Source organism: Streptomyces sp. NPDC006691 (assembly GCF_042869955.1).
Taxonomy (GTDB): Bacteria; Actinomycetota; Actinomycetes; order Streptomycetales; family Streptomycetaceae; genus Streptomyces.
On the sequence record NZ_JBIAGW010000004.1, the window covers coordinates 57,109 to 170,622 of the forward strand.

A 113,514-nucleotide genomic window follows, 5' to 3' on the forward strand; every position below is an offset into this window, starting at 1 on the left:
CTATCACCCCGAGCGTGGAGACGAGCACGAGCAGCGCGGGGAACAGGGACAGGACCCCGTAGTAGGTGAGGGCGGCCGCCTTGTCGGGCAGGTCGTCGTCCAGGAACTCCCGGCCGGTACGGCGCAGGACGGCGAGCCAGGAGCGGGCCGGGAGGTCCGTGGGATCACTGGGTTCGTGGTCCGGTCGGGCGTCGTCCGGCGCGGCCGTGGTCGCGGCGGTGCCGCCCGGTTCCTCCTCCGGCGCCGCGTCCACCGTATGCCGCGCCGAAGGGCCGGCCGGCCGGCCGCGGAACCGGCTCCAGTACGAACTCGGGGTGTGTGAGGCCTCTGTCATGTCTGTCGAGTCCCCGCGAAGACGCTGCTCACGCGTCCGCGACGGTGCGGACTGTTCGTGGTGACTCCCGGTCAGGGGGCGCCACACCCGCGGGGCGCGGCCCGGCAGGGGCGTCACACCCGCGGGGGCGCGTGCTCCCGGTCCGCGTGCTCCCGGTCCGTGGGCGCCCGAACCCGCCTCGACCCGAGCGGTCCGGCTCCACGACGGGCTCCACGGCAGGCTCAGTGACGAACTCGCGGCACATGCGTACGCCTGGTGCGCTCGATGGTGTGACTCCCGGCAGGGGCCGCCGACTCCCCCTGGGGTGGTCCGGTGCGGAACGGCGCACGCCGCCTGCGCTCGTGGGCCACACTGTGCGCCATGGCGGGCATGATTCCTGACGAGACGAGCAGCTTCGTGGGACGGCTGGAGGAACTGCGGCGCGTTGAGCAGGCCCTCTCCGTGCACCGACTGGTGACATTGACCGGAACCGGCGGGGTCGGCAAGACCCGGATCGCGCTACGGGCCGCCGCACGCGGGGCGCCCGGTCATCGCGACGGTGTCATCTGGGCCGAACTGTGGCCGCTCATGGGCAGCGACCTGCTGATCGCCACCGTCGCCGACGCGGCCGGCCTCGCGGACCACACGCCACGGCTGGCCGCCGACGCGCTGTGCTCGTGGCTGGCCGAGCGTGAGGCGCTGCTGGTCCTCGACTCGTGCGAGCACCTCGCGGCCGACTGCCGTCAGCTGCTCGGTGAACTCCTGCGCGCCGCACCGGGTTTGACGGTCCTGGCCACCAGCAGACAGCCCCTGGAGGTCGACGGGGAACATGTGCTGGCCATCGGTCCGCTGCCGGTCGACGGCACGAGCGGGACACACGCGCCCAGCGACGCGGTACGGCTGCTGCTCTCCAGGGCCGCGGAAGCCGCACCCGATGTGGACGTGGACTCCCCGGTCGAGCGGGCGGCCGCCGATGCGATCTGCCGCCGCCTGGAAGGCATTCCACTCGCCCTGGAGCTGGCGAGCGGTCAGCTGCGGCAGCGCCGTCTGACGGATCTGGCCGGGGCGCTCGGTTCTCCGCTCACGGTGCTGAGTGGCGAGCAGAGCGCCCGCCCGCCCCGGCACGCGAGCCTGCGCACCACCATCGGCTGGAGCCATGAGCTGTGCACCCCGGCCGAACGGCTGCTGTGGGCGCGGCTCTCCGTGCTGCGCGGCCCCTTCGATGTGCGAACGGCTCAACTCATGTGCTCCGGAGGCCCATTGAGTCACACAGGCGTCGCTGACGCACTGTCAGGGCTGGTCGTCAAGTGTGTCGTCCAGCGCGACGGCGAGCGCCATCGGATGCTCGACTCCCTCAAGGAGTACGGAGGCATGTGGCTGGCGGAGCTCGGGGAGCGGGAACAGCTGGAGGACCAGCACGCCGCGTACTTCCACGAGGTCGTCCGGCAGGCCGACGAGCGCTGGCTGGGCCCGGAACAGGCCCGTGAGTACCAGCGGATCGCGCAGGCACACCCCGATCTGTGCGCGGCGCTCGACCACCTGCTGACCGAATCCGACAGCGCGGCGGTCGACCTGGCGGGCCGCGTCGCCTTCTTCTGGAGCTGCTGCGGCCATCTGCACGAGGCACGCCACTACCTGGAGCGCGCCCTCGTCGAGAAGCGGGAGCCGGGGCCGGTGCTGACCCGGGCGCTGTGGGCGCTGGGTGTCGTACGGCTGCTCCAGGGGGAACCGGATCCGGCCGCACAGCTGGCCGCCCACTGCGCCAGGGCCGCGGAGGAGGACGAGGACCCCGAGGGGACCCTGGGCGCCGCCTATCTGCTGAGCCTCACCTATCTGATGACCGGCCGGCCCCTGGTCGCCCAGAACCTGGCCGAAAGCGCCCTCGCCGTCGCCCCCGAGGACGACTTCGCCTCCCCCTCGCGCCTGCGGTGCCGTCTGATCACGGTGTTCACGCGGACCGCGCTGGGGGTCTACGACGAGGCGGAGGGGCTCGCCCGGCAGCTGCTCGCCGCCTGCGAGCGGCGTGACGAGGTCTGGACGCGCTCCTATGTCGAGTATCAGCTGTCCTTGATCGCCCTGTTCCAGGACCGGCCCGCGGAGGCCGCGGAGCACGCACGGGCGATGCTGCGGGGGAAGCGCCGCCTCGGCGACCGGTTCGGTATCGCTCTGGGTGTCGATCTGCTCGCGGCGGCCGCCGCCGAGCAGGGCGAGGGCGAGCAGGCCGCCCGGCTCTCGGGCACCGGGCAGACGTACTGGCGCAGCGTCGGGCATCCGCAGCGCGGCACTCCGGAACTGGCCGCGGTACGCGAGCGCACCGATCTGCGGGCCCGCACCGCGATCGGTGACCACGCCTACCGGGTGGCACGCCAGCGCGGTGCCTCCGACACCCGCACCACCCTCGCCCTGGCCCTCGGCCCCGTGGATCCGCCCGCCCCGCCCGACTGAGCCGTCCTCGGCGGGCCCGGTCGACCACGTACGGGGTCCGACGAGGAATTCCCTGCCGGGCGGAGCAAACCTTGGGCGCACCGGCTCCGAATGACTCCTGTAGCGACCTATGTCCAGGAGGATCACCGCGTGAAAGAAGTGGTGCACATCAGCGGAGCCCGCTCCGCCGGGCCCGACCTGCCCGAGCTGCTCGATCGCGTGGCCCGGGGTGATCAGGACGCGTTCAGTTCGCTGTACGACGCGGTGGGCGGTCCCGTCCTCGGACTCGTCCGCACGGTGGTGCGCGACCCCGCCCAGTCGGAGGAGGTCGCCCAGGAGGTCCTCGTCGACGTGTGGCGTACGGCCGCGCGCTACCGGCGGGACCGGGGCAGCGTCATGAACTGGGTGCTGACGCTCGCCCACCGCAGGGCGGTGGACCGGGTGCGCTCGGCGCAGGCGGCCACCGAGCGCGAGCACAGGGCCGCGCTCCTTGAACAGACGCCGGCCTTCGACGACGTGACCGAGCAGGTGGAGAGCCGCCTGGAACGCGAACAGGTGCGTCGCTGTCTGCGCACGCTCACCGAGCTCCAGCGGCAATCCGTGACGCTCGCCTACTACCGCGGCATGACCTACCGAGAGGTGGCCGAGCTGCTCGCCGTCCCGCTGGGCACGGTGAAGACCCGACTGCGCGACGGACTGATCCGGCTGCGCGACTGCCTGGGGGTGGCCGGATGAGCATCGCCGATCTGCACACACTGACCGGCGCGTACGCGCTGCACGCACTGTCGGGGGAGGAGCGGGCCGAGTTCGAACGGCACCTCGCCGAGTGCGAGCCCTGCACCCAGGAGGTGCGCGAGCTCACCGCCACCGCGAGCCGTCTCGGGCTCGCCGTCTCGGTCACTCCGCCCGTCGAGCTCAAGGCCGCGGTGCTGCGACGGATCGCCGTGGTCCGCCAGGACTCCCCGCACCCACCGGCACCGCCCGGCTCCACCAGCAGCCGGCTGCGCCGGGCGCGCTGGTCGCACTTCGCGCTGGCCGCCTGCCTCGCGGCCGCCGCCGGACTCGGCGGCGTCGCGGTCTGGCAGCACCAGCGGGCCGACAACGCGCAGCAGCGGGCGGACGCGGCCCAGCAGCAGTCCCAGCAGCTCGCCGAAGTTCTCGCCGCGCCCGACGCGAAGGCCGCCACCGGCACCCTGAAGGGCGGCGCGACCGGGACGCTCGTGGTGTCCCACAGCAAGAACCAGGCCGTCTTCGTGGCCTCCGGACTGCCGCGCCCGCCGACCGGCAAGGTCTACCAGCTCTGGTTCGACGACGCGGGCACCATGCGTCCGGCGGGCCTGATGAATCCGGCCCGCGGCACCGAGGCGGTCCTGCTGTCCGGTCCGGTCGGCCAGGCCTCGGGCATGGGCATCACCGTCGAACCCGCCGGCGGCTCACCCGCCCCGACATCGGCGCCGCTGGCCGTGATGAGCTTCGCCACGGCTTGAGGAGGTTCTCGACCGGCCGTGCGCGCGGCCGGTCGACCGGCGCCGGGGCTGTCATCGCCCGCCCTCCCGGTTGTGCCGGACCAGCGAGCTGCCGACGGAAGTGGGCGAGCGCCTCGCACAACGGCAGATGGTGGATCGTGGCGACGCAGGTGACGGCGTCGTACGAGCCCGGCCGCGCCTCGGTCAGCGCGTCAGCGACGGCGAAGGTCATGGGGGAGCCGGGCGGGCTGCGTTCCCTCGCGCGAGCGACGATCCCGGGGTCCGCGTCGAGAGCGGGTACCGAGTCGGCGCGCGCGGCGTGGAACCGGTCGAGCGCCGGGAACAAGCGCGGGGTCAGGGTGGTCCTGCCGCGAGTGCGCCTTCCGTGAGGCGTGGAGCGGCGGAGACGGGCCAAGGGGCGCTGGTGCCCGCCCCGCTGACGGCCCGACGAAGAGTCATGCGCACAGCGGAGAGCGGCAGGCCACCCCGGCCCGGGCGGCCCCGCACGCGCTGGTGGCCCGGGACCCGCCGGTGGTCGGGGTGTCCGCGAGCCCGGGGCGACACGCCGCGTCGGCGCTTGCGGTGCGCGCAGCGCGCCAGCAGTGGAGAGTTGAGGTACGTATGCCGCGTACCGGACATCGAGGCCGGTGCTCGGCGGCGCGCCCACCCCGCTCGACAGCCGGTCCACGACCCCACGACCGCAGATCCACCGCCACAACCACCGACACGACGCACAGGTGCCCATGAAATCAAGCAGGCCGGGGCCCACACCCCCGGGTCATCGAGGTCGCGGGTTCGGCTCGGGGAGCCCGCAGACCGAGCGCATGGTGCGGACGCTGCTGCGCCGTCGCAAGAAGAGCCTGAGTGCGGACGACGTCAAGGTGGCCGACAAGCCCGCCGTGCGCCGGGCCGTGTCGGCGGCCGCGCTCGGCAACACGATGGAGTGGTTCGACTTCGGTGTCTACGCCTATGTCGCCGCCACCCTCGGCAAGGTCTTCTTCCCGTCGAGCTCGCCGGGTGCCCAGGTCATCTCGACGTTCGCCACCTTCGCCGCCGCCTTCGTCGTCCGGCCGATCGGCGGGCTCGTGTTCGGGCCCCTCGGCGACCGTGTGGGACGCCAGAAAGTGCTCGCCGTCACCATGATCATGATGGCGATCAGCACCTTCGCGGTGGGATTCCTGCCGGGATACAAGTCGATCGGGCTCGCCGCCCCCATCCTGCTGCTCGTCTGCCGGCTCGTGCAGGGCTTCTCCACCGGCGGCGAGTACGCCGGGGCCACCACCTACATCGCCGAGTACTCACCCGACCGGATGCGGGGCTTCCTCGGCAGCTGGCTCGACTTCGGCACGTTCGTCGGGTACTCGCTCGGCTCCGGCCTGGTCACCGTCCTGACCGGGGTCCTGTCGGAGGACCAGATGCTCGACTGGGGCTGGCGGATCCCGTTCTACATCGCCGGCCCCCTCGGCCTCATCGGCCTCTACATGCGGCTCAAGCTGGACGAGACGCCCGCGTTCCAGGAGGCCGAGGAACGCGGCCGGCAGGCGGCGGCCCGCGGCGGCGCCACGCCCGAGGAGGAAGAGCGTCTTGAGCAGGCGCGGATGTCGGGACGCGGCCGTCTCAAGGAGGTCTTCACCCACCACTGGCAGGCCATGCTCGTGTGCATCGGGCTCGTCCTGCTCTACAACGTCACCAACTACATGGTGACGTCGTACTTGCCGACCTACATGAGCACCACCCTCGGCCAGTCCGAGCTCACCGCGCAGCTCCTGGTGCTCGGCACGATGGTGCTCGTCGTCCTCACCATCACGGCCGTGGGCCGTTCCTCGGACCGCTACGGACGACGGCCGCTGTTCCTGTGGGGCGGCATCGCCATGGTCGTCCTCGCGCTGCCCGTCTTCCAGTTGATCCGACAGGGCGGCATCGTCCTGCCCGCCATCGGCTGCGTCGTGCTCGGGCTGCTCCTGGTGTGCTTCGCCGGGACGAGTGCCGCCACACTGCCCGCGCTCTTCCCGACCCATCTGCGCTACGGCGGCCTGTCCCTCGCGTTCAACCTCTCCGTGTCGCTGTTCGGCGGTACGACTCCGCTGGTGGCCTCGGCGCTGGTCAACGCGACGGGCAATGAGCTCGTGCCGGCCTACTACCTGATGGTGGCCGGCGTGATCGGGGTGATCTCGGCGCTGTTCCTGCGGGAGACCGCGGGCAAGCCGCTGCGCGGGTCCTCGGCCATGGTCGAGTCCGAGGAGGAGGCCCGCGAACTGGTGGCGCAGAGCCGCACCCACGCGGGCCGTCGGGCCCGTGACGTCTGGTTGCAGCTGCGCCAGGGCCATCTGCCCCATCTGCCGCACCGCTCCGAGGGGAAGGGGAAGAAGGACGACCGGAAGGACCGGTCCGGCTGACAGGGACCCCGGGGGGAGTTGCCCTGCGCTCTCAACTCCCCCTTCTGTCAAGGTGGTTGCTGGTGCAACGTCCGTCCGGAACGGGGCGCGGAGTCACGTCGCATCCCCCTGCTTCGTCCGGGACCGCCGCGCCCATGCCTCCGCGAACATCTCGTGCAGCGGCGCCGTGGGCAGGATCCGGAGGTACGGGGCGAGGATCTCGTCGCGCCGGAGCGGGCGCACCGCGTGGGCCGCCAGCTTCACGGTCTCCAAGGGGAGATGGGGGGCCTTGAGGTCGGTCCAATCGCCGGGCAGGAACAGCGTCCGGCCCGCCCGCGCCCGCTTCGCCTCGACCACCGCACCCGTGCCGAGCAGCTCCGTACGGACCTCGGCGTGCCGCGCGGCCGACCATCCGTTCCACCGCCGCACGTTGCGGTCGGTGGGCGCGGCCAGGGTCGCGAGCTGGAGGTGGAGCGCCGCCGCGTCCACGCCGACCGCCAGCTCCCGAGCCACCCGCGCGACGAGCTCGGGGCAGGACTGGCGAGGATCGGCCTCGTACGACCCGGGCGGCACCGCTCCGGACAGGGACCGGCGCATCATGCGCTCCAGGCCGCCGCCGACGAGGAGCGGGGCCACCCGGTCGAGCTCTCCCGACAAGTCGGTGACCTCCCTGACCCGGTACCACGCCTCGGGGCCGGCGACCGCCGCCGGACGCAGGAAGCTCTCGCCGCCCGGAGCGCACACCACCAGCGGGCCCGAGTCGTACGCGGTCGACGGCACGGGGCCCAGGGCCTTGCGGGCGTTCCCGGCCACCGGAAGCCGTCCGGGCCCGAACCGGCCCGCGATCCCTTCCGGGCTGTCCTCGACCCGGCCGTGCGCCAGCGCCATCAGCAGCTCCGGGCGATCCAGTTCGGCCCGCAGCCGCTCGTACAGGGCCACCGCCCCCGCCACCGCGGGGTCGCCCACGGGCCGGTCCGTCCATGCCCATGCCAGCGCGGCCGCCATCACCTGGTACGCCAGACCCACCTGGGTGCCGTACGGCGGCCGGGGCCCGGCCGGTGGCACCGCCCGGACGTCGACGCCCGTGCCGTACGCGCTCGCCGCCAGCTCCCAGCCCGCCGCCTCCACGGTGGCGTCGGCGGCGGCCTCGTATCCGCCCGCCAGCCGCCGGGCCCACACCTCGGGCAGGCCGAGGGCGGACTCCAGGGCGTCGGCCACGTCGTCGTGCACCGCGGGCAGCGCGCCGAGCCGCTCGCACCACACCCCGGCCATCCGTGCCGCAGCCTCTTCCACCCCGCCCGGCCGCCACAGCTCCGCCGGGTCCTGCGGGAGGGCGGCGGCCAGGACCGCCCGTTGCCCGTCCGGACCGAGCTTCGCGCGGAGCCGGTCGTAGGACTCGGCCACCATCGGGGGCGTCCGGTAGGGCGCCCCGCGCACCAGGCCACGGTCCTCCTCGCGGTCGGGCCGGCCGACGAGCCCCGCGACCACGAGCCGCGCCACGGGCCTTCGTACGCCGGTGAGTTCGGCGAAGCGCGCGACCGCCGCATCCGGCAGGGGGAGCGGGCCGTGCGTGCCGACCGCCGTCAGCAGGGCCCTCAGGCGGGCCGCGTCGTCCCGCTCGACCGTGACGAGCCGTGCCGTCACCGCCGCCGGAACGGGATCGCCCTCCGGATCCTCCGCCGCCGGCGCCACGAACCAGCGGCGCTTGCCTCCGGCCCGTACCGCCGCGCAGGCCACGGCGGTCCCGGCCGCCCGCAACCCGTCCAGGCCGGCCGCGTCGGAGGTGCGGCCCACCCACCACCGACTGCCCGCACGGGCGAAGGGCTGCTCGGCCCAGGTCTCCAGGAGCGCGAACAGCGCGGCGCGTTCGGTGTCCGGCGTCGGTGCCACCGCCGCTCGCCAGGCGGCGGCGTCGATCGCGCCGAGCAACTGCGACCAGTCGCACGGCGGCGCGGGCGGTGAGAGCCGGCGCACCTCCTCGGTGACCGTCCCGGCCAGGCAGGCACCGTCGGCGGCGAGGGCGCCGAGCGTCGCGGGCTGGGCGGCGTCCGGCGCCCGTCGCCAGGGATCGCGCTCTCCGTCGTGGACGAGCCCGAACAGGGCGGGCATCAGCTCGGTGTCCGGTGCTGAGCCGCGTGGCAGGACGGGTGGGGCCTCGGCAAGGATGGTGACGCGCCGGTGCAGGGCCCGTCGCCGCCGCTCCACCCGCGCCGCCCGCTCGGCCACCGCGGCCACGGCCTCGGCGAGCGCCGGATCGGTGATGCCCGGCACCTGCCTGGCCACGGCCGCCCGCAGTGCCTCCGGGCCGTCCAGCGCGGCCGTGAGCAGAGCATCCGCCGTGCGCTGCTCCAGCGTCCGCAGCACGCGCGAACCGGCCCGGTCCCGGGTCCGCAGCAGGTACCAGAACGCCGGGGGCAGGGCCACGCCCGTCGACACGGTGATCCTGCGCACCGGCTGCGTCCGTGGGCGGCGAGGGGTGTCGTGGCCGTCCAGCTCCCACAGCAGCGAACCGTCGGCGGCGTAGGCGCGCACGCCGGTCAGCGTCTCCGCTCCGGCCAGCACCACGTCCTCCAGTGCCCCCTCCGGCGCCGCCCACAGCGCCCAGGGCTCCTGGCCGGGCCGGTCGATGTCGAAGCGCGCCGCGCGGCCGTCGATGCTCCGCACCAGGAAGTGGTCGGGGGCGTGGTCGCGGTGCCGGGTGCGGAACAGCACCTGGGTCCCCACCAGGCCGTCCCGGGAACCCAGCGGTGAATCACTCAACTCGGCCGGTAGCGGTGCCAGTTGGAGGATTTGTGGCGCAAGCGCCATGCCTTCCACGGACGGCTCGGACAGCTCGGACAGCTCGGACGGCTCGGACGTGGAGTCGGTGCTGGCCGGGCGTGCGGGGAACTCGGGTAGCGGTACCGGTCCGTGCGGCTCGCCGGTGACCGGGTCGACCGCCTCCCAGTCGCGCGTCCCGTACACCCCCCTGGTCCAGATCCGGGAGCCGTCCCGAAGTTGTAGCTCGTCCCCGTCGATGCCCTCGGTGCCGCCCGGGCGCAGCGCCCGCAGACCGCCGTGCCGGCCGCCGCCGTCCGCGGTCTCGAACTGGAAGCCGTACGCACCGTCCAAGGTGCCGCCGAACGGCACCAGACCCCTGGCCTGGTCCGGGATGAACGGCTCTTCGGGGCGGTCGGACCAGACGGCGGTGTCGCAGTGGAAGGGGCTCGGCTTGAGTGTCCAGCTCACCAGGAACGAGCCGCCCACGTAGTGGACGGCGAACATCGTCGCATCCGCCGGGACCGTGAAGTCGCAGGAGGCGCGCACTCCGTCGGGGCCGACGGCCACCGCCCGGTCCCGTCCGAAAACCGTGAGCACCGGCCAGGTGGCCGTCACTCCGGCCACGCCCGGCGCGGGGCTGCCTGCCTCCTGCGGACCGGCCTCCTCGGCGAATCGCGCGTACTCCTTCTCCAGCGCGGGCCAGGACAGTTCCTCCGGAAGGCCGGCGGTAAGGGAGCGGCGCAGCGCGCCCGCCACCGCCGCGTCCGCGAGGGCGTCGGTGATCCCGCCGAGTGCCGTCACCGTCGGCCGGTCGAGCAGGATCCCCAGCTCGGCCACCGCCTCCTCGGCCCCGGCCATGCCACCGCCCGCGAGGGTGTCGACGAGCTTGCCCACGCGCCCGGCGACCCCTTGGGCGATGCCGTCGTTGCCCGGAAGCAGCGTCACCGCCGACCCGGGACGCCGGTGTGCCGTCGACCAGTTGGGAAGCAGGTCCGCGTGCACGGTCCCCTCCAGGCGGGGGCCGAACACGGGGTCGGCGGCCAGCGCGACGAGATCGCGCCGGGACGACTCGCCCCAGAACCGCAGGCGGGTCTCGGGGCCCGGATCGACGACTGCGACCTCCGCCGCGAGCAGGGCGTCCAGAACGTCCGCGTCCAGGGCGGTGTAATGGTGCCGGGTGGTGTGCACCGTCACCGGTGTGCCCGCCGCCCGCAGCCGGGGCCCCAACCGGCCCACCAGATCGAGGAATTCCGCCGGCAGCTGCTGCTGCCCGACTCCGCCGCCGCGCTGGGCGGCGTACTGGTACATGCGGGTGTAGTTGCCGACCCACTGGTGCAGGCCGCCCTCCGGGACCAGCCTGCCGTCCGCCATGGCCTGCGCGGCGCCGCTGCCGATGAGCACCCGAAGCCACGCGCCGCCGTCGACCGGCCCGGTGGGGAAGACCTCCAGGAGCCCGGCCGCGACCGACGGCCCAGGCTGATGAGCCGTCAGAACCGGCTCGGCGGCTGCCAGAAGCGCGTCCGGGACCGACTTGGCCCGCGTGACCGACAGGATCGCGCCGAGTATCCGAGCGACCTCCTCGTCGCCGTGTCCGGCCGCCTTCGCGGAGGCCCGGGTCCGGCGCACCAGATCCGCCGGAAGGTCCGCGGCCGAACCCGCCCACGCGGTCAGGAACTCGCCCAGCGCCGTGTGGGCCGCCGCCGGGTCGAGCGTTTCGGCGAGGAAGCGCTGATGTGCCCCGAACTCCTTGGCCGGAATGGCCCCGCCCGCCGCGAACAGCAGCGCGTTGGCCCTGCGGTAGCCCGGATCCACCGGCAGTCCGTGCTCGGCCTCGGCCGCCCGCGCCGCCGCATAGGCCCGGCCGCCGGGCTTGCTCCCGTGGCCGAGCAGCCGATGCCCCACCGTGTCCCAGAACCACGGCAGATGCTCCGGTGGCAGCCGCCGCGACCGGGCCGCCATCGCCTCGACGAACCGGCCGGGCCTGGTCCAGGACCGGCCGAGCTCGCCGTGCATCTCCTCCACCAGGGCGCGCGCGGCCTCGGCGGCACCCGGGTCGTGGGCGGTGACCCAGTCGGCGTACGTGGTCGAGAGGTGCGTACCGGCGCCGGGCAACAGGGAATCGGGCGAGACGATCATGCTGTGGATGGTCGCACGCCCCACTGACATCGCCGCCGGCGAGCGGGGAGTACGGCGGCGCGCCCGGCACCGCGGGCCGGGGCGGAGCGGCTCGCGGCGTTACCGTCGGTGCCATGGACGGTGATCTTCGAGGATGGCGTCAATGTCTGCTCAGTGGGGCGGTGTTCGCCGTGTGCATGGCGGGCACCACGCTCCCGACCCCCCTCTACGGCCTCTATCAGGACAAGTTCGGCTTCTCCGAGCTGACGGTCACGATCGTCTACGCCGTCTACGCCTTCGGGGTCATCGGCGTGCTCCTGCTCGCGGGCAACGTGTCGGACACCGTGGGCCGACGGCCGGTGCTGCTCTGCGGCCTGGGCTTCGCCGCCGTGAGCGCGGCGTGCTTCCTGTGGGCCGACGCCCTCGGCTGGCTGTACGTGGGCCGGCTGTTCTCGGGTCTGTCGGCGGGACTGTTCACCGGGGCCGCCACCGCCTATGTGATGGACCTGGCGCCGCGTGACGGCGCCGCACGGGCCACGTTCGTGGCGACGGCCGCGAACATGGGCGGGCTCGGCTGCGGACCCCTGCTCGCCGGACTGCTCGCGCAGTACGCGGGCCACCCGCTGTCCCTGCCGTTCGTCGTGCACCTGGCCCTGGTGGCCGCCTCGGTCGCGGTGGTGCTGTGGCTTCCCGAGACCGTACGGGAGCGACAGCCGCTCAGCAGTGCGCGGCCGCAGCGGCCGGGGCTGCCGGCCCGGGTACGGCCGGTGTTCGTGCCCGCGGCCATCGCGTCGTTCGTGGGGTTCGCGCTGTTCGGGGTGTTCACGTCGATCAGCCCCGCCTTCCTCGCGCAGTCCCTGAACGTCGAGAACCACGCCGCGAGCGGTCTGGTCGTGGCGCTCGCCTTCTTCGCCTCGACCGGCGGTCAGTTGGCCGTTGGCCGGGTGGGCCTGCGGCGTTCGCTGCCCGCGGGCTGCGCCGCCCTCCTGGTGGGGCTCGCCCTTCTCGCGGGGGCGCTCCGCTGGGACCTGCTGCCGCTGATCGTGCTGAGCGCGCTGGTCGGCGGCTTCGGGCAGGGGCTGACCTTCCGTGCGGCGCTGTCCGCGGTGGCCCAGGCATCCCCCGAGAACCATCGAGCGGCGGTGATCTCCACCCTGTTCGTGGTCGCCTACACGGGCATCTCGGTACCGGTGATCGGGGTGGGCGTCCTGGTGGGGCCGCTCGGCCTGGAGGGCGCGGGCCTGGTGTTCATCGGCTGCATGGCGGTGCTGGCCTGCTTCGCGGCCGCCTACCTGCTGAGGCGGCCCGTGTCGGACAAGGACTGAGCCTCGGGCACCGCCGCCGGAAGGTGTGCGGCCCTGGGACAGGCGGACCGTACGGGAAGAGGCGTGAGGCTTCCGGGCAGGCGGACCGAACCGGGACAGGCGGACCGTACCGGAACAGGCGTGAGGCCCCCGGACCGGCGGGATGTTCCCGCCCGGCCGAGGGCCTCACGCCTGTTGGGCAGCGCCCGCGGACCGGAGTCGCCGACCGATCCGCCGTGCGATCCCGGCCCCGGGACTACAGAGCGGGCACCGGCAGCGCAAGGTCCACCGTCACCGGGCCCTCGCCCCCGTGGTGGGTGGCCGAGGACGCCAGCGGCGCGTGGCCCGCGGCCGTCGCGGCCAGCACGTAGGCGCCGCCCCGCGGTACCGGCACCGCGTACCGGCCGGTCTCGTCGGTGTGCGCGGAGCCGGCCTGGCGGCCGTGGTGGTCGATCAGCGTGACCTTGGCGTGGGCGACGGGCGAGCCGGAGGCGCCGATGACCTGGCCGTGGAAAGCGGCCAGGGCCTCGGTGGCCCGCTCCAGGACCGCGTCCTCCTCGCTGCTGGCGCGCAGCTGCGGCTTGGCCGCGGGGCGGCCCTTGGGCAGGAAGACGGCGAGCGCGAGGCCACCCGCCACCGCGGCCGTGGCGATGAGGAACGAGACGCGGAAGCCGTGCATGGTCGGCAGCGTGACCGAGCCGAAGTTCTGCGAGGTGTTGGCGAGCACCATGCCGATGACGGCGCTCGACACCGACGTACCGATCGACCGCATCAGCGTGTTGAGGCCGTTGGCCGCGCCCGTCTCGGACGGGTCGACCGCACCGATGATCAGCGCCGGCAGCGAGGAGTAGGCCAGTCCGATGCCCGCACCGACGACGACCGAGATGATGATGGTCTGCCAGGCCGCGCTCATCAGGCCGAGACCCGCTCCGTAGCCGATCGCGATGATCAGCATGCCGAGGATGAGGGTGGTCTTCGGGCCGTACTTGGCCGAGAGACGGGCGTAGACCGGGGCCGTCAGCATCATCGTCAGGCCGAGCGGTGCCACGCACAGACCGGCTACGACCATCGACTGACCGAGGCCGTATCCGGTGGCGGAGGGCAGCTGGAGCAGCTGGGGGAGTACGAGGGAGATGGCGTAGAAGGCGACGCCGACCATCGTGGAGGCGAGGTTGGTGAGCAGCACCTCACGCCGGGCCGTGGTGCGCAGGTTCACCAGCGGTGCCTTGACGCGCAGCTCCATCACGCCCCACAGGACGAGGACCAGGACCGCAGCGCCGAGCAGGCCGAGGGTGGTGGTCGAACCCCAGCCCCAGTCGCTGCCCTTGGTGATCGGAAGCAGCAGCAGGACCAGGCCCGCGGAGAGGCCGAGCGCCCCGAACACGTCGAACGTGCCCTCCGCCTTGACCCGGCTCTCCGGTACGAAGACGAGGGTCAGCACGATGGCCACCACACCCAGGCCCGCCGAGCTGAAGAACAGCGCGTGCCAGTCGGCGTGCTGGGCGATCAGGGCGGCGGCCGGCAGTGCGAGTCCGCCGCCGACGCCTATGGAGGAGCTCATCAGGGCCATCGCCGAGCCGAGCTTCTCGCGGGGCAGTTCGTCGCGCATCAGGCCGATGCCGAGCGGGATGGCGCCCATCGCGAAGCCCTGGAGGGCACGGCCGACGATCATCACGATGAGCTGGTCGGTGAAGCCGGCGATCAGCGATCCGATCACCATGATGGCGAGGCTGAACAGGAGCATGCGGCGCTTGCCGTTCAGATCCCCGAGCCGGCCCATGATCGGGGTGGCCACGGCGCCGGCGAGCAGCGTCGAGGTCATGACCCAGGTGGCGTTGGACGGCGAGGTGCTGAGCAGCTCCGGCAGGTCCTTGATGACCGGCACGAGCAGGGTCTGCATCACCGCGACCGTGATACCGGCGAAGGCTAGGACGGGGACGACACCACGTATGCCGCGCGGCGCGGCCTGCTGGTCGGTCGTCGGCTGGGACATGACGGAGCCTCCGGAGGCTGGGTGAGGTCGGCGGCGGCCCCTGAGCGGGGTACGTGTGGCTTGAACCCGTTTCCCCAGGCGACTATTCCGGCGGGCTCTTATGAATTCCACATCTCCGCCAATCTTGACCTGGATGGGGAACGCTTGACCTCCTCATTGCCTTGGGGTCCGTCGTCCGGAAGCCGCACCTCCGCACACCGGCCCGACATGCGGTTCCGGTGCAGCAGGGGGGACAGGGGGGACAGGTGGGGGCGGTGCGGCAGAATCCGGGCATGAAGGTCACCGGGCGTGCACTCAACCGAGCCACTCTGAGCCGTCAACTCCTCCTGGAACGTGCCCAGTTGGGCGTCGGCGACGGATTGAAGCAGCTCGTCGCGCTCCAGGCCCAGCATCCGGCATCCCCCTACATCGCGCTCTGGAACCGGCTCTCCGGCTTCGATCCGGCCGAGCTCGACGCGGCATTCACCCGTCGCCTGGTGGTCAAGGCGCCCCTGATGCGCATCACGCTGCACGCGGTGCGGGCGGAGGACTATCCGGTCTTCCGTGCGGCGATGCAGCCGACGCTGTACGCGTCCCGCCTCGGCCACCGCTTCGCCGCGGCAGGCCTCACGCCGGCGGACGCCGACGAGCTGACGCCGGAGCTGCTGGCCTTCGCCGACCGGCCGCGCACCATGGCCGAGATGCGGGCGTGGGTCGGGGAACGGGTCGGCGCCGAGCGCGGGGACGGGGGCTGGTGGGGGCTGAGGGCGTACGCACCGCTCCAGCACGCCCCGACGAAGGCGCCTTGGGCGTTCGGCTACCGGCCGTCCTTCGTGGCGGCCGGGACGCCGCGCGCGTTCCACGGCCGGGAGCCGGACCCGGAGGCGCTACGGGCCCTGGTCCTGCGGTACTTGGCCGGTTTCGGGCCCGCCTCGGTCGCGGACGTGGCCCAGTTCCTGATGATGCGGCGGTCGGACGTGCGTCAAGCCCTGAGCGCTCCGGACGGCATCGTCGAACAGCTCCAAGGGCCGGACGGGCTCACCCTGTTCGATCTTCCGGACGCACCGCGCCCACCCGCTGAGACCCCGGCGCCACCCCGGCTCATGGCCATGTGGGACAGCGCCCTGCTGGCCCATGCCGACCGCGGCCGGCTGATTCCGCCCGCGTACCGGCCCCTGGTGATCCGCAACAACGGCGATGTCCTGCCCGCCGTGCTGGTGGACGGATATGTCGTCGGGGTGTGGCGGCCCACGGCCGACGGCGTCGAGGCGACTGCCTTCCACCCGCTGACACGGGCCGTCTGGGAAGGGCTCGCAGAAGAGGCCCGGTCCCTGGCCGAACTTTTGGCCGGTCGTGAGGCTGCGCCCTACAGCCGCCACCACCACTGGTGGGCCAAGCTCCCCGAGGCCGAAGTGCGGCTGCTCCCCATGGCCCGGTGACTGACGCTGACCGAAATAGGACAGGCGCCGACCGACTCTCCTTCTAGCCTGTCCGAGTCGCCGATGTCGTTCCGCCACTGGAACACACAGAAGCCACAGAAGTCATCAGAGCCACAGAAGCCATCGAATGGGAGGCAGCCATGCAGATCGCCGTCACCACGCCGACCGGCAACGTCGGCCGTCATGTCGTCACCGCGCTGGTGCGGGCCGGTGTCCGGCCGCGCGTCCTGCTCCGTGATCCGGCCCGCCTCGCCCCCGAGGTCCGCGACGAGGTGGACGCGGTGCGGGTCGACCAGTACGACGCCGACTCGGTGGTCGCCGCCACGCACGATGTCGACGCCCTGTTCTGGGTCGACCCGAGTACGGCGAGCGGCGATCCCCTCGCCGACTACGCCCGTGCGACCACCAGCGTGGTGCGGGCCGTCACCGAGAACCGGATCGGCAGGGTCGTCTTCCAGAGCAGCGTGGGCGCCGAGAAGCGCCACGGCGCCGGAGAGATCGACGGGTTGGCCCTCACGGAGACTGCGCTGGACGACACCGGCGTCGATGTCACCCATCTGCGATGCGGCTACTTCTTCACCAACCTGGAGCTTCAGCTCGACGCCGTACGGGCCGGCCTCCTCCAGGTTGTCCTGCCGCTCGACCAGCCCATGGCCTGGGTGGCGCCGCGCGACATCGCGGAGGTGGCCGTCACCCGCCTCCTGTCGTCCGCGTGGTCGGGGCGCTGCGTGCAGGCGGTGCACGGGGCCGCCGATCTCACCTGGCAGCAAGTCGCGGAGATCCTCACCGCGGCCACCGGCCGGCGGATCGACGTGGAGCGCATCACCGACGACGCCATGCGCTCCCAGCTCCACCGAGCCGGAATGCCCGACGGAATGGTCGAGTCCGTTCTTGGTATGTCGACCGGCCTTCGCGAGAACTTCGTCCCCGAGCAGCATCGCACCGTCCGCACCACCACCCCGACCACCCTTGCGGCCTGGGCCTACGACCACTTGAGGGGGCGGATCGAGGACGCGTCGTAACTACGGCGCGGCTCGTCCCGGGATGTGGGTGCACGAGGTCACCCAGGACCAGCGAAACCCACCCACACCACTCGGATAACATGATCGGCGCTGATGATCCTGTCCTCGGTGCGCTACATCACAATGACGAACTCCTCCAGTACGAAGAGTGACCTGTTAACCAACATCTAACAAATCGGCCAAACAATTGACAACGATATCACCGCGGGTGTTTTCCCGAATAAACAACAAAATTCCGTCGACGTGGCGTACGCCGCGGGCGATGATATGGGCTGCGGTGGTCGTGGTGGCCCTCGGGTTCCTCATCGTGCTGGAGGTCGCGGCGCGTCATTACGGCCAGCCGGGCCCGATCACGAATCAGGCGAAAGAAGTCATATTCGCCCCCAAGTCCGGCCCCCTGCTGTACGCCAGTATGGCGCTGATGATGGTGGTGCTGACCTGGCGGCAGCGGGCCATCGCCATGGCGGCTGCCGTCGGCATCGACATTGCCTTCTTCCTGATTCGCTGGGCCGTCGACGCCAAAATGATGTTCGGCAATGGCGCGCTATGGGTGATTCTGGCCTGTATCGTCATCGCTTTCACACGCCGCACCGGTCAGGAACGTGTCCTGCTCCTGAAGGGCGTCGGGCTGGGACTGCTCCTCGTGGCGGGCCGAAAGACGGGCGACGCCTGGCTCCTCATTACGTCGAAGACCCGCCCGACGGTACTCGACCAGTATGTGGCGACCGCCGATCACGCACTGGGCAACCCTTCGTGGCTGGTGGGCCGGTTCGTGAAGTCGACCGGCCCGGTCGGCGCCCATATTCTTGATTACGTATACATCCAGCTTGCGGTGGCAGCGGTCATCGTCGCGCTCTATCAGCTGCGCAATGTATCGACCGAGCGCCGCTTCCCGGCCCATCATCTGGTGCGGACCTTCCTGGTCATCGGCCTGCTCGGGCCCGCCTTCTACATGATTTTCCCGGTGGTCGGCCCCATCTTCGCCTATGGTGCGGACGGCGGGCACTGGGCGGTGGCCAATGTGTGGCCCAATTCGGCTTCGATCAGCGTGCCCCACCATATGCCGTTCAATGAGATAACCCCGCGCAATTGCATGCCAAGCTTGCACACGGCCTGGGCAACCACCATTTTCATTCACTCCCGCAAGGGGCCGAAGCTCCTCCAGATAGCGGGCGCGTTCTGGTGGATCGCGACGCTCGGCGCGACACTGGGATTCGGCTATCACTACGGTACCGACATCATCGCCGGCGTCGTTTTCGCGCTCACCATCGAAGCGGCCCTTCGGTCGCTCGCCCGTGGCTGGGACCGATCGGGAGCGCTCCTTGTCGCGTACGGTGTGGCCGTCTTCACCGCATTCCTGGTCTCCTACCGCTATCTGTCGATGACGATGGCCCAGCACCCCTGGATATTCGGTCCTCTTCTCATGCTGGCGACGTTCTCGGTGATCCACTACTTCATCCGGACCACGAAGCAGTGGGAGCCGCAGGCCGTCCCCGTACGGAAACTGGAACCCCAGGCCGGACCGCAGCCCGAACTCGTCTGAGTGCTCTGAGTGCTCTGAGTGCTCTGGCTTTGCGTGCTCTGCGCGCGTCGATTGCCTCGACTGCTTTTGAGCGCCCTGACCGCTTTTGAGAGGTCGGCACGGCGCGCTTGTGGATTCGGTCGACCATCGCTTGTCCCGCCCCGGCCGCGCCGCATCCGACTCCTTGAGGGATGAGGACGCGGCCGCCGGCGGAGCGGCACCCGGGTTGCCCCACGCCAGGTGCGAGGCGCGGTCACTCGCCGGAGCCGGCCACCAGCACGATCTTCCCGCGTACGTGACCGGTCTCGGCGGCGCGCTGTGCCTCCGCGACCTCGGCGAGTGGGTAGGTCACCACCGTCGGCGGCGAGAAGCGCCCGGACTCGATCAACCCGCCGATCTCGGCGAGCACATGGACCGCGCGGCCGGAGTCGCCCCGGCTGAATGCGACGCCGTATTTCCGTGCCCCCTCGAAGTCGGCGATCGTGATGACGTGTTCCGGCCGCCCCGCGAGCTGGATGAGCTCGGGCAGGACGCCGCTCCCGGCCACGTCGAGTGCGAGGTCGACTCCCTCCGGCGCCAGCGCCCGAACGCGATCGACCAGACCCTCGCCGTAGGCGACCGGCTCGGCGCCGAGCGAGCGCAGGTATGCGTGGTTCCCCGCACCCGCGGTGCCGATCACGCGCGCGCCCCGCGCCACGGCGAACTGAACCGCCGCGCTTCCGATGGTGCCCGAGGCGCCGTTGACGAGCAGTGTGCAGCCGGCCGTGACGCCGAGCTGGTCGAGGGCGCGCGTCGCCGTCTCAAGGGCGGCGGGCAGCGCGGCGGCACCGGGAAAGTCGAGCGGCCGGGGGACCGGCGCGTAGAAGGACAGCACCGCCAGCTCGGCCTGCGCCGCCCCTGCGCCGCAGAAGCCGAACACCCGATCGCCCACGGCCACGTCCATGACCCCCTCGCCGAGGGCGTCGACGACACCGGCGGCCTCGTAGCCCAGGGTCTGCGGCAGCTCAGGATCCATCAGCCCCTGGCGCTTCTTCCAGTCGCTCGCGTTGACCCCGGCGGCGCGGACCGCGATCCGGACTTCGCCGGGGCCCGGCTGCGGATCGGGGAGATCCACGAGTTCGAGCACCTCGGGCCCGCCGAACCGGCTGAAACGTACTGCCCTCACCATGGACTCCGATCATCGTGCGGGGGGCCGCGCCTGCCGCGCGGGCCGGCTGAAACGTAATGGCTGTGGCAGCACCTCCGCCGCCCCGCTGCTCCGCCGCCCCGCCGCCCCGGCGGCCCGAGGCGTGTGCGGCGCCGGGCAGGATGGCGGCATGGACCTCCGCGAGACCGGCAGCGAGTTGAGTTCGGCCATCGAGGCCGCCCGCTCACCGTCGTGGTCCGTCCGAGCGGCGGCCGGCCGGCGACTGGCGGCCGCGGCGGCCAGCGGGCGAGGCTGTGATCGTGGCGGCAGGCTCCCCGTAGGTAGGTAGGTAGGTAGGTAGGTAGGTAGGTAGGCAGGCGGGCAGGTAGGTAGGCAGGCGAACGCGACGGCCGGTTCCCGGTGGGCGAGCGGATGCCGACGCCACTCAGCCGCCGGGCTTCTGCCAGGTCAAGGAGTATCGCCGCAGCACATGTCGTCGGTACCGCATGCCGGGCAGCAGCCGTTCCGCGCTCTCTCGCACTTGGCCGTAGCTCATCTCCGGGGTGGCGATGGGCATGCCCTCCGGACCTCGCGCGCGGCGGATCACCTTCGCGCCCCGGACGATCGGCGCGGTCGCGATCATGGTCGCCCACTCCTTCGCGCTGGCCTCGCGTCCCAGGCCGACCACCACCAACGTGCCGCCTGGGTGCAGGAGTTGACGCATGCGGAGCAGGGCACCCTCGAAGTCCATGTGGTGGATCGTCGTGACCGAACAGATGAAGTCGTAGCCAGTGGTGGGCAGTTCGGCGGTGAGGAAGTCGCCCTCAAGGAACGTGAGATCGCCGTGGGCGTCGGCCAGTTGGCGGGCGCGGGCGATCATCTCGGGCGACTTGTCGATTCCCGTGACGGTCTTCGCCCGCCCGGCGAGCTTGCGGGCGAGCAGCCCGTCCCCGCAGCCCACGTCCAACGCGCCGCCGCACCCCTCGGGTACGGCGCGGAGGATGCCCGGGTGCCGGGCGACATTGGTGTTCCAGTACGGCTGAGGGTCGGATCGGCGCATCGGCCCACCATAGGACGCGGTCCGGGGCCGCCGAAGCCGAATGGCTCCGGGGCCCCCGGCCCCAAGGCTTCCGGCGAAGGGGTGTGGTGATGGGGGCGCCCTCCTGTCGGAGCCGGGAGTGTTCGTTGGCGTTGGCGATGGCGATGGCGATGGCGGTCACGGTGAAGGCGACGGTCGCGTTCCTCGGCCCGGGGCCGTGGCCCCGCTCGGTCGAGGCTTCGCCGGAGCGCCGCACCAGCACGATGTCGGCCGCGGAATCGTCGCGACTGAGACAGACGCACTCGTCCCCGAGGTACACCGCGTCCCGGAACCCGAGGTACCCGGTGAAGAACTCGGCCGAGGCGGCCGGATCGTCGACGTGCAGGGCAATGGCCGAGGCGGTGATGTTCATGGGGTCCCTGCGCCGGTGTTCCATGCCGGCGGCCGAGTCCCGTCGCGCTGGGGGCCGCAGGCACAGGAGAAGCGGATGCGGGTCGCGTGCCCGGATACCAGGCGGATGGACGTCGAGCTGGTGGAAGGGGTGTCGCACTCACAGGTCATCTGAAACTGCCCTCGGTCGGGATCGCTCCTCGCCACCGGCCGTGTTCCGGCGACACCTTCAGCATCCGGCCGGGAGGCAGGGGGGGGATCAACGGCCGTTTTCGCAACGACCCTTAACCCAGGGGTTCATGAACGGAGGCCGAGGCGGGCGGAGCCGCGGAAGGGTGGGGGCGCGGCGGGGTGGGGGGCGCGGCGGGTCCGCCGTCGTCCTCCGAGGGGAGCAGGGGCGTGCGTACAGACGCCCCCGTCACCGACAGCCCCTGACAACATCCGTCACAGACATCCGTCACAGGCACCCGCCCCACGTGGCCCTGCGCGCTCAACCGCCGCCGCAGCCGCCGCAGCCGTGTCCGCTGCCTCCATCGCCGCCGCCACACCCCGCCCCGCCGTCCCCCCAGCGATTGCGTCGCCCACTTGAAGGTGGCTGTGTCCCCGGGCGGGACGTCGGTGTCCCGGAGACGCGCCGGCGTCGGCGCGCTTCCTGCCGCTCGTCCCGCTCGCGCCTCACACGCTCCTCCTCCTGCACCCGTGCGCGCCGCGTCGCGTGCCGGACCGCGCCGTCGGCGGGCTGCCACGGGCGAAGACCGTGGCGGCGTAGGGGAAGCAGCCGGGCGACCGTCACGACCGTGTGCGTCTGCTCGTACGACTCGTGCGTGCGGCGTTCCATCACCGCGTGCTCCACGGCGATCTCGGCGCCTTCGCGTGGCACCCCGTAGAGAATGGCCTCGAAGGGCTCTGCGTGCGGATCGATGTCGTAGTGCCCGACCTCCGGCCCATAGGCCGAACTCGTGCCGAGGAAGCGACCCCGGTGGGTGTCGCGGCCCTTCGGCCGGTACGCGATCAAGGGCCGGCCCGAGGGGGTCAGCGCGTCCGGATACAGCCAGTGGTAGCCGTGCGGGCCGATCCGCACGGCCACCTTGAAGGCCGGCTGCCGCTCGTCGTGCAGCCGCCGCGCCGCCCGGTACGCGACGTGGCCCCACCCGTACGTGGTGGTGCCCGCGACCAGCAGGACCAGGCCCACGGCCTGCTGTCCCAGGGCGTCGTAACCGGGGCCCCCGGACGGGGAGGAGAGGTTCCTGGCGACGCCATCGGTCAGGATGCCGAGCGCGACGAGACAGAGGGCGAGCCCGAGGTAGACCTGGCGAAATCCGCGGTAGCCGTCCGACTCCGGGGTTCCGTCCGGGAGCGGAAGGCGGCGGTGCCCGGCAGCCGCGAGGGAGGCGAGCGCGCTCTGCCTGCGACGGGCCCGCAGGCGCAGGCTCGCGCCCGTCAACGCCCAGGCGCAGAGGGCCAGTTCCAGGACATGCCCACTTCCGGTGTGCCCGTCGAAGGGGTCGAACGGCGTCGAGGACACGGCGGCGTCCAGTGCTACCACGAGCGCGGCCGGCACGGTGACCGCCGGAAGGAAGCGGTACCAGAACGGCAACGCCGCGAGGAGGACGTTCGCGGGATAACCGCGCCAGTCAGTGCCGCCGCCCGCTGCGCCGGACCAGGCGGAGGTCAGCGAGTACGACGTGGCGACGGCGATGATCAGAATCCAACTGCCCCCGGCCGGTGCGAACATCACCGGGACGCGGGCCTTCGCCCAGCGCTCGGCAGAGGTACCGGACCACGCCGCCTGCCCACTCTCGGGTTGAGCTCCCGGCGGCAGCCGTTTGACGTGGTCCCCCATGGCGTGCCCCTTCGGCGTCGTCCGGCGCTGACGCCACTCGGTCCTGGCCTGCCCCATGGGGCAAAGCCCGCAGCACCGAGGCGCTCAACACCCCTGTGCGGCAGCTGAGTTGACGGTGGCCGTCACTGTGTGCCCGGCAAGTCTGCACGACGGGTGGCCGAGGATCCAGCCCACTCCTCGGGCCCGAGGCGCAGTGACAGCGCCGGCGGCGGTCCTCTGCCCGGGTGTGGCGCACCCAGGCAGCAGCCGTCCTGGTGGGCCGCCCCGCACCTGACGAGACTCGGTCGGGCACCGCGGTGCTCCGGAGTCGTCGACGTACCTCGTCACGAGCACCTCGTGCTGCCCAGAGAGGGAGACCACGCATGACCCAGTCCACCCCATACGAGCCCACGAAGTACGTGCGAGCCACGCCCGAGCCCGCCAAGGTCGTGGCCATCACCGGGGCCAGCAGCGGGATCGGCGAGGCCACCGCCCGACGGCTCGCGGCCGACGGCCACCGCCTGCTCCTCGGAGCCCGCCGCGCCGATCGCCTGGAGGTGCTGACGAAGGAGCTCAACGCGGCCGGCGGCACCGCGCAGTTCCAGCGCCTCGACGTCACGGACGCGGCCGATGTACACGCCTTCGTCCGCGCCGCAGAGGAGCGCTTCGGCCGGCTGGACGTGCTGGTCAACAACGCCGGAGTGATGCCGCTCTCGCCCCTGGACGAACTCAGGACCGAGGAGTGGGACCGCATGATCGACGTGAACGTGCGCGGGGTCCTGCACGGTATCGCGGCCGCCCTGCCGGTCATGCGGACCCGGGGCGGCGGACACTTCGTGAACATCGCCTCCGTCGGCGCGTACGAGGTCTCGCCCACCGCGGCTGTGTACTGCGCCACCAAGTTCGCCGTCCGCGCGATCTCCGAGGGGCTGCGCCAGGAGTCCACCGGAAACATCCGGGTCACCCTCGTCTCGCCGGGCGTGACGGAGTCCGAACTCGCCGACCACATCACCGATCCCGCCGCCCGAGCGGCCATGAGGACCTACCGTGCGGTGGCCCTTCCCGCCTCCGCCGTCGCGGACGCCATCGCCTACGCCTTGGCCCAGCCTCCACAGGTCGACGTCAACGAGATCGTCGTCCGGCCGGCGGCAAGTGCCCAATAACGCCCCAAGTCCCTCGGAACGGGGCGGGGTTCCTGTCAGGGGGTTCCTGCTGGTGAGGTGGGGTACCCGGCGGGCATCAACCGGATAGGGGAGAAGCCATGCTGGCCATAGGCGCCGCGGTTCTGTTCATCATCGCGTTTCTGATCAACGCAGCGGACATATCGACCAATCACGTGTTCACCTCCACCAACGTCATGCTGATCGGCCTCGCTCTGCTGGCCCTGCACGTCGCGGGCATCGGCAATGGCTGGTCGGGGCGCAGGCGGCGCTGAGCAGGGAGGGGCCGGGGTGCGGCGACGCCGTCGTGCGGTCCGCGTCGCCGCCCTGTCGCTGTCCCTGTAGTCGCTCCGGGACTGGACAGGGCATCAAGGTAAAAGTGAAAGAGTGAGTCGCTTTTACGGGGGTTTCCGGGGGCGTGCATGGTTTAACTCGCAACTGCTTAATGCTCCCGCGCGCCCGAGTGACACGCGTATTCCGTCCGGGCATCGGTGATAAAACTGTCGTTGTCCAGCTCGTCGGACGGTGTTACAAAACAGAAAGGCGGCGTCATGATTCAAGGCGTCAAGCGTGTGATCGCTCTCGGAGCGGCGACGGCCGCGCTCACCGCGGGGGTGGCTTTCTCCTCGGTCGGTGCCGCGGAGGCGGCCCCGCAGCACACGGTCGCGGCAGCGGCTCACGGCGGCAAGGAGAAGTGCCACGTGGTCAAGGGCTACTGGACGAAGACCTGGCACAAGCCGACCCGCGACCGGCACGGCAAGGTCCACCCGGGGTACTGGACCAAGACCTGGCACAAGGCCCGCAAGGTCTGCCACCGCTAAAGCCGGCCGGCTTGCGCAAAGAGTGTGCGAGCCCTCTCTAAAGAGGTCATAAAAAACGGCGTGGCGCCTCCTGTAGAAATTTCTACAGGAGGCGCCACGCCGTTTTATTCACTGCGCACTTCTGTGAATTCCCTGTGCGGGGAGGGGGTTCGGGGGCGAGGTATTTGGATAACTGTGCCCTGCGGTGGGCCCGTGCGCTGTGCGGCGTGGATCCGAGCGGTCCTCGACCAAGCGGGGCGCATTGTCAGTGGCTCCGTCTAGCGTCGAATACCTGGGACCGGACCGGCCGGGGCCGACGATCGAGGGAGTGGGCATGGGCAACATCAGCATCGACACGAAGGCGCTGCCGCGGCTCCTCACGGACGGCTCGGCCGGCCCTGGGGCCTCGGGCCACGGGATCTCGTACCAGCAGGCATTTGCCGACCTGGCCGCCACGCACCGGGGCGAGCCGCCGAGTCGTATCGTGCCGCTCCTGCGCGGCGCCGCCGACCGGGCGCTGCTCGGTTTCACGTCGGCGGATCTGTACGAGCAGGCGGAAGCGATCAGCAGCGGGCGCCCCTACGAGTTGAGGATCACCCTCACCTAGGGCGTCCACGGCATGTGCGGCCCCTACGGCCACTACGGCCTCCAGGACTCTCGGGTTGCTGTAGTGGCTGTAGCTCCTGTGGTTCCTGCGGCCTCTCGGGCTGCGCGTCCGTCGGGTCGCAGAGCGTTCGGGCTGCTCACCTGGGTAATTCCACTTCAGGCAATGATTCAGTGCCGAAGTTCCCATTGTGGCAACGCTGCCGGCCTTCGCAGGATGAGGGCGTACCGAACGGCACAAGCAATGAGGTTTTCATGATCGTCATTACCGCTCCCACCGGGAACATCGGGCGCCACCTGCTCACTCGACTCCTTGAGGCCGCGCCCGCGTCGGGCGAGGAGCTGCGCGTGATCGTGCGCGATCCCGCCCGGCTGTCCGACGAGGTGCGCGGGCGCGTCGAGGTGGTCACCGGCTCACACGGCGACGCCGACGTCGTCGACCGCGCCTTCGAGGGCGCGGACGCCGTCTTCTGGCTGGTCCCGCCGGACTCCGCGCTCACGCCGGCCGACGGCTACAGCGGTTTCACGCTCCCTGCCGCGAAGGCGCTCGCCGCCCACCGCGTCGGCCATGTCGTCGGGGTCTCCGCGCTCGGCCGGGGCACGCCGCTCGCTGATCGGGCCGGCCTCGTCACCGCCTCACTGGCCATGGACGACCTCATCGCCGACAGCGGGGTCGCCTACCGGGCCCTGGCCAATCCGTCCTTCTTCGAGAACCTCCTGGAGGAGGCGGAGTCGATCCGCGACAAGGGTGTCTTCACCGACAACGTCGAAGCGGACCGCAAGGCCCCGCTCGTGGCCGTGGCCGACATCGCGGCGGTCGCGGCGAAACTGCTCCTCGACCGTTCCTGGACCGGCGTCGACAGCGTTCCGGTCCTCGGGCCGCAGGACATGTCCCCCAACGACCTGGCCCGTGTCATGACCGAGCAGTTGGGCCGACCCGTCCGCTACGAGCGTCAGCCGCTCGACGAGCTGTACAGCACCCTCATCGGCTACGGCCTCAATGACTCCTTCGTCCAAGGCATCGTCGACATGAAGCGGGCCAAGGACGAGGGCCTCGATGCCGGCGTCGTCCGGACCCCGGCCACCGCGTCGCCCACCAGCTTCGAGCAGTGGTGCGCCAAGACGCTCAAGCCCGCCGTCCTGTCCTGAAGACCCGTGGTCAGCCGCCAGGGGGCCACCAGGCTCCAACTGGCGACCCAACAAGCCGTTTTGGAGGCACGACGATGCCCGCTGAGGAACTCGGGACCACGCCCCCCGTCACCGCGTTCATGCTCGTCAAGACCACACCCGAGTGGCTCGCGCTGACCGTCGAGGAGCGCGTGGCAGCCTTCACCACCCAGGTCGTCCCCGCCGTCAAGGCGAAGACCACCGGCGTCCGGTCGCGGTTCTACGACACGGAGTTCTACTCCGCACGCGTCACCGACGTCTGGGTGTGGGAGGCGGAGGACCACCACGCCTATCAGCTCCTGATCGACGCGCTGCGCGAAACCCCGTTCTGGGACCGGTACTTCGAGGTCGTCGACCTCCTCGTCGGCACCGAGAACGGCTACGCCCGAACGTATGGGGTGGAGGCGGTCACCACGATCAGCACCTGACCCCGCGAGCGCGGCCGACGGTACCGGGCCGGGCGGGACGGTACCGGGCCGGGCTCGCGACGCCCCCAGTTGTTACGACAGGTTAATAAGCCTATTGTAACTATCCATGAAAGACGTCATACCTCCTGCCGAAGCCGAAGCCGAAGCCGCCGAAGAGCTGGCGGCGACGCTCAAGCTGGCCGTCGGTCGGATAGCCAGGAAGCTGCGGCAGGCGCACGCCGTGGGAGACACGACACTGTCCGAGGTGTCCGTGCTCGCCCGGCTCGAACGGGACGGGCCGGACTCGCCGGGGGCCCTCGCGGAACTGGAGCGCGTCCGGCCACAGGCCATGGCCACCACCCTCGCCGCCCTTGAGCAGCGCGGACTGGTCAGCCGGGAGCCGGATCCCTCGGACCGGCGCCGGGTGGTGATGACGGTGACCGACGCGGGGCGCACGGTGATCCGGGACCGGCGGTCGGAGTCCGTGCAGGGGCTCGCCAACGCTATCGAGGCGGAGTTCACGCTCGCCGAACGCCATGAGCTCGTCACGGCGCTGTCCCTGATCGAACGACTCGCGGAGCGGCTGTGACCACCGAGGGCCCCCGATCCGGCAAGGCCGGTTCCGGCGCGACCGCAGCAGGCCGGACCGGTTCCGGCGAGGCGGCCTCCGGCGAGGGCGGCCGCCGCAAAGAGGACCGCTACAGGGACGACCGCTACAAGTGGGTCGCCCTCTCCAACACCACCCTCGGCGTGCTGATCGCCACGATCGACGGTTCGATCGTGATCATCTCCCTGCCCGCGATCTTCCGCGGCATCGGGCTCGATCCGCTGGCCCCGGGCAACATCGGTTATCTGCTGTGGATGATCCTCGGCTATCTGCTGGTGTCCGCCGTGCTGGTCGTCTCGCTCGGGCGCCTCGGCGACATGTTCGGCCGGGTCCGCATGTACAACATGGGCTTCGCGGTGTTCGCCTGCGCCTCGCTCGCGCTGTCCCTCGATCCGTTCAAGGGCGGTGGCGGAGCTCTGTGGCTGATCGGTTTCCGGGTCGTGCAGGCCGTCGGCGGCTCGATGCTCACGGCGAACTCGGCGGCCATCCTCACCGACGCCTTCCCGACGCGACAGCGTGGCATGGCGCTCGGCGTCAACCAAATCACCGCCCTGGCCGGTCAGTTCCTCGGCCTGATCGTCGGCGGTCTCCTCGCCACCGTGGACTGGCGGGCGGTGTTCTGGGTCAGCGTGCCGATCGGCATAGTCGGCACCATCTGGTCGTACCGCAGTCTGCGCGAGACCGGCAGCCGCAGGCCGGGGCGGATCGACTGGGCCGGGAACCTGACGTTCACGGCGGGCGCCGGCGCGCTCCTCGCGTCGATCACGTACGGAATCCAGCCCTACGGAGGCCACTCGACGGGCTGGACCAACCCCCTCGTCCTCGGCGGCCTCGGCGCGGGCGTACTGCTCCTGGTGATCTTCTGCGTGGTCGAGACGCGCATACCCGAGCCGATGTTCCGACTGAGCCTGTTCCGCAACCGGGCCTTCGCGGCGGGGAACATGGCGGCGCTGCTGACCTCGATCGCCCGGGGCGGCCTGCAATTCATGCTGATCATCTGGCTCCAGGGCATCTGGCTGCCCCTGCACGGCTACGACTTCGAGCGCACCCCGCTGTGGGCGGGCATCTTCATGCTTCCGTTGACGTTGGGCTTCCTGATAGCCGGGCCGGTCTCGGGCTATCTGTCGGACCGGTTCGGGGCACGGCTCTTCTCGACCAGCGGGCTCGTCCTCGTCGCCTGCTCCTTCCTCGGGCTGCTGGCCCTGCCGGTCGACTTCTCGTACCCCATGTTCGCGGCGCTGCTGCTGCTGAGCGGGGTGGGCCAGGGCATGTTCTCGGCGCCCAACACCTCCGCGATCATGGGCAGCGTCGCGCCGGAGCAGCGCGGGGTGGCGTCGGGCATGCGCTCGACGTTCCAGAACTCGGGCACCGCCCTTTCGATGGGACTCTCCTTCTCCCTGATGATCGTCGGCCTCGCCGGTGCGCTGCCGCACGCCCTGAGCAGCGGCCTCCAGGCGCAGGGCGTGCCCGCGGGCACGGCCGCGCAAGTGGCGGGGCTGCCACCGGTCAGTACCCTGTTCGCCACGTTCCTCGGCAACAACCCGATCAGCCATCTGCTCGCCCCCAGTGGGGTGTTGGACACCCTGCCCGCGCACAACGTCGCGGTCCTCACCGGGCACAGCTTCTTCCCCGAGCTGGTCTCGGGCCCCTTCCATGACGGTCTCGTCACCGTGTTCGGCGTGGCCACGGCCATGTCCCTGGTCGCCGCGCTCGCCTCGCTCCTGCGCGGCCGACGCCCGACCTCGTAACCGCCCACCGCGGAGCCGCCCCCACGGGCGGACATGCGACCACGACCGGCGGACGTCCGACCACGACCGGCAGACATCCACAGAACGAAACGCGAAGGATCTCACGCATGACGAACAGCGACAGCGCCCTCCTCGTGATGGACATCCAGCGGGGCATCGTGGACCGCTTCCCCGAGAGCGTTACCGCCGACTATCTGAGCCGCGTCGGTACGGCGATCGACGCGGCCCGCGCGGCAGGGACACCGGTGGTCCACGTCGTCATCGGCTTCCGGGCCGGTCACCCCGAAGTCAGCCCCCGCAACAAGGCGTTCGGCGCGGTCGCCGGTTCGACGGCGTTCGTCGACGGCGACCCCAGCGCCGAGATCCACCCGGCCCTCAGGCCGCGGCCCGGCGAGGTGGTCGTCACCAAGAAGCGGGTCAGCGCGTTCGCGGGCAGCGACCTCGCCATGGTCCTGCGCGGCGCCGGTGCCACCCACCTCGTCCTGGCCGGCATCGCCACCAGCGGTGTGGTCCTTTCCACCCTGCGTCAGGCCGCGGATCTGGACTTCGGCCTGACCGTGCTGTCCGACGGCTGTCTGGACGGCGACGCGGAGGTGCACCGGGTGCTCACGGAGAAGGTCTTCCCGCGGCAGGCCGACGTGGTCGGCGTCGACGAGTGGGTCAAGGCGATCGGCGAGCGGCGGATCGGCTGAGCCGCGCGGCGGTGGGCCCGCGCCTAGACTCGGGACCATGAGCAGGACAGACCGCGCAGACCGGAGGATCGAGGTCCCCGCGCATTCGGTCTACGGTGCGCTCCTGGACCGCGACGCCCTGGAGGCGTGGCTGCCGCCGGACGGGATGCGGGGCCGTATCGAGCGATGGGAACCACGCGCGGGCGGCGGATTCCGGATGGTGCTCACCTATCTGGATCCTGCCGAGAGCCCCGGCAAGACATCGGCGGCGACGGACGTCGTCGACGTCGGGTTCGCCGAGCTCGTGCCGGGTGTGCGCGTGGTGCAGCGGGCGGTGTTCGAGTCGGACGACCCGGCGTACGCGGGCACCATGACGATGACCTGGGACCTCGTCACCACTGGCGAGGCCACCGACGTGACGGTGACTGCCACCGGTGTCCCGCCCGGCATCGACCAGGCCGCCCACGAAGCGGGCATCGCCTCCTCGCTGGCCCACCTCGCCGCGTATCTGGAGGCCGACTAGCGATGCCGCCCGGCACTCCGCTCAGGTGCGGGTGCTCTTCCGCTCGGACGTCTCGTGAGCGTCGGTGCCTCTCCTCGCCGCGAGTGCCGTCGCGACGGCCAGGAGGAACACCGCGGCCGCGGCGGATCCCCACGGAGAGCTGTCGCCCTCGACGGTGGGGGAGACCCGGCGCGCCGGGTCGTAGGAGATCCGCAACTCCCCGCCCTTCTTGGCGAGTTGACGCCCTTCGGTGATTTCGGCCGGGTAGCCGCCGGGGCAGTCCAGCGTGTAGCGGTACACGGTCTTGGAGATGCTGCCTTCGCCGGAGGACTCCAGCACCTTGCTCTCGACCTCGCGCACACCGCATGTCACGTTCCCGCTGCGGGCCGTGGCCTCCTCGGCCGTCTGCACGGTCAGGAAGAGCCCGAGGGCCATCAGGAGCGCACCGAAGAACGCGCCGCTTCCGGCGGCGAGCGCGAAGTACAGTCCGGCGGCGAGGACGATCAGTACCGCTCCACCCGCCACCGCCACGGTCCCCGACGGCGGAGAGGCGCTACCGAAACACCATCGGGCCCATGCGTACGCGGCCGTCGCGGCGAGCACGGGAACCACTGGGGCAAGCCATCGCACGTCTGCCTCCGCTCCGGCACGGACACCGCGTCAGCGGAGACGCGTGCCGGGTGCGGACGGTTTCGAGCCCGGGAAACATGCGGGCAGTCGGTCCGGGGGCAACCGCGTCGGCCGCGAGCAGGCGTCGGCCGGAAATGATCGGGTCGGCCGGAAGCGGCCGCGTCGGCCGGGAACGACCGGCCCCCACCACCTCAGCGGTCTCGGATCCCGAGGTCCGCCCGCATCAGGGTGCGCATGGTCACCAGCCGGGGCTCGGCCTGCTTGACCCTGAGCAGCAGCTGCTCGGCACTCTCCCCTTCGCGCGCGAGGCCCCGGTCTATGCGTTTGGCCGCGGCGTCGACCTCCGCGAGAACCCTGTTGAGATCGCGCGAGGCCTCCATGATGCGCAGCGGGACGATCATCTGAGCCGACGCGTAGCGGTCGCGGTACTCCCGCCGGGACTCTTCGAGACGAGTGCGGTCCTCCTCGGCGTACACGCTGTCGCGCATGCGGTGAAGCGCGTCCTTGAGGAGCGTGTGAAACTGCTCCGAGGCACGGTTCATCGCCGTGTACGCCTCACGGCGTTCTTCGAACGACCTCCTGCGGTCGGCGAGTTCGGCCTCCGCGGCACGCTCACGGGCGTTGAACCGCTGGGGGAGCACCGCACCGAGGAGCGCCCCGCCGAGGCCCGCTGCCGCGGTGATGGCTGTGGCCAACGCGTCTGACATGCGCGGACCATATCGCGGCCCGGCACATCATTGCTTGAACGCGTTCAAAAAACTATGGGAGTATGGGCCGGTCACGCGTGACGGCAACATGACATCAACAGCAGCATCACATCAACAGCGACACCGCGACAACGGCGGCGTCGTGAGGGGGAGTTCGACGTGAGACGTCGATGGGTGAAGGTCCTGGTGATCACGGCAGCGGTGCTCGCCGTGTTGTTCACGGCGGCCGACCGCATAGCCGTGCACTACGCGGAGAAGGAAGCGGCCCGACTCGTGGAGACCCGGTACGGCGGTTCCGGCAGTGGCACCGGAGGCTCGATGGACGTGGCGATCGACGGCTTCCCCTTCCTGACCCAGGCGGTCGGCGGCACCTTCGGACACGTCTCGATGTCCGCGAACAAGTACTACCTGAGCACCACGGCCAACCGGCAGAACGGCAACCTCGACGTCGACCGTCTCCAACTCGACCTGTACGACGTGACCGTGACCTCCCTGACAGCACGCAGCGCCGAGGCCAACCGCGCCTCCGGCACGCTCGTCCTCAGCTACCAGGACCTGTCCGACCTCTTGACGCGCCTCGCGGGCAACGGCGGCAGGCTCCAGGCCTCACCGGCCCCCGGATCGGACGGTCACGCGGCCCGTATCAAGGTCGAGGGAACGGTCGGCGGGACCGCGCTGAACACCACCGGAACGGTTCTGGCGCAGGGCGACGAGCTCACTCTGACCGTGCCCGGTGCCGAACGGGCCACCGCGAACTGGCGGGTGAGCCTGCCCGAGAACGTCGGCTTCACCGAGGCGCGCGCCACCAAGGACGGTGTGGAGATCGGCCTGGTCGGTCACCTGGTACCGCTCGGCGCCTCGCGCTTCAGCCGCTAGGACCCGCGGCGCCCGACTCATCGGGCCGGACCCGCCCGCGCCGGACGGGCCGTAACGTCCTCGCCGTGCCGAGACGCTCAATCGCCGGAGACGATGTGCCCGTCCCCGTCGAGCAATGGGTGGATGCGGGTGGGCTCCTGGGTGTTGACGTCGGACGGGCGCGGGCCCTCGGGCCCGTCGGGGCCCCACCGCAGCAGACGACGGGTGCGCGCGATCTGGTAGACGGTGTCCTGGAACGCCAGCCGGTTGACGCGACCCACCCGGAGCGCCGCCGCAGCCTCCGCGTACGCGGCCAGGGGGCCGGGCGTCCGGGCGGCTCCGGCACCATCGGTCCTGCCCTCGGTCTCGGTGCGGGCGTCCGCTTCCATGGGGCCGTCGACCGGGATCAGGCCGCGCATACGCGGCCACGCCCAGGTCAGCGAGAAGTCGAGCGACCGGCGTGCCGTGTGCGCGGTCGCGTGCGGACCGCTGATCGGGGCCCAGGCGTTCGCCGTCCGCTCCACCACCGTGAACGTCGGGGGCAACAACAGGATGTCCGGGTGCGTGGTCACGGCCCGGCGCGAATCGGCGAGGACGTCCTTGGGGAACCGGTCGCCCGAGTAGCACAGATCCCGCAGCGCGAGCCGTTCGGCGACCTGCGTCGGGGTGACCGGAGCCGACGGGTCCAGAACCAGACCGTCGTCGACGGCCGGCCCCCCGGCCCCACGCGACCAGTCCGGAACCAGAGGCTCTACATCGGTGGGGCGCGGCCCCTCCATCTCACCCAGGGCTCCCACCGCGGCGTACTCCTCGGCGCGCACGATCCGGTACCGCGTCCCGGCCACGCCGAGGTCGTCGACGTACTCGGTCTCCAGCCTGGCGACCGCCGCCAGCAGGGCGCGTCGCTCGGCCGGGTCCTCGGCGTCGTCCTTCGCGCCGAACCACAGCCGTGAGTTCAGGCTGTCGCGCGCCTGCTGCGGGCAGCCGAGCGTCACGGGGACGATGACCCGCCACACGTGCCCGTCGCCGTCCTCCTGCGCCGCCACTCCGAACAACGGACCGCGCACGACCAGATTGCCCGTGCGGGCCACGGCGTCGAGGGCGTCCGCCTCGACCGCCGCCTCGACCGGCTCCACCGGCACCCGCACCACCATCGGCCGCGACCCACCCCGCGCTGCATCCCCAAGCTCCATACCGCCATCCTGCCGAGCGGGGAACACGGTGTCCCCGGATCAGCGGATCGGCCCCGTCCGGCCCGGCGCGGGGATTACGCTGCGCCCTTCGCCGCCGCAAGCCGTCCACGACGTCCGTCAATATCGGATACGACAACCGCGCGACGCCACCGCGGGCTGGTACCGCACCGCTGAGGCGGCCCGGCTCGCCGCCGAGGCCGGGTGCGACTTCGGCTTCGTCAACACCGACGCCTTCTCCGCGAAGGGCAAGGACGAGGTCCTCGACCTGGTGGAGCGACGGTTCGGGAAGGTCGACCACCTCATCTACAGCCTGGCCGCGCCCCGGCGCACCGACCCGGAGACCGGCACCGTCCACCACTCGGTGATCAAACCGCTCGGCGCGCCCTACGAGGCGCCGGCCCTGGACTTCTCCGACGGCAGCCCCAGGGTCACGCGCGTTTGTCTGGAGGCGGGGACGGAGGAGGAGAAGCACTCCACCGAACAGGTCATGGGCGGCGCGGACTGGCGGCTATGGGTCCAGGCTCTCGCCGAACGCGGCCTGCTCGGAGCCGAGTTCAGCACCGTCGCACTCACCTACATCGGCTCGGAGCTGACCTCCCCCATCTACCGGCAGGGCACCATCGGCGCCGCCAAGGAGCATCTGGAGCGCACGGCCGGGCTGTTGAACGCGGGTGTCCTCGCCGGGCGGGGCCGGGCGATGACCGTCGTCGCCGGAGCCGCCGTCACCCAGGCCTCCAGCGCGATCCCGTCCATCGCCCTGTACACCACGTTCCTGCGGACGGTTCTCGGCGACGGCTTCCGGACCACGGCCCAGCAGGCCGCGGAACTGTGGGACCAACTCCTCGGCAGCACACCCCTCGTGACGGACGCCGAGGGCCGAGTCCGTCTCGACGGCTGGGAACTCGACCCGCGAGTCCAGGACCGGGTCCGTGAACTGTGGGCCGACCCGCGGACGGGGCTCGACCGGTCGGCGGCCGGGGCCGAGTGGTTCATGGGGCAGATCCGGGAGCTCTACGGATGGGGCCTCGACGGCGTCGACTACGACAGTGCCGTCGAAACCTCGGTCGCCTGGCCGGAGGGGTGAGCGGTCACCCGCGGCGCCTCGACGTCCCGTGCCGGTCGCGCCACAGGATGTGTCCGCCGGCTAGGCCGTAGGACGCGTCATCACCATGCGGGCGATCTCCACCCTCGATTTGGCGCCCAGTTTGCGGTAGGCGCGGGTGAGGGCGGCCTCCACCGTTTTCACGCTGACCACGAGGCCGGCCGCGATCTCGCGGTTGGTGGCGCCCTGGGCCACGCGGGCGACGACGCTGCGTTCGGTCGAGGTGAGACGGTCCGACCACGAGCCGGCCTCGGCCGGCGGTGCGGGAACGTCCTGGGCGCGGTCGCGTTCGGTGCGGGTCAGAGTGATCCAGGGGCGGGCGTCGGCCTTGGTGAAGATGCGCAGGGCGCCCGCGTAGGCGGTGCGGGCGCCGGTCTCGTCCTGGAGCAATCGCCGGACCCGGCCGAGCGCCGCGCGGGTACGCGCCTCCTCCAGCGGATAGCCGGTGGCGCGCAAGCGTGTGGCCGCACGCTCCAACCTCCGTTCCGCCGGGCCCAGTTCACCACGCGTCACGTCGACCGCCGCCGTCGCACGGTCCAGCGTGGCGAGGACGCCGGGCCGGCCGAGCCGCTCGGCCTGGCGACGGGCCCCGGCGATGACCGCCGTCGCCTCGTCGGCCGCCCCCACGGCGGCGAGGGCCTCCGCGAGATCGGCGTGCCATCGCCGGGTCGCCGGGTCGCCCTGGCCCTGTGCCGACTCCAACTCGCCGGCACGACGCAGGAGTTCGACCGCATGGCCGGGCTGTCCGCCGAACAGTCTGATCCTGCCCTCGGCGTGCAGGGCCCGCGGCAGGAAGAGCCGGTCGTCGTCGTCCTCGCTGTGCCGCCGTGCCCTCTCGGCCGCGGCGAGCGCCTGACCGAGGCTGCCTCCGGCCGTCTCGGCGAGCGAGAGCGCGTACCAGGCGGGGCCCTGGCTCAGGCCCGCCTCCTCCACGATGCGCAGACTCTGGCGGGCGATGGTCAGGGCCGGCCGGCATCGACCGCGTTCGATCTCCACCTGGGCGAGGCCGATGAGGCAATGACTCAGGCTGTCGGCCGAACCCCGCTGCCGCAGCCGGTAGACGAGCGTGCGCAACTCGGCCCGCGCCTCGTCTAGTTCGTCGCGCACCAGATGGAACCGGTACTTGAGGTAGACGGGTCCGTTGTGATGGGTCATGGCGTATGCGTCGTGGGGCGCGGCGAGGGCGGCGGCCAGGGTCGCCTCGGCCTCCGGCAGCCCCAGGAAGAGTTCCAGGGCGGCCTGCTGGGTCAGCGCCATCAGCTCGGTCCTGCGGTCGCCCGTACGCGCGGCGAGCCCAGCCGCACGCACCGCGTGGCCGTGGGCGCGCGCCGCGGAGCCGCCCACCATCCAGGCGCGCCAGCTCATCCGGTAATGCAGCTGGGCCAGGAGTTCGGGGTCGCCCGCCGCGTCGCGTACCGCCTCCGGGAAGACATCGGAGATCTCGGCCATCGCCTGGCCACAGGAGTCGATGACCACGTTCCACGCGCGTACCCGGTCGGCCGGCCGCTCGGCCTCGCCGAGCACCTCGTGGGCGAGCCGCCGCGCGAAGTCCAGGTCGCCGGCCTCGATACCGTCCTCGGCGGCCGTGAGCCTGCGGTCGATGTCGACGTTCGTCTGCCCGGCCGGGGTGTACTCGGCGGCCAGACGGCCGAGCCTGGCCGCTGTTGCGGGGGCGCCCCTGCGGCGGGCCGCCGAGGCCGCGGCGGCGAGCCGGGTCGCCACGGCGGGATCGGGGCCCGCCGTCAACCGGGCCAGGTGGTGGGCGCGTTCGACCGTGTCGTCGGACGCCTCGGCGAGCGCCCGATGGGCGTCCACCAGGCGTTCGTACGGTGTCTCGGCCCGCAGCACCATCGGCGTGAGCGGGTCGAGGAACCGGACGGTCCCGTGGTCCGATGCCGTCAGCGCGCGGACGACGCCGTGCCGCACGCAGAGATCCAGATCGGCCGCGGCACCCGGGCGCCCCGCACGCCGCAGCAGTCCCACCGTGGGCCGCACGGCCGCACCGGCCACGACCAGGGTGTCCCGGGCACTCGTGGGCAGCGCGCCGAGCCGGTCGAGCACGGGCCGGCGCAGCGAGTCCGGGACCGGGAGCGGATCGTCGGGGCCGGGTAACCCGGCGCCTTCGACGCGGACGTGTTCGTCGAGGGCCGAGCTGAGTTCGAGGGCCGTACGGGGCGTGCCGCCGCTCGCCTGGTGCAGTCGCGCGATCACCGGGCGGGGCCAACTGGGGTGATCGTGCCGTTCCAGGAGCTCGGCGAGCTCATGGGCGGTCATGGGCGGGACCGCGATCCTGCGCACCGGCGGCGGGCACAGGTCGAACGCGTCGGCGCACCCGCCCGAGCCGTGGGCGCGGGGCGCGGTCTCGGGCCCCGTACAGAGGGCGGCGAGTACCGAGACGCCCGGATCGGCGCGCCGGGCGAGGTGGTCGAGTACCCGGGTCGTAGGCCGGTCGAGCCACTGCGCGTCGTCGATGACCAGCAGGAGTGGCCCCGCCTCCGCGAGCGCCGCGAACACCTTGCGGACGGCGAGCCGCAGGAGGAGTGCGTCGCGCTCGCCGGCCGGAGCGGTGTCGCTGCCCGGTTCCGGCCCCGCCGGGGAGCCGCTGCGCAGCAGGGTTCGTTCGAGCACGGCCCGTTCGTGGGCGGCCAGCGCGGTGAAGGTGTCGTCGGACACCCCGGTCAGCAGGTCGATGAGGCCGAGGAAGGGGCTCTCCCGCTCGGTGGGGGACGGCGAACAGCGCAGGACCCGGTGACCGTACTGGCCCGATTCCGCGGCCAGTTGGGTCAGCAGCGTCGTTCTGCCGATGCCGGTGGGGCCGGTGAGGAGGACGCCGCCGCCGTGCGTCAGATGGGCCCGTGCGCTGTCGCGAAGGGCGTCGCGCTCGACGGCGAGCGGCCGGATGTCCGTCGGCAGGGTGGCCGGCTCGATCGTCACAAGCCCTCCCGGACACAGCCTCGTTCACGCCTCGGGCGTCGATCATGAACTTGCCATTGGTGGTGCCGCGCCGAATGTAGGACCGCCCTCGGCGAAAGGTCAAGACCAAAGGTCAAGACCAATCAAGGAGGGGGTGGCCAGCTGTCCGGAGCCCGGCCGGCGGCCCGTGGGCATGCCGACCGGGCCGTCGGTAGAGTGACCAACGGCCCGGTCGGGCACGGGAGTTGCTATCGCTCCGCGAGGTGGGTCAGCAGGCGCCGCCGTCCTTCCAGACCGCCCAGGAGCCGGGTGCGCCCGGTTCGGCGCCGGTCGAGTACCACTGCGAGGACCACTTGTGCCCGTTGTAGGCGACCTGGTCGCCCGGCACATAGCTGGTGGACGCGCTCCAGGCCGGGATGTTGCCACAGCCCTGCGGCGGGTTGCCGCCGCCGCTGATGGTCCAGGTGAAGGAGGCCGAGCCGGTGGCGTTGTCGGTGTTCTTCGCCGTGACGGTCACGCTGTAGGTGCCGGCCGTGGTCGGCGTGCCGGAGACGAGACCGGTCGCGGAGTTGATCGACAGGCCCGCGGGCAGACCGGTCGCGCTGTAGGTGAGCGTCTTGCCGCCGGGGTCGCTCGCCTGGATCTGCACGGATGCGGGGGTCCCGACGGTGCCGGTCTGGTTGCCGGGGTTGGTCACCGAGGGCGCGCCCGGCTGGCTGTTGCAGCTGCCGGGTGCCGGGTCGGTGCCGGTGACACTGACCGCCGCCCAGGCGGCGTCGATGGTGTTGTACTCGGTGCAGTGCGCGCCGTACAGATCGGCGGCGGCCTTCAGCGAGTCGGTGCGGGCCTGGTGGTAGTTCTCGCTGCTGTTGGCGTAGGAGGCCAGCGCCTTGTACCAGATCTTGGCGGCCTTGTCGTTGCCCAGTCCGGTGACCGTGGAGTTGTTGCAGGTGGGGCTGTTGCCGTAGCCGTGGTCGCCGCTGCCGACGGCCGCGAGGAAGAACCAGTGGTTCAGCGGGCCCATCGAGTAGTGCGGGTCCAGGCTGCCGTTGCCGCTATCCCAGCAGTTGGGGGACTGGCCGTCGAGCGACGGGTTGTACATGTACCGCAGCGGCTTGTTGTCGCCGTTGATGTTGATGAGCTCGCCCATGGTGTAGTCGGGCTTGTCGACGGGGTTGTTGGCGTAGAACTCCACCATCGTCCCGAAGATGTCGCTCGTGCCCTCGTTCATGCCGCCGGTCTCACCGGTCTCGTCCCAGCCGGTGAGCGCCCCGCTCACGCCGTGGCTCATCTCGTGCCCGGCGACGTCGAGTTCGACCAGCGGGCGCGCGTTGGACTGGCCGTCGCCGTACGTCATCTGGGTGCCGTCCCAGAAGGCGTTCACATAGGCGTTGCCGTAGTGCGTCCGCGACGGCACGCCCCGGCCGTCACCGAAGATGCCGTTGCGGCCCTGGACGTTCTTGTAGTAGTCGAACGTCTCCGCCGCGCCGTAGTGGGCGTCGGCACCGGCGGACGCGGGGTCACTGGTGGAGCCGTTGCCGAAGGTGCCGGTCGAGCTGGTGAAGACCGAACCGGTGCCGCTGGTCGCGTGGTTGAGGTTGGTGGTGTAGCCGTTGCCGTGCGAGGGGTCCGTCATCGAGTACCCGCTGCCGCTCTGGGTGACGTCGAGGGCGACCCTGCCGCTGTAGATCGACTGGCCCGTCCCGGCGACCGTCGGTGCGGCGGCCTGTGCCGCCGCACCGACCTTCGAGGTGCCGGCGTTCGCGGCCCCCTCGGCCGCGAACGTGCTCACCTCGTCATTGGTCCGTACGACCTTGCCGGTACGGGCGTCCACCAGGACGTGCAGTCGGCTGGGGGTCTGGTCGGGACGGGTGCCGTTGATCACGGTCTCCCAGACCAGCGTGGCGTCGGTGCCCGCCATCCGTACCGCGAGGTGCGATGCGGAGACCGAGTCGATGTGCCCCGTGAAGGCACCCTTCGACGCCTTCACGGCGTCTGCGGCGGCCAGTTGGGGCTGGGTGGAGACCGCTCCCGAGGTCGCCGAACCGGTGGCGAGCGACTGGTAGGTGCCGTCCTTCTTCAGGTGCACGATGACGTCGCCGCCGTACGTCGGGAGGCCCTTGTACGTGCGGTCGAAGCGGACGGCGGCGGAGCCGTCCCGGTCGACCACGAGGTTGCGGACCGAGAACGCGTCCCCGTCGGCCTTGTGGGCGGCATCGGCGTGCGCGGTGAGCGCCTTCTGGGCGGCGTCCACGACCCGGCCGCGCACGGCGGGCGTCGGGTCGGCGGTGTACGGGGCCGCCGCGAAGGCGCCGGGGCCGGCGGTGGGTGCGGGGTGCGGTGCCGGCGCGGCCGTGGCGGCGGGCAGGGCGAGGGCGGAGGCGGACACACAGGCCAGCGCGACCGTCAGAAGTCTCGCGGCTCTTGGTATCTCCATAGGAGTGGGGGTTCCTTTCACTACGGGCAGGAGGTGTCCGCCGTTGCCGCGGGGGGCGGTTGGGGAAGCGACGGACAGGTACGGGGGTGCTGGCGACGCCGCTCGTGGCAGGAACCGCGCCGACGCATGAGTGTCCGCGTCGGCGGACCCGGCAGCCAGGCACTGCGCCGGGGGAGAGGGGTTTCCCTATGGCAGCGCCACGGCGGCCTCCGCCTCGGCCGGGCGCGGAGGGCGGACCGGCGAGCAGGCCGATCCGCCGGTCGCGCGGGTGACGGTCCCGCACGGCCCCGCGGAACGGCCTCGTACGGCCTGACCCCGCGCCCGCCCGCGTGACGACGCCGCCCGGCCCGGCGTGTTCACCGAGCCCGGACCGCTGCCGCGGGCGGGAGGTGTAGGAATCGTGACCGGGGGCAGCAGAAAGCGTGTCCAGACCGCGCCCGACCGGAGGCCCTTCCTCCTGCCGATGGCCCACCCCGCAGGGCTTCGATACGACAGTTGGGGCGCAGCCGGCCCGGGCCGGCCATCATTCGGAAGGACCCTGCATGACGGACAATCCCGCTCCCGACCTCCGGGAAGTGGCCGTCCTACGGGAGGAACTCGCGCGGCTGCGCGAGGAGGCTCACCATCTGCGGGCGCAGGTCCGCGGCCGGCCGCTGATCTCGCACGCCCAGGGCATCCTGGAGGAGCGCTATCGACTACCGGACGCGGAGGCCGCCTTCGCCCTGCTGCGGATCGCCTCGCAGCACCACAACGTCAAACTGCGCGTGCTCGCTGAGGCGGTCACCCGAAGCCCAAGACCCGAGGGCCGTGGAGCCCCCTGGTTTCCCGGTCCCTCGCCCCAGACGCCCCCGCTCGGATCCATCGGGATCGCCGCCACCGACGACGTCGACCGTGCCACGGTGCTGCGTGACGTGCTCTCCCAGACGCTGGCCGTCCTCGGCGCGGGCATGGGCAATGTCCAGATCATGGACCCGGCCGCCGAAGCACTGCGCATCGTGCAGCACACCGGCCTGCACGCCCCGTTCGTCAAGCACTTCGCCCTGGTCGGCGCCGGCACCACCTCGTGTGCCCGAGCGGCCGAGGGAGCCGAACTCACCACCGTCCGCGATGTCGCCACCGACCCGGTCTTCAGTGAGCGGGACCGCCGGGTCATCCTGCTGGCCGGCAGCCGAGCCTGTCACAGCATCCCGCTCCTGGACGAGGACGGCAGCTGCGTCGGCGTGGTGTCGGCCCATCTCGCACGCCCCACCGCCGAGTTGCACCCCGCCCAGGTCGAAGCGCTCGGCGTCGTCGGACGCGAGGTGGGGCGCTGGCTCGGCTGGCAGGAACGCGGCGTGGTCCGCGAGGCGTTGGAACACCTCCACCTCCTGGGGCGCCAGAGCCTGGGCGGCGGTTCGTAGCGCCCCGGCCGGACACGCGCGGTGGGGGCGGCGGAAACAGCCGCCGCCCCCACGCGTGCAACGCCTCACACCCGGCCGCGCCAGGCGCCGGTCTCGACCCCACGGCCCTCGATGTAGGTCTTGAACCGCTTCAGGTCCTGCGTGATCTGGCGCTTGACCAGACCGAGCTTGTCGGCCGCGCTCTCGACCGCGCCCTGAGGCCGGTGCTCCAGTTGCAGCATCACCTTGGTGTTGCGGTCGTCCAGGCGGTGGAACGTCACCACACCCGCCTGCCGGACCTCGCCGTCGACCGTGGTCCAGGCCACCCGCTCGTCGGGGATCTGCTCGACGATCTTCGCGTCGAACTCCCGCGACACACCGTCGACCTTCGTCACCCAATGGGTGAGGGTCGGTGTGCGTTGCTCGATCCGCTCCACCCCCTGCATGAACAGGGGGAACTCCTCGAACTGCGTCCACTGGTTGTACGCGACGCCGACCGGGACGGCGACTTCGATCGACTCCTCGACCGTTGCGACCTTCGACATGGATGCGACTCCTTTCGCCGTGTTCGTCTGCGGTTCCGGCCGCGTACCCGAGTGACGGATGTGTACACGTGGGCCGCGCGGGTCCGGTCCGGGTGCGGCTCGTCGCACATCGTCCGGGATGGCCCGCCCGCAGCCGGGTACGCGTCGCAGGGCCGAGGAATCAGGAGGCGATACCCCATGACCACCCCACCGTCCCGGCACAGTGCGGACGGCTCGTCCGAGCCGGTACAGGAACTGGTCCAACGCGCCTCGCATCAGCTCACCGAGCTGGTACGGGCCGAAATGCGCCTGGCCCAGGCCGAGTTGAAGGAGAAGGGCAAACGGTACGGCAAGGGCGGCGGCCTGTTCGGAGGGGCCGGCCTGACCGGATTCCTGACCCTCCAGGCGCTGGTCATCACGGCCATCTGCGCCCTCGCCGTCCCGTTGCCCGCATGGAGCGCGGCGCTGATCGTGACGGCCGCGCTGGGGCTGATCACCGCCGCCCTCGCCCTGAGCGGCAAGAAGGAGGTCAACCGGGGCGGTCCGCCCGCGCCCCGGCAGACCGTCGAGAGCGTCAAGTCGGACGTGGCGGAGATCAAGGAGAGTGCACGGCGATGACCCAGTCCCCCTCATCAGGTTCCGGCGCCTCGGACCGCGAGCAGCTCGGCCACGAGGTGGAGCAGGCCCGCCACGAACTGGGCCGCACCGTCGAGGCGTTGGCCGCCAAGGCCGATGTCAAGGCCCGCGCACACGACCGGGCGAGCGAGCTCAAGGAGCAGGTCGGCACCCGGGTGGCCGAGCTGTCCGACGACGTCAGGGCCGCCGCGCACGGGGTGCAGGAGAAGCTGCCCACGCCGCCCGCCCCGGTACGCGACCTGGCCGGACGGGGCGTCGTGGTTGCCCGGGAGCACTCGACGCTGCTGTTCGCCGCGGCGGGGGCGGGGCTCGCCGGCTGGCTGCTGCTGCGCCGCCGCGACCGGAGGCGCTCATGAACGCGGTGAAGATCGCCTACAAGCCGGTGGGCCTCACGCTCGGCATCCTCAGCGGCGTACTCGCCGAGCGTCTCTTCCGGCGTGCCTGGCGTCTGATCGACGACGACGGGGAGACCCCTGGCGCCACCGACGAGGACCGCACCTGGCAGGCGGTGCTGCTCGCCGCGGCGCTCCAGGGCGCGATCCTCGCAGGGGTCAGGGCCGCCGTCGACCGCGCGGGCGCCACCGCGACCCGGCGCGTGACGGGCACCTGGCCGGGCTGACGCCCACCGGGGCGCGTCGCGGTAGGCCAAGTCGGCGCCCCCGCACGGCACCTGCGTACCGGTTCCATCCGTATTTCATCGGTCCTCCCTAGCGTCGGTCGCCGACGAACGGGGAGGGTTCCGATGACGCCTTTCAGATCATGGCTCGGCAGACTGCTTCTGCTGCTCGTGGCGGGCGTGGTCGCGCTGAGCGTGACCACGCCCGCCGCCGCGACAGCGGCGAAAGCGGCCGCCGCGTCCGACCGAGGGGGACAGATCACCCGCAGCGAGGTGATCTGGCGGGCCCAGTACTGGGTGGACCAGGCGCCTCCGTACAGCCAGGGCGGGTCCTATCCCGGGCCCGGCGGCGACTACAACTACCGTACGGACTGCTCGGGTTACGTCTCCATGGCCTGGCATCTCGATGCCAATCCGAGCACCCGGGGCCTGCCCGGGTTCTCCCGTGAGATCGGCCGGGACGAACTGCGTGCGGGGGACGTGCTCAACTCGTACCGCGACCACGTCCTGATCTTCCACGAGTGGACGGACGACCATGGCGGGTTCTCCTACTACAGCTTCGGCGGCGGCAGCAGCGGCGTCGCGCCGCCCGGGCACCTCTACGCCAACATCAACAACGCCACGCTCGACGGTCACCCCAACGGCGACTACCAGGCGCTGAGGTACCTCAACATCATCGACGAGTCCGCGACCCGCCCGCACCCGTACGCCTCGGGACGCGTGGTGTCGGGGCGCTCATCGGACGGGCGGCTGGAGAGCTTCGCGGCCGGCGCCGACGGGGTGTGGCACTCCTGGCAGACCGCGGTGAACGGCGGCTGGTCCACCTGGCGGTTCGAGCGCGGCCCGGGCAACGCACAGCTGGCCCTGGCGCCGAACGCGGACGGCCGTCTGGAGCTGTTCGCGCTGTCGGACAGCACCCTCGACCACATGTGGCAGACGGGCCCGAGCGCGAGTTGGTCGGGCTGGGCGAACTTCGGCACGGGCGGCTACCGACTGGCGGCGGGCAGCAACGCAGACGGCCGCATCGAGGTGTTCGCCTCGAACGCGAACGGGGTGTTCCACCGCTGGCAGTCGGCGCCCAGCGGGGACTGGGGAACCTGGGAGGGCGTGGCCGGCGGCCCGGCGAATTCCCGGCTCGCGATGGAGAACGCCCCCGACGGGCGACTTGAGGTGTTCGCTCTCTCGGACAGTACGTTCGGGCACCTGTGGCAGACCGCGGTCAGCGGTGGCTGGTCGGCGTGGGAGAACTTCGGCACCGGCGGCCACGATCTGGCCGTCGACCACAACACCGACGGCCGCCTTGAGGTCTTCGCGTCCAACGCGAACGGGGTCTTCCACCGGTGGCAGACCAGTCCGACCGCGTGGTCGGAGTGGGCGGGCACCGGCGGCCTTGCCAACGCCGAGCTGACCACATCGCGCTCGGTCGACGGCCGGGTCGAGGTGTTCGCCATCAACGCCGACAGCGCGAGCCACGCCTGGCAGACCGGCCCGAACGCGCCGTACGCGGCCTGGGAGAACTTCGGCACCGGCGGCACCGAGATCGGCGCGGCCAACAACGCCGACGGCCGTATCGAACTGTTCGGCACCAGCCGTGCCGGCGTCTACCACCGGTGGCAGACCGGGTTCTCGTCCTGGTCGGAATGGGGATACCTGAACGATTCGGGCCCCGCGATCAACTAGCCCTTCCGACGGGGACCTTCCGTGCGGCGAGGCCGCCGACCCGGCCCACGTGCCGAGGGTCCCCGTTCCGCCCGTCGAATGGAAGCGGACGCATCGTGCGTAGTTCCCGAGTGTGGTGGGCCCTGCTCACCCTCCTCCTGCTGATCGCCGCGGCGCTGCCCGCCGCCACCGGACCGGCGCTCGCCGCGGCGGCGTCCGGACGGGTGGGGGCCACGCCCTTCGTGCAGGTCTACGATCCGAGCGCGGGCGAGGCCGCTCCCTGGTACCTCAACGACCACACCTTCGTACAGGACGACCAGGGCCTCTGGCACCTGTTCGGCATCACGCACGCCGAACCCGCCGACGACCGGGACGAGACCACCTTCGCGCACGCCACCGCACCGAGCCCGCACGGGCCCTGGACCAAACGGCCACCCGTCCTGACCGCCGACCCGGCCCTGGGCGAGACCCACCTCTGGGCACCGCATGTCATCAAGAACGGCTCGACGTACTACATGTTCTACGCCGGAGGCGGCACCGACCCCACCAACTCCGCGATCAGCATGGCCACTTCGACCGACCTGTACACCTGGACGCGGCACCCGGGCGGCCCGCTGTTCCGCGACGGCTACGAGGCGCGCGACCCGATGGTGGCCCGGATCGGGGACCAGTGGGTCATGTATTACACCGCGACCGCCGACCCCGGCGGCGGCCGTCATGTGGTGGCCTTTCGCACCAGTACCGACCTCGTGCACTGGAGCAACCGGTCGATCGCGTTCACGGACCCCACCGGCGGACAGGGCGCGGGCAACACCGAGTCGCCGTTCGTCGTGTTCGCGGAAGGGACCTGGCATCTGTTCCTCGGGCCCCGCGGCGGCTACACCGGCACGGATGTGTTCTGCGGGTCCGACCCGCTCCACTTCTCCGTCGACCAGCTCTGCGGCCATGTGTTCAGCCATGCCGCCGAGGTGGTCCATGCCGACGGGCGGTGGTGGATCAGTCATGCCGGCTGGGGCCAGCGCGGGGTGTGGCTGGCCGGGCTCGACTTCACCGGGGGCAGCGGGCAGTACGCGGTCGAGGCGAGCTCGGACCCCGGGGAGCGGGTGGTGATCGTGTCGGGCGCCGACGGACGGCAGGAGGCGTTCGCGGGCGGGGCGGACCAGGTGTGGGGGCGCTACCAGACCGTGCGCGACGGGGCCTGGTCCGACTGGTATCCGTTCGGGGGCCCGAAATCGGCGAGCCTGGACGTGGCGCGGGACCTGGACGGGCGGCTCGAAGTGTTCGCGTCCGGCGAGGGCCGGGTGGACCGCCGGGCCCAGTCGGCGCCGAACGTGTGGCAGTCCTGGGAGAACTTCGGCACCGCCGCCCACGATCTGACCCTGGCGCAGAACGCCGACGGCCGCCTCGAACTCTTCGCAAGCGGCCCCCAGGGCATCTACCACCGCTGGCAGGCCGCGCCGGGTGGCAGCTGGGCCGGGTGGGAGCCCTTCGGCGGCCCGGCCGACGCGGTGGTCGCCACCGGACGTGACGCGAGCGGCCGGATCGAGGTCCTCGCGGCCGCCGGGAACACGGTGTTCCGGCGCGGGCAGGCCGCGCCGAGCGGTGGCTGGAACGCCGGGTTCGAGGAGTTCGGCACGGTACCGGGCGTCGCGCATCTGGCGCTCAGCAGACGGCCGGACGGCGCGCTCGACCTGGTGGCCGGCGGCTCGACGGGCCTGTGGCGGAAAGTCCAGGCGGGGCCCTCGGGTGCCTGGTCCGGATGGGCTGCCTTCGGCGGGCCGCCGAGCGCGCGGGTCCATCTGGGACGCAACGCCGACGGCCGGATGGAGATCTTCGCCGGAGGCCGTACGGGCATGGCACACCGCTGGGAGAACGGCTCCGGCTGGTCGGCGTGGGAGAGCTTCGGACCCGGGACGACCGGCACCGGTTACGGCACCAACGCCGACGGCCGGACCGAGGTGGTCGCCGGCACCCCCACCGGCCCGCTGAGCGGCCGCTACCAGCTGGCACCGAGCGGCAACTGGTCACCCTGGTCGCCGATCGGGGGGCCGCCCCTGGCCTGAGGGGTCACCGCTGTGCTTGCCGTTGTGCCGGTCCGTCGCCCCTGTACCGACGGCGAACGCCGAGCGTCAGGCTGCTCCGTACTGCCGTGCGTCAGGCTGCTCCGTACCGCCGTGCGTCAGGCTTCTCCGTACTGGTGGGCCGGGGCGCCCTGCCACTCGATCTCGGGGGAGTCCCCGTCGACCATGGCCTCGGCGTCGGTCTCGTCGATCCCCGACTGCCGGAGGAACTCGATGACGTCCAGGTCGGAGTACGCGACCCCGATGTCCTGGCCGAGTGCGGTGACATGGCGGCCACCGCGCCCGAGGGGCCGGTGGACGATGATGGGCGGCTCGATCATGCCTCCACCCTGGCCCGCGGACCCGGCCTCCGCATGCCGGGGCGAGGCCGAGGAGCCGCCCCGCCGGCCATCGAGGACGGCTCGGACGGAGCGGATGCCCTGACCCGCGCCGGGAAGCGGACAGCGCCCGCGTCCCGCGCCGCCGCGTACCCGGACGGCCTCAACCCGCCTCTCTCATCTCAACCCACCTCTCTCATCTCAACTCGCCTTTCCTCGGCGGTAACCGGCCCACAGGGGTCCACCGGCCTGCTGGGGGAAACGGCCGCGTACCAGTTCAGCGGCGGTCTTCAGAAGATCCATGGGCACAGTGTGCCGTCCGGGCCGAGGGCTCCCGACGCTCTGGGCGCCGCTCGTAGGATCCTGGCGGGACCACGAGCGCTGGGCCCTCACCGCCCGGCACCCGGCCTAGCTCCTCGTCTTCGTTTTCGTCCAGGGGCGGACACCCAGCCGCCCGGTGGTTCCGAGGTCCAGGTGGGGGGCCACCGTCACGGGCGCGGAGCCCGCCTTCGCGCGTACGCGTACGTAGGGGACGTTCGCCGCGGTGCCGGACTCCGTGGTGTTGCGCCAGACCAGGCTCGCCTGCGCCGCTTCGCCGGGCCTGAGGGTGAGGGGGCGGGGCTGTTCGTCGGGGCCGGCGCCGGTCGTGATGTCACCGCTGCCGCGGAGGATCTCGATGCCGGTGACGGGGTTCAGATCCTCGTCCAGGAGCTCCACGCGCGGGTAGCCCTCGATGGCGTAGTCGCGCTTGCCGCAGTTGTCGAGGTGCAGGCCCACGACGCGCAGGCCCATCGCCGCGTCGCCGTCGTCGGCGCTGACCCGGATGCCGGACGGTGGGCATGTGCCCGCCGGGGCGGGCGCCTCGTCGGCGGGCACCTTGTCCACCACGAGGACCTTGGCCCGGGTCACCCGCCGGGCACCGGGGGCCGGTTCGCCGGCCCGGACCGAGCCCCGCACCGTCTTGCCGGGGCCCACGTCGCGCACGGTCGCCGTCTGGTTGGCCATGGCTCCGCCGTCACCGCTCAGGAAGGTGAAGACGACCGAGTAGGTCAGGGCTCGGGTGGTGCTGTTCGTGACCTCGAAGGTCGCGACGATCCCGGAACCCGCGTGCGCCGGGAGGCCGTCGGCAGAGACCGACGTGCCGTTCGCCGGCGAGGGAGAGGCCGACGGAAGGGTCAGCGACGTGATCCGTACGCCGTCCTTGCCCGGGTCGTCCACCCGTGTGGGAGAGGACGGGGTCCCGGACGCGTCGGTGCCGCCGCTGCCGGAGCCCGCGCGCTCCGCTCCGCAGGCCGTCAGCAGCAGGGCGGAAGTGGCGAGCACCGACAGGGGGATGAGTGAAGCTGGTCTTCGCATGGGCTCACCTCATCAGGGCGTGTGTCGCGCACGTGTGGCGGAAGCCATAATTCCGGTCACGGGCATGTCACGAATGCCCTGAAGACATGCTGAAGGGGCCCGAATACCTCTGCGGTATTCGGGCCCCTTGGGACAGCGGTGCCGAGTCGGTCAGGCCTTGTCCGCCGCCCGCTGCTGCGCGGGCTTGCGCAGCAGCACCGTCCCGGCCAGAACGGCGGCGACCACGGCGCAGAGCACGGCGAGCGTGGTCGCACCGGTGAACGTGCTGCCCAGGCTGTCCCTGAGCAAGTGCACGGACTTGAACCTGGCGCCCACGGAATGGACCGCCGCGGTGGCGACGGCGGCGCCGGCACCGAGTGCCCACGCCCAGACCGTGTCGTACAGGGGGAGCAGACACGCCAGGGTCAGGCAGATGGCTGCGATGACCATGGACGCCGCCGCGGTCCTGTTTCCGGCGTGTACGGCCATGATGTCGGTCGGCAGGTGGAGAACGCCGATCAGGAGCAGCGCGGCCGCGGCCGGCCAGCGGAGCACGGACCGGAGCGCCGGCGCCCTGGCCGCTCCCGTTCCCGCTGTCGCGGCGCCCGCTTCGGGAGCCGCCGGGGCGTTCCCGACGGGCCCGTTCTCGGCCGGACCGTTGTCCGCCGCACCGCGGGCCAGTGCGTTGTCGGCCACCGGAGCGGTGTCGGCGGCCGGTGCGCTGAAGGCGGCCGGGGCGTTGTCGGCTGCGGGTGCGCTGTCGACGGCCGCTGCGTTGTCGACCGCGGGTGCGCTGTAGGCGGCTGACGCGTTGTCGGTCGCCGGCGCGTTGCGGGCGTCCGGTGCGTTGCCGGCGTCCGGCGCGATGCCGACGTGGCTGTCGGGGACCGGAACCCGTCCGCCGTTGTCCTGGTCGCCGTTGACCGGGGCGGCGTCGGGCGACATCGCGGCTGGGGTGGCCATCCCCATCGGCATCGGCATCGACGCCGAGACCGGGACCTCGGACACCGCCGGAGCCGTGTCCGGGGCCGGCGGCGCGAGGGCCGCCGGCCCGAAGGGCGCGAGGGCCGTCTCCGGAGACGCCACGGGCTCTTCCCGTGGCGCGTTCGCGACCGGGTGGCAGTCGGCGATGAGGGCGGCCACGTCTTCGATGGACCGCTCCGCCGCGACCGCGCGCAGAGTCGTGTCCGCCTCGTCGTCCGTGTGCGGGGGTTTCTTGAGGAGGGAGATCAGCTGACGGACATCGTCCAGGGGGCGAGACACGGCAGCCAAGTGCAGAGCCGCGTCACCCGGCCGCGGCTGTTCGCCGGTCTGGTTGAGGAGATGAGCCAGGGAGGCCACCTCGTCCAGAGGCCGGGACAGGGCCACTGCGCGGAGCAGGGTGAGGCGGGCCTTGTCGTCCGGACTCGTCGGAACTTTCTTGTCCGGTATGGGGGTTTGGTCAGATGCCATGGAACGCTTCCTTTGCCGAGGCTCCTATAAAGATCACTGCGGCAGTCACTGTGTGCTGTCTGCTGCACACATCTGGTTCCAGGACAGCCGACATGTGCCGCGCTCGCCAATCCGACGGGCCGGGGCGGCGTGGACCGCGAGCCGTCCCCGACGGCTCGGGAGAGCACCCCTTGGCCTGGTGGCGATCCCCTTCGACACAGAGCCGACTTGGGTTTGCGCCTGTGCCCCGCCGTCCTTCGCCGCTCGTTCACCCCGCCCCGGACGGAACCGAGAGCCGCGGCCGTTGCTCGGCCGAACGGGTGGGGAAGGGCTCGGCGACGTCTAGCGCGCAGACCGGTACCCGAACGGCCCCCTTGCCACCGCGCCGACCGCTGTCCGAACGGTCCGCCGTGCGGTCGTACGGGTACGCGCCGGGACGGCCGTACCGGCACGCGCCGGGACGTGCGTCCGCGCGCCCGCGTGTGCCCCCGCAGGAGGGGTGACGAAGGCCCGGCATCGCCGCGACGATGGACTGCCGCCACCAACCGATCGGCCGCGACACCCGGCGGCCGAGATCACGCGAGTACGCCCACCGCCACCACGACACGGGCCGGGCACCCGGGCACGAGCCCGCGCGCACAGGACCAGCGCGACGACGACGCCAGGTGCCCGTCGACGATGGTGCCGTGCCATCGCCCGGCACCGCGTCAGGCCCGGCACCGCTTGGCAGGACGGGAACGGCGATGCGCCGTCCCCCGCCCTGCGTCGGGCGGCCCCATGCCGACTCGCGTGCCATCGGGTCGACGACGGTCACCCCGCCGGCCAAGTGCAGAACGGCCACTGCGGAGGCTGCGACGACCCACGGCCGGGACGGGCACCACGGTCGGCATGCGCGGCTCGCCTACAGCGGCTCACCTGCAGCGACACATCCGCATCGAAATATCCACATCGACATATACGCAGCGACACACAGGTCACGGGGGAACGATGGGACGACGTTGGCTGATCACCGGATGTTCTTCAGGCCTGGGACGAGCCATGGCGACCGCCGCGGCGGCTGCCGGGGACGAGCTGGCGGTGACGGCGCGCAAGACCGCCGATCTCACGGAGCTGGCCGCGGCCTGGCCAGGCCGCATCGTGCCGGTGCCGCTGGAACTGCGGGACGCCACGTCCTGTGACGAGGCCGTCAGCGCCGCCGTCGACCGGCTCGGCGGCATCGACGTCCTGGTGAACAACGCCGCCGTGGGCCTCTTCGGCGCGGTCGAGGAAGTCTCGGACGCCGAGCTGCGTGAGCAGTTGGAGACCCTGCTCGTGGGCCCCTGGAGGCTCATCCGGCGCGTCCTGCCGCTGATGCGGGCCCAGGGGCACGGCCACATCCTCAACATCTCCTCGGTGGTCGGCCGCATGGCCTTGCCGGGCCTGGGCGCCTACGTCGCAGGGAAGCACGCGCTCGAAGGAATGAGCCAGGCCCTGGCCATCGAGGCCGCCCCGCACAACATCCGCGTCACCGTTCTCGAACCGGGCATGTTCGCCACCCGGTACGGCGCGTCCATGATCGAGGCGCACCGGCGCATCCCCGCGTACGACGGGACCAACCTCGAAATGCTCCAGGGCACCCGTGGTCTGGTGGACAACCCCGAGACCGGACGTCCCGAGGACTTCGCGGCGCGCGTGCTCGACATCGTCGACGCCGACGCCCCGACGCCCCTGCGCATACCGGTCGGCGAAGACGCGTACGGCTATCTGGAAATGGACGAACAGGCGTCCCGGGAGGAGTTCGCCGCGGCCCGGCGCATCGCGCGGGGACCAGGGCCTGATGCCGATAGCCTTACGCAGTCGGCGAGTTGAGCGCCGACGCCGCGCCCGGCCGAAGCGGCCCGGCGGGCTCACCGGCTCGGAGGTGGGACGGATGGTTCAAGGGTCCGGGGCGGGGCAGCCCGCGATCTTTCCCGCGGTGCGAGAGGCGTACGGTCCGGCCGATCTCGGTTCGAAGCCGTTGTTCGGCGGAGGCTTCATCAACTTCGGGCACTGGGAGGGCACCGACCTGACCCGGCCTCTGAACGATGCCGACCGGGTCAGGAGCCAGCGGGAGATGTACCGCCGTGTGCTGGCAGCCCTGGCGCCCACCGAGGGGCTGCGCACCGTGGAAGTGGGGTGCGGGCTCGGCGCCGGTGCCGCGGTGGCACTTGAGGAGTACGGCTTCGCTCACGTGACCGGCATGGACATCCACCCCGAGCAGCTCGCGCGGGCCGTGCGGCGCAACTCGCATCTTTTGAAGGGGAGTTCGGAGCGGTTGAGGTTCGTGCGGGGTGCCGCCGAGTCCATGCCGTTCGAGGACGGCACGTTCGACCGGCTCTACAGCATCGAAGCCGCCCAGCACTTCCGCGACCTCGGCGCGTTCGCCCGCGAGGCGGCACGGGTGCTGCGGCCCGGCGGGCGCGCCGTCGTCGCGAGCTTCTTCGTCCCCGACGCCGATCCCGCCCGGCCCGCCCGGCTGGCCGAACTCCTGGACACGTTCGCCACCGGCCTCGACGTCGCACACACCGTGCCGGACCTGGTCGGCAGTCTGCGGGACGCCGGGCTGGCCTCGGTGCGGGCGACGTCGATCGGCGCCTCGGTGTGGCCCGGCTGGGACCGCTGGCTGGCCACGATGTGGGAGCCCGGCACCTGGCCCCGCAACTTCCTGCGCGCGTTCGACGAGGGCAGCCTCGACTACTACGCCGTCACCGCCCAGCGCCCCGCACGGCAACTGTGATCCACGTGCCAACTACCGATCTCGGCAACGGAACGTGAGGGCTACTGTCCTTTCCGTACGGCGCCCAGCGCCTCGGCCCGCTCGACGCGCCGAGCGAAGACGGTCTCCTTGACGTCGTCCATCTCCTGGAGCACGGCGCGGCGCTGACGCTTCGTCAGGCGGTCGACGTAGACGAGCCCGTTGAGGTGGTCGGTCTCGTGGAGGAGGCAGCGCGCGAAGTAACCGGTGCCCTCGATCACGACTTCCTTCCCCTCCTTGTCCAAGCCGCGCACTACGGCCCGCTCCGCGCGGGGGACGTCGAAGACCGGGCCCGGCACGGACAGGCAGCCTTCGCCTGCTTCCAGCAGGCGCCGCTCCTCCGGGGCCACCGGATCGACGACCGGATTGAGCACATGGCCGACGTGCCGGACGTCATCGTCGTCGTAACAGTCATAGACGAACAGGCGCAGATCCACGTCGACCTGATTGGCCGCCAGACCCGCGCCGTCGGCTACGTACATGGTGAGGAACATGTCGTCGATCAACTGGGAAAGCCAGGGAGTGCCGAACTCCGCGGCGGCCGGTGCGCAGGGACGGTGCAGGATGTCCTCGCCGGCCACGGTGATGCGCAACACCTGCCCACGCGTGGACTCGGGCGCCCGTACCGGGTAGGCACCCTCCACCGGCACACCCTGAACGCGGACCCGGCGGTCGGTGACAGGCTTTGTCTTCATGATCGCGCCCTCTCCCTCGTGGACGATTCGCGGGACCTCGACGGTGCCGTCGTGACGGTGGCACGAACAGCGGCAGGACCCTGACCGGCCCGTGGATCGAACGGGTGCGGTCGTGACGATGACCCTATCGACTGCCCGCCCGTCGTACGAACCGTGAGACCGGTGGGCCGGCTGTCCCGGACGCGGCGGCGGGCTGGACGCGGGACCGCGGGACCGGCATGTGTGAGCACGGCCTCCGGTGGGACCAACTCCGCCGTGGGCCGACGGAGTTGCGCCCGTACAACGCATGCGCGCGCCTCGCGGACGCGGAGCGGCGTTCTGAGGGGAACGCGCGTTTGGCGTGGTTGTAACGCATTTATGACATTGGCGCGGACGGCTGCGGGGGAGGGATGCAGTCGACCAATGTTCCGGCGGGGCCCTTCGGGGGCCGCCATCAGGATCGGAGTATGCGTGATGCGTATCGTCCGGAAGATCGCCGCCACCGCTGTCGTCGCCGTACTGGTGGGCGCGGTGGGAGGGGGAGTGGCGCAGGCCGCGCCGAAGGCCGGGTCGGCCGGCCGCGGGGCTCCCTCCGCATGCCGCCCGGCGAACCACATCGCGAAGATCGAGGCGGCCCCGGCTTCCTCGGGGCACCGCCACTACCGCGTCACGCTGACCGCGGCGCGGGGGTACGCCTCGTGCGAGCTGGCCGGATCGCCGACCCAGGTGCGCTTCTCCCACCACGGCTCACCGAACCGGGTCACCGCCGGGCACTACGGCTCGCAGCACCAGGTGGTGAAGTTCGGCCCGGGCCACCCGGTCCACTTCGACATCCAGGTGCCCAACGGCAGGGCCGGCGTACAGGCCGACGAGGCATCCTTCGTCCTCCGGGCGCCCGGGGGCGTGATCCCGGGTGAGTCCACTGCTCGGGGATCGCTCAAGGTCGCTGCCGGCACCCTCATCGGGCCGGTGCAGGCCGGTTCCTGACGGACCGTCATGTGACGGTGGGGGAGCACGGCCGGCGGGTCGGAAACCGACTCGCCGGCCGCCGTGTGTAGGTGGGCGGCGGCGCCGAGCCCCGCCGGGACGCTGACCGTGGGTGATCGGCACGACGAGACCCCGGACCGCGTGGATGCGACGGTCGGGCAACTGCATGAACTGCATGAACTGCATGAAGTGAACGGCTGAGCCGACGGCCGTGGCGGTGATCGAGCCAAATGTCCTTCACCGGTGGTGCTTCCGTCCAACTGCCGCAAGCCCGCCATTGAGCTGGCGGCCAGGTCAAACGGATCGTTCCGTTCACGGGCAGTGACGCCTGAGCAGGATTTGGCCAAGGGCAGTCATCGCCTTGCCGCGTGCGGGGCAACGCGCAACGATCACCTCCACGTAGCCGCGCGAGACAGGGCGCGACAGTTCCCTGGGCTGTGCTCACACACCGTCGTGCACTGTCCGGGGGCAGGGCCTGCGATGGGGGCTTCGGGGAAGATGAATGGACCTGTGCTGTGTGTCGGCGGGCTCGGCCACACGGTGGGCGGGCGGCGGCTCTTCGGCTCGCTCGGCCTCACGGTGGACGCGGGCGAGTCGGTGGCGATCACGGGGCCGAGCGGGTCGGGCAAGAGCACGTTGCTCTCCTGCCTCCTGGGCCTGATCCGTCCCGATCACGGAACAGTCGAAGTCGCCGGCGCCGAGATGACTGCCTTGCGCGGGTCCGCCCTGGCCCGCCACCGCAGCCGGCACATCGGCATGGTCTTCCAGTTCGGAGAGCTGCTTCCCGAGCTGTCGCCCCTGGACAATGTCGCGCTCGCCGCCCTGCTCGCCGGCGTTCCCCGTCCCGACGCCTATCGCCAAGCCGCCTTCCTGCTGGCCGAGTTGGACGTGCCGGCCAAGTCGGTGACCGAACACATGTCCGGGGGTGAGCGCCAGCGCACCGCGGTGGCACGCGCTCTCATCAACTCACCCGCCCTCCTGCTCGCGGACGAGCCGACCGGAGCATTGGACACGGAAACCCGCGACCGGGTGGCCGACCTCCTGTTCAGCATGCCCGGCCGCCACTCGTGCGGCCTCCTCGTCGTCACGCACGACCACGAGATCGCTCGGCGCGCGGACCGGGTCCTGGCCCTGGCGGCGGGTGGGCTGAAGAACGTGAACGTCAGTCGGGTGGAAGGGAGTTGAGCGAGCGCGGAGCAAGCCGACAGCTGATGCGGGTGGGCCTGACCGCCGGGCGTGGGGCGGAGGCCGGGCGGGTCCGGTTCGTCGCGCTGATGGCCGCCACCGCTCTCCTGGCGCTGGGGATCGCCGCGATGGTCGTCGTCCACGCGAGCTATCAGGGTCAGGCCCAGAGGGGAGCCGCGCGCCATCCCATCACCCAGGAGGAGCGGCCGGATCTGCCGGCGACGGCACTGTGGTCGAAGGCCACGGACTCCGTGGCGCACGGCGGATCGTTCTCCGTCGTGTTCATCGCGCCGCTCACGGCGCACGCGCCACTGCCTCCCGGACTCGACGCCTGGCCCGCACCGGGCGAAGCCGTGCTCTCGCCCGGGCTGCGCACGCGCGGGGCCGCTGACGGCATCGCCACGCGGTACGGGCACGCCGTCGGACACATCGGCGTCGAAGGACTCCAATCACCGGACGAACTGCTGGCCTACGTCCGCCCGCGAGCCGGGCTGTCGGTCGACGAGGCGAGGAACGTCGTGGGTTACGGCACGACTCCGCACGCCGAAGTCGTCCGGTTGGGGCAGCTGGACGACGCCCGACCCGAGTGGGCCTTCCAGACGATGCCGGGCCTCTTGGTGCTGTTGCCCGTGATGGTTCTTCTGGTCGTGGCCGCCCGCTCGGGTTCCCGCAGCCGGGATCGCCGGACCGCGCTGGTGGACGCCCTGGGCGGCACGTCGCGCGCACGCGCGCTGATCGTTCTGGGCGAAACAGGTGTGCCGGTCCTGGCCGGCGCGGTGATCGCGACCGCGGTAGTGGGTGCGTTCTGGGCCACCGATGTCCCGGTGCCCGTCACCGGATTCGTCGTGTCCGCACATGACGTCCGCGCCCATGGAGGGGAGCTGGCGCTCGCGGTGGTCACGGCAACGGTGGCGGTCGTCACGGCTTCCGTCGGCGCCGCGCGGCTCACCCCCACGGCCGGCGGCAACCGGCCGACGGGGGCACGCGGGGCACCCACACGCTGGGCCGCCCTGTGCCCGGTTTTCCTGCTGATCGCCGTGTTCGGTCCTCGCCTGTGGGCCGCGGGGACGTCGGGCAACGTACTCACCAACTGGGCAGGCGCGGCGTGTACGTTGGCGACACTGCCCGCCGCCATCGCCGTACTCGCCGCCCTGCTCGGGCAGCGCATGAGCCGGGCAGGCAGCCGATTCGGCCGCCCCGGTCTCCTGGTGGCCGGACAGCGTATGGCCACCCACCCGGGCCCCTTGGCGCGCATGACGGCCGGCCTGGTGATCGCGCTCGCGCTGCTCATCCAAATCGTCGCCTGGCAGGGCCTGTTCGGAGCGGAGGCAAGGGCCGCGAAGGCCACGGTCGAGCGCATCGGCAGCAGCGCCCTCGTCGTGCAGCCGCGTACGGCCACCACACCCAGGCAGATGGCGGACTTTGTGCGGGAGCTGCCGCCCACGGTCGAGGCGGTGCGGATGATCAGAGCCCCGGAGAAGTCCACCGTCACGTTGGAAGGCACCTGTCGGGGCCTCACGTCGCTCCAACTGCCCTGTGGCGCACAGCCTGTTCGTGTCAGTGGAGCGCTCAAGGACCAACGGGCGCGGGAGATCGTCGAGTGGAGCGCATCGGGCACCGACTCGGTGACCGTGCGGGAGACGGCCGAGCCCGCCGATGTGACCGCATCGACACCAGGAGAAGCGCCGCTCACCGTTCTGGTCTCCGTGGACGGACACGCGCTCTCCGTGCCCGCGCTGAAGCAGCTGGCCTACCGGGTGCTTCCGCGGGGGCTCGCGATCGACACGGCCGGAGGCGAATGGCTGACGCGGGGTGAGATCAAGCGCGGCCAAGGGCTCTGGATCAGCTGCTTCGGCTTCGTCGGCATCCTCGTCCTGGCGGGAGTGTCGGTGATCAGCGGGACCGCCGAATTCCTGCGCAACGGGCGCGCACTGGCCCCCATCAGCGTCCTGGCGGGCAACCGCCGCGTCCACTGGAGCACCGCCGCCTGGAGCCTCCTCGTCCCGTTCACGCTGGCCGGCGGCATCGGATGCCTGGTCGGCACGTGGTTGGCGTACCCGAAGACGGCGGACGGCACCTCGTACATCTCCGGGTCGTTCCTCGCCCTCTGCGGCCTGGGCGTCTCGGCTATGGGGCTGCTGGCCTGGGGCTGGGGCGCCCATGTCGCAGGCCGTCAAGCCGGGGAATGGCGGCCCCGCGGAGACTGACGCGGTGGTCGTCCGGAGCCGACCCCCGGGTGAGGGGTGTCGCCCCACGCCGACAGGTCCCGGCCTGTGGCTAGGATCAACGGTTCCACGACGATCCCAGGAGGCGGGCGCTTTGACGGCAGTCGTGCTCGTCCACGGTCTGTATCACCGTCCCGAACACCTCGCCCCGGTGGCCGAGCGCCTGCGCACCGAGGGGGCCGAGGTCGTCGTTCCCGAGCTGCACCGGGGTTCGCTGTCCGCCGACACCCACGCTGTCCAGGCGGCCGTCGACGCGCTGGAGGAGCCCCCGATCGTGCTCGGGCACTCCTACGGCGGGTCGGTGATCACGGGGGTCCGGGGAGCGGCGCGGCTGGTCTACCTGGCGGCCTTCGTCCTGGACGCCGGAGAGAGCGCGGCCGGTATGGGCGGGGCGTCCCGGCAGCTCAGGGAGGCGATCGTCGCGGAGCCTGACGGCTCGACCAGCCTTCACCCCGACCTGGCCGCCGACGTCCTCTACGACGACTGCCCCGGGCCTCTCGCGGCCCGCGCGGTCGGGCTGCTGCGGGGGCAGGCGGCCGGATGCGGGAGAGGGGTGCCCGAGTATCAGGGCTGGAAGAGCACCCCGTCCACCTACGTCGTGTGTGCGCGGGACATGGCCATCGACCCCGGGGTGCAGCGGAAGATGGCCTCGCGCTGCTCCGACGTGCGCGAGTGGCGGACGGGCCACTCCCCGTTCGTGGGGCATCCCCGGCTCGTCGTCGAGCTGATACGGGAACTGCGCGCTGCGGCAGGCCGGTTGGCGCCCCGCGACTCCGTTTGATGACGGGGTGTCAGGCCTGGTCGTGCGGTCCTGTCGGTACTCCCCGTTACCGCGACTTCCGCCATTCCCCGCCCCCGGCCCAGTGGCTCCCGCCCGCTTCGTCCGCGCGGCCGGTGCGGGCCGGCTGCTGGCGACGGGCCGTTCGTACCCTGTGCAGTGCACCAGCCGGTGTGCGGTGGAGGTTCTCGGAGTCAAGGACCAGCCCCAACTGGATTGTCATCAAGGGCGCTGTCCCCGTGCGTACCCGTTATCCGCCTCCGCGATCCGCCTCCGCGATCACGTTCCGTAGCCCAACGGCGACGGAAAACCACCGCCAGTAGCGGAGCGCATGATCGCCGGGCCTGCCGGGTATGTCACGGAAGTGAATCCTGTGCCCCGAGGAGCCGCCATGTCCACCGACGCGATCGTGATGCTCAGGGAAGGCCACAAGGAGCTGAGGCGCCTGATCCGGTCCTACGGCGCCGATCGGAATCCCGCTGTGGTCGAGCAGTTTCTGCGCGCACTGACCGTGTACACGTACATCGAGCGGGAGGGCATGTACCCGCGGGTGTCCGCCCTGGCTCCGGAGACCGAGCTGACGATCATGGAGTTCCGGGAGGAGCACCACATCGCCGAGGTGCTGGCCGGCGAGCTCCAGGAGATGCCGACCGAGGGCATCGCCTATGCCGTCAAGGCCCGCTTCCTGATGGGAATCGTCGAGCGCCACATGGATGCAGAGGAACAGATGTGGTTCCCGCACGTTCGGGCCACCGTCGGACGCAAGGAGCTCCAGGAGATCGGCGCCTGGATGGCCCGGCTCGCCGAACGGGCCCCGCGGCGACCGCCCCGCCGCACCGCACAGGACGCCTGGGACGCGGTGGCCGCGTAACGGCTTGCGGCCCGCCGAGCTGAGGGGCCAGAGCGGCTCCTGGTGCTCGGTGCTCGGTGACCGCGACCGGTTCGGTCCGCCGCTCCCTCGTGAGGTTCACCCCGCCAGAGCCCTAACTAATTCCCTTGATTGCCAGCCCAGTTGGGCGTCGGGTGGTCTGTCCCGGATGCGCAGGGCCATCGGTGCGTCCACGGGGGCGAGGGCAGGGCAAGTCCTTCCGCAGCGAGCGGACCATCCGGCGCGTCGACGACGGGAGCCTGGCGGGCGAGGACGCCGCCACCTGCGGGATCTCGATCTCACCGAGCGCGAACTGGTTCCCGATCCGCGTGACGTCTTCCCCGCCTTCGTTCGGACACGGCGGTGCTCGGACTCCGGCGTCCCCGGCCGTCGGTACGTCCGTGACCGCCGGGAGGGATGGACCGCGTGCTGCTCCGCGAGGGATGGGGCGGTCGGGTGGCCGACGGGGGCCGATCGGGTGGTGGGGTGCCGAGGGGGCCCTGCCGTCGAGGGTCGAGCGGGGAGAGGTCGTGGGGGCTCGGGCGCGAGTCCGTGGCCTGCGACCGAGGGGAAAACGCGTGTCTGTGTCAGAGGACGGGGGAGACCGTGAGTGCTTCGGGAATCTCTCCGCTGACGTCTGGTTGGTGCTCGGCGCAGGGTTGCGCGGGCGAAAGCTGACGGGCCGTCTCATCGACTTCTTCGCGGCGGAGTTCGGGGAGCGCTGCGCGGTGGTGGGCACCGATGAGCTCCTTCTGGGCGTGCGGGGCGGCCGACTGACCTTGCACGACCTGGACGGATGCGAGGTGGCCGCGCCGGCCACCGCGTACGGCAGGGTGTGGACTCCCGTGGCGAGCACGGACCGGGAGATCACGTTGCTGCGGCACTTGGAGGCCATGGGGACGGCCCTGCTGAATCCGGTCGACGCGGTGCTGGCATGTCTGAACAAGTTCTGGCACCTTCAGCAACTCGCCGTCGCGGGGCTCCCCGTGCCCGACACACTCTCCTACGCGAACGTGCCGCTGGGGGAGGCGATCGGTGCGGGGGTGCCGCAGCCGTGCGTGGTGAAGGCGGTGCGGGGGCACCGCGGCGAGCAGGTGTTCCTCGCGCCGGACGCGGTCATGCTCCGGGGCATCCACGGGAGCCTCGGCCAGGACGCCCCGTACCTCTTCCAGGAGTATGTGGCCCACTCCCACGGGCGGGACCTGCGGGTGGTGGTGGTCGACGGACATCCGGTCGCCTCGCAGGTGCGTACCTCCCCGCACGGGGACTTCCGCTCCAACCTGGCGACGGGCGGGACGGCGACCTTGTGCACCGGGGCGTATCCGCAGGGCGAGGCGCTCGCGGTACGCGCCGCCGAAGTGCTGGGGCTCGGTGTCGCGGGCGTCGACCTGCTCTTCACACCGGACGGCGGTTTCACCATCTGCGAGGTCAACGCCAACGTGGGCTGGCGTGAGCAGATGACGGATGTGACCCCTGCCGTGGTGGCCGCACTGCGCAGCCGTCTCGCCGCCAAAGGCCGGTCCGTGCCGGCCGCTCGGTGATCAACTCCGAGGTGCGGGACGGAGACCCGGGGCAGGCCAGGGACGGAGGCCGGGGGCGGGGCGGGGCCGTCTGGCACGGAGTGTTCCGGCGCTGGCCCCTGCTGCGGAGCCCCAACTTCCGGCTCTTCGCACTGGGTCAGACGACCTCCAACACGGGCACCTGGATACAGAAGATCGCGCAGGATTGGCTGGCCCTTGAGCTGTCCCACGGAAACGGCACGGTCCTGGGCATCACCACGGCCCTTCAGTTCCTGCCCCTGCTGCTCCTCGGGCCGTACGGCGGTGTCCTGGTCGACCGGCACTCCCGGCGGCGAACGCTTCTGGTGACCGAGTCGGTCATGGCTGTGCTCGCCCTGCTGCCCGCGGCTCTGGTGCTGACCGGCACGGTGTCCCTCACCGCCCTCTACGGGCTGGCCCTGGCGCTCGGGCTCACCATGGTCGTGGAGAAGCCCGCGCTCCAGGCCTTCATCGCGGAGTCCGTCGAACCGGCCCAGCTGGTCGGCGCCCTCGCGTTCAACAGCGCGGTCCTCAACCTCGCCAGAATGGCGGGACCCGCACTCGCCGCTCCGCTCATCGTCCTCGTCGGGCCCGGCCCCGCCTTCCTCGCCAATGCCCTGTCCTATGGTGCCGTCCTCGTCTGCCTGGTGCGCACGGATCCCCACACGCTCAACCCGGCCCCGCCGGTCGCCCGCGCGAAGCGGCAAGTGCGGGACGGGTTGCGCCATGTCGCCGAGCGGCCGGACCTCGCGCTCACACTCGGGCTCGTCGCCGTCGTCGCCGCTTTCGGCATGAACTTCCAGATCACCACGGCGCTGATGTCCACCCAGGTCTACGGTGCCTCGGCCGCGACCTTCGGCCTCGGCAACACCGCGCTTGCCGCCGGTTCCGTGATCGGCTCGATGATCGCCGCGCGACATCAACGCATGACGGCCCATCAACTCGCCGGTGCGGCCCTGGCGTTCGGAGCGCTGGAGACGGTGAGCAGCCTGATGCCCGGTCACCTGGCTTTCCTGGTCATGCTCGTGCCGACCGGGGTCGCGCTGCTCGTGTTCCTCACGGCGGCCAAGGCCAGGCTCCAGCTGGGGGTCAGCGAGGACATGCGGGGCCGGGTGATGAGCCTCTACATGCTCGCTTCGCTCGGCACCACCCCGCTGGCCGCCCCCTGCATCGGATGGGTCGCTCACACGGCGGGCCCCCGGGCGGCGCTCGCCCTGGGCGGAGCCGTCTCCGTCCTCGCGGCCGTCACCGTGGGCGTGCTCTACCGGCGCCCGGCCGCGGCCCTCAGCAACGGCCGTCCCGTCCACGTCACCGGCTGAACCGTGGCTCACCACGGGGTGGGGACGCCGGGCCGTTCCCGGGCGTTCTCACCGACCGGCCCGTCGGTCCGCCGCACGCAGCAGGTCCGGCAGCGTCGAGGGGAAGTCGCCGATCAGCGAGTGCACCGTGCGCCACATGGCCGGCCGGGGCGAATGCCGTGCGCACCACGCGGCCAGGAAGTCGCGGGCGTACCGGTGGGCGAGCCCGCCACCGCTGTCCGGAGCGAGCGACGCTCGATGGCACGCGGATGTCTGGCCCGGCCAGGCGGCGACGCTGCCCGCGTCCATGCCCCTTTCGACGGCCTCCCGCGCGCTCGACAGGCCCCGCTCGACGGCGTTCTCGACGTGGGCCCGCATGAGCCCACCGGTCGCGTGCATCGTCCTCGTGCGCAGCACCCGCCGCGCGGCCCGGGCCGTCGGCCCGAGCGGGTCGGTGCCCCAGTCGGGCGGGGCGGTCCGCCTCGGAGCGTAGGAGGAGGTCCGGGAGGGGGCGGTGCGCCGGGCACGATCCCGTTCGGCCCACCGGCCCACCGGCCCACCGGCCCACCGGCCCACCGGCCCACCGGCCCGCCTCGTCCGGCCGGATCGGGCGACCGTGCAGGCCCCCCGTGCAGGCCCCCCGTGCCGTTCTCACGTGTCCCGGGATCATGACGCTGGAAGGCGTAACGGGGTTCCCTTCGCGCGGGGGCGCCGCGGCCGAGCGGGGACACCCCGTGATCGTGCACCGGGCGCGGACCAGTGCTTGACTGGATTTGAGGTGAAACCGGAAGACACATCCACACATCGCGGGTCGGTTTTCTCTGCGTGCGCCGCTCCGGGAGCCGCCCAGCCAGTTCACGGAGGCTCTCATGCCTACAGTCAGTGGCCCGTACGCACCCGGCACGCCCTGTTGGATCGATCTGATGGTCCCCGACCAGCAGGCCGCCATCGACTTCTACCGCGACCTGTTCGGCTGGCAGGGCGAGGTGGGACCGCCGGAGACCGGCGGGTACGCCGTGTGTTCCCTGAAGGGCCAACCGGTCGCAGGGATCATGGCGGCGATGAACCCGGACGGAACCAAGCCCGACCCGATGCCGCCGGCCGTGTGGACGACCTACATCGCCACCGCGGACCTCGCCGCCACGGAGAAGAAGATCGCGAGCGCCGGGGGGCAGGCGATGGTGCCCGGCATGGACGTGATGACCCTCGGCCGGATGGCCGTCACGAGCGACCCTACGGGTGCCGTGTTCGGCCTGTGGGAGGCCAAGGACTTCCCCGGTGCGGGCATCGTCAACGAGCCGGGCGCGTTCATCTGGAGCGAACTCAACACCAGTGACACGGACGCCGCTTCGGCCTTCTACTCCGGGGCGCTGGACATCACCACCAGCGCCATGGAGGGCGCCGACGGCTACCTCGCGCTCAACGCGGGCGGCCGGATGGTCGGTGGCATGCAGGACCTCTCCGCCCTCGACGGGCTCCCGCCGGGCACGCCCTCGCACTGGCTGACGTACTTCGCGGTCGACGACACCGATTCCACGGTGGACGCCCTGGTCAGAGCCGGTGGCAACGTCATGAAGCCGCCGTTCGACATGATGGCCGGCCGGATGTCCGTCGTGCAGGACCCGCAGGGCGGCATCTTCGCGGTCATCAACGCGAAGGGGCCCGAGTAGTCGCGAAGGGGCCCGAGTAGTCCGACTGCGCCCCTGCGCGTTGAGCCCCTTCGGTTCGGTCCGGATCGGCGGGTCACGGTCGGCCGATCCGGTAGCGAGGAAGCGGCTCAACAGGCCCAGGCGGTCGGGGACTTGGAGTCGCCGACCGCCCGGCTCAGGCCCGTATCAGCGTGTGATCAGTACGTGACCAGTACGTGATCAGTGCGTGTGGGGCTTCGCGACCGCGCTGAAGGTGAGGGTCTGTTCGGACGCGGACCGGGCGCCGCCGACCTTGCTGCCGGTGGTGTCGGTCCAGGCCCGGACCGGGGTCGTCTCCGCAGCCCTGCCGCTCGTGGCGGAAAGGCCGATCACCAGGCCGCTGTACCGGTTGACCAGCCGGAACGTGCCGGTGGGCGCACCGGAGGCGCCCGTGTTGGCGACGACGAACCACTGCTGACCGGCGGTCGGGCCGCCGGCGGGAGTCCTTGTCGCCGTGGGCTTGGCCGCCCAGGCCCGCCCCGCCGTGGAGGACGAGTCGACGCCGAGCAGCTGCCCGGTGGACGCGTTCGCGATCCGGTACGAGCCGTCACCGTTGGGCCGGAACACCCACTGGGCAAGCGCCGAACCGCCCGCCGAGGCCAGTGAGGTGGTCGCCGATCCTCCGGACACCTGTGCCAGGTAGCGACCGCTTGCGCTCCCGATCGTGTACGCCTTCGCGGGGTCGACCGGCGCGGGTGCGGCGGCGCTGCTGGTCACCGTCGTGTCGTAGTACTCGCCGTCCGAGCCGTTGGAGCAGAAGAACGAGCAGTACGAACGGAACGTCTTGCCGACGATCGTGTTGGTGGTGCGGCTCACCGGGTCCAGCAGCCAGCGGTACCAGGATCCGGAGCGGTAGTCACCGGAGTCCCCGATCAGCCGCCACTTCTGCGTGGCGAGGTTGTCGGTGACGTAGAACCGCTGCTTCTCCGTGCCGTCCTGCTTGATCGTCTCCGGCTCGCCGATGTAGAGCCCGAGGTAGGCGTCGTAGGCGATGTTCATGGTGAGCAGATCGGACTTGGCGGGCAGTGTTCCGGCCGCCGTCTGCTGGGCCACGGTTCCCGGGTTGGCCGGGTTGTAGTCGTGCGCGACCGGTGTGTAACCCGTGGTGTGGATCGCGTCGACCGGCTCCATGTTGCTTTCCAGGCCGCCGAGTCCGGGCTGCGACCAGGCGCCGTCGTACCACTTCTGCCAGGAGCCGGGCGCCATCTTGCCCGACATCGGGGCGCGGGCCACATGGGCCCGGGAGCCGTCGGTCCAGCCGCCGGACACACCGCCCTTCGGGATGATCCGCGAGTTGTAGTAGACGTAGAAGTAGCCCGAGGCGGTGTCCACGAACAGGCGGGGGTCACCGTTGCCGTAGTCGTACGTCTCGTGCGGGAACGCCGCCGTGTCGCCGCGCTTCGTGCTGTAGGGCGAGGTGAGCACATGGCTCTGGATGCTCCAGGTGTGCCCCTGGTCCCTGGAGACGGCGTAGTCGATCGCGTCGTAGTGGAGACCGTCGCCGAAGGGTGTGGGGGTGAACTCGTTGTGCACCAGGCCGTACCAGTCACCGGTGTCCGGATCGACCCAAACACCAATCAGGTCACAGTAGTTGGGCTGCGCATAGCTGGAACCGGCGGGCGCCTTCGTCGCCTCGCGGCCGGTGGGGCTGTTGTTGCAGCGCCACGTCGTGTCGTTGTTGCGGTCCTGGGAGTTCTTCGGATTCACCGCGTCGCTGAGGGCGCTCGACCGGGTCGCGGAGTCGAAGTCCTTGCCGGTGTAGAAGGACCAGGCCCGGTCGTCATGGGCGGCGTACAGCGAGTGCGCCGACTGGTAGTAGAACGTGCCGTCCTTGTCGATGTACGGCGCGGCCGGGGTGTCGTCGGGATTGCCCCAGGGGCCCTTCGCGCCAATGGCGACGGTGTACGAGGGGTCCTGGGCGGACGCCGACGCCGACGCCGGCGCGACCAGCAGGGTGCCGGTCAGCAGTGCGGTCGCGGCGACTAGCGCGCCGGCGGCTTTCGTTCTGATGCGGGCGGACACGGATACTCCTCTCGGAGCGGGCCGTCCGCACGGCGGCGGCCCGGTGGGGCGGGCGTCCGGATCGACGTAAAGGCTGAACTGTGCGTGCGATAGGGGGTGTTCACTTGTTCACGGCGGCCGGCGGATTAATTTGAATAGAATCCGAACTAATAGGGGGCCTGTCAAGGCATCCGGCGTCGATCGGTGCTCTCGCGGTCCCCGGTGCGCTGGGTGTCCGTGACCACGGGGAAGTGCCGGTGGTGCGTGCCGACGTCAGTCGGGGGACGCTGCGGCCTGTCGTCGTAGCGGGGGCTCATCGCGATGCCACAGTGCACGTCGGAGGCGTCGGAGGCGTCGGAGGCGTCGGAGGCGTCGGGCGAGCAGCGAGGAGAGCCGGCTGACATGGGGTTGACCAGCACGTCGTTCCTCGTCCTCTTGATCGTTCTCACCTTCGTCGCCATGGCCGTGACGCTCCTGCTGTGGGGGCGCGTGCCCGGTCCGGGTTGGCTGCGCTGGCCCGTCCGTACCGTCATGATCGTGCTGTGCCAGGTCACGGCCATCGCCACCGTCGCCACCGACATCAACAACAGCTACGGTCTGTACGCCTCGTGGGACGACCTGCTCGGCACCGTGGACGCCAACGCCACCGCCATGACCGGGCCCCCGCCCAAGCGGGCCAAGTTCACCGTCGCCGCCAACGGCGTGCGCACCACCTACTTCCGCGGTCCGCACTCCCACTTGGCGGGGCACGTCCTCGTGTGGACGCCTCCGGAGTACGACGACCGGGCCCGCCGGGGCACCCGCTTCCCGGTCATGATGCTGCTGCACGGCGTGCCGGGCGCGCCGGAGTCATGGGTCGAACAGGGCGGAATGCCCGGCACGTTCGCGCAGTACGTGCGGCAGGGCACGGCCCGTCCGGCGATCCTGGTCATGCCCGTCATCGACCCCGGTGGCGAGGACACGGACTGCACCGACACCCCGCACCGCAAGGTGGCCCGCTGGCTGTCCGACGATGTGCCCACGCTCATCGCCCAGCACTTCCGTACCCTGCCCGGTCCCAAGGGAATGGGCGTCATGGGCATCTCCACCGGCGGCTTCTGCGCGGCCGCACTGCCCTTGCGGTACCCGAAAGTGTTCGGCGCGGGCGTCGCCCTCGACCCGGACCCGCTCACCGGCGACGCCGGTGTGCTGAGCGACGCCGGACTCCGCGAACGCACCAGTCCGATGTGGCTCGTGGCCCACCGTCCCCCGCCCACCTCGCTGTTCCTCGGCACGTCTGCCCAGGACCCCGACAGCCCGCCCTCGTACATCGAGGAGTTCGTGAGGGCCGCGGCCGGGACGGACGTGAAGGTCACGACCCGGATCGCGTCGGGCGGCGGACACAACTGGAACACGTGGGTCTCCTTCTTCCCGCAGGCCATGCCGTGGCTGAGCGACCGGCTCGACGCCCCGCGCTAGGGCGCCGCCGATGTGCGGGACCGCTCGCCCGGATGCGAAGAAAAGCGGCCCCGATTCGAAAGCGGAGAATCGTTTGTCTGTGGCCTGGTCAGGTGTTACTCCGCGAAGTTGAGGAGTTTTTCACATTTCTCCTGAGGTAAGCGCTTGCGATCTTAACGGCACTTTATTCGTTCAGGGATTCGACCTCTTTGCCTTTATTTGGAGGTGCGAATTCCTGGAGTGCTTGTCGTATTGATTGGCGCGGCCATAGCGTTCTCTTCGTAAGGCGCCGGACGGCCTGGGTGGGGAATCCTGCATGAGGTCGCCCGGTCACTCGACTGAAAGAGAGCCGAAATGCTCAGCGTATCCGATCTTGAGGGTCAGACCGTCGGCCTGCTGCCGAACCGCGAGGCCCTGGGGGTGCTGAAGTTCAACTGCGCGCCTGCCCATCACGTGCCTGCGCCGTGCCCGCCGGTCCACCACGCGCCGACCCATCACGTGCCCGTGCACCACGCTCCGGTCCATCACGCGCCCGAGCACCACGTGCCGGTTCACCACGCTCCCGTGCACCACGCGCCCGAGCACCACGTGCCGGTCCACCACGCGCCGCCGGCCCACCACACCCCGTCCCACTGTCCCCCCGCGCACCACGCGCCGGCGCACCACGAGGCTCCGCCGGCGCACCACGCACCGGCCCACTGCGCCCCTGTGCAGAGCCACTGCTGAGACAGCGCGTGGGGGGTCCACAGGCTGAATGAGGAGTGAGTGAGCCGTCGGTCGGTCGTCGTGCGGGGTTTGGTCAGCCGCCCTCGACGGCCGGCCGGCGGCACGCTTTTCCCGTTCGGTCCCTTTCTTGTCCGGTTGGTTGAGGGGGAGCGTGGTCAGCCGGCACGGGAAACACCGGGGTATCCGATCGGCCGCACTTTCTGTGCGACTTCCCGGCGTTGTATTTTCGTCGCGCCGCACCGCGCTGGAAAGGTCGAGTCATTTATCAGGACGGGGACTCCGCCGTGATCGCGGCGCGCATGATTCCGTGCCGGACCGACGGTCTGGAGCTGCACGGGAAATATCAGGGGTCCGGATACTCGGAGCCGGTATTCATCGCCCGCAGGGGCGATGGCCAGGTGGTACACATCTCGGAACTGCTGCATCTCGTCGCCGTGGCGATCGACGGCAGACGGGATGTGGAGGAAATCGCGCGGGAAGTCACGGTGTCCTTCGGACAGGAGGTGAGCGCCGACAACATCGCTTTCCTGGTCACGAAGAAACTGGAACCGATGGGCATCACCGCGGCGCCGGGCGCGGGCACGGCTCTCGCGAAGGACGTACCGCGTTCCGATCTGCTGCTCGGTCTGGTCGGCCGCCGCACCCTGGTTCCGCCGCGTGCCGTCGCGGTCGCCGCCAGGCTGCTGGCCTGGCTCCACCGGCCCCCGGCCGTCGTACTGGTCCTGCTGGGCCTCGCCGCCCTGGACGGCTGGCTCTTCCTCGTGCACGGCGCGGTCCCGGCCCTGCTCGGCGCCCTGGACGAGCCGCTCCTGCTGCTCGCCGTGTTCGGTCTCGTCGTGGCCTCGCTGGTGTTCCACGAGTTCGGCCACGCGTCCGCCTGCCACTACGGCGGCGCGAGACCCGGCCGCATCGGCTGCGGCATCTACCTGCTGTGGCCCTCCCTCTACACCGACGTCACCGATGTGTACCGGATCAGCCGGGCCGGCCGGCTGCGCACCGACCTCGGCGGGGTGTACTTCAACGTCATCTTCATGCTGGCGCTTGCCGCCTGCTACGCGGGCACCGGCTGGTCGTTCCTGCTCGCCGCTATCTACCTGGGCCACTTCGAGATCTTCGAGCAGCTCGTGCCCGCCGCCCGGCTCGACGGCTACTACATCCTGGCCGACATCGCCGGCGTACCCGATCTGTACGGCCAGATCGGCCCGATTCTGCGCAGTGTCCTTCCGGGGCGGCGCCCCAGGCCGGCCGTCGCCACCACCCTGACGCGCAAGGCCCGCACCACCATCGCCGTATGGATGCTGGTGGTGCTGCCGCTCATGATCACCGACCTCGGCTACACCCTGTGGAACCTGCCGCGCATCTCCGCCACCGCCGCGCGTTCGGTCGCGGCGCAGGCACAGGGCGCCTATGAGGCGGCGGCCACCGGCGACGTCTCCGGCTGTGCCGTCGCCTCCGTCGGCCTCGCCCTGCTCGCCTTCCCCCTCATCGGCATCGGCTGCCTGCTCGCGCGTCTTGTACGACGGCTCGTACGGACCGCGTACACGGCGACCGCCGGGCGCCCCCGGACCCGGGCCGCCCTCGCCTCGGTGGCCCTCGCCGCCGTCATGTCGACGGCCAGCGCCTGGGCGGCGGGCGTCACGCCCGAGCCGCTGCCGCCGAGCCGCTCCTCCGCGCTGCCCTTCACCCACCTCGCGGTCCCCGCGCCGCCGCGCCCCTCTCCCGCGACGAGAAGCACGGCCCGCCCTGTGACCCGTCCCACCCCGGCCCCCTCGCACCCCGGCCCCTGCGCCGGCCACAAGCCGCCCTGCCCCCGCACCGCCCCGACCGTCGTGCCGCGCGGCGCCCGGCCCGCGCCCACCCACGCCAAGGCCACTTCGAGCCCGACCCCGCCCCGGTCCACGGCCGCGGCACCCTCGTCGGCCTCCAGCCCCGTCGGTGCCCCGAGCGCCAGCCCCAGCCCCTCCGAGCCGCCCGTCGACACCACCCCGGCTCCCTCGCCCAGTTACCGGCGTGGACACCGGGGCGGCGGCCGCGGGCCGTCCCCGGCGGCCCATCGATCCCGGTCCGCGGATCGGTGATGCCCCGTCCCCTGCCAGGCTTATTTGATGCAACGCACGGTTGACGTCACGTCCACTCACGTTGACAGATGGGCGGTGTTGATGTGAGCCGCCCCACCCCAGCGCCGCCGGTGCGTACGCCCGGCGAGAGCAAATCCGGGACCGTGCACTGGCGTTGCCGGCCCCCTGCCTCGGTTTCCGGTCCGCTTTGCGGGGGCGTGGTTGCCAGGAGAGGGGGGATGGGGGATGGTTGCCGAACGGCAATGTTTCCTATCAGGGTGTGAGGTGAGGGGTTCGCGCAGCGGATCCTCGACATTTGGTGACTTCCACCAATCCGGCAACTGGCGTCGACGTACAGGGTTCCCTGTGGAGCAGGGCTCCTTATCCCGTCCTGATAGCTGATCTTCAGGGCGCGGTCGTTCTGGTCAACGAGGCGGCGGGCGCGCTGCTCCCGGCCGCGCGCCCCGGTGCGCAGATGGCGGACGCGGTCCCGGACTGGCTCTCGTCCGCGCACGCGGCACTGCGCATTCCCCGGCAGGGCATGGCGGAAGCGCCCGCCGTGTGGTCGGGCCGCGTGGGTGACCGGGTCTTCGAGGCGCACCCCACGGTCGAGGACGGCGGCACCGTGCTGTGGTGGCTCGTCGACACCACCGACCACCGGCTGGCCGAGGAAGCACTGCGCAGGGAACGCGAGCGGACGGCGTTCCTGGGCAGGGCATCCAATTTGTTGCTTTCCTCCTTGAATCTGGACCGCTGTACGAACGTCACCGCACAGATGGCCGCGGAGCACCTGGCGGACGCGGCGCTCGTCGTCGCCCCCATCCGGGGGAACCGGCTGCCGATCGTCAGCTGCCTGCGCGACGGGAGTCCGGTCGTGGCGTCCGCGATCGCCGATCCGTCGTCCGTGCCGGGCCTGGTGGAGGCGCTCCAAGGATTTCCTCCGGTGCCCACCCGCTGGGTCGACCCCCGCACGGTCCCCGAATGGGTGGTGCCCGAGGGGTTCGGCGCACCCGGCTCGATAGTGGTCACCCCGCTGCCCGGTCACGGCGTCCCGGCCGGTGCCCTGATCCTGCTGCGGCGCGCGGACGGCCCCGGGTTCACCCCCGAGGAAGAGGTCTTCGCCCGGCTCTTCGCGGCCCGGGCGGGAGCGGCCATGTCGGCCGCCCGCCTGTACGCGGACCAGTCGGCGATCACCGAGGTCCTGATGCGCGAGCTGCTGCCGCCGTCCCTGCGCCAGGTGTCCGGCGTCGACTTCGCGGGCGGCTACCGGCCCTCGGAGGACCACGAGCGCATCGGCGGCGACTTCTACGACGTCCACCCGGCGGCCGCCGAGGGCAACCCCTCGCTCGTAGTCCTCGGGGACGTGTGCGGCAAGGGGCTGGAAGCCGCGGTACTGACCGGGAAGATCCGGAACACGCTGCACGCCCTGCTGCCGCTCGCCGACGACCACCAGCGGATGCTCGGCCTGCTCAACATGGCCCTGCTCAACTCCCACCACACCCGCTTCGCCACCCTGGTCCTGGCGTCCGCGGTGCGGGAGGGCCGCTCGGTCAGGATGCGGGTCACCAGCGCGGGCCACCCGCCGCCGCTGATCGTGCGCGCCACCGGTGAGGTGGAGGAGGCCGACACCCGGGGCACCCTGATCGGCGCCATTCCCGAGGTACGGGCGGACAGCGCCGACCTGTTCCTGGCGCCGGGGGAGACCTGCGTCCTGTACACGGACGGGTTCACCGAGGCGCGCGGCGGCCCCATGGGTGACGCCATGTTCGGCGAGGAGCGGCTGCGGCGCGTCCTGGCCGAGTGCGCCGGCATGCCCGCCGAGAGCATCGTCGAGCGCGTCCAGATGGTCGCCGCGCAGTGGGTCGGCAACGGGCGGCACGACGACATGGCCGTCGTCGTGGTCTCCGCGCCGCGCAGCCACCACCTGAGCGCGGTGAACGGCCACACACGGGGCAGGTTCACCGCATGAGTACCGAACTTCGGGCGGCTCCCAGACATCCGGCGGAACTGGAAACCGCGCTCTGGGAAGCCGTCTTCGCGGGCGACGAGTACACGGCCACGACCCTCGTGCAGCGGGCCCTGGACGACGGGGTCGACCCGGAGAGCGTGCTGCTCGACGTGATCGCCCCCGTCCAGTTCAAGGTCGGCGAGGAGTGGGCCGCCAACCGGATGACCGTGGCCCAGGAGCACGCGGCGACCGCCATCAACGACCGTGCCGTGGCGGCGCTTTCGCTGCACCCGGCCGCCCGGACCACAGCCGGACGCGGGCGGATCACGGTCGCCTGCGTGGACGGCGAATGGCACGCGTTGCCCGCCCGGCTCCTGGCCGAAGTGCTCAGACTGCGCGGCTGGCACGTCGACTACCTGGGTGCCCAAGTTCCCGTACCGCATCTCATCGCGCATCTGCACCGCACCGGGCCCGAACTCGTCGCGCTCTCCAGTTCCATCGCGACCCGGCTGCCCACCGCCCACGCCACCATCACCGCCTGCCAGGCCGTCGGTGTCCCCGTCGTGGTCGGCGGGGCCGCCTTCGGGCCCGGCGGACGCTACGCCGAACTGCTCGGCGCGGACGCCTGGGCGGCGGACGCGCGCTCCGCCGCGGACCGCATCCAGCGGGCTCCGCTGGACCGGCCCGAGCCCGGCCACCAGCCGATCGACGATCTGCCGCACCTGGACGACCAGGAATACACGATGGTCACGCGCACCAGGACCAGCCTGGTCCGCGCCGTGATGAACGGACTGGACCAGTCCTTCCCCGCCATGCGGCAGTACAGCGACTTGCAGCGCGAGCGGACCGCCGAGGACGTGGCGCACATCGTGGACTTCCTCGCCACCGCCCTCTACCTCGACGACGCCGACCTGTTCACCGGGTTCATCGCCTGGACCGCGGGCATCCTCACCGCGCGCGGCGTGCCCGCACACAGCCTGCCGCCCGCGCTGGGGCTGCTGGCGGGTGAACTCAAGGACTTCCCGCGCGCCACGCGCCTCCTGCGGCTCGGCTCCGCCCGGCTCGCCGCCCCCTCCGCCCCTTCCGTATCCGCCAGGAACCACCCTTGAGTTCGTATTCTCCACATCACCTGAGACTGACGGCCGTTGACACCGAGACCACCGTGCGCATAGAGCTGCGCGGGGACCTCGACTACGACAACGCCGACCTCCTGCTGGACGCGGCCACCGCCAAGTTGGCCGACCATCCGCGGCTGCGGGACCTGCACCTGGGCTGCGCGGAACTCGGGTCCATCGACTCGACCGGACTGTCCGTGCTGCTCATGATCCGGCGGCGCACCGACGCGGCGAAGGTCTCCCTGCACCTGGAGGACCGGACTCCGGCTCTCGACCGGCTCCTGAGGATCACGGGTAGCCTGGAGTATCTGACGGCGCTTCCCACCGGCGCCGTACGCGAGACCTCCGGCCCGGGAGAATCCCGGGCGGACGCGGAGGAAGCCATACCGGCCCGCCCCACCGGACCGGACAGCAGTGCCTGACCTGGTCCGACCGCCCGGCCCCCGCGGCGAACAGGGACGGGCACGCCGACGGGGGAGCCCGAGCCCATGCCTCACCGAGACCTCGACCCCCAACTGATCGATCACGAACAGGGCCCCGCGGCGAGCGATGTCGTCGATCTGCTCGACCTGCTCTGGCAACAGGCCCGCGACACGGTCACCACCACCTCGGTCTCCACCCCGCAGCTGCGCCTGATGTACCTCGTGGACCGCAACGACGGCATACGGATGCGGGCCCTGGGGAAGCTCCTGCGCACCGCCCCGCCCTCGGTCAGCCGGCTCTGCGACCGCTTGCAGGCCGCCGGGTTCCTGGAGCGGCTGCCCTGCCCCGACAGCCGGCGCGAGGTCAGCCTGCGGCTGACCGCCGGCGGCCGCAACCACCTGGAGAGGATCCGCAGCGAACGCGAAGCGACCCTGACGCTGGCCGTCGAGGCCATGCCCCAGGCCGACCGGCTCGCACTGGCCACCGGGCTCGCCGCGCTGCAGAGCGCCATCGCCGCCCCCGGTAGGCTGGGGCTTTGATGCGGCCGGACCCGGCCGTACGCAGGGGATTCTTGAGGTTCAGGGGTGTGGCGAGCGCATGAAGCGACCTGGACGGCCGCAGACAGCACACGGGCTGCGCACAGCAGCGGGACTGGCCGACCGCCTGGCCTCCCTCACCAACTCGCCTTCGGTAGGCGGTGGTTCAGCAAGCCGGCTGCTGCGCAAGGCCGCCGAGCACGACGCCGTATGGCTGGGCGCGGCAGCGGTCCTCGGCCTGTCCGGCGGCAGGAGCGCCCGTCGTGCGGCGCTGCGCGGCATCGGCTCGGTGGCGATCGTCGCGGCCGTCAACCACACGCTGGCCAAGCCCGCCGCCCGTAGTTCCCGGCCCGTCCTGGACGCGCTCCCCGGCATCTTCCCGCGCCCGAGCACCGCTTCCCTGCCCTCAAGCCCGATGGCGTCGGCCGCCGCCTTCGCCGCGGGCGTGGTCGTGGAGTCGCCCCGGTACGGGCTGGCCGTGCTGCCGTTCGCCGCGGGCCTCGCCTACGTACGCGCGGGCGGTGAGCTCGACCACCGCCGCCGCGCGGCGGCCGGGGCGATCGTCGGGGTGGGCGCCGCGCTGCTCACGTGCCGCTGGTGGCCGGTGAAGCCGGAGGCCGCCGCCGCGGCCGCTCCGCCGCGCAGGCCGGCGCCCGCGCTGAAGGAGGGCAAGGGCCTTCAGCTGGTGGTCAACCCGTCCTCCGGCGTCGCCTGGTCCAAGGACACCGCGGAGACCCTGCGCGCCCTGCTTCCCGAGGCGGCGATCACCGTCTTCGAGCCCGGCGACGACCTGCTGGCCCTGCTCGACCAGGCGGCGTCACGCGCCGCGGCGGACGGCGGGGCACTCGGAGTGTGCGGCGGCGACGGGACCGTGAACGCGGGCAGCGCGACGGCCGCCCGCCACCGCGTGCCGCTCGCCGTCTTCCCCGGCGGCACCTTCAACCACTTCGCCGCGGACCTCGGCAACCAGACCATGGAGGACGTCGCCCGCGCGCTGCGGGCGGGCGACGCGGTCACCGCCGACGTGGGCCGCGCCTCGTCGCCCGTACGCCCCGGCACGCACCCGGCGACGGACGAGCCCGGCGATGCGCCCGAGGAGTTCCCGAGCGGCGAGGACCAGCAGCTCTTCCTCAACACGTTCAGCATCGGCGTGTACTCGGAACTGGTACACGCCAGGGAGCGGCTGGAGAAGCGCATCGGCAAGTGGCCCGCACTCGCCGTGGGCCTTGCCAAGGTCCTCGCCACGGGCAGTCCGCTCTCGGTCGTCATCAACGGACGCCCCCGCCGCATCTGGCTGCTGTTCGCCGGGAACGGCATCTACCATCCGGCCGGCTTCGCCCCGACCTACCGCACCCAGCTCGACGACGGGCTGCTCGACGTGCGCGCGGTGGAGGCGGGCACCCCGTTGGCCCGGACCCGGCTGCTCCTCGCCGTGCTGACCGGCACCCTGCACAGCTCCCGGGTCCTGACGACCGCCCAGGTCCGCCGTCTCGACCTCGAAATCATCGAGGGCGAGCCGCACTTCGCGTACGACGGTGAAGTGACCGAGGCCACCTACCGGCATCTCGTGCTCGACAAGCTGCCCGGCGCGGTCACGCTCTATCGCCCCGCCGACCAGGACCAGTGGCTGCGCTGAGCGCCGGGTGACCGCGGCGCTCCGGCTCAGGGCAGCGGGGGAAAGGCCAGGACGCTCTCGCAGGTCCAGGTGGCACGATGGGCCGGGTCGAGGGCGTCCAGAGTCAGGTTGACGGCGTTGGGGGAGTAGGGGAGGGCCACGTGCCCCGATGAGTCGCCCGGGCACACGTCCTGGAGGGTGAGGTTGGTGACCGCTCCCGGGTCGTCGGCGGGGGCGGTGAGGAAGCCCGAGGTGTACGGGGTCACCACCTTGTCGTAGGTGGTGGCCACGACGGTGTACTTCACCCCGGGCCGGGTGTCGCCGTCCTCGTTGAGGCGGGCCAGGAACCGTGACCCGGCCACCTGTTCCAGCGCGGCCGGTCCCAGAACCACGTCGGTCACCGGGGCGACCGCCCTGAGCACGGCGCCGAGCCCGCTCACGGTCGTGCCGTGGTTGTCCGGAGCGAGCCCGACCAGCCGGTGCACCTTCGCGGCGCCGCCCTCGAACTTCAGGTACTGCCGTGGCATGGGGCCGGCCCCCTGGGAGTGGCCGACGAGATCGACCTTGCGGGCTCCGGTGGTCCGCAGTACGCGGTCGACGTAGCGGGCGAGTTCCTTCGCCGAGTCCTCGATCCGGCCGGTCGCCTTCGCGCCGAGTGCGGTGAGGGGGCCGGTGGCGCCGTAGTTGATGGCGTAGACGCAGTAGCCGGCGTTGGCGAGGGCGGGAGCCATGACGTTCCAGTTGTCGTAGGCGTTCTCCGCGGTGCCGTGGACGAGCACGACGGGCCGGGGGTGTGCGTGCCGGTCGGTCCCGGGCGGACAGGGTCTGGTGGGGTCGGTATGGGCGCCCGGGGGACGGGAGTCGGCGGTGGCCGGGGAGACCACGGTGGCCGCCAGTGCTCCCACGACGGTGTGGTGGTCGGGACGGTGGCCACCGCCCTGCGCCGCCGAGGCGGGCGCGACGGCGGCGATGAGGGCGAGGGAGCAGAGGGCGGCGGCGACGGCCGGCGCACCGAATCGCTGGGGCATCACGGGAACCTCACGGGCTGGACGGGCCGGGACGAGGCCCCGAACCGCGGGAAACGCGACCGGGGCACCGCACAAGGAACGCCGTGAGCGGGGCCGGGTCACGCAACCTCACCCGGATGTTCGCCCCGGCCCGCGAGAACCCGTGCGCGGGACCGGCCGCGACAAGAGGACCCGCTCCCCAGACCGGCGGCGAGAACCCGTGCGCGGGACGGTACCGGCCGCGAGGACCCGTGCGGGACCCGCCCGCACGGGCCGGGGCGGCCCGTCAGCCGTTGGGCAGGATGACGGCCCGGCCCTTGATCAGGCCCTGGTGCAGCCGCTCGTACGCCTTGGGGGCTTCGTCCAGGGAGTACGTCTCCACATGGACGTCGACCGCGCCGGACCGCGCCAGCTCCAGTACCTCGATCAGCTCGGCGCGCGATCCCCAGTAGGGCGCGCGGACCGCCGCGTCGTACGGCGTGGTGCCGAAGCCGACCAGGGCGGCGCCGCCGCCGATGCCGACGATGGTGACGTCGGCCTCCACGGCGGCGCACGCCGTCGCGGTGGTGACGGTCGGCGGCGCGCCCACGAAGTCGAACACGGCTTGGGCGCCCAGGCCGCCGGTCAGTTCACGCACCTCGGCCGCCGCGTGCTGGTCCGACAGGACGGTCTCGTGCGCGCCGACCTCACGGGCGAGGGCCAGCTTGTCCTCGCTCACGTCCAGGGCGATAACCCGCGCCGGTGTCAGGGCGCGCAGCAGCTGGATGGCCACATGACCCAGACCGCCGGTGCCGATGACCACCGCGGTGCTGCCGGGGGTGAGCTTCGGCTGGGAGGTCTTGATGGCGTGGTACGGCGTCAGGCCCGCGTCGGTCAGCGGAACGGCGGTGACGGGATCGAGGCCGCCGAGCGGCACCAGATGGCGGGCGTCGTCCACGAGCAGGTACTCCGCGATCGCACCCGGCGCCCCCAGACCGGGCGGCCGGATGCCGAGTGCGGCGGCGCGCAGGCAGAGGTTCTCCTTGCCCTGGGCGCACATCAGGCAGTTCCCGCAACCCCACGGCCCGTACACGGCTACGGATTCGCCCACCTCGACGCCGGTGACGCCGTCGCCGATCGCGGCGACCGTCCCCGCGCCCTCGTGCCCGAGGGTGAGCGGCAGTGGAAAGGTGAGGGCCTCGGCCGGCCGGCTCATCAGGGCGATGTCTGAGTGGCACACGCCGGCGGCGGTCACCTTCAGGAGCACCTGGCCGGGTCCCGGCTCGGGGCGTGCGACGGTGACCACCTCGGGGGCCGCGCCCACACTGCGGTACTGAACGGCCTTCATCCGGGCCTGAGTTGACATCTCAGGTGCCTCTCTTCCTGCGCTCACTTCTGGTTCAATCGTTGTCGCGGTGCGGCCTGCCGGGGGCGGCCGGTCAGCGGGCCGCGTAGCCGCCGTCGACGAGGTGGTAGCTGCCGTTGATGAACGAGGCACGGTCCGAGAGCAGGAACAGGGTGAGCTCGGCGACCTCTTCCGCGGTGCCGAGCCGTCCCTGCGGGTGCAGCGAGACCAGGTGCTCGCGCGCCTCGTCCGCGCCCTGGAGCAGCGGGGTGTCGATGAAGCCGGGGGCCACGGCGTTGATCCGGATGCCGTGGGCCGCGTACTCGACGGCGGCGGACTTGGTCAGGCCGACGACCGCGTGCTTGGCGGCGGAGTAGGCGCCGGAGCCGGCGAAGCCGTTGCTGCCGAGGATCGAGGACATGTTGACCACGGCGCCGCCGCCCGAGGCGAGGAGCCGGGGAAGTTCGTAGCGAAGCGAGTAGAAGACGCCGTTGAGGTTCGTGTCGATCACCCGCTGCCAGTCCTGGACGGGGTAGTCGCCGGTCGGCGCGGAAGTGCCGGCGATCCCGGCGTTGTTGACGGCCAGGTGCAGTCCGCCGAACGTATCGACACTGAAGTCGACCGCGCGGCGCACCGACTCCGGGTCCGTGACGTCCACGGAGACGGCGGCGGCCCGGCCGCCGGCCGCGGTGATGGCCTCGGCGGCCTCCTTCGCGCCCCGCTCGTTGTGGTCGGCGACGACGACGGCCGCGCCCGCGTCGGCGAGACGGCGGGTCACTTCGAGGCCGATGCCGGAGGCGGCGCCGGTGACCAGTGCGGTCTTCCCGGCGAACTCGGCGCTCGTGCTGACGGTGCTGGTGGACATGGTGGTACCTGGTTTCACTTGCGGGTGGGGCGGGGGGCGGGCTCGGCGGCGAGGGCCGCGAACGCCGCGTCGATCAGCTGGGGGAGGGGAGCGCTGGCGCCCGGCGTGATCCAGAACCGAACGGCCGTGCCGAACGCGCCGACCGCGAGCGAGACCGCGAGGGCGGGCCGCAGCTCGTGGCCGGGGTCGAGGCCGAGGCGTCGTGCCACGATCCGCACCGATGTCTCCTCGGCTTCGTCCCGTACGTGGCCGTATGCGGCGAGAAGGGTCGGTTCCTGGTGGAGCAGTCGGAGCAGCTCACCCGAGCGGGGCCTGCGGTGCCAGGCGGCCTGCTCGTCGTCGAGCCAGTCGTGCAGGGCCCGGTGGTAGGCGGTGAGCGGGTTCTCCCGGGCGGGGCGGGCGGCGAGGGCCGCGTTGATCCGCGCGAAGTCGGCGCGCAGCGCGTCGACCACGGCGTCCTCCTTGCCGGAGAAATAACGCGAGAACGTGCGCCGGGAGACGTCCACCCGTTCACTGATGGCCTCGACGGTGACCTGGTCGAGCCCGTGCTCAAGCACCAGGTCCACGGCGGCTTCCGCCATGGCCTCGCGGCTCTCCTTGACCTTGCGGCCCCGTCGGCCCTCCGTGCTGATCATGTCTTCGACTGTACTCCTGAAATGTCCCCATGGGACACTTGTCCAGGCGAGACAGATGACAGACGGGGCCGGGCCGTCCGCCCGTCACGACAGCTCGGCCACCGCCCTGATCAGCTCCACCGGGTGCCAGGCCCGGCGTCCGGTACCGTGCCGGATCTGCTGGCGGCAGGAGACACCGCTCGCGACGATCACGGTCTCGGGGGGCTCGGCCCGTACAGCGGGGAACAGCCGGTCCGCGCCGACCTTCATGGACAGCTCGTAGTGCTCCGTCTCGAAGCCGAAAGAGCCCGCCATTCCGCAGCACCCGGCGTCGAGCTCGACGACCTCCGCGCCCGGGATCCGGCGCAGCAGCGCCATCGTCGCGGCCGTTCCGACCTCGGCCCTCTGATGGCAGTGGCCCTGGTAGAGCAGTCGTCGCCCGGCCGGCCGGGCCGTCTCGCGCAGCCGAAGCCGGCCGCTGTCGACGGCCTCGCAGAGCAGTTCTTCGAGCTGTCGCACACGGCCCGCCACGACCCGGGCCCGTGCGGACCCGGGATGGAGGGAGAGGTGCTCGTCCCGCAGGGTCATCAGACAGGACGGCTCGCAGCCGGTGATCGGCGCGTCCGGTGCGCCGCTCGCGGCGAGCGCCTCGGACAGCCGGGCGGAGGCGCGCTTCGCGTCGTCGAGGAGGCCTTTGGACAGGCTCGCGCGGCCGCAGCACCCCTGGTGTACGAGATGGACGCGCCAGCCGCAGTGCTCCAGGAGTTCGATGGCCGACCGGCCGATGCCGGGCTCGGTGTAGGTGGTGAACGAGTCCGCCAGAAAGGTGAGTTCACCCATCGGGGCAGCGGAGGGGGCAGCCGGGGCGGGGACGCGCCGAAGGTGGCGGCGAGGGGTGCGCCGACGGTACCAGCGGACCAGATTCTCGCGGGTGAACGTGGGCAGCGGGCGGGCGGCCGCGATGCCGGGCCAGCGTTCGAGCAGACGCCGCAGCGGGCGATTGCGGCCCGGGAGGTTGGAGAGCGGGGCCGTCGCCGAACCGATGCGCTGGAGCAGCCGGATCGCGCCGAACAGGCGGCTCCGGAACGGGGTGCCGTGGAGGTCGTGGTGGTGGGAGAGGGTCTCGGCCTTGAGGGCGGCCATGTCGACGCCGAGCGGGCACTCACTCTTGCACGCCTTGCACATCAGACACAGGTCGAGGATCCCGTGCAGACGCTCGTCGCCGAGCGCCTGGCCCGGATCCGGCTCGGACAGCGCGGTGACCAGCGCGTTCGCCCGGCCCCTGGTGGAGTGCTCCTCGTCGTGGGTGGCCATGTAGGAGGGGCACATGGTCCCGGTGCCGCTCTTGCGGCACTGGCCGATGTTCATGCACCTGTCCGCCGCGCCGCGCATCCCGCCGACGACCTCGAATTCCAGGCGGGTGCGCACGGGCACGGCGGGCGGCAGGGAAACGTCCCGCAGATGCTCGGTCATCGGCGGCGCGTCCACGATCTTCCCGGGGTTCAGCAGACCGCGGGGATCGAAGAGCTGCTTGGTGCGCCGCATCGCCTCGTACAGCTCCGCCCCGAAGACCAGGGGGTTGAACTCGCTGCGGGCGAGGCCGTCGCCGTGCTCGCTGGAGTTGACCCCGCCGTACTCGGTCACCAAGTCCCGTATTTCCTCGGCGACTTCGCGCATGGTGGCGACCTGTGCCGGCTGGGTGAGGTCCACGAAGGGGCGGATGTGCAGACAGCCGACCGAGCAGTGCCCGTAGAACCCGGCCGTCAGGCCGTGCCGGTCGAGGACCGCTTGGAAGCGTCGGGTGTAGTCCGCCAGATGGACGGGATCGACGGCGGTGTCCTCGACGAAGGCGAGGGGGCGCCGACTGCCCTCGCTCGCGGCCATCAACAGCCCCAGGCCGGCCTTGCGGACGGTGAGCAGGGCGCGCTGCTCCCGGGGTGTCTCGGCGGTCAGTGTGTGATAGCCGTGGTGATGGGCCCGCCACAGTGCGGTGAGGTGCTTGAGGCTGCCGGACAGCCGGTCCCGGTCGTCACCGCTGAACGTGACGAAGAGCAGCGCCCCGGGTTCGCCGGTGAGCAGCGAACCGAGTGCCGCGTACTCGATCCGCCGGAGCGACAGATCGAGGATCGTGCGGTCCAGGAGCTCCACCGCGGCCGGGTCGCACGCCAGCGCGTCCTCGGTGGCGGCCACGGCATGGGCCACCGAGGTGAAGTGGCCCACGGCGATGACCGTGTGGGCCGGACGCGGCACGAGGTCGACCCGTGCGCGGGTGGCGATGGCCAGAGTGCCCTCGGAGCCGACCACGAACCGGGCGAGGTCGAACCGGGTGGCCGGGTCCAGAAGCCGTTCGAGCCGGTAACCGCAGGCCCGCCGCCAGAAGTCCGGCGTGTTCTCGCGGATCGTCTCTTCGTACTCCCGCACCAGAAGCGGTAATTGACGATGTATCAGACCGTCGAGCGTGGATGACGAAGCCCGGCGCAGGCGCTCGGACTCGTCGAGCGGGGCGAAGTGGGTTCGGCTGGCATCGGAGAGCACCACGTCGAGGCCGCGTACATGGTCGATGGTCATGCCGTGCCGCAGGGATCCGCTGCCCGCCGAGTTGTTGCCGATCATGCCGCCGATGGTGGCGCGGTCGCTGGTGGAGGTGTCGGGGCCGAACATGAGCCGGTGCGGGGCGGCGGCCCGGTTCAACTGGTCCTGGACGACGCCGGGTTCGACCAGGGCGGTGCGCGCCTCGGGGTCGATCTCCACGATCGAGTCGAGGTGCCGGGACAGATCGAGCACCAGGCCGGCCCCGACGGTCTGGCCCGCGAGACTGGTGCCGGCCCCGCGCGGCACGATCGGTACGCCGAGCTCTCCGGCGACCTGGACGGCCGCCTGCACCTCGTCCGCGGTCCGCGGGAAGGCGACTCCGAGCGGCGTGATGGCGTACATGCTCGCGTCGCGCGAGAAGAGCCGGCGGGTGTAGTGGTCGAAGCGGACCTCGCCGTCGAGCACCCGGCGCAGCCGGTCCTCCAGTTCGGGGCCGAGCGCGGGGTCGGGCGGGCTGTGGGGCGGAGGGGGCGGTGTGAGGTCTCCGGCTGCCGGCATGGGGGGTGTGCTCCTCGGGGTCTTGGGGCGCGTGTGGACCGGTCAGCCCGTACGCAGCACGTCCAGTGCGGCGTCGAGCCCGGTGGTCGAGACGGGGACCCCCGAGAGCTGGAGGCCCATCTGCACGCCGGCCAGGGCGCCGGCCAGCGTGAGGTCGTTGAGGTGGCCCAGATGCCCGATCCGGAAGACTCGCCCGGCGAGGCGGCCGAGCCCCGCGCCCAGTGACATGTCGAAGCGGTCGAGGATGACCTCACGGACCTTGTCGGCGTCGTGGTCCTCGGGCAGCAGTACGGCGGTGAGGGAACCCGAGTACTCCCGGGTGTCCCGGCACAGCACCTCAAGTCCCCAGCCCTGCACGGCGGTTCGGGTCGCGGCGGCATGGCGGGCATGGCGGGCGAACACCTCGGAAAGGCCCTCCTCGCGGAGCATGCGCAGCGCCTCGTCCAGGCCGTACAGCAGGTTGGTGGCGGGGGTGTGGGGGAAGTAGCCGTGCTCGTTGGCGTCGAGCACCGGCTGCCAGTCCCAGTAGGACTTGGGCAGACGGGCCGTCCTCGCCGCGGCGAGGGCCCGTTCGCCGATCGCGTTGAATCCGAGGCCCGGGGGCAGCATCAGGCCCTTCTGCGATCCGGCCACCGTGACATCGACCCCCCACTCGTCGTGCCGGTAGTCGATGCAGGCGAGCGAGGAGACGGTGTCGACGAGCAGCAGGGCGGGATGTTCCGCCTCGTCGAGGGCGTGCCGCAGCTCCTTGACACGGCTGGTCACGCCGGTGGACGTCTCGTTGTGGACGACGCAGACGGCCTTGATGGTGTGGCGCGGGTCGGCGGCCAGGCGCGTTCGCAGTGTCCCGGGGTCGGCGCCGTGCCGCCAGTCGCCCGGTACGAGGTCGACGTCGAGGCCCAGCGAGCACGCCATGCGATGCCAGAGCTTCGCGAAGTGCCCGGTCTCGAAGCAGAGCACGCGGTCGCCCGGGCTGAGCGTGTTGACCAGTGCCGCCTCCCAGGCGCCCGTACCCGATGAGGGGTAGATGACGACGGGGCCACTGGTGGCGAATACGGCTCCCAGCGCGGGGAGCAGACGCGAGGTCAGCTCGGCGAACTCGGGTCCGCGGTGATCGATGGTGGGCGCCGCGATGGCGCGCCGCACACGGTCGGGGATGGTGGTGGGACCGGGAATCTGGAGGAAATGACGGCCTGTTCGGGATGGCATCGGCCAACTCCCTTTCAGGATTGTGCCGTTCAGCGGCACAGCGTACCGTTCTATGGCACGCAAGAGGGTAGGGTCGTCGTCCCAGGGGAGTCAAGGATGCAGAACGTTCTCAACACGCTCCGGGCGCTGGAGGAGATCGCCGAGCGCCAGCCGATCGGGGTGGCCGAGCTCGCCCGCGCCCTGGAGCTGCCCAAGAGCTCGGTGCAGCGCAGCCTGCTCACCCTGCACGAGGCGGGCTGGATCCGTCCGGCCGCCGGCACGCCGACCCGTTGGGCGGTCACCGCCAAAGCGCTCTATGTGGGCCGCCGGGCCACCGGTGAACTGGGGCTGCGGGACGCCGCGGTGCCGGTGATGGAGGAGCTGCGCCGGGAGTGCGGCGAGACCGTCCACCTCGCCGTGCCGGAGGGTGAACGGGTCGTCCTCATCGAGCGTCTGGAGACCAGCCAGCCGGTACGCATCGTGCTGCCGCTGGGCCAGGACCTGCCCGTACACGCCTCGGCCAACGGCAAGGCGATCCTCGCCGCCGGCCCGATGGAGGCATGGGAACGCCAACTCGCGCACGCATTGCCGGAGTTCACGCCCGCGACCATCACCGACCCCGACCGGCTGCGGGCCGAACTCGCCGAGGTCCGAGGCCGCGGCTACGCCACCAACGGCGGCGAGTGGCGGGCGGACGTGTCGGCCGTCGCGGCGGCGGTGATCGGCATGGACGGCCTGCCGGTGGCGAGCCTGAGCGTGAACGTGCCGACCAGCCGTATGACGGCCGCCTCGGGTGAGCGGTTCGCGGCCATGGTGGTGGTTGCCGCGGAGCGCCTCGGTAGGGCGCTGGGAAACCACAAGTCCCGTGCCAATGAAGGGAGTTGTTGACGGGACCCCTTGACGGAGCCCCGGAGTGCTCTCAAGCTGTGACACCAATCGGAAGCAGTGTTCCGCGATGCGGAATCCATGCCCGTGTCTGTGTGTCCTTCCGCAGACGGATCGAGCGTTCTTGCCGCCACCTCCTTCCCGGCCGCAGAAAGCGAGAGCTCCGTGTACCGCCAGATCACCGACCCCTTGGGCCACCCTGCCCTCACCGCACTCCTCGCCGCGACCCCGCTCATCGTGCTGCTCGTGCTGCTCGGCGTTCTGCGCGTCAGGGCGTACCGGGCGGCCCTCGCGGGGCTCGCCACCGCCGCCGTGACCGCCGTCGCCGTCTACGGCATGCCGGCCGGACAGGTCGCCCTCGGTGCGACCGAGGGCGCCGCCTTCGGTCTCTTCCCGATCGTGTGGATCGTGCTCGGCGCCGTGTGGATCAACCGCCTCCAGCGCGCCTCCGGGCATGACGCCGTCATCAGCCGGAGCTTCGCCCGGCTCTCCGACGACCCTCGCGTCCAGGCGATCCTCATCGCCTTCTGCTTCGGCGCGATGGTCGAGTCGCTCTCCGGATTCGGCACCCCCATCGCCGTCACCTCGGTCATCCTGGTGGGCCTGGGCCAGCCACCGCTCAAGGCCGCGGCGATCGCCACCTTCGCCAACACCGCGCCCGCCGCCTTCGGTTCGGTGGGCAACCCCATCCAGGCACTTGCCAAAGTGACCTCGTTCCCCGCCACCGAACTGGGCGCGATGGTGGGCCGGCAGTCCGCCGTGATCGCGTTCCTGGTGCCGTTCGTCCTCCTGTTCATCCTCGACGGCGGCCGCGGGCTGCGCGAGCTCTGGCCGGTCGCCCTCGCGGCTGGAGCGGGCTTCGGCGCCGGACAGTACCTGTGCTCCAACCACCTGGCCTACCAGCTCACCGACCTCGTGGGCGCGCTCGTCTCGGCCGGCGCGGTCCTCGTGGTGCTGCGCGTCCGACGCCCGGCACGCCCTCCGGACGCCGGCCCCGGCGCCGGGACCCGGGTGCCGGTCGCGAGCCGTGTCCCCGCCGAATCGGAGCCCGCCCTCGCCCCGGCCGCGGCGGCACCTCTGGTGCCCCCTCCGGTCATGTCCGGGCCCGGCGCCCCGGTTCCGCGCGCCGATCCGCGCCGCGAGGTGCTCCGCGCCTGCTTTCCCTACGCGCTGCTCACACTCCTGTTCTCCCTGGTCTCCTACGACGGCCCCGTCGCCCGGTTCGTCGACGCCCAGGACGTGTCGTTCACCTGGCCCGGACTGCATGTCGTGAGCGCGAGCGGGCGGCCGGTCGCGGTCGCCACCTTCGACTTCGGCTGGCTCGGCGCCGCCGGAACGCTGCTGCTCTGCACGGGAGTCGTCAGCGCGTGCGTGCTGCGGGTGTCTCCGCGACGCGCGGTGCGCTGCTACGGCGAAGCCCTCCGGCAGATCCGCTGGGCCGCCCTCACCGTCAGCTGCGTCCTCGCCCTCTCCTACGTCATGAACCTGTCCGGGATGGCCGTGTCGCTCGGGGTGTGGCTGGCGGGGGCAGGCCGTCTCTTCGCGCTTCTGTCCGGCCTGCTCGGCTGGTTCGGGGTGGCCCTCACCGGCTCCGACACCTCGTCCAACGCCCTGTTCGGCGCGATGCAGGTGACCGCGGCCCAGCACGTCGGCATCTCCCCGCTGCTGGCGGCGGCCACCAACAGCACCGGCGGGGTGCAGGGCAAGGCCGCCGCGATGCAGAACCTCGTCATCGCCGCCGGAGCCGTGGGACTTGCCGGCCGCGAGGGGGACATCCTGCGCAAGGTGATCGGCTGGAGCCTGGCCGTCCTCACCGCCCTGTGCGTCCTCGCCTGGCTCCAGTCCACCTCGGTACTGGGCTGGATGGTGCCGTGACGAAGCCCGCGAGGCGTTCGCCGGCCGGCCCCACGACGTGCCGCGATGCGGAAAGGATCCCGGGTATATGATTCGTGTCCTTTACACATCAATGAGACTGATCCTGTACGAAGCCCGCGAGGATGATGGTGTCGACGAAGTCCGGTCCCGTACGTGAGCCCATCGCAGACCGCATGTACAAGGTGCTGCTCGAACAGTTCATCGCGGGTGAGAGGGTCGCGGGCTCGGCGCTGAACATCGGCGCGCTCTCGCGTGAACTCGACGTCAGCCAGACTCCGTTGCGCGAGGCGCTGGCGCGCCTCGAACACACCGGTCTGGTGCGGCGCGAGGCCCTCAAGGGCTACCGGGTGGCCGACGCGCTCAGTGACCGCGAGATCGGCAAGCTCTTCGAGGCCCGGGCGGTGCTCGAACCCGCCCTCACGCTGGAGGCCGGGCTGCGGACCACGCCGGAGTTCCTCGCAACGCTGGGTGCCGCGGTGGATGAGCTGGACCACTCGGCGTCCAGCGCGGACACCCGCACGGACGGGTTCCAGCACTACTGGCGGGCCGACGACGCCTTCCACCGGATGATCGCGGCGCAGAGCGGCAACCCCTTCCTTGAGCAGGCGCTGCTCGCGCTCGGCGGCCACGTGCAGCGCTTCCGGATGTTCAGCAAGCGAGGCAGGACCGGCGCCTCGCACGCCGCGGGGGAGCACCGCCTGATCCACCGGGCCCTGGAGCGCCGGGACGCGGAAGGCGCGGCGGAGCTGATGCGCCGTCACCTCGCCGAGGCGAAGGACCGCATCCTGACATCCGGCGCCCACTGAGACGTCGCGGGCGGGGGCGGCAGAGCGCCGGGGTGCGCCGGCCCCGGGGGCTCAGCCTTCTTTCGTCGGTTTGAGCGTCGGTTCGAGCCAGGTGTTCGTGTAGGCCTCGGCGGCGAGCGGCCCGCGCAGGTGGGCCAGCAGGGCCCGTGCGGCGGGGGAGCGGGTGGAGCCGGTGCCGAGGACCGCCGAGAAGTGACTGTAGTGCTGGACCTCTTCGGGGAGCGGTCCCGCGATGTCCGCCCGGGGGACGAAGAGCAGCTCACTGAGCTGCTGGACGGCGATGTCGGCCCGCCCGTCGACCACGGCCTCGGCGATGAAGCCCTTTTCGATGACGGTCGCCCTGGCATTGATCTCGTCGGCGATGCCCAGGTCGTCCAGGAGCCCGGCGAAGTACAGGCCGCTCGCGCCGGTCCGCGAGTAGGCCACACTGCGGGCGGCCCGCAGCGTGGCGACCAGGGCAGCCCGCGTGCTGATGTCCGGGCGCGGCGCCCCGGGCGGAACGGCGAGACCAACTCCCGTACGGGCCAGGGAGGTTCGGGTCGCGGGAGCCACCAACCCCCGTTCCGCGAGCGGGTGGAGGGAGTCGGTGACGCCGATCAGCACGTCGAAGGACTGGCCCGCGTCGATCCGGCGTACGAGCTGGACCGTCGGGTCGAACACGGCGTTGACGGCGATCCCGGTGCCCCGGGTGAAGGCGGGCAGGACGACCTCGTCCAGGGCCTTGCGTACGGCCAGGGCGCTGAAGAGCGTGACGGAGTGCTGAGCGGGGTGGTCCGGCGTCGGCGCCTGCGCTGGTACGGCGTCGGGGTGGTCCGCCGCCGCCGGCGCCTGCGCCGTCGCGGAGTCGGGGTGGCTGTCGCTGTTCCTGTCGGGCACGGTGAGTTCGCTTCCTTCTCTCGGGGGCGGTGGTGGGCGGTCGAGCCGCGAGCTATGCGGGGGGCGTGAGGGCGGCCTGCTCGGCGTCGGTGAGCGGTCGGGTCGGCATGCCCCGCAGCAGCAGGAACAGCCGCTCCGTCTCCTCCAGTTCCTCCAGCGCGTCGAGGGCGGTCGCCAGGCAGGGTCCGGCGACGAGAGGGCCGTGATTGCGCAGGAGGACGGCATGCCGGAGCCGGGCCGCCTCCTCCGCCGCTTGTGCCAGGCGCCGGTCGCCCGGTGCGTAGTAGGGCAGCAGCGGAAGGCGTCCGACGCGCATGGCGAAGTAGGCGGTCAGGGGCGGCAGCGCGTTGTCGGGGTCGAGCCCGGCGAGACAGGAGACGGCGGCCGCGTGGGTGGAGTGGGTGTGAACGACGGCCCGTGCGAGGGGCCGGGCACGCAACACCGCCGCGTGCAGCGCGGCCTCCTTGGAGGGCGGCGACCCGTCGAGATGCCGGCCCCGGGCGTCGACCAGGGAGAGTTGCTCCGCGGTGACCGTGCCGAGGCTCGATCCGGTGGGTGTCACCAGGATGCCCTGCCGGACGCGCACGGACAGATTGCCCGTGCGGCCGTGGGTGAGGCGGCGGGAGAACACCGAACGCGCGGTCCGCACGAGGTCCTCGCCCGCGGCGATCCGCTCGCGGGAGGTCATGCCGGGCTTCCCGCCGCGATGGCCGTGGCGGCGAGGAGCAAGTCCGGTTCGCCGAAGTTTCCCGACTTCAGCAGGACGTTCAGGCCGGTCGCGGTGTGGATCCAGGGGACCCCTCGGGCCGCCTCCGCACCGACTTGGCCGCCCTCGATGCCGAGTGCCGTGACGACCGCGCCGGACGTCTCGCCTCCGGCCACGACGAGCCGGGTCACTCCACGTGCGGCCAGCCCGGTGGCGATGCGGCCGAGCGCGGCCTCCAGGATCGCAGCGGCCCGGTCCGTGCCGAGCGCTTGCTGGACGGTGCGCAGCGCCGGGGGCGGCATGGAGGAGTGGATCAGTGCTCCCGCGGCCGACCTGGCGGCGCCGAGCCCGTCGTACCAGGCAAGCGCGCGGTCGGCGAGTCGGGCGGGGTCGTGGTCGGCCATGGGGTCGAGCGGGTGGACGGGGCGGCCCGCCGAGCGCATGGCGTCGATCTGCTCCAGGGTGCGCCGGGAGCAGCTTCCGGCGAGAGCGACCGCGGGCCCGCCGGGGCGCGGCGGCGGAGACGCCAGGCCGTCCCGGACGGAGGGGATCCGCTCGGCGTGCACCCGGGCGAGCGCTCCGGCGAGGCCGGCCGCCCCCGCGAGCAGCGGCAGTCCGGCGCAGGCCCGGGCGAGTGCGTCCAGGTCGGCGTCGCTGAGCGCGTCCGCGAGCAAGTACCGTGTCCGGCCCGCGTGTTGGCGAACGGCGGCCGTGATGCGGCCGGCGCCGCCCGAGACGATGGAGTGGTCGAGAACGGCGCAGCCCGGGTGTGCCGACTGGGCGTCGAGGAGCCGGGGGAGGTAGGAGTCCCGCATGGGTGTGAGGGGGTGGTTCCGCATGGGGGACTCGGACAGCAGGGTGCCGTCGACGAAGAGGTACCCCTGGTACTGGGTGCGACCGTGTTCGGGGGAGCTCGGTGTGGTGACGACGGGGCGGCCCTCGGTCGCTTCGCCGAGCGCGTCCAGGACCGGGCCGATGTTGCCCCGGTCGGTGGAGTCGAAGGTGGAGCAGTACTTGAAGTACAGCTGCTCGGCTCCGGAACGGGTCAGCCACTGGGCGGCGGCCCGGCTCTCCTCAACCGCCGTCACCACAGGGGCCGTTCGCGTCTTGAGCGCGATCACCGTGGCGTCGGCCGGGTAGCGCGCCGGGAGCCGGGCGGGCAGGCCGAAGCAGAGCTGGGTGCGGAGGCCCTGACGGCGCAGGGCGGCCGCGACGTCGGTGCCGCCGGTGACGTCGTCGGCGATCACGCCGATCATGTTGATTCGTTCCTTCCGTCTTGCCGGGCCGGGGGTGGCCGGCCCTAGATGAGGGCGGACGCGGCCAGGACGCAGCCGAGGCCGAGTACGGACACGGTGGTCTCGATCACCGTGAAGCTCTGGAACATGTCCCTCAGGGACATGCCGAAGCTCTCCTTGACCTGCCAGGAAGCCGCGTTGTTGATGTGCGGGAAGATGATCGAGCCGCAGCCGAGAGCGAGGACGACGAGCGCCGGGTGCAGTCCCGGGCTGTCGGCCATGATGGGCGCGACGATGCCGGACGCGGTGATGATGGCGACTGTCGCGGAGCCGACCGAGAGCCGGATCAGGGCCGCGATCACCCAGGCCAGGATCAGGGGCGAGATGCCCAGGCCGTGGGTGAGATGGGCGATCGCCCTGCCGATCCCGGAGTCCACCATGACACCGCTCAGGGCGCCGCCCCCGCCGATGATGAGCAGGATCGGGGCGATCGCCGCGATGCTGTCGTCGACCTGTCCCTTCACCTGTCGCCCGCGTACTCCCCGGGCCCGGCCGAGGCCCACGAAGGCGACGAGTACGGCGATGAGCAGGGCGACCACCGGCTGGCCGACGAAGCCGAGCGCGTCGGCCCAACTCCCGTGCAGGCCGCCGACGGTGACCGCCGACTGGCCCACCACCAGGACCAGCGGCAGCACGACAGGCACGACCGACATCGCGATGCCAGGGGGTATGCGGTCGTCGGCCGCTCTGAGCGCGAACTGCTCGACGAGTCTGGGGGGAGGCACCGGGAACATCCGGCGGGCGATCGGACCGGCGAGGAACTGTCCGGAGACCACCATCGTGATGACGGCGATGGGCAGCCCGTACGCGATGACGGTCCCCACGTCGGCGTGGACGGCCGTCGCCGCGGCGGTCGGCCCCGGATGGGGCGGCACCAGTGCGTGCACCGAGGCGACGGTGCCGAGGGCCGGTACGCCCACGAGCAGATAGGGCGAGGTCCTCCTGCCCTTGGCGTCGCGGCCATCACTGTCCAGGAGCGACGTCTCGACCTCCCGCGCGATGCTGAACAGGAGGGGAAGCAGAACTGCCAGGGCGACCTCGAAGAAGAGGGGGAGCGCGACGATCAGGGCCAGCAGACTCACCATCCACGGGATGGTGCGCAGCGAGCGGCCCCGGGTCAGCACCGTGGCCAGCCGTCCGATGGCTCCGGACTCGGCGAGTACGGTGCCGAGGATGGTGCCGAGGACCAGGATCAGGCCCGTCTGACCCAGGGTGCCGCCGGCCCCCGTGGTGACGGACTTGACGACGGCCGGGGGCGCCTCGCCGGCGACGAGCCCGATCCCCAGGGCGCCGATCACCAGCGCCAGGAACGGATGGACCTTCAGCGGTGTCGTGATGAGCAGAACGACGGTGACGATGCCGACGAAGCCGGTGACCAGTAGACCGACGTCGGATGAGGGAGCCACGCCAGACCTCTCTGTTGGCAGGGGTGTCGACCCGCGAGCGGGTCGCGGGGTGGGACCGACGGGAAGACGTGGGCGCGGGCGCGCCGGGGCAGCGGGCGGGCACGGACACGGAGGGGTGCCGGGTGCGTGACGTGGCGTTGGTGTGGCCGGCGTACGGGGCGCTCAGGCTTCCTTGGGAAGTGCGGTCGCGCAGGAGCCCTTGAGGAGTGCGGCGCGCAACGCATGGGCGGCACTCGTCGGACCGGACACCACCGGCACTTCCAGCGCGACCGCGAGCCCGGGGGCCGCCGGAGCCAGCGAATACTGGGCCAGGAAGACCGCGTCCGCCGTGGCGGCCGGCTCGGACGCCGCCCCGGCCAGCACTTCTACCAGCGCGCCGAGGTCCCCCGCCGCCAGGGCTCCCGGCACGACGACCCCCGACACCTCGACGCCGCCCGCCGTCGGCGCGTCGTGAGCCAGAGCGGTGCGAAGCCGGTCCATGGAGTCCCGGAGCGCCGCCTCCAACGAGGCGATCACCAGGACGTGTTGGTACCCACCCGACGCCAGCCGCTCGAACGCCGCCGCGTCCGGAGCCAGCACCGGGACCGCCCTCCCGCCCTCCCCGTCCAGCTCCTGCGCCACCACCCCGTAGAGCGAGCAGGTCAGCAGTACGGCGTCGGCGCCCCCGGCCACCGCGTGCTCGATGAGGCGCCGCATCCGGGCCCGCAGCGGGGCGGTCGGACCACCGGCACCCGCCGCGTCGGACAGCAGCCGGTCGTCCAGCAGGTGCCACACCTGGGCCTCGGGGAAGCCCGTGCGCAACGCGTCGGCGGCCGGGGCCATCGCCGCGGGCACGGCGCTGATCAAGGCGATCCGGGGACCGGTCACGCCGCCACCTCCTCGACGCGCCGCATCCAGTCCAGGCCCGCCACGGTCTCGCCGGCCGGCGCGTACTCGCAGCCGATCCAGCCCCGGTAACCGGAGTCGGCAACGGCCCGCAGCAGGGCACGCCAGCCGATCTCACCCGTCCCGGGCTCGTGGCGCCCGGGCGAGTCCGCGAGCTGGAGGTGGCGCACCCGGTTCTGGAGGCGTCGGTAGGTGCTGATGAGATCGCCCTGGTCGATCTGCAGATGGTAGAAGTCGAGCAGCAGACCGACGTGTTCGTCGCCGGCCGCCTCCGCGACCGCGGCCGCCTGTTCCTGGGACTCCAGCACGAAGCCGGGGCAGTCGCGCTTGTTCTGCGCTTCGAGGACGAGCCGGACTCCCGTCCGACGCGCCCGCTCCGCCGCCCAAGCGATATTGGTGACATAGCGCGCGAACGCCCGGTCACGACTCACCCCGGCGGGCACGATCCCGCCGACGACGTGCAGCAGGCCGCAGTCCAGTTCGGCCGCGTACTCCAGGCCGCGCTCGACCCCGGTCCGGAATTCGCCCTCGCGGCCGGGGATGCAGGCGAGTCCCGAACGGGTCGGTGTTCCGGGCTCACCCATGGGAGTGTTGATCAGCACCTGGGTCAGTCCCGCGTCGCGCAGCCGTCGGCGCAGTACGCCTGGGGCACAGCCGTAGGGGGACGGGAACTCCACACCCGCGAAACCGGCCGCCGCGGCCGCGTCGAAGCGGGCATCGAAGGCCAGCTCGGTGAAGAGCCACTTGAGGTTCGCGGCCCAGCGCCACGTCGTCATCGCCCCTCCGCCCCGCGCGGGCGGTCCCGGTCCCCGAGCTCGGCGTACTCGGGATTGACGGTGTGCTCGGCACGGCCGCCCCGCAGCACGGTCAGCACCGAGCGAGCGGCCATCAGGCCCGAACGGGCCCGCGACTCCACGGTGGCGGCGCCGATGTGCGCGGTCACCAGCACGTTGTCGAAGGAGCGCAACGGGCTGTCCAGCGGCAGGGGTTCCGTCCGCACGGTGTCCATGGCGGCGCCCCCGAGCCGACCGGAGGCGAGCGCCTCGGCCAGGGCGTCCTCGTCGACGATGCCTCCGCGCGCGGTGTTGATGACGAAGGCGCCGGGCTTCATCAGGGCGAACGCCTTCGCGTCCAGCAAATGACGGGTCTCGGGACTGAGGAACAGATGCAGGCTGACGAAGTCGGACTCGTTCAGCAGGCGCGGCAGTTCGCGTACGCCGATGTCGTGCTCGGCCGCGTACGCGCGGTCGATGGCCGGGTCGTGTGCGACGACCCGCATGCCGAAGGCCTGCGCCAGGCGTGCCACGAGGCGCCCGATCGCGCCGAGGCCGACGACGCCGAGCGTCGCGCCCGCCAACTCCCGTCCACTGGGCTGCTCCCAGCGGCCCGCGCGGACGGATGCGGCGTTCCGCGGAATCCCACGGGCCAGGCCGAGGAGCAGCCCCATGGTGTGCTCGGCGACGGACTGCCGGTTGACGCCGGGGGTCGGGCAGACCGCCACGCCGTGCGCGGTGGCCGCCACCACGTCGATGTTGTCGTGGCCGACGCCCGTGCGGCCTATGACCCGTAGCCGTGGCGCCGCCTCGAAGACCTCTCGGCCGATGTGCTCGGTCCCCGCGACGATCGCGTCCACGGAGCCCACCACGCCCGCCAGGGACCGGCCCTGGCGCTCCCGCTCGCGGACCGAACCGTGGACGACCTGGAGCCCCGCCGCGGTCAAGTAGCGATCCACCTCGCCCCCGGGTTCCAGCCACCCGGTGGTCACCAGGACCCGTCCGCGCATCGGCGTCAATCGCCCGTTCCCGTGCGCCAGTTGATCAGCCAACGTCGCCCCGCCCATCCGGCTGCCACAGCCGCCGCTCGTGAGTCGCTATCGTGTGGATGCGAATAAAATACTATAGCGACGAGGCGGATACTAGACCGTGGCTGATTCGGAATGCGGTGGTGCGACCGAGGGGCCCGAGCGCCGCACCCGGTGATCTGACGTATCGTCAACTATGAGCTGGGGGCGAGATCCTGGAGTCCGACCACCCGCAGCAGTTCGAGGCGCTGATGGCTGTCCGTGCCCGGCCGTGCCGAGTGCACGACGAGCTGCTGGCTGTACCCGTCGCTGAGCAGCACCTCGCAGTCGAGATCGAGGGCGCCGACCACGGGGTGGAGGAACCGCTTCGGCGACGGGCGGCGCACGACGACATCGTGCGACTGCCAGCAGGCCTCGAACTCTCGTGAGGTGGCGCGGAGTTCATCGACGAGCGCGGCGGGGCCCGGATCGTCGGGGCGCGCGGCGGTGACCGCACGCAGGCTCGCCACGTGCGAGCGGGCGTGCTGCTCGTGGTTCTCGGGCGGGAACAGGGCGCGAGTGCCGGGGGCCGTGAACCAGCGCCTGATCAGGTTGTTCCCCGTGTTGTCTCCGGTGAGGGCCACCCCCATCGTGTTCTGTGCGAGCACCTCGCCCCAGTCGCTCAGCACCGACGCGGGCAGATCGGTCAGCCGGTCGAGGATCAGCAGGAGGCCGGGGCGGACGTGCCCCGAGGAACCGCCGGGGCGCGGCGGCTCCTCGCCCGCCAGGTGGAACAGGTGGTCGCGCTCGACATCCGTGAGCCGCAGGGCGCGGGCGAGCGCGGTGAGCATCTGCCGCGAAGGGTGGGAGCCGCGCCGCTGTTCGAGACGGCTGTAGTAGTCCACCGACATCCCGGCGAGCTGAGCCACCTCCTCGCGGCGCAGGCCCGGGGTGCGACGCCGTGGGCCCGCGCTCAGGCCCACGTCGGAGGGGCTGAGCCTGGTGCGGGAGCGGCGCAGGAAGTCGGCGAGTTCGGTTCGGTCCACCCCGCCAGGGTCCCTCGGATCCCGGTCCGTATCCAGGGAGCGCCGGTCCCTGGACAACCGCGTCTCTCCCGCCGCGGCCGCCCTGCCCGCACGCTGGATCCATGGCTACGACAACGAGGAGGCGGCCATGCTGACATTGGTGACAGGCGCTACGGGCCAGGTCGGGAGCAGGTTCGTGCCGCGGCTGCTGGAGAACGCGACACCCGGCGACGGGGTGCGGGTGCTGGTGCGGGACAGCGCGCGCGGTGAGCGGTTCGCGGAGCTCGGCGCCCAGGTGGTGGTCGGCGATCTGCGGGACACGGACGCGCTCGGCAAGGCCACGGACGGCGTGGACGCGGTGGTGAACGTGGCCGCCGCGTTCCGCGGAGTGCCGGACGAGGAGGCCCGCGCGGTCAACCGGGACGCGGCCGTCGAACTCGGCCGGGCCGCCGTCGCCTCGGGCGTACGCCGGTTCGTGCAGGTCAGCACCGGGCTCGTATACGGCCGGGGACGCGGCAGGGCGCTGGTCGAGAGCGACGAGACCGAGCCGGGCGGCCACTTCTGGGGTGCCTACCCCGAGTCGAAGGCGGAGGCGGAACGAGCGCTCGGCGCACTGGACGGCCTCGACGACCTCCGGATCGCCCGGCTGCCCTTCGTCTACGGCGACGGCGACCCCCACCTGTCCGTGGCGCTGCGATGGGCACCCGACTGGCCGGCCATGCAGCGCCTGCACATGGGCCACCACATCGACGTGGCCCAGGGCCTGCGGCGGCTGCTGTACGCACCCGGCGCGCACGGTGTGTACAACATCGCCGACGACGCACCGGTCGCCACGGTGGACCTCTTCCAGTTCCACGGTCTGCCCGTGCCGCCCGAGGTCTACGGCAAGGAGGCCCCGGACCCCTGGGGCGGCGTGATGTCCACGACCCGCATCCGGCACGAACTGGGCTACCGCCCGTTCATCCCCTCGCTGTGGGTGGCTCGGGACGCGGGGGTGCTGTAGGGGCCGCAGGTAGGGGCCGCGGGGCAGGACGGCCCCTTCCGATCGCGCCGGGCACGACACCCGGTCTGCCCTGCCAGGCCCGGCACGCGGGGTGCCGGGCCTGCCGGGGCGGTGGTCAGAAGTCCCAGGCCTGGCTCGCCGCTCCGTTGCAGCTCCGGCTCACCAGGAGCCGGCCGTTCTCGGACCGGCCGCCGAGGATGTCCGGGCACTTCCCTCACCGGCCACTCCGGCCCGGTACCGACGGTGCCGTTCAGCCCGGACGGCCGCCTCCCGGCCACCGGCGGAAACGACTTCACCATCCGGACCCCAGACACCCGTCCGGACAAGGTCACCGCCCGCATCTGCGACAGCGCACATCCTCGGATCACCCGGGCCGAGTGGGCCCGGTACTTCGCGGCCGTCGACTTCGGTCCGCCCTGTCCCGGCGCTTGAACCGGGAGGCCGGTAGCCCTGATGGGTGAGGGCGAATCCTTTCGGCGGCGCCTCCAGGGGTGGGTCCGACGCCGGTCAGGTAGGGATCGGGCGACCCTGACGGCCATCCTCGGCCCACCCCGACCAGTCTGGAAGTGAGTCCCATGCGTCTTCGTCACGCTCTCGTCTCCGCCTGTGGCGCCCTCGCGCTGATCGCCACCCTGGGCGCGCCCGCCCACGCGGCCACCGGACACTTCGACTACAAGTACATCGGCCTCGACGGGCGACCGCACAAGGGCACCCTCGTCAACCCGGAGGACATCGTCTGCATCACCATCCCGGAGGTCGCCGACCCGGACTCCTCCCGCCCCGCGTTCGCCCCGCACAACAGGACCGACATGTCCGCCAGGGTCTTCACCGAGCCCGACTGCTCCGGCCTCTCCTGGACGCTGAAGCCGCACGGCAAGCCCGCCACGGACCGCCTGGAACTGCGTTCGGTGGCCTTCTTCAGCCAGTAGGGCCCCGCTCAGGACGCGGCCCGTCGGCCGTGGGCACGCCGCGAGGGCGGTGGCGTCAGAGGGGCATCCGCGCTCAACTCCTCCGATCCGCCGCCCTGTTGATGGCCTCCAGTACCGGTGTGACGCCATCCTCCGCGGCCAGGCGCTCCGCCAGGGCCCGGGCGCGGCGGCGGTACCCCGGGTCGCCGATGGCCTCCTGAAGCGCCGCCGCCAGATCGTCGGCAGTCAGCCGGCGCAGGGGAACGGCGCGGGGCGCGACGCCGAGTCGGACCAGGCGTTCGGCCCAGAAACCGGCGTCGAACTGGACCGGCACCGGCACCGCCGGGATCCCCGCGCGCAGCCCCGCGCCGGTGGTTCCGGCCCCCGCGTGGTGGACGACCGCTGCCAGGTGGGGGAACAGCACGCTGTGCGGGACGTCTCCGACGGTGATGATGTCGTCGCCTTGTGCGCGCAGTCCGGCCCAGCCTTCTTGCAGGATGCCCCGCATCCCGGCCGCCCGCAGCGCGCGGGCGATCCGGCCCGACACCCGGGCCGGGTCGGGCACGGTGGCACTGCCCAGCCCGATGAACACCGGGGCGGGCCCGGCGGCGATGAAGTCGCGCAATCTGTCGGGTAGTTGAGGATCCGGGACGCGGGGCCACCAGTATCCGGTCACGTCCAGGCCCGGGCGCCAGTCGCGAGGGCGCGGCACGACGAGCGGGCTGTAGCCGTGCAGCACGGGCCAGTGGCCGCGCTCACGTTCCCGATGCTGCGCCCAGAGCCCGTGCGGGGTGCCGCCGAGCCGGCGTCGTACTCGCTGTGCGGCCGGTGCGTACACCTGCGCCAGGGCGAGGTGCATGCCGTGCCCGGCCGCCCTGTTGGCCGGTGCGCCCCACGATCCGGCACCGGCCAGCGGCGGGACGAAGGCACCGGTCGGATGGAGGGGCTGAAGGTTGAGCCCGATGCTGGGCAGTCCGAGACCGTCGGCGATGGCGAAGCCCAAAGGTGCCACGGAGCCGGCGAGGAGCAGGATGTCGCTGCTCTGCGCCGCCCGCAGGAGATCGTCCGCCATCTCCTCGGCCAGCGACCTCGCCATCGCCAGCACCCGGACGAGCTTTCCGGGCCCGGTCCTGCTGCGGTGCAGCGAACGGCCTCGGGCACCGTGCAGTTCGGCATGCGGATCGATGGGGATCGGATGGAACCGGATGGCCGACCGCGCGAGCAGTGGCTGGAACCGGGCGTGGGTCACCAGCGTGACGTCGTGCCCCGCCCGGACCAGCCCGTCCGCGAGACCGGTGTAGGGAGCCACATCGCCTCGTGAACCGACCGTCATGATCGCTACTCGCACGGCCATCAGTATGCCGTCCGGCACACCGGTGCGGCAGTGGCCGACGGAGGACGTACGGCCGGGCGGGCACGCCGTCGCGGCCGTGCGGCGGTATCCATCACGCGGGACGCGGGACGCATGGGCGATCATGGACGCATGAACACTGCCGAGGTTTTGACGGACGCCTTCGGGCGCGTCCAGGAGGAAGTGCACACCGTCGTCGAGGGGCTCACGCCGGAGGACCTGGCGTTCCGGCCGGACGACGGGGCGAATTCGATCGTCTGGCTGGTCTGGCACCTCACCCGGGTCCAGGACGACCATGTCGCCGGCGCGGCGGGCCGGGACCAGGTGTGGACCACCGACGGCTGGGCCGAGCGGTTCGATCTGCCGCTGGGCGAGGAGGAGACCGGGTACGGGCACTCGGCCGAACAGGTGGCGTCGGTCCGAGGCATCTCCGCCGACCAGTTGGCCGGATACTACGACGCCGTCCACGAGCAGACCCTGGCGTTCGTGCGCGACGTCGACGACGCGTCGCTCGACCGCGTCGTCGACGAGCGGTGGACGCCGCATGTCACCCTTGGCGTCCGGCTGATCAGTGTCATCTCCGACTGCCTTCAGCACACCGGCCAAGCGGCTTACGTACGGGGCCTGTTGGAGCGCCGCTGACCTTCGGCTTCGTCGACCGGGGGCAGTGCGGCGGCGATCCGCTCCACCGCCTCGACGACCAGATCGGGTCGGGTGGCGAAGTTCAGCCGTACGAAGCCGTCCCCGGGGGCGGTCTCCCCGGGCCTGAGGGGAGGGCCGAACCGGAGCCCGGAGGACACGCCGACCTTGGCGGTACGCAGGAGCCGTGCGGCGGGGTCCTCCGGCAGGCCGAGCCCGCGGAAGTCGAGCCACGCCGTGAATCCGGCGTCGGGTGACTGATGACGGACGCGTGGCAGCCGTCGGGCGACCTCGTCGGCGAGCAGGCGCCGGTTGGCGTCGAGCGCGCTCAGGAGTTCATCGAGCCAGGGCTTGCCGTCGGCGAAGGCGGCCTCGGAGGCCAGCACCCCGAACAGCCCGGCCGCTTCCGCGAGTTCGTCGTCGGTGGCGGCCACCGTCGCCCCGGCGTCGGGTCCGGGCACGATGAGGGCGGCCTTGAGCCCGGCGAGGTTCCACGCCTTCGAGGCCGAGACGAGACCGATGGAGCGGGCGGCCGCCGGACGGTCCAGCGAAGGGAAGGGGACGTGCCGGCGGGGTCCCGGGTGGACGAGCGGGGCGAGTATCTCGTCGGCGACCACTTGGACGTCATGGCGCTCGGCGAGCTCCGCGACCGCCACCAGCTCCTCCGGCGTGAACACCGTCCCCGTGGGGTTGTGGGGGTTGCAGAACAGGAACGCCTTGGCCCCGGCCGCGAAGACGTGCTCCAAGTGGTCCAGGTCGAGCCGGTACCCCACGGGACCCGGGAGCAGCGGGCTGCTCACGACGCGTAGGCCGATGCGGCCGAACTGCGTGAAGTAGGGCGGATATCCAGGGGTGTTCACGACGACGGCGTCGCCGGGCGCGGTGGTGACGCGCAGGACTTCGACGACTCCGGACATGACGTCGGGAGCGAGCCGCATCGCCTGTGCGTGGGGGTGCCAGCCGTAAAGCCGCCCGGCGAACGCCGCGAAGAGCTCGCGCAGGCGGCCCGGGGTGGCGTAGCCGGTGTCGCCGTCGGCCACCGCGCGGATCAACGCGTCCGCGATCGGCCCGTCGAGCGGTGTGTCCATCTCGGCGATGCGCATCGGCAGGACGTCCGGTGGGAACTCGGTCCACTTGACGCTCCGCCGTCGGCGCAGCTCGGCGAACGTGTACTGGGTCAGAGGGGACTTCGTGCTGGTCGGCATGGTCTGGGACACCTCTCCTGGCCGTAACTACCCTTGGTGGTGGCGATGTTGCTGCGGTGGCCCGCCCGAGTGTCGTGGGGCGGGGAGGCCGGTCTGCCCCCGTGTCGTGAAGCGATGGCTGCCGATCGCCGCCGCGACGGTCAGCGGGACGGTCATGACGGCGGCCACCCCGAAGAGCGCCCCGAACCGCGCGTGGTCGGCCGCCTCCCCGCCGAGTGCGGCACCGAGGGCGCTGCCGACGAACAGCGCGGCGACGTAGAACGAGACCGCCGTCCCGCGCGCCTCGGGCACCACGGATGTCGCCCACGCCTGGAGCGTGGAGTGCAGGAAGGCCCAGCCCGCGCCCAGCAGCGTGGCCATGAGTGCGTACGTCCACACACGGGGTACGGCGGCCGCGGTCGCATAGCCGACGACCACGAATCCGCCGCCGATCGTGGCCAGGCCATGGGCCGGCATGCGCCGCGTCAGAGCCTTCACCGCCCGGGTGAACGCGAGGGTCCCGGCGCCGTACAGGGCGGTGATCGCCCCGGCCGCGGCGCCGGACAGACCGCGGTGCTCCAGGGCCGGGGCCACGAACGTCAGCCCGCCCAGCAGCACCGCCCCTTCCACGACGCCGAGTGCGGCGACGACGTACAGGAACCGGCTGCGCACGACGGCCGAGAGCTGCGAGGCCACACCGCCGGCGGCGGCGCGCGGCGGTTCCGGTGCGCCGCGCAGGGCGAGCACGGCGGTCGCTGCGGCGAGTGCGGGGACCGCGAACACCAGCCGCCAGCTGAGCCAGTTGGCGACCGACCCGGCGAACAGGGCGGCCAAGCCGCTGCCGAGGCCGAGTGCCGCCATGAGGTCGGCGAGCGCGCTCTGACGGTGTTCGGCGGCCACCGTGTCGCCGACGAAGCTCAGCGACGAGGGCACCACCGCACCGAACGCGAAGCCGGTGACGACGCGGAGTACGACGAGCGCCGTGAAGTCCGGTGCGAGAGCCGAGGCGATTCCGGCGACGGTGGCCACGGAGAGGGCGGCGCGGATCACACGCAGCCGCCCCACCCGGTCCGACAGCACGCCCCACAGGGGCTGGGACAGGCCGTAGGCGAGGGCGTAGCCGCCGGCCAGCGCCACGGCGGAGGCCAACGGCACGCGCAGGGCGGCGGCCAGCGTCACGAGTATCGGGCCGACGGCGAACCGGTCGAAGTTGGCGGTGAAGGCCGCCGCGGTAAGAGGGAACGGCACCTGGAACTCCGGCGGACGTATGGGCGGTGCGGTCGATCGACTGCTCGTCTTCATGGGTCCATCGTCGTTTCAGCGCACGGCAGTTCGGGCCGCCCGGCGCTTACGGATCATCCTGGGAGCGGGAGTAATAGTCTTGCCCCCACCATGGACGATTGTGAAAGAGAGCGCCGCGCGGTGCTCGGCCGTTATCTGCGCTCACGCCGTGAGCGGCTGAGCCCGGGAGATGTCGGCCTGACCGGTGGGCCGCGACGGCGCACGCCCGGTCTGCGCCGCGAGGAGGTCGCGCTCCTATCGGGAGTGAGCCTCTCCTGGTACTCGTGGCTGGAGCAGGGCCGCCCGATCGCGGCCTCGGGGCAGGTCCTCGACGCGCTGGCCACCACCTTGCGTCTGACCGGCGCCGAGCGGCGCCACATCTTCGACCTGGCCGGCGAGAGCGACGTGCAGCCGCGCCCCCCGGCCGCGGGCTGCCCCGCGGTGGGCGACCACCTCCGCGCCACCATCGCCGCCCTCGCCCCCAACCCGGCCTGCCTCCTCGACCGGCACTGGGACATCCTCGCCCACAACCGGAGCGAGGCGGACATCTACGGTGTTCTCGATCAACTCCCGCCGAAACGGCGGAACATGATCTGGCTCCTCTTCGCCTGGCAGCCGACGCGGACCATCCTGAAGAGCTGGGAGAGCGAGTCCCTGGCGGTACTGGCGCAGTTCCGCGCCTCCGCCGACCGCCACCCCGGCGACCCCCGCTTCGCCGAGATCGTCGACGACGTCTCGAAGGCCGACCCCGGGTTCCGGACCCACTGGGAACAACACGACGTGGCAGGCTTCAATCCCGCCCTGAAACGCTTCGACCACCCGCGCCTGGGCTTCCTGACGTTCCGTCAGGCCAAGCTGACGGCGGCCGAGGACCCGGAACTTCACATCGTCGCCCGCTACCCCGCGGATCCCGCCACGCACCGGGCCTTGGAGGCAATCCGTGAAAGGGAATTCTGGCTGGATGATCAATGACCTGCCCGTTGGCCTGACCGTCCGGCGTCCTGCCGAGGAAGACCATCCCCGTGTGCTCGCCGTCCTGGACACCTGGTGGGGCGGTCTGGAGGGGGAGGCCGGCGTGGCGGAACGCGCCCTGCTGCTAGCCCGGTTGTACTTCCAGCATCCTGACGCGTGGAGGCGCGGCACCCACCCTGCCCGTGCTCACGCCATGAGCAGGCGGAGGCCGAGATCCGCCGCGTCGAGACCGACGAGATGGCCGTTGCGCTCGGCCCAACGGCCCGAATCCAGGTCTTCGCCGAGGCTCCGCACGGCTCGCTCCTCAGCTGCCGTTCCGACCTTCGTCCACACCGACATCGCGCGGCGCACACGGTCCTCCAGATAGGCGTCCGGCCGCCGCCAGTACGCCTCGAACAGGCCGTCGGAACAGTCCCAGGGGACGGGCACCGGCTCGGCGCGGCCGCCGAGGGCGTCGGCCATCCCGGCGAGGGAGGGGAACTCCGCCAGTACGGCGGCGAATTCGGGCAGATAGTCGCGGGTGAGCCAGAACCGGCTCTGCCAGCCCGGCTCATCGGTGTCGAACGTCAGCACCACCGCCCGCCGGGCCACCCGCCGCATCTCGCGCAGCCCCGCGATCGGGTCCGCCCAGTGGTGCACGGTGGAGACGGCCATCGCGACGTCGAAGGACTGGTCCGCGAACGGCAGGTTCTCCGCGGTGGCGGCCACACAGGGCGCCGAACCGGCGGGCCGCCGGCCGCGCATGACCGCTGAGGGCTCCACCGCGGTGACCACGCGGTCCGTGGGCTCGTAGGAGCCGGTGCCCGCACCGACGTTCAGTACCGTTCGCGCGTCTCCCAGCGCCTCCCAGATCCGCGCGGCGATTCTCGGATCGGTCTGCCGTGCCGCCGTGTACGCGCCGCCGATCTCGTCGTACAACCGCGGCCCCAGCACTTCCAGTTGCTTCTCCGGTGTCACTTCCAGCCCCTTCGCGCGTGTGTCGAGTTCTCTGTCGATGGCCGCCACCATGGAGTCGGTGCGCCGCCGCTGCTCCAGCAGCAGTCCGCGCAGCCGTCGCAGGTGCGCGACCGCGTCGGTGGACGGGTCGCCGACCAGCTCCGCGACCTCCCGCAGGCCGAAGCCCAGCCGCCGATAGGCGAGCACCTCCCGCAGCCGCTCCACGTCGGCCGACGAGTAGGCCCGGTATCCGGCCGCGGTGCGCGCCGATGGCCGGACGAGTCCGATCTGGTCGTAGTGGTGCAGGGTGCGGACGCTCACGCCGGCGAGTTCGGCAACGCGTCCTACGGTCCAGTGATCTTCCACGCGTCCGAGTGTGCGGCCTGACGCCACGTGAGGGTCAAGAGCCGAAGTCCGGTGAGGGGAACGGGATTTCAGCAGCCCACGATGTTGCGGACGACCGTCCAGCCGAGCGCCGTACCGAGAATGAGGGCGACGCCGCGGCGCCCGAGCGACAGTCGGTACCGACGGCCCCGCAGGCCCGCGACGGCCCAACGGCCGTAGAGGCAGGCCGCGATGGGGGCGGCCGCGCACAGTACGGGATTGGCGCGCAGAGCGGTCGCCAGATCGCCGTGCAGTAGGGCGTAGGTCATTCGACTGCCGCCGCACGCAGGGCAGTTGAGGTCGGTGGCCCAGTGGAAGGGGCAGCGGGGGAGAAGCTGCGCGGCGTCGAAGGGGCTGTGCCCGTAGAGGTAAAACAGGCCCGCGGCGGCGGCGAGGGTGGCCGCGAGGGGCGGCACCGCGGAGGGCAGGCGCGGTCGGCGCCCGGGGAGAATCTCCCCGGGCGCCGACCGGTGGTACGGGAGTTCAGCCACGCAGCACGCGGCCGTCCGCGTCCGTCTTGCCGTCGCTGACCAGGAGCAGGATCCCGTCGATCAGCGCCCAGACACCCAGGCCACCGCAGGTGAGGAGCTGAGCGATGGCCATACCGAAGTGCTTGGTGTAGAAGCGGCCGATGCCGAAGCTGCCCAGGAACAGCTGGAGGACGCCCGCCACGATCTTCGACTTGTCCGAGTACGGACGGCCGTAGGGGTCGTAGCCGTACGGAGTCGGCGCAGGCGGCATCCCGCCGGGCTGCGGAGTTCCGTACGCGTTGGGGGACTGGTCGCTCATAAAAGGTATTCACTCTCGAAAATGGGAGACGACCCCGGGGGACCGGGGCCGTTGCCACAAGATCATATCCTTTACCAGCGCCTTGTTGAAAACTGACCCGCACTAGACCTTGGTGCCGCGATCCCCTGCGAGCCGCAGCGGGATCTGCGCCTCTCCTCCAGGTATTCCGGGTTCGCGGGGGCGGCATCGGGGAGGCCGTGGGTTGGTTGGGGGAGCGGAGTGAGGGCGTCGCCCGGTTGGGGGAGCAGGGCGAGGCTCGGCCCGTTCGTGGGCGTGCGGGCTCAGACGGCGTCGGGGAGGCGGACTTCCAGTGCGCCGTCCTGCGTGAGCCGGGTTTCGAAGACGGGCTGGGGCGCGGTCGCGGGGCCTCCGACGTTCTGGCCGTCCGTCAGGCGGAAGACGCTGCCGTGCCAAGGGCACTCGACACATCCGTCAGCCACCTTGCCCTGGGAGAGTGGGCCCGCCATGTGGCTGCACCGGTCGACCAGGACGCGGAACTCGCCGTGCGGCTCCCGCACCACGAGCAGCGGGACCTCGCCGAGCATGCGTCGCACCCCCTGCCCCTCGGGGAACTCCGAGGCGCTGCCGACGGGGTGCCAGCCCGGCGCCACCAGGTGGTCGACCGGCTCGGTCTTGTTGGAGCCGACCGCCTGCCGGAAGGCGAGATGGCCCCCGATCATTCCACCGGCACTGGCCACACCGAGGCCGGCGAACGCGAGGAGTCGCCCCACCACCGGCTTGCCCCGGCCTCGAACGGCCCAGGAACCGGCATACAGACCGATGGCCACGCCGTTCGCCGCGGCGTGCACGATGCCCGTACGCAGTTGCCGCTCGGGCTGCTCCGCCCAGTCCACCCAGCCCGCCCAGGCGGCCGGCACGGCGGAGACGACGCCCAGGCCCACCAGGAGCCGGGCGTTGCGGCCGGCGCCGGGCACGAGGTCGAGTACCGCCGCGGACGTCCACGCACCGATCGGCACCTGAACGAGGACGGGGTGCAGGGGGTGGCCGATGGGCCGCCCCTGGAGGACGGCCCGGTACGGGCCCAGCGGCAGCGCACGAATCGCCTTGCGCAGCGGGCCGGTGATCTTGTCCAGCTGCCTCGCCCCGCCGAGCGCGTCCAGCGCGTTGAGCAGGGCGGCTGCCGGAGCGCCGCGCCCGGCTCCGTCGTCTCGGCCCGAGGGGTCCACCCCGGCTGGCGCCCGCTTCGCTGACTGGAATCCCATGGCATCCGGTTAACCCCCGGGCCGCGAAGCCAAACGGCCGACCGCCCGGTTGTACCCGTACACGGGCATCATCGGCGGACCGGACCCCGCCGGGTGGTGAGGTCGGCGAGGTGCTGATAGGCGCCTCGCACCCCCTCGTGCAGGGCGCGGCCGCCTCGCGCCCGCCTCCTGCTCGATGCGGGCTCGGCGCGTTCCGCGGCCACTGTTAGCGTGCGGTCCATGTTCAGGGGAGGCCTCGCGGGCCGGATCGGAAACAGGGTGGGGAACGGCGGGCCGGAGCGCGTGCTGATCGCCGCCAGTTTCGTCAACCGGGTCGGCAACGGTCTCTTCAACGCCGCGTCGGCGCTCTACTTCACCTTGATCGTGGGCCTGCCCGCGGCGCAGGTGGGCGGCGCGCTCACCATCGCCGGAGTGATCGGCCTGTGCGCGGGCATACCCGGCGGGCACTTCGCCGACCGGCGCGGTGCTCGAACGATCATGATGCTGGCGCTCCTGGTCCAAGCGGTGTCGATGGCGGCCCTGGTACTCGTCGAGAGCTGGACCATGCTGACGGTCATCGCGACGGTCGACCAGATCGCCGCGGCGGTCGGCGGAGCGGCCTGGGGCGCCCTGGTGGCCCGGGTCGGGGGTGAACGGCCGGCCCATTTCCGCGCGAGGCTGCGCACCTTCGTCAACCTCGGAGTCGTACTCGGCACGGTGGGTTCGGGCCTGGCGCTGGCCGCGGGCACCCATGAGGCCTATGTCGCCCTGATCCTCGGCAACGCGGCGAGCTTCGCCCTGTGCGGGATGCTCCTGCTCCTGCTGCCCCGCTACCCGGTACTGCCCGCACCACCGCGGGAGCGCCGCCTGCTCGCCTTCACCGACCGTCCGTACCTCATCTTCACCGCCCTCTACGGGGCCATGGGGCTGCAATACCCGGTCGTCTCCCTGCTCCTGCCGATCTGGATCGCCGGACACACCGAGGCGCCGCGCTGGACGGTGGCCGCGCTGTTCGCCGTGAACTCGGCCTTCTGTGTACTGCTCCAGACCAGGATCGGTTCCCGCATCGAAACCCCGCACGACGGCGGCAGGGCGTTCCGTGTCGCCGGGCTGCTCTTCCTGGTCAGCTGCCCGATGATCGCGCTCGCCGCATACACCCCGGTCTGGGCTGCCGCGGGGCTGGTCCTGGCGGCGGTCTTCGTCCACAGCCTGGGAGAGGTCTGGGAGTCCTCCGCCGGTTTCGCCCTGGGCTTCGGCCTCGCCCCCGACCATGCGCAGGGTCAGTACCAGGGGCTCCTCGGCCTCGGTTTCAGCGCGGGCCAGGCCCTCGCCCCCGCGATCCTCACCACCGTGGTGCTCGGCCTCGGCGCGACGGGCTGGCTGCTGCTCGGGCTGTTCTTCGCGGCGCTGGGCGCGGTCGGTCCCTCCGTCGCGCGCTGGGGCATGCGGACCCCGCCGCGGCCGGTCGCGATGGCGGACGTGACGTCATGACGCTCGACGTCATGACGCTTGCGGGGAAGCGGGGTTGAGGCCGGCGCCGGGCCCGTCGCGTGGATCGGGTGGAGTGGGGCAGATGTGGGAGTGATCTTGCTCCGATCAAGATCATCGACCCGCGCGAGCCGAGCCTCCAGGCCGGCGCCACGTCATAAGGAGACCACCGATGACGATGCCCATCCGCCGTGAAACGGCCGTCATACCGCGGCGCCACCAGAGGTTCAGCCTGCGGAGCACCGCGCTGGGTTTCGGTCTGGTGGCGCTCGTCATCTGGGGCGTCGCCGTGACCATCAAGTCGGCGGTACGTCCGCACGCGCATCCGGTCGGCACCCTGCTGGCCATGCTCGCCTTCATGTTCCTGGTGGCCGCCGCGGTGCGCAGCAAGTGGCTGCGGCGGGCGGCTCGCAGAGCAACGCTCGAAGCCGCCGTCCCGTCGGCCCCGGCGGTCGCGGACCCCGTTCTGCCGCCCGAGGTCGGCGACCCGGAGGCCGTGGACTGCGCAGGCATCGATCCGCTCGCTTTCGAGGACGCCGTGTCCGATCTGTGCCGCCGCGACGGCTGCACGGACGTCCAGGTGGTGGGCGGCGCGGGTGACCTCGGCGCGGACGTGGTGGCCACGGCCCCGGACGGGCGTCGGCTCGTCATCCAGTGCAAGTGCTACTCGGCGGGCCACAAGGTGGGCTCGCAGGATCTCCAGCGCTTCGGCGGCACCTGCTACGCGGTGCACGACGCCGAACTCGCGGTAGTGGTCACCACCAGCGCATTCACGGATCCGGCCCTGGAGTACGCCGCGCAGTGCGCCATCCTCTGTTTCGACGGAGACCTGCTGCGCGCCTGGAACGACGGCACGGGCCCCGCTCCCTGGGAACTCTGGCACACCTGAGGCCGTCCGGGTCCTCGAACCCTTCTGCGCACGGTGACCGATGATCTGTGACGTCGTTGCGCTCTTCGCCCGCTTCGTACGGGGTACCCGACAGGCATGAGATGACGAGGAGTTCGGGGAGGTGGCGGGTTGTGGTCTGGTGGGCATGGTTGATCGCCGCGCTGGTCGTTGTGCTCGCGTTGGGCGGGCTGGTGGTGGGCACGCAGGCCCGGCGCCGGCGCGGCGGGGTGATCGTGGTGCGCCGGGGCCGGCGTTCCGGGTCGGGGAGGGGTCGATGAACGTACTGATGCTGGCCGGAGAGCTGGCAAAGCGCCCTGTGGTCACGCTCGGCGGTGAGGCCGTGGGCCAGGTCAAGGACACCGTCTTCGACGCGGCGGGCGCGCGCATCACCGGCTTCACACTGGCCGGACGCGGTCTGCTCGCCGGGCCCCTGAAGCAGAGCCTCCCCTGGTCGGGGGTGCACTTCCTGGGACCGGACGCCGTGATGATCCCCTCGACGGACGTACTGGAGGACCGGGCCGCAGTAGTGGCCAGGAGCGAGGCCGGTCACGGGCAGGTCCGGGGAGCGCGGGTACTCACCGACGGCGGACTCGAAGTGGGTACGGTCCTGGACGTGGTGATCGAGGGCGGCGCGGACGGCCGGGTCGTCGGTGTCCACCTCACCACCACCGACGCGCTCGGCAAGAAGGGGCGCAAGGTGTTCATGCCGGCACAGGGCCGGCTCTCCATGACCGGTGACACGCTCGTCGTGCCGGGCCACACCGCCGGGCGGGTCACGGAGGACCTCGGCGCCCTGGCCGAGGAACTCTTGCGCGGGCCCACCGCGAGCCCGGCGCCGGGGGAGGGGAAGACGCTGTGATGCTGCTCAGCCAGACGCTCGGCCGCTCGGTGATCAACGTCGAGGACGCCCAACAGGTGGGAACGGTCGAGGAGTTGGTCATCGACCCGGCCGCCGCGCAGATCGTCGCGATCAGGTTGCGGGGCGCCAGGGACGGCGGCGGTGGAACGGTCGCGTGGCAGGACATCCAGGCGGTCGGGCCGGACGCCGTCATGGTCCATACGGCCCGCACCGCACGGCTCGGCCCGGTCGACGCCGAGGCTCAGCAGGGCCTCGTGGGCAGGCGCGTACTGACCGAACACGGCGAGGAGGTCGGCAAGTTGACCGATGTCGCCTTCGACCCGGTCGACGGCCGGGTGGAGGCCCTGCAAACGGCGCGCGGCCCGATCCCGGGACACTCGATGCTCGGCGTGGGCGCGTACGCGCTGGTGGTCCGCGTCCAGGCCGAGCCACCGCCAGGCCCGGTCGCCGGCTGAACGGGCGACCGTCGTGCGCCCGCTTGCGCGGGCGCCCTCGGCTCGGCTCGCCACGGATCGACACAGGGGGGCCAGGACCGGCGTACCGGTCCTGGCCCCCCAGCGCATGTACCGGACGCCAGGGTCCGGGTCGGTTCAGTGGTCGGAGTAGCTGAAGTCCCCCACGGTCCAGGAACTGACGTCCTCGATCGCCACCCGGTACATTCCGCCCGTCTCCGGGATCCCCACCGTCCCCTGGAGGATCCGGGCGACGTGGAAGTGCAGATGGGTGGGCGGGCCGCCCTTCGCGGCGGCCTCGAAGACGGAGGAGAACTCACCCAACTGGTCCGAGTCCTTGAGCACGTCCGACACCCTCTGGCGCCACACGGCCTCGGGTGCCAGCCGTCCGGTGATGACGGTTCCACCGGTGACCACGGTCAGGGACATCTGATTGCTTTGCGCGGATTCGACCAGGGCGGCGACGTTCACGAGCAGTTCGTCAGGCTTCGACATGAGGCAGATTCTATTCACCGGTGGGGCGGCTGTTCCGTGCGGTCGGACCGACCGGTGGCCGGGGGCTGCCCGTGCCGCCCGGCAGGCGCCCGGTAGGCCCGTCCGCCTCAGGCCAGTCCGGCCTCTATGGCGCGGCGGACGGCGTCGGCCCGGTCGCGGATGTCCGCCTTGGCGAACAGGTTGTTGATGTGGGTCTTGACCGTGGCCTCGCTGATGAAGAGCCGCTCGGCGATGCCCCGGTTCGGCAGGCCCTCACCGATCAGCGCCAGCACCTCGCGCTCGCGGGGGGTGAGGTCCTCCGGCAGGGACCGGCCCTGCTGCGCGCCCTGCGAAGGCGCCTTGGTCCTGGCGGTCGCGAGCAGCCGGTCCTGGACCTCGCGGTCGAGTACGGACTGACCGGCGGCGGCGGCCCGGATCGCCCGGGTGATGTCCTGGCGGCCCGCGTTCTTGGTGAGGTAGCCGCGCGCCCCGGCGCCGAGCGCGCCCAGGATCGAGTCGTCGTCGGCGAAGGTCGTCAGGACGACCACCGCCACATCGGGGTACTCCTCGCCCAGCCGTCGGGTCGCCTCGATCCCGTCCATCACCGGCATCCGCAGATCCATCAGGACCACGTCCACCGGCCCGGCCGCGACAGCGGCGAGCACCTCGCCGCCGTCCGAGGCGGCCGCGACGACGTCGATGTCGTCGGCCAGACCGAGCACGGCGGCGAGCGGCTCACGCACCGCGGCCTGGTCGTCGGCGACGACGACCCTCAACTGCTTCGATTCGGCGCTCTGTTCACTCATACCGGGATCACTGCCTCCACCTGCCACCCACCCTGATCCGGCCCCTCCGTGACGGGACCCGCGGTCACGCTCCCGCCCAGCAGGGCCACGCGCTCACGCATTCCGATCAGCCCCATCCCGCTGCCGGCACTCGGGGCCACCTTATGGGGGGCGGGGCCGTTGCGGATCCTCAGCGTGGTCGCCGAGGGGCCGAACGCCAGCTCCATGCCCACCCTGCCGCCCGGGGCGTGCCGCGTGGCGTTGGTCAGTGCCTCCTGCGCGATCCTGAGCAGGTTCTGGGTCACCTGGGCCGGCAGCTCACGGACGGTCCCGCTGACGGCGAGGACGTCCCGGTGGCCCGACGATTCGACCATCGCGGCCAGGCTCTCCAGGAGCGGAAGGGAGTCCTCGCGGAGCGCGTGCACCGTCCACTGCGCCTGCTTGAGGCTCTCCTTGACGAGGCTGTGCGCCTTGTTGTTGGCCTCCCGGACCCGTTCCAGGTCGCCGGTGTCGAGCAGCGCGTCGGCCAGTTCCAGTTGCATGTTGATGCCGGCCAGCGAGTGTGCGAGGACGTCGTGCACGTCCCGGGCGATCCGGCCGCGCTCGGTCAGTACGGCACTTTGCGCCTCCGCACGGGCGGCGCGTTCGGCGGATTCGGCGGCCGCGAGGGCCGCCTTCACGGCCTGGCGCTGACTGCGGTTGACGATGCCGACGACGACCGGGGTGCCGCTCGCGAGACCGAGCACCCACGGCAGCACGAGGTGCCCGGGCCCGAGGTGGAAGTACAGGACGCCGGCGCAGAGCAGACTGCAGAACCCGGCGAGCGCGAGCGCCGCCCTGGTTTCCAGCCGGTATCCGAGGTGGCCGGCCAGGAAGAAGGCGAAGAGGTAACTCGTACCGCTGCGGCTGACGCCGATCAGGGCGGCGGCGGCGATGACTCCGAGCGTCAGCCAGACCAGGGCGACGGACGGGGACACCCGGTGTTCGGGCACCCCCCGGCCCAGCAGCGCCAGGCAGTTGACCACGAAGAGGGCGGCGACGGCCAGTCCCTGGCCGCTGAGGCCCATGGGCCGGATCGTCAGGATCCCGACGACGATGACCGCGAGGGTCAGCACCCACTGCGTACGCGGATCCTGCCCGGGGACGGGCCGGTGGCCCGCCCCTTGGACGGTGGTCTGTTCAGGGGGCGGGGTGCTGTCGGTGCCGGACACGGGCAGAACATAGCGCACGGTCAGGCCGCGCGGTCGAGGACGGGGGCGGGGAGCGCGGCTGCCGTACGGGTGCGGCTGCGGAGGTAGATCGTGCCCACCCGGGTGACCACCTCGGTGAGCGCCATCAGGACGAAGGCGGCCACCCATGCCTGGTCGCTCGTGATGTGGTGCGCGAGGCTGAAACGTGCCACGTCGTCGGCGCCACCGCCGTGCTCGACCCACAGCTGGAAGCCCATGCGCGCTCCCATGCCCACCACCCACAGGATCGCCGAGACCGCGCCCGCCTTGATCATGAGGTGCCCGTCGAGGGCCCGGATCCGGGTGTAGATGCCGCCGGCGATGCCGAGCGCGGCGCCCACGGCCATCAGGGTCGCGATCAGCACCAGGTCGTTGCCCGCCGTGGGGATGGTGCCGAGGTACGAGTACGCCACGAAGCCCACGATGCCCAGCGGGATCAGGAAGGTCTTGGCGTCGAGTCGGCCTTCCCGCAGCTGCCGGAAGACGACGAGGATGAGGGCGATGTCGGTGATCCACTCGGTCGTTGTCATGCCTCAAGACTGCTGCGACACGGCCTGTGGCACCTGGACCCATGGGTGGAGATCGGGGGTGGAGATCACCCGTCCTCCCCTTCTCCACCCA

99 protein-coding genes and 2 pseudogenes (1 of these 101 only partly in view) are annotated in these 113,514 nt (G+C 71.8%); 54 read left to right on the forward strand and 47 right to left on the reverse strand.

Going from position 1 to position 113,514, the window contains the following annotated elements:
* Positions 1 to 334, reverse strand: partial view of a YihY/virulence factor BrkB family protein gene (locus ACFYNP_RS10315; RefSeq protein WP_388784413.1) — the 5' portion only. 794 nt of this gene lie to the left of the window's left edge; only the first 334 of its 1,128 coding nucleotides appear in the window; its start codon is at positions 332 to 334; its stop codon lies off the left edge, out of view.
* Between the two features lie 360 nt (positions 335 to 694).
* Here ACFYNP_RS10315 and ACFYNP_RS10320 point away from each other — a divergent pair, with 360 nt between their 5' ends.
* The 3 genes from ACFYNP_RS10320 (at position 695) to ACFYNP_RS10330 (ending at position 4,224) form a co-directional block, all read left to right on the forward strand.
* The gene (locus ACFYNP_RS10320) at positions 695 to 2,758 is read left to right on the forward strand and encodes an ATP-binding protein (protein ID WP_388784414.1); all 2,064 of its coding nucleotides are present in this window, start codon (positions 695 to 697) and stop codon (positions 2,756 to 2,758) included.
* Between the two features lie 129 nt (positions 2,759 to 2,887).
* On the forward strand, positions 2,888 to 3,472 hold the full coding sequence (locus tag ACFYNP_RS10325; RefSeq protein WP_388410836.1) for a sigma-70 family RNA polymerase sigma factor: 585 nt from the start codon (positions 2,888 to 2,890) through the stop codon (positions 3,470 to 3,472).
* Entirely contained in the window at positions 3,469 to 4,224 is a 756-nt protein-coding gene (locus ACFYNP_RS10330) for an anti-sigma factor domain-containing protein (protein WP_388784416.1), read from the forward strand. The genes ACFYNP_RS10325 and ACFYNP_RS10330 overlap by 4 nt, the downstream gene beginning before the upstream one ends.
* On the opposite strand, the gene ACFYNP_RS10335 is transcribed toward ACFYNP_RS10330, so the two are convergent.
* Positions 4,148 to 4,948 carry a class I SAM-dependent methyltransferase gene (locus tag ACFYNP_RS10335; protein WP_388785254.1) on the reverse strand — a complete coding sequence of 267 codons (801 nt, stop codon included), beginning with the start codon at positions 4,946 to 4,948 and terminating at the stop codon, positions 4,148 to 4,150. The genes ACFYNP_RS10330 and ACFYNP_RS10335 overlap by 77 nt on opposite strands.
* A gap of 79 nt (positions 4,949 to 5,027) precedes the next feature.
* On the opposite strand from ACFYNP_RS10335, the gene proP reads away from it, so the two are divergent.
* Complete coding sequence (gene proP, locus ACFYNP_RS10340) at positions 5,028 to 6,599, forward strand: glycine betaine/L-proline transporter ProP (RefSeq protein WP_388410827.1); 1,572 nt, start codon at positions 5,028 to 5,030, stop codon at positions 6,597 to 6,599.
* 93 nt (positions 6,600 to 6,692) lie between these two features.
* On the opposite strand, the gene ACFYNP_RS10345 is transcribed toward proP, so the two are convergent.
* Positions 6,693 to 11,474: a hypothetical protein gene (locus ACFYNP_RS10345; protein WP_388784418.1), complete on the reverse strand. Its 4,782-nt coding sequence runs from the start codon at positions 11,472 to 11,474 to the stop codon at positions 6,693 to 6,695.
* Positions 11,475 to 11,587: 113 nt separating this feature from the next.
* Between ACFYNP_RS10345 and ACFYNP_RS10350 the strand changes: the two genes are divergently transcribed.
* Complete coding sequence (locus tag ACFYNP_RS10350) at positions 11,588 to 12,778, forward strand: MFS transporter (RefSeq protein ID WP_388410822.1); 1,191 nt, start codon at positions 11,588 to 11,590, stop codon at positions 12,776 to 12,778.
* Positions 12,779 to 13,013: 235 nt separating this feature from the next.
* Here ACFYNP_RS10350 and ACFYNP_RS10355 read toward each other — a convergent pair whose 3' ends face one another.
* A complete protein-coding gene (locus tag ACFYNP_RS10355) occupies positions 13,014 to 14,750 on the reverse strand; it encodes an MFS transporter (RefSeq protein ID WP_388410819.1) in 1,737 nt (578 codons plus the stop codon).
* A 272-nt stretch (positions 14,751 to 15,022) separates the two neighbouring features.
* On the opposite strand from ACFYNP_RS10355, the gene ACFYNP_RS10360 reads away from it, so the two are divergent.
* The 3 genes from ACFYNP_RS10360 (at position 15,023) to ACFYNP_RS10370 (ending at position 18,733) form a co-directional block, all read left to right on the forward strand.
* The gene (locus ACFYNP_RS10360; protein WP_388785255.1) at positions 15,023 to 16,168 is read left to right on the forward strand and encodes a winged helix DNA-binding domain-containing protein; all 1,146 of its coding nucleotides are present in this window, start codon (positions 15,023 to 15,025) and stop codon (positions 16,166 to 16,168) included.
* A gap of 140 nt (positions 16,169 to 16,308) precedes the next feature.
* Positions 16,309 to 17,190 carry an NAD(P)H-binding protein gene (locus ACFYNP_RS10365; RefSeq protein ID WP_388410817.1) on the forward strand — a complete coding sequence of 294 codons (882 nt, stop codon included), beginning with the start codon at positions 16,309 to 16,311 and terminating at the stop codon, positions 17,188 to 17,190.
* Positions 17,191 to 17,452: 262 nt separating this feature from the next.
* Positions 17,453 to 18,733: a phosphatase PAP2 family protein gene (locus ACFYNP_RS10370; RefSeq protein ID WP_388410814.1), complete on the forward strand. Its 1,281-nt coding sequence runs from the start codon at positions 17,453 to 17,455 to the stop codon at positions 18,731 to 18,733.
* 232 nt (positions 18,734 to 18,965) lie between these two features.
* Here ACFYNP_RS10370 and ACFYNP_RS10375 read toward each other — a convergent pair whose 3' ends face one another.
* The 4 genes and pseudogenes from ACFYNP_RS10375 to ACFYNP_RS10390 all read right to left on the reverse strand — a co-directional run bounded on the left by ACFYNP_RS10375 (position 18,966) and on the right by ACFYNP_RS10390 (position 23,110).
* Complete coding sequence (locus tag ACFYNP_RS10375; protein ID WP_388785257.1) at positions 18,966 to 19,877, reverse strand: NADP-dependent oxidoreductase; 912 nt, start codon at positions 19,875 to 19,877, stop codon at positions 18,966 to 18,968.
* 406 nt (positions 19,878 to 20,283) lie between these two features.
* A complete protein-coding gene (locus ACFYNP_RS10380) occupies positions 20,284 to 20,898 on the reverse strand; it encodes a class I SAM-dependent methyltransferase (RefSeq protein ID WP_388784420.1) in 615 nt (204 codons plus the stop codon).
* Positions 20,899 to 20,962: 64 nt separating this feature from the next.
* Positions 20,963 to 21,313 (reverse strand): annotated as a pseudogene (locus ACFYNP_RS10385) (hypothetical protein); the annotation flags it as partial.
* A gap of 444 nt (positions 21,314 to 21,757) precedes the next feature.
* Positions 21,758 to 23,110: a hypothetical protein gene (locus ACFYNP_RS10390; RefSeq protein WP_388784422.1), complete on the reverse strand. Its 1,353-nt coding sequence runs from the start codon at positions 23,108 to 23,110 to the stop codon at positions 21,758 to 21,760.
* A gap of 362 nt (positions 23,111 to 23,472) precedes the next feature.
* Between ACFYNP_RS10390 and ACFYNP_RS10395 the strand changes: the two genes are divergently transcribed.
* The 10 genes from ACFYNP_RS10395 (at position 23,473) to ACFYNP_RS10440 (ending at position 30,775) form a co-directional block, all read left to right on the forward strand.
* Positions 23,473 to 24,252: an SDR family oxidoreductase gene (locus ACFYNP_RS10395; RefSeq protein WP_388784425.1), complete on the forward strand. Its 780-nt coding sequence runs from the start codon at positions 23,473 to 23,475 to the stop codon at positions 24,250 to 24,252.
* 98 nt (positions 24,253 to 24,350) lie between these two features.
* Positions 24,351 to 24,524, forward strand: coding sequence for a hypothetical protein (locus ACFYNP_RS10400; protein ID WP_100576237.1), 174 nt, complete (start codon positions 24,351 to 24,353; stop codon positions 24,522 to 24,524).
* 297 nt (positions 24,525 to 24,821) lie between these two features.
* Entirely contained in the window at positions 24,822 to 25,070 is a 249-nt protein-coding gene (locus ACFYNP_RS10405) for a hypothetical protein (RefSeq protein ID WP_388410803.1), read from the forward strand.
* Between the two features lie 313 nt (positions 25,071 to 25,383).
* Entirely contained in the window at positions 25,384 to 25,656 is a 273-nt protein-coding gene (locus ACFYNP_RS10410; protein WP_388784428.1) for a hypothetical protein, read from the forward strand.
* Between the two features lie 251 nt (positions 25,657 to 25,907).
* Positions 25,908 to 26,801 carry an NAD(P)H-binding protein gene (locus ACFYNP_RS10415; RefSeq protein ID WP_388784430.1) on the forward strand — a complete coding sequence of 298 codons (894 nt, stop codon included), beginning with the start codon at positions 25,908 to 25,910 and terminating at the stop codon, positions 26,799 to 26,801.
* Between the two features lie 74 nt (positions 26,802 to 26,875).
* On the forward strand, positions 26,876 to 27,247 hold the full coding sequence (locus tag ACFYNP_RS10420; RefSeq protein ID WP_388784433.1) for a darcynin family protein: 372 nt from the start codon (positions 26,876 to 26,878) through the stop codon (positions 27,245 to 27,247).
* Between the two features lie 106 nt (positions 27,248 to 27,353).
* On the forward strand, positions 27,354 to 27,815 hold the full coding sequence (locus ACFYNP_RS10425; protein WP_388784436.1) for a MarR family winged helix-turn-helix transcriptional regulator: 462 nt from the start codon (positions 27,354 to 27,356) through the stop codon (positions 27,813 to 27,815).
* Between the two features lie 161 nt (positions 27,816 to 27,976).
* Positions 27,977 to 29,581 carry an MFS transporter gene (locus ACFYNP_RS10430; protein WP_388785258.1) on the forward strand — a complete coding sequence of 535 codons (1,605 nt, stop codon included), beginning with the start codon at positions 27,977 to 27,979 and terminating at the stop codon, positions 29,579 to 29,581.
* Between the two features lie 107 nt (positions 29,582 to 29,688).
* Positions 29,689 to 30,273, forward strand: a complete 585-nt coding sequence (locus tag ACFYNP_RS10435) for a cysteine hydrolase family protein (protein WP_388784439.1) — start codon at positions 29,689 to 29,691, stop codon at positions 30,271 to 30,273.
* 37 nt (positions 30,274 to 30,310) lie between these two features.
* Complete coding sequence (locus tag ACFYNP_RS10440; protein ID WP_388784441.1) at positions 30,311 to 30,775, forward strand: SRPBCC family protein; 465 nt, start codon at positions 30,311 to 30,313, stop codon at positions 30,773 to 30,775.
* Between the two features lie 21 nt (positions 30,776 to 30,796).
* Here the strand turns inward: ACFYNP_RS10440 and ACFYNP_RS10445 are convergent, their stop codons facing one another.
* Positions 30,797 to 31,279: a hypothetical protein gene (locus ACFYNP_RS10445; protein ID WP_388784444.1), complete on the reverse strand. Its 483-nt coding sequence runs from the start codon at positions 31,277 to 31,279 to the stop codon at positions 30,797 to 30,799.
* A 296-nt stretch (positions 31,280 to 31,575) separates the two neighbouring features.
* Positions 31,576 to 32,091, reverse strand: a complete 516-nt coding sequence (locus tag ACFYNP_RS10450; protein ID WP_388784447.1) for a hypothetical protein — start codon at positions 32,089 to 32,091, stop codon at positions 31,576 to 31,578.
* 159 nt (positions 32,092 to 32,250) lie between these two features.
* On the opposite strand from ACFYNP_RS10450, the gene ACFYNP_RS10455 reads away from it, so the two are divergent.
* Positions 32,251 to 32,967 (forward strand): DUF2993 domain-containing protein, encoded by a 717-nt coding sequence (locus tag ACFYNP_RS10455; protein WP_388784450.1) that lies wholly within the window; start codon positions 32,251 to 32,253, stop codon positions 32,965 to 32,967.
* 77 nt (positions 32,968 to 33,044) lie between these two features.
* Here the strand turns inward: ACFYNP_RS10455 and ACFYNP_RS10460 are convergent, their stop codons facing one another.
* Positions 33,045 to 34,139 (reverse strand): DUF5954 family protein, encoded by a 1,095-nt coding sequence (locus tag ACFYNP_RS10460; protein WP_388784453.1) that lies wholly within the window; start codon positions 34,137 to 34,139, stop codon positions 33,045 to 33,047.
* Between the two features lie 28 nt (positions 34,140 to 34,167).
* Here ACFYNP_RS10460 and ACFYNP_RS10465 point away from each other — a divergent pair, with 28 nt between their 5' ends.
* Entirely contained in the window at positions 34,168 to 35,223 is a 1,056-nt protein-coding gene (locus ACFYNP_RS10465) for an enoyl-[acyl-carrier-protein] reductase FabV (protein ID WP_388784456.1), read from the forward strand.
* Between the two features lie 60 nt (positions 35,224 to 35,283).
* On the opposite strand, the gene ACFYNP_RS10470 is transcribed toward ACFYNP_RS10465, so the two are convergent.
* The gene (locus ACFYNP_RS10470; protein WP_388784459.1) at positions 35,284 to 38,175 is read right to left on the reverse strand and encodes an AAA family ATPase; all 2,892 of its coding nucleotides are present in this window, start codon (positions 38,173 to 38,175) and stop codon (positions 35,284 to 35,286) included.
* 247 nt (positions 38,176 to 38,422) lie between these two features.
* A complete protein-coding gene (locus ACFYNP_RS10475) occupies positions 38,423 to 40,591 on the reverse strand; it encodes a M4 family metallopeptidase (protein ID WP_388784462.1) in 2,169 nt (722 codons plus the stop codon).
* A 542-nt stretch (positions 40,592 to 41,133) separates the two neighbouring features.
* Between ACFYNP_RS10475 and ACFYNP_RS10480 the strand changes: the two genes are divergently transcribed.
* On the forward strand, positions 41,134 to 41,991 hold the full coding sequence (locus tag ACFYNP_RS10480; protein ID WP_388784464.1) for an ANTAR domain-containing protein: 858 nt from the start codon (positions 41,134 to 41,136) through the stop codon (positions 41,989 to 41,991).
* Positions 41,992 to 42,056: 65 nt separating this feature from the next.
* Here the strand turns inward: ACFYNP_RS10480 and ACFYNP_RS10485 are convergent, their stop codons facing one another.
* The gene (locus tag ACFYNP_RS10485; protein WP_388410766.1) at positions 42,057 to 42,515 is read right to left on the reverse strand and encodes an SRPBCC family protein; all 459 of its coding nucleotides are present in this window, start codon (positions 42,513 to 42,515) and stop codon (positions 42,057 to 42,059) included.
* Positions 42,516 to 42,692: 177 nt separating this feature from the next.
* On the opposite strand from ACFYNP_RS10485, the gene ACFYNP_RS10490 reads away from it, so the two are divergent.
* The 5 genes from ACFYNP_RS10490 (at position 42,693) to ACFYNP_RS10510 (ending at position 47,468) form a co-directional block, all read left to right on the forward strand.
* Positions 42,693 to 43,112, forward strand: a complete 420-nt coding sequence (locus tag ACFYNP_RS10490) for a phage holin family protein (RefSeq protein WP_388410764.1) — start codon at positions 42,693 to 42,695, stop codon at positions 43,110 to 43,112.
* Positions 43,109 to 43,486: a DUF3618 domain-containing protein gene (locus ACFYNP_RS10495; RefSeq protein WP_388784467.1), complete on the forward strand. Its 378-nt coding sequence runs from the start codon at positions 43,109 to 43,111 to the stop codon at positions 43,484 to 43,486. Before ACFYNP_RS10490 ends, ACFYNP_RS10495 begins: the two co-directional genes overlap by 4 nt.
* A complete protein-coding gene (locus ACFYNP_RS10500; protein ID WP_388784469.1) occupies positions 43,483 to 43,749 on the forward strand; it encodes a DUF4235 domain-containing protein in 267 nt (88 codons plus the stop codon). The genes ACFYNP_RS10495 and ACFYNP_RS10500 overlap by 4 nt, the downstream gene beginning before the upstream one ends.
* A 123-nt stretch (positions 43,750 to 43,872) precedes the next feature.
* Positions 43,873 to 45,426: a M23 family peptidase gene (locus ACFYNP_RS10505; protein WP_388784472.1), complete on the forward strand. Its 1,554-nt coding sequence runs from the start codon at positions 43,873 to 43,875 to the stop codon at positions 45,424 to 45,426.
* A 95-nt stretch (positions 45,427 to 45,521) separates the two neighbouring features.
* Entirely contained in the window at positions 45,522 to 47,468 is a 1,947-nt protein-coding gene (locus tag ACFYNP_RS10510; protein WP_388784475.1) for a glycosyl hydrolase family 32, read from the forward strand.
* A gap of 116 nt (positions 47,469 to 47,584) precedes the next feature.
* On the opposite strand, the gene ACFYNP_RS10515 is transcribed toward ACFYNP_RS10510, so the two are convergent.
* The 3 genes from ACFYNP_RS10515 to ACFYNP_RS10525 form a co-directional block, all read right to left on the reverse strand.
* On the reverse strand, positions 47,585 to 47,806 hold the full coding sequence (locus ACFYNP_RS10515; RefSeq protein WP_388784478.1) for a hypothetical protein: 222 nt from the start codon (positions 47,804 to 47,806) through the stop codon (positions 47,585 to 47,587).
* Positions 47,807 to 48,211: 405 nt separating this feature from the next.
* Positions 48,212 to 49,159 carry a DUF4232 domain-containing protein gene (locus tag ACFYNP_RS10520; RefSeq protein ID WP_388410750.1) on the reverse strand — a complete coding sequence of 316 codons (948 nt, stop codon included), beginning with the start codon at positions 49,157 to 49,159 and terminating at the stop codon, positions 48,212 to 48,214.
* Positions 49,160 to 49,309: 150 nt separating this feature from the next.
* Entirely contained in the window at positions 49,310 to 50,590 is a 1,281-nt protein-coding gene (locus tag ACFYNP_RS10525; RefSeq protein ID WP_388784480.1) for a hypothetical protein, read from the reverse strand.
* A 966-nt stretch (positions 50,591 to 51,556) separates the two neighbouring features.
* Between ACFYNP_RS10525 and ACFYNP_RS10530 the strand changes: the two genes are divergently transcribed.
* A complete protein-coding gene (locus ACFYNP_RS10530) occupies positions 51,557 to 52,417 on the forward strand; it encodes an SDR family oxidoreductase (RefSeq protein ID WP_388410743.1) in 861 nt (286 codons plus the stop codon).
* Between the two features lie 61 nt (positions 52,418 to 52,478).
* A complete protein-coding gene (locus ACFYNP_RS10535; RefSeq protein WP_388410741.1) occupies positions 52,479 to 53,324 on the forward strand; it encodes a class I SAM-dependent methyltransferase in 846 nt (281 codons plus the stop codon).
* A 41-nt stretch (positions 53,325 to 53,365) separates the two neighbouring features.
* On the opposite strand, the gene def is transcribed toward ACFYNP_RS10535, so the two are convergent.
* On the reverse strand, positions 53,366 to 54,037 hold the full coding sequence (gene def, locus ACFYNP_RS10540; protein ID WP_388784483.1) for a peptide deformylase: 672 nt from the start codon (positions 54,035 to 54,037) through the stop codon (positions 53,366 to 53,368).
* Positions 54,038 to 54,490: 453 nt separating this feature from the next.
* Here def and ACFYNP_RS10545 point away from each other — a divergent pair, with 453 nt between their 5' ends.
* The 7 genes from ACFYNP_RS10545 to ACFYNP_RS10575 all read left to right on the forward strand — a co-directional run bounded on the left by ACFYNP_RS10545 (position 54,491) and on the right by ACFYNP_RS10575 (position 62,916).
* Entirely contained in the window at positions 54,491 to 55,003 is a 513-nt protein-coding gene (locus tag ACFYNP_RS10545) for a DUF4232 domain-containing protein (protein ID WP_388410735.1), read from the forward strand.
* A gap of 498 nt (positions 55,004 to 55,501) precedes the next feature.
* Positions 55,502 to 56,188: an ABC transporter ATP-binding protein gene (locus tag ACFYNP_RS10550; RefSeq protein WP_388784486.1), complete on the forward strand. Its 687-nt coding sequence runs from the start codon at positions 55,502 to 55,504 to the stop codon at positions 56,186 to 56,188.
* Entirely contained in the window at positions 56,185 to 58,395 is a 2,211-nt protein-coding gene (locus ACFYNP_RS10555) for an ABC transporter permease (RefSeq protein WP_388784488.1), read from the forward strand. The genes ACFYNP_RS10550 and ACFYNP_RS10555 overlap by 4 nt, the downstream gene beginning before the upstream one ends.
* A 112-nt stretch (positions 58,396 to 58,507) precedes the next feature.
* Positions 58,508 to 59,194 (forward strand): alpha/beta hydrolase, encoded by a 687-nt coding sequence (locus ACFYNP_RS10560; protein ID WP_388410726.1) that lies wholly within the window; start codon positions 58,508 to 58,510, stop codon positions 59,192 to 59,194.
* A 388-nt stretch (positions 59,195 to 59,582) separates the two neighbouring features.
* The gene (locus ACFYNP_RS10565; protein WP_388784490.1) at positions 59,583 to 60,062 is read left to right on the forward strand and encodes a hemerythrin domain-containing protein; all 480 of its coding nucleotides are present in this window, start codon (positions 59,583 to 59,585) and stop codon (positions 60,060 to 60,062) included.
* Between the two features lie 575 nt (positions 60,063 to 60,637).
* On the forward strand, positions 60,638 to 61,600 hold the full coding sequence (locus tag ACFYNP_RS10570; RefSeq protein WP_388784492.1) for a RimK family alpha-L-glutamate ligase: 963 nt from the start codon (positions 60,638 to 60,640) through the stop codon (positions 61,598 to 61,600).
* A complete protein-coding gene (locus ACFYNP_RS10575; protein ID WP_388410718.1) occupies positions 61,597 to 62,916 on the forward strand; it encodes an MFS transporter in 1,320 nt (439 codons plus the stop codon). Before ACFYNP_RS10570 ends, ACFYNP_RS10575 begins: the two co-directional genes overlap by 4 nt.
* A gap of 48 nt (positions 62,917 to 62,964) precedes the next feature.
* On the opposite strand, the gene ACFYNP_RS10580 is transcribed toward ACFYNP_RS10575, so the two are convergent.
* Positions 62,965 to 63,294, reverse strand: coding sequence for a hypothetical protein (locus ACFYNP_RS10580; RefSeq protein WP_388784495.1), 330 nt, complete (start codon positions 63,292 to 63,294; stop codon positions 62,965 to 62,967).
* 470 nt (positions 63,295 to 63,764) lie between these two features.
* Here ACFYNP_RS10580 and ACFYNP_RS10585 point away from each other — a divergent pair, with 470 nt between their 5' ends.
* Entirely contained in the window at positions 63,765 to 64,565 is an 801-nt protein-coding gene (locus ACFYNP_RS10585) for a VOC family protein (RefSeq protein ID WP_388410713.1), read from the forward strand.
* 198 nt (positions 64,566 to 64,763) lie between these two features.
* Here ACFYNP_RS10585 and ACFYNP_RS10590 read toward each other — a convergent pair whose 3' ends face one another.
* Both ACFYNP_RS10590 and ACFYNP_RS10595 read right to left on the reverse strand, forming a co-directional pair.
* A complete protein-coding gene (locus ACFYNP_RS10590; protein WP_388784498.1) occupies positions 64,764 to 66,605 on the reverse strand; it encodes an RICIN domain-containing protein in 1,842 nt (613 codons plus the stop codon).
* Between the two features lie 161 nt (positions 66,606 to 66,766).
* Complete coding sequence (locus tag ACFYNP_RS10595) at positions 66,767 to 67,003, reverse strand: hypothetical protein (RefSeq protein ID WP_388784501.1); 237 nt, start codon at positions 67,001 to 67,003, stop codon at positions 66,767 to 66,769.
* On the opposite strand from ACFYNP_RS10595, the gene ACFYNP_RS10600 reads away from it, so the two are divergent.
* A complete protein-coding gene (locus ACFYNP_RS10600) occupies positions 66,987 to 68,042 on the forward strand; it encodes an alpha/beta hydrolase (RefSeq protein WP_388410708.1) in 1,056 nt (351 codons plus the stop codon). The genes ACFYNP_RS10595 and ACFYNP_RS10600 overlap by 17 nt on opposite strands.
* Before the next feature lie 309 nt (positions 68,043 to 68,351).
* On the opposite strand, the gene ACFYNP_RS10605 is transcribed toward ACFYNP_RS10600, so the two are convergent.
* Complete coding sequence (locus ACFYNP_RS10605; RefSeq protein ID WP_388784504.1) at positions 68,352 to 68,624, reverse strand: hypothetical protein; 273 nt, start codon at positions 68,622 to 68,624, stop codon at positions 68,352 to 68,354.
* A gap of 521 nt (positions 68,625 to 69,145) precedes the next feature.
* Between ACFYNP_RS10605 and ACFYNP_RS10610 the strand changes: the two genes are divergently transcribed.
* From ACFYNP_RS10610 to ACFYNP_RS10635, 6 genes are all read left to right on the forward strand, one after another.
* Complete coding sequence (locus tag ACFYNP_RS10610) at positions 69,146 to 70,825, forward strand: hypothetical protein (protein ID WP_388784507.1); 1,680 nt, start codon at positions 69,146 to 69,148, stop codon at positions 70,823 to 70,825.
* 454 nt (positions 70,826 to 71,279) lie between these two features.
* On the forward strand, positions 71,280 to 72,773 hold the full coding sequence (locus ACFYNP_RS10615; protein WP_388785260.1) for a PP2C family protein-serine/threonine phosphatase: 1,494 nt from the start codon (positions 71,280 to 71,282) through the stop codon (positions 72,771 to 72,773).
* Positions 72,770 to 73,861, forward strand: coding sequence for a B12-binding domain-containing protein (locus tag ACFYNP_RS10620; protein ID WP_388784510.1), 1,092 nt, complete (start codon positions 72,770 to 72,772; stop codon positions 73,859 to 73,861). Before ACFYNP_RS10615 ends, ACFYNP_RS10620 begins: the two co-directional genes overlap by 4 nt.
* The gene (locus tag ACFYNP_RS10625; RefSeq protein WP_388784513.1) at positions 73,858 to 74,289 is read left to right on the forward strand and encodes an STAS domain-containing protein; all 432 of its coding nucleotides are present in this window, start codon (positions 73,858 to 73,860) and stop codon (positions 74,287 to 74,289) included. The genes ACFYNP_RS10620 and ACFYNP_RS10625 overlap by 4 nt, the downstream gene beginning before the upstream one ends.
* 66 nt (positions 74,290 to 74,355) lie before the next feature.
* Positions 74,356 to 74,829 (forward strand): MarR family winged helix-turn-helix transcriptional regulator, encoded by a 474-nt coding sequence (locus ACFYNP_RS10630; RefSeq protein WP_388410698.1) that lies wholly within the window; start codon positions 74,356 to 74,358, stop codon positions 74,827 to 74,829.
* Between the two features lie 58 nt (positions 74,830 to 74,887).
* Complete coding sequence (locus ACFYNP_RS10635; protein WP_388784516.1) at positions 74,888 to 76,462, forward strand: diacylglycerol/lipid kinase family protein; 1,575 nt, start codon at positions 74,888 to 74,890, stop codon at positions 76,460 to 76,462.
* Positions 76,463 to 76,488: 26 nt separating this feature from the next.
* Here the strand turns inward: ACFYNP_RS10635 and ACFYNP_RS10640 are convergent, their stop codons facing one another.
* The 6 genes from ACFYNP_RS10640 to ACFYNP_RS10665 form a co-directional block, all read right to left on the reverse strand.
* Entirely contained in the window at positions 76,489 to 77,469 is a 981-nt protein-coding gene (locus ACFYNP_RS10640) for an esterase/lipase family protein (protein ID WP_388784519.1), read from the reverse strand.
* Positions 77,470 to 77,734: 265 nt separating this feature from the next.
* Positions 77,735 to 78,775 (reverse strand): NAD(P)-dependent alcohol dehydrogenase, encoded by a 1,041-nt coding sequence (locus ACFYNP_RS10645; protein WP_388410901.1) that lies wholly within the window; start codon positions 78,773 to 78,775, stop codon positions 77,735 to 77,737.
* 91 nt (positions 78,776 to 78,866) lie between these two features.
* On the reverse strand, positions 78,867 to 79,637 hold the full coding sequence (locus ACFYNP_RS10650) for an SDR family NAD(P)-dependent oxidoreductase (protein WP_388784522.1): 771 nt from the start codon (positions 79,635 to 79,637) through the stop codon (positions 78,867 to 78,869).
* Between the two features lie 14 nt (positions 79,638 to 79,651).
* On the reverse strand, positions 79,652 to 80,272 hold the full coding sequence (locus ACFYNP_RS10655) for a TetR family transcriptional regulator (RefSeq protein ID WP_388784524.1): 621 nt from the start codon (positions 80,270 to 80,272) through the stop codon (positions 79,652 to 79,654).
* A gap of 84 nt (positions 80,273 to 80,356) precedes the next feature.
* Entirely contained in the window at positions 80,357 to 83,341 is a 2,985-nt protein-coding gene (locus ACFYNP_RS10660; RefSeq protein ID WP_388784527.1) for an FAD-binding and (Fe-S)-binding domain-containing protein, read from the reverse strand.
* A 42-nt stretch (positions 83,342 to 83,383) separates the two neighbouring features.
* A complete protein-coding gene (locus tag ACFYNP_RS10665; protein ID WP_388784530.1) occupies positions 83,384 to 84,550 on the reverse strand; it encodes a pyridoxal-phosphate-dependent aminotransferase family protein in 1,167 nt (388 codons plus the stop codon).
* A 96-nt stretch (positions 84,551 to 84,646) separates the two neighbouring features.
* Between ACFYNP_RS10665 and ACFYNP_RS10670 the strand changes: the two genes are divergently transcribed.
* From ACFYNP_RS10670 to ACFYNP_RS10680, 3 genes are all read left to right on the forward strand, one after another.
* Complete coding sequence (locus ACFYNP_RS10670; protein WP_388784533.1) at positions 84,647 to 85,417, forward strand: IclR family transcriptional regulator; 771 nt, start codon at positions 84,647 to 84,649, stop codon at positions 85,415 to 85,417.
* 162 nt (positions 85,418 to 85,579) lie between these two features.
* Positions 85,580 to 87,289 (forward strand): L-lactate permease, encoded by a 1,710-nt coding sequence (locus ACFYNP_RS10675; protein WP_388784536.1) that lies wholly within the window; start codon positions 85,580 to 85,582, stop codon positions 87,287 to 87,289.
* Positions 87,290 to 87,411: 122 nt separating this feature from the next.
* Positions 87,412 to 88,095 (forward strand): GntR family transcriptional regulator, encoded by a 684-nt coding sequence (locus ACFYNP_RS10680; protein WP_388784539.1) that lies wholly within the window; start codon positions 87,412 to 87,414, stop codon positions 88,093 to 88,095.
* 51 nt (positions 88,096 to 88,146) lie between these two features.
* Here the strand turns inward: ACFYNP_RS10680 and ACFYNP_RS10685 are convergent, their stop codons facing one another.
* The 8 genes from ACFYNP_RS10685 to ACFYNP_RS10720 form a co-directional block, all read right to left on the reverse strand.
* Complete coding sequence (locus tag ACFYNP_RS10685) at positions 88,147 to 88,971, reverse strand: substrate-binding domain-containing protein (RefSeq protein ID WP_388784542.1); 825 nt, start codon at positions 88,969 to 88,971, stop codon at positions 88,147 to 88,149.
* A gap of 52 nt (positions 88,972 to 89,023) precedes the next feature.
* A complete protein-coding gene (otnC, locus tag ACFYNP_RS10690; RefSeq protein WP_388784544.1) occupies positions 89,024 to 89,659 on the reverse strand; it encodes a 3-oxo-tetronate 4-phosphate decarboxylase in 636 nt (211 codons plus the stop codon).
* On the reverse strand, positions 89,656 to 90,933 hold the full coding sequence (otnK, locus tag ACFYNP_RS10695; protein WP_388784546.1) for a 3-oxo-tetronate kinase: 1,278 nt from the start codon (positions 90,931 to 90,933) through the stop codon (positions 89,656 to 89,658). The genes otnC and otnK overlap by 4 nt, the downstream gene beginning before the upstream one ends.
* A 44-nt stretch (positions 90,934 to 90,977) precedes the next feature.
* Positions 90,978 to 92,378, reverse strand: coding sequence for a gluconate:H+ symporter (locus ACFYNP_RS10700; protein WP_388784549.1), 1,401 nt, complete (start codon positions 92,376 to 92,378; stop codon positions 90,978 to 90,980).
* A 162-nt stretch (positions 92,379 to 92,540) separates the two neighbouring features.
* A complete protein-coding gene (locus tag ACFYNP_RS10705) occupies positions 92,541 to 93,245 on the reverse strand; it encodes a hypothetical protein (RefSeq protein WP_388784552.1) in 705 nt (234 codons plus the stop codon).
* Positions 93,242 to 94,039, reverse strand: a complete 798-nt coding sequence (locus ACFYNP_RS10710; protein ID WP_388784554.1) for a hydroxypyruvate isomerase family protein — start codon at positions 94,037 to 94,039, stop codon at positions 93,242 to 93,244. The genes ACFYNP_RS10705 and ACFYNP_RS10710 overlap by 4 nt, the downstream gene beginning before the upstream one ends.
* Positions 94,036 to 95,028, reverse strand: coding sequence for a phosphoglycerate dehydrogenase (locus ACFYNP_RS10715; protein WP_388784556.1), 993 nt, complete (start codon positions 95,026 to 95,028; stop codon positions 94,036 to 94,038). The genes ACFYNP_RS10710 and ACFYNP_RS10715 overlap by 4 nt, the downstream gene beginning before the upstream one ends.
* Before the next feature lie 230 nt (positions 95,029 to 95,258).
* Positions 95,259 to 96,089 (reverse strand): helix-turn-helix transcriptional regulator, encoded by an 831-nt coding sequence (locus ACFYNP_RS10720; RefSeq protein WP_388784559.1) that lies wholly within the window; start codon positions 96,087 to 96,089, stop codon positions 95,259 to 95,261.
* Between the two features lie 127 nt (positions 96,090 to 96,216).
* Here ACFYNP_RS10720 and ACFYNP_RS10725 point away from each other — a divergent pair, with 127 nt between their 5' ends.
* Both ACFYNP_RS10725 and ACFYNP_RS10730 read left to right on the forward strand, forming a co-directional pair.
* On the forward strand, positions 96,217 to 97,071 hold the full coding sequence (locus tag ACFYNP_RS10725) for an NAD-dependent epimerase/dehydratase family protein (protein ID WP_388784563.1): 855 nt from the start codon (positions 96,217 to 96,219) through the stop codon (positions 97,069 to 97,071).
* A gap of 575 nt (positions 97,072 to 97,646) precedes the next feature.
* Positions 97,647 to 98,000, forward strand: a complete 354-nt coding sequence (locus tag ACFYNP_RS10730; protein ID WP_388410656.1) for a hypothetical protein — start codon at positions 97,647 to 97,649, stop codon at positions 97,998 to 98,000.
* Between the two features lie 73 nt (positions 98,001 to 98,073).
* On the opposite strand, the gene ACFYNP_RS10735 is transcribed toward ACFYNP_RS10730, so the two are convergent.
* Complete coding sequence (locus ACFYNP_RS10735; protein ID WP_388785262.1) at positions 98,074 to 99,312, reverse strand: glycosyltransferase; 1,239 nt, start codon at positions 99,310 to 99,312, stop codon at positions 98,074 to 98,076.
* A 150-nt stretch (positions 99,313 to 99,462) separates the two neighbouring features.
* On the opposite strand from ACFYNP_RS10735, the gene ACFYNP_RS10740 reads away from it, so the two are divergent.
* The gene (locus ACFYNP_RS10740; protein WP_388784566.1) at positions 99,463 to 99,972 is read left to right on the forward strand and encodes a DUF664 domain-containing protein; all 510 of its coding nucleotides are present in this window, start codon (positions 99,463 to 99,465) and stop codon (positions 99,970 to 99,972) included.
* Here ACFYNP_RS10740 and ACFYNP_RS10745 read toward each other — a convergent pair.
* Positions 99,942 to 101,174, reverse strand: a complete 1,233-nt coding sequence (locus tag ACFYNP_RS10745; protein WP_388784569.1) for a MalY/PatB family protein — start codon at positions 101,172 to 101,174, stop codon at positions 99,942 to 99,944. The genes ACFYNP_RS10740 and ACFYNP_RS10745 overlap by 31 nt on opposite strands.
* Before the next feature lie 27 nt (positions 101,175 to 101,201).
* Positions 101,202 to 102,455, reverse strand: coding sequence for an MFS transporter (locus ACFYNP_RS10750; protein WP_388410648.1), 1,254 nt, complete (start codon positions 102,453 to 102,455; stop codon positions 101,202 to 101,204).
* A gap of 90 nt (positions 102,456 to 102,545) precedes the next feature.
* Here ACFYNP_RS10750 and ACFYNP_RS10755 point away from each other — a divergent pair, with 90 nt between their 5' ends.
* Positions 102,546 to 103,406, forward strand: coding sequence for a helix-turn-helix transcriptional regulator (locus ACFYNP_RS10755; RefSeq protein ID WP_388784572.1), 861 nt, complete (start codon positions 102,546 to 102,548; stop codon positions 103,404 to 103,406).
* A 186-nt stretch (positions 103,407 to 103,592) separates the two neighbouring features.
* Here the strand turns inward: ACFYNP_RS10755 and ACFYNP_RS10760 are convergent, their stop codons facing one another.
* The 4 genes and pseudogenes from ACFYNP_RS10760 to ACFYNP_RS10775 form a co-directional block, all read right to left on the reverse strand.
* Positions 103,593 to 104,708: a MerR family transcriptional regulator gene (locus ACFYNP_RS10760; RefSeq protein ID WP_388784576.1), complete on the reverse strand. Its 1,116-nt coding sequence runs from the start codon at positions 104,706 to 104,708 to the stop codon at positions 103,593 to 103,595.
* Positions 104,709 to 104,776: 68 nt separating this feature from the next.
* On the reverse strand, positions 104,777 to 105,217 hold the full coding sequence (locus tag ACFYNP_RS10765) for a DUF2752 domain-containing protein (RefSeq protein ID WP_388784578.1): 441 nt from the start codon (positions 105,215 to 105,217) through the stop codon (positions 104,777 to 104,779).
* Positions 105,210 to 105,494, reverse strand: a pseudogene (locus ACFYNP_RS10770) (TM2 domain-containing protein); the annotation flags it as partial. The gene ACFYNP_RS10765 and the pseudogene ACFYNP_RS10770, both read right to left, overlap by 8 nt.
* 302 nt (positions 105,495 to 105,796) lie before the next feature.
* On the reverse strand, positions 105,797 to 106,738 hold the full coding sequence (locus ACFYNP_RS10775; RefSeq protein ID WP_388784581.1) for a Rieske 2Fe-2S domain-containing protein: 942 nt from the start codon (positions 106,736 to 106,738) through the stop codon (positions 105,797 to 105,799).
* Between the two features lie 219 nt (positions 106,739 to 106,957).
* Between ACFYNP_RS10775 and ACFYNP_RS10780 the strand changes: the two genes are divergently transcribed.
* From ACFYNP_RS10780 to ACFYNP_RS10795, 4 genes are all read left to right on the forward strand, one after another.
* On the forward strand, positions 106,958 to 108,208 hold the full coding sequence (locus ACFYNP_RS10780) for an MFS transporter (RefSeq protein ID WP_388784584.1): 1,251 nt from the start codon (positions 106,958 to 106,960) through the stop codon (positions 108,206 to 108,208).
* Positions 108,209 to 108,377: 169 nt separating this feature from the next.
* Positions 108,378 to 109,094, forward strand: a complete 717-nt coding sequence (locus tag ACFYNP_RS10785; RefSeq protein ID WP_388410630.1) for a restriction endonuclease — start codon at positions 108,378 to 108,380, stop codon at positions 109,092 to 109,094.
* 274 nt (positions 109,095 to 109,368) lie between these two features.
* Positions 109,369 to 109,953 (forward strand): PRC-barrel domain-containing protein, encoded by a 585-nt coding sequence (locus tag ACFYNP_RS10790; RefSeq protein WP_388784586.1) that lies wholly within the window; start codon positions 109,369 to 109,371, stop codon positions 109,951 to 109,953.
* On the forward strand, positions 109,953 to 110,408 hold the full coding sequence (locus tag ACFYNP_RS10795) for a PRC-barrel domain-containing protein (RefSeq protein WP_388784589.1): 456 nt from the start codon (positions 109,953 to 109,955) through the stop codon (positions 110,406 to 110,408). The genes ACFYNP_RS10790 and ACFYNP_RS10795 overlap by 1 nt, the downstream gene beginning before the upstream one ends.
* A 135-nt stretch (positions 110,409 to 110,543) precedes the next feature.
* Here the strand turns inward: ACFYNP_RS10795 and ACFYNP_RS10800 are convergent, their stop codons facing one another.
* The 4 genes from ACFYNP_RS10800 to ACFYNP_RS10815 all read right to left on the reverse strand — a co-directional run bounded on the left by ACFYNP_RS10800 (position 110,544) and on the right by ACFYNP_RS10815 (position 113,423).
* The gene (locus ACFYNP_RS10800; RefSeq protein WP_388410621.1) at positions 110,544 to 110,900 is read right to left on the reverse strand and encodes a hypothetical protein; all 357 of its coding nucleotides are present in this window, start codon (positions 110,898 to 110,900) and stop codon (positions 110,544 to 110,546) included.
* 107 nt (positions 110,901 to 111,007) lie between these two features.
* Positions 111,008 to 111,685, reverse strand: coding sequence for a response regulator (locus ACFYNP_RS10805; protein ID WP_388410618.1), 678 nt, complete (start codon positions 111,683 to 111,685; stop codon positions 111,008 to 111,010).
* Positions 111,682 to 112,893: a histidine kinase gene (locus tag ACFYNP_RS10810; RefSeq protein WP_388784592.1), complete on the reverse strand. Its 1,212-nt coding sequence runs from the start codon at positions 112,891 to 112,893 to the stop codon at positions 111,682 to 111,684. Before ACFYNP_RS10810 ends, ACFYNP_RS10805 begins: the two co-directional genes overlap by 4 nt.
* Before the next feature lie 2 nt (positions 112,894 to 112,895).
* Positions 112,896 to 113,423, reverse strand: coding sequence for a hypothetical protein (locus ACFYNP_RS10815; protein WP_388410613.1), 528 nt, complete (start codon positions 113,421 to 113,423; stop codon positions 112,896 to 112,898).
* Between the last annotated feature and the right edge of the window lie 91 nt (positions 113,424 to 113,514).

Excerpts from the sequence above, each read along its gene's own strand:
- ACFYNP_RS10320 (WP_388784414.1), top strand. The coding sequence starts at position 695 with ATGGCGGGCATGATTCCTGACGAGACGAGCAGCTTCGTGGGACGGCTG.
- ACFYNP_RS10330 (WP_388784416.1), top strand. The coding sequence starts at position 3,469 with ATGAGCATCGCCGATCTGCACACACTGACCGGCGCGTACGCGCTGCAC.
- ACFYNP_RS10335 (WP_388785254.1), bottom strand. The coding sequence starts at position 4,948 with ATGGGCACCTGTGCGTCGTGTCGGTGGTTGTGGCGGTGGATCTGCGGT.
- proP (WP_388410827.1), top strand. The coding sequence starts at position 5,028 with ATGGTGCGGACGCTGCTGCGCCGTCGCAAGAAGAGCCTGAGTGCGGAC.
- ACFYNP_RS10345 (WP_388784418.1), bottom strand. The coding sequence starts at position 11,474 with ATGATCGTCTCGCCCGATTCCCTGTTGCCCGGCGCCGGTACGCACCTC.
- ACFYNP_RS10350 (WP_388410822.1), top strand. The coding sequence starts at position 11,588 with ATGGACGGTGATCTTCGAGGATGGCGTCAATGTCTGCTCAGTGGGGCG.
- ACFYNP_RS10355 (WP_388410819.1), bottom strand. The coding sequence starts at position 14,750 with ATGTCCCAGCCGACGACCGACCAGCAGGCCGCGCCGCGCGGCATACGT.
- ACFYNP_RS10360 (WP_388785255.1), top strand. The coding sequence starts at position 15,023 with ATGAAGGTCACCGGGCGTGCACTCAACCGAGCCACTCTGAGCCGTCAA.
- ACFYNP_RS10365 (WP_388410817.1), top strand. The coding sequence starts at position 16,309 with ATGCAGATCGCCGTCACCACGCCGACCGGCAACGTCGGCCGTCATGTC.
- ACFYNP_RS10370 (WP_388410814.1), top strand. The coding sequence starts at position 17,453 with ATGATATGGGCTGCGGTGGTCGTGGTGGCCCTCGGGTTCCTCATCGTG.
- ACFYNP_RS10380 (WP_388784420.1), bottom strand. The coding sequence starts at position 20,898 with ATGCGCCGATCCGACCCTCAGCCGTACTGGAACACCAATGTCGCCCGG.
- ACFYNP_RS10390 (WP_388784422.1), bottom strand. The coding sequence starts at position 23,110 with ATGGGGGACCACGTCAAACGGCTGCCGCCGGGAGCTCAACCCGAGAGT.
- ACFYNP_RS10395 (WP_388784425.1), top strand. The coding sequence starts at position 23,473 with ATGACCCAGTCCACCCCATACGAGCCCACGAAGTACGTGCGAGCCACG.
- ACFYNP_RS10400 (WP_100576237.1), top strand. The coding sequence starts at position 24,351 with ATGCTGGCCATAGGCGCCGCGGTTCTGTTCATCATCGCGTTTCTGATC.
- ACFYNP_RS10410 (WP_388784428.1), top strand. The coding sequence starts at position 25,384 with ATGGGCAACATCAGCATCGACACGAAGGCGCTGCCGCGGCTCCTCACG.
- ACFYNP_RS10415 (WP_388784430.1), top strand. The coding sequence starts at position 25,908 with ATGATCGTCATTACCGCTCCCACCGGGAACATCGGGCGCCACCTGCTC.
- ACFYNP_RS10420 (WP_388784433.1), top strand. The coding sequence starts at position 26,876 with ATGCCCGCTGAGGAACTCGGGACCACGCCCCCCGTCACCGCGTTCATG.
- ACFYNP_RS10425 (WP_388784436.1), top strand. The coding sequence starts at position 27,354 with ATGAAAGACGTCATACCTCCTGCCGAAGCCGAAGCCGAAGCCGCCGAA.
- ACFYNP_RS10435 (WP_388784439.1), top strand. The coding sequence starts at position 29,689 with ATGACGAACAGCGACAGCGCCCTCCTCGTGATGGACATCCAGCGGGGC.
- ACFYNP_RS10440 (WP_388784441.1), top strand. The coding sequence starts at position 30,311 with ATGAGCAGGACAGACCGCGCAGACCGGAGGATCGAGGTCCCCGCGCAT.
- ACFYNP_RS10450 (WP_388784447.1), bottom strand. The coding sequence starts at position 32,091 with ATGTCAGACGCGTTGGCCACAGCCATCACCGCGGCAGCGGGCCTCGGC.
- ACFYNP_RS10460 (WP_388784453.1), bottom strand. The coding sequence starts at position 34,139 with ATGGAGCTTGGGGATGCAGCGCGGGGTGGGTCGCGGCCGATGGTGGTG.
- ACFYNP_RS10475 (WP_388784462.1), bottom strand. The coding sequence starts at position 40,591 with ATGGAGATACCAAGAGCCGCGAGACTTCTGACGGTCGCGCTGGCCTGT.
- ACFYNP_RS10480 (WP_388784464.1), top strand. The coding sequence starts at position 41,134 with ATGACGGACAATCCCGCTCCCGACCTCCGGGAAGTGGCCGTCCTACGG.
- ACFYNP_RS10485 (WP_388410766.1), bottom strand. The coding sequence starts at position 42,515 with ATGTCGAAGGTCGCAACGGTCGAGGAGTCGATCGAAGTCGCCGTCCCG.
- ACFYNP_RS10490 (WP_388410764.1), top strand. The coding sequence starts at position 42,693 with ATGACCACCCCACCGTCCCGGCACAGTGCGGACGGCTCGTCCGAGCCG.
- ACFYNP_RS10495 (WP_388784467.1), top strand. The coding sequence starts at position 43,109 with ATGACCCAGTCCCCCTCATCAGGTTCCGGCGCCTCGGACCGCGAGCAG.
- ACFYNP_RS10500 (WP_388784469.1), top strand. The coding sequence starts at position 43,483 with ATGAACGCGGTGAAGATCGCCTACAAGCCGGTGGGCCTCACGCTCGGC.
- ACFYNP_RS10505 (WP_388784472.1), top strand. The coding sequence starts at position 43,873 with ATGACGCCTTTCAGATCATGGCTCGGCAGACTGCTTCTGCTGCTCGTG.
- ACFYNP_RS10515 (WP_388784478.1), bottom strand. The coding sequence starts at position 47,806 with ATGATCGAGCCGCCCATCATCGTCCACCGGCCCCTCGGGCGCGGTGGC.
- ACFYNP_RS10520 (WP_388410750.1), bottom strand. The coding sequence starts at position 49,159 with ATGCGAAGACCAGCTTCACTCATCCCCCTGTCGGTGCTCGCCACTTCC.
- ACFYNP_RS10525 (WP_388784480.1), bottom strand. The coding sequence starts at position 50,590 with ATGGCATCTGACCAAACCCCCATACCGGACAAGAAAGTTCCGACGAGT.
- ACFYNP_RS10530 (WP_388410743.1), top strand. The coding sequence starts at position 51,557 with ATGGGACGACGTTGGCTGATCACCGGATGTTCTTCAGGCCTGGGACGA.
- ACFYNP_RS10535 (WP_388410741.1), top strand. The coding sequence starts at position 52,479 with ATGGTTCAAGGGTCCGGGGCGGGGCAGCCCGCGATCTTTCCCGCGGTG.
- def (WP_388784483.1), bottom strand. The coding sequence starts at position 54,037 with ATGAAGACAAAGCCTGTCACCGACCGCCGGGTCCGCGTTCAGGGTGTG.
- ACFYNP_RS10545 (WP_388410735.1), top strand. The coding sequence starts at position 54,491 with ATGCGTATCGTCCGGAAGATCGCCGCCACCGCTGTCGTCGCCGTACTG.
- ACFYNP_RS10550 (WP_388784486.1), top strand. The coding sequence starts at position 55,502 with ATGAATGGACCTGTGCTGTGTGTCGGCGGGCTCGGCCACACGGTGGGC.
- ACFYNP_RS10565 (WP_388784490.1), top strand. The coding sequence starts at position 59,583 with ATGTCCACCGACGCGATCGTGATGCTCAGGGAAGGCCACAAGGAGCTG.
- ACFYNP_RS10580 (WP_388784495.1), bottom strand. The coding sequence starts at position 63,294 with ATGCACGCGACCGGTGGGCTCATGCGGGCCCACGTCGAGAACGCCGTC.
- ACFYNP_RS10585 (WP_388410713.1), top strand. The coding sequence starts at position 63,765 with ATGCCTACAGTCAGTGGCCCGTACGCACCCGGCACGCCCTGTTGGATC.
- ACFYNP_RS10600 (WP_388410708.1), top strand. The coding sequence starts at position 66,987 with ATGGGGTTGACCAGCACGTCGTTCCTCGTCCTCTTGATCGTTCTCACC.
- ACFYNP_RS10615 (WP_388785260.1), top strand. The coding sequence starts at position 71,280 with ATGGCGGACGCGGTCCCGGACTGGCTCTCGTCCGCGCACGCGGCACTG.
- ACFYNP_RS10620 (WP_388784510.1), top strand. The coding sequence starts at position 72,770 with ATGAGTACCGAACTTCGGGCGGCTCCCAGACATCCGGCGGAACTGGAA.
- ACFYNP_RS10630 (WP_388410698.1), top strand. The coding sequence starts at position 74,356 with ATGCCTCACCGAGACCTCGACCCCCAACTGATCGATCACGAACAGGGC.
- ACFYNP_RS10635 (WP_388784516.1), top strand. The coding sequence starts at position 74,888 with ATGAAGCGACCTGGACGGCCGCAGACAGCACACGGGCTGCGCACAGCA.
- ACFYNP_RS10640 (WP_388784519.1), bottom strand. The coding sequence starts at position 77,469 with ATGCCCCAGCGATTCGGTGCGCCGGCCGTCGCCGCCGCCCTCTGCTCC.
- ACFYNP_RS10645 (WP_388410901.1), bottom strand. The coding sequence starts at position 78,775 with ATGAAGGCCGTTCAGTACCGCAGTGTGGGCGCGGCCCCCGAGGTGGTC.
- ACFYNP_RS10650 (WP_388784522.1), bottom strand. The coding sequence starts at position 79,637 with ATGTCCACCAGCACCGTCAGCACGAGCGCCGAGTTCGCCGGGAAGACC.
- ACFYNP_RS10655 (WP_388784524.1), bottom strand. The coding sequence starts at position 80,272 with ATGATCAGCACGGAGGGCCGACGGGGCCGCAAGGTCAAGGAGAGCCGC.
- ACFYNP_RS10660 (WP_388784527.1), bottom strand. The coding sequence starts at position 83,341 with ATGCCGGCAGCCGGAGACCTCACACCGCCCCCTCCGCCCCACAGCCCG.
- ACFYNP_RS10665 (WP_388784530.1), bottom strand. The coding sequence starts at position 84,550 with ATGCCATCCCGAACAGGCCGTCATTTCCTCCAGATTCCCGGTCCCACC.
- ACFYNP_RS10670 (WP_388784533.1), top strand. The coding sequence starts at position 84,647 with ATGCAGAACGTTCTCAACACGCTCCGGGCGCTGGAGGAGATCGCCGAG.
- ACFYNP_RS10680 (WP_388784539.1), top strand. The coding sequence starts at position 87,412 with ATGATGGTGTCGACGAAGTCCGGTCCCGTACGTGAGCCCATCGCAGAC.
- otnC (WP_388784544.1), bottom strand. The coding sequence starts at position 89,659 with ATGACCTCCCGCGAGCGGATCGCCGCGGGCGAGGACCTCGTGCGGACC.
- otnK (WP_388784546.1), bottom strand. The coding sequence starts at position 90,933 with ATGATCGGCGTGATCGCCGACGACGTCACCGGCGGCACCGACGTCGCG.
- ACFYNP_RS10710 (WP_388784554.1), bottom strand. The coding sequence starts at position 94,039 with ATGACGACGTGGCGCTGGGCCGCGAACCTCAAGTGGCTCTTCACCGAG.
- ACFYNP_RS10725 (WP_388784563.1), top strand. The coding sequence starts at position 96,217 with ATGCTGACATTGGTGACAGGCGCTACGGGCCAGGTCGGGAGCAGGTTC.
- ACFYNP_RS10730 (WP_388410656.1), top strand. The coding sequence starts at position 97,647 with ATGCGTCTTCGTCACGCTCTCGTCTCCGCCTGTGGCGCCCTCGCGCTG.
- ACFYNP_RS10735 (WP_388785262.1), bottom strand. The coding sequence starts at position 99,312 with ATGACGGTCGGTTCACGAGGCGATGTGGCTCCCTACACCGGTCTCGCG.
- ACFYNP_RS10740 (WP_388784566.1), top strand. The coding sequence starts at position 99,463 with ATGAACACTGCCGAGGTTTTGACGGACGCCTTCGGGCGCGTCCAGGAG.
- ACFYNP_RS10745 (WP_388784569.1), bottom strand. The coding sequence starts at position 101,174 with ATGCCGACCAGCACGAAGTCCCCTCTGACCCAGTACACGTTCGCCGAG.
- ACFYNP_RS10750 (WP_388410648.1), bottom strand. The coding sequence starts at position 102,455 with ATGAAGACGAGCAGTCGATCGACCGCACCGCCCATACGTCCGCCGGAG.
- ACFYNP_RS10755 (WP_388784572.1), top strand. The coding sequence starts at position 102,546 with ATGGACGATTGTGAAAGAGAGCGCCGCGCGGTGCTCGGCCGTTATCTG.
- ACFYNP_RS10775 (WP_388784581.1), bottom strand. The coding sequence starts at position 106,738 with ATGGGATTCCAGTCAGCGAAGCGGGCGCCAGCCGGGGTGGACCCCTCG.
- ACFYNP_RS10780 (WP_388784584.1), top strand. The coding sequence starts at position 106,958 with ATGTTCAGGGGAGGCCTCGCGGGCCGGATCGGAAACAGGGTGGGGAAC.
- ACFYNP_RS10785 (WP_388410630.1), top strand. The coding sequence starts at position 108,378 with ATGACGATGCCCATCCGCCGTGAAACGGCCGTCATACCGCGGCGCCAC.
- ACFYNP_RS10790 (WP_388784586.1), top strand. The coding sequence starts at position 109,369 with ATGAACGTACTGATGCTGGCCGGAGAGCTGGCAAAGCGCCCTGTGGTC.
- ACFYNP_RS10795 (WP_388784589.1), top strand. The coding sequence starts at position 109,953 with ATGCTGCTCAGCCAGACGCTCGGCCGCTCGGTGATCAACGTCGAGGAC.
- ACFYNP_RS10800 (WP_388410621.1), bottom strand. The coding sequence starts at position 110,900 with ATGTCGAAGCCTGACGAACTGCTCGTGAACGTCGCCGCCCTGGTCGAA.
- ACFYNP_RS10805 (WP_388410618.1), bottom strand. The coding sequence starts at position 111,685 with ATGAGTGAACAGAGCGCCGAATCGAAGCAGTTGAGGGTCGTCGTCGCC.
- ACFYNP_RS10815 (WP_388410613.1), bottom strand. The coding sequence starts at position 113,423 with ATGACAACGACCGAGTGGATCACCGACATCGCCCTCATCCTCGTCGTC.